Origin of the sequence: Rhizobium sp. Leaf453, from assembly GCF_001425605.1 — a bacterium.
Taxonomy (GTDB): Bacteria; Pseudomonadota; Alphaproteobacteria; order Rhizobiales; family Rhizobiaceae; genus Pararhizobium.
Map to the genome: position 1 here is coordinate 57,672 of NZ_LMRG01000006.1, position 111,462 is coordinate 169,133.

At 56.7% G+C, this 111,462-nt stretch carries 115 protein-coding genes and 16 pseudogenes (2 of these 131 running past the window's edge); 58 read left to right on the top strand and 73 right to left on the bottom strand.

All coding sequences use genetic code 11. From position 1 onward, the window contains the following. From ASG68_RS08940 to ASG68_RS08960, 5 genes are all read left to right on the top strand, one after another. Nucleotides 1-2,589, top strand: the 3' portion of a protein-coding gene (locus ASG68_RS08940) for a DEAD/DEAH box helicase (RefSeq protein ID WP_244484188.1). Its footprint begins 663 nt before the window's first position; 2,589 of the gene's 3,252 nt are visible here — the last part of the coding sequence; its start codon lies off the left edge, out of view; its stop codon occupies nt 2,587-2,589. Nucleotides 2,590-2,660: 71 nt separating this feature from the next. Next, a complete protein-coding gene (locus ASG68_RS08945) occupies nt 2,661-3,143 on the top strand; it encodes a pyridoxamine 5'-phosphate oxidase family protein (RefSeq protein ID WP_274534205.1) in 483 nt (160 codons plus the stop codon). A gap of 67 nt (nt 3,144-3,210) precedes the next feature. Beyond that, on the top strand, nt 3,211-3,513 hold the full coding sequence (locus ASG68_RS08950; RefSeq protein ID WP_062581229.1) for a hypothetical protein: 303 nt from the start codon (nt 3,211-3,213) through the stop codon (nt 3,511-3,513). 41 nt (nt 3,514-3,554) lie between these two features. Continuing rightward, nucleotides 3,555-3,764, top strand: a complete 210-nt coding sequence (locus tag ASG68_RS08955; RefSeq protein WP_062581231.1) for a DUF2945 domain-containing protein — start codon at nt 3,555-3,557, stop codon at nt 3,762-3,764. An 899-nt stretch (nt 3,765-4,663) separates the two neighbouring features. Beyond that, nucleotides 4,664-4,852: a hypothetical protein gene (locus tag ASG68_RS08960; protein ID WP_062581233.1), complete on the top strand. Its 189-nt coding sequence runs from the start codon at nt 4,664-4,666 to the stop codon at nt 4,850-4,852. A 238-nt stretch (nt 4,853-5,090) separates the two neighbouring features. On the opposite strand, the gene ASG68_RS08965 is transcribed toward ASG68_RS08960, so the two are convergent. The 3 genes from ASG68_RS08965 to glgA all read right to left on the bottom strand — a co-directional run bounded on the left by ASG68_RS08965 (nt 5,091) and on the right by glgA (nt 8,263). Continuing rightward, complete coding sequence (locus ASG68_RS08965) at nt 5,091-5,354, bottom strand: hypothetical protein (protein WP_156373616.1); 264 nt, start codon at nt 5,352-5,354, stop codon at nt 5,091-5,093. Nucleotides 5,355-5,707: 353 nt separating this feature from the next. Beyond that, nucleotides 5,708-6,277 (bottom strand): DNA-3-methyladenine glycosylase, encoded by a 570-nt coding sequence (locus ASG68_RS30395; protein WP_062581235.1) that lies wholly within the window; start codon nt 6,275-6,277, stop codon nt 5,708-5,710. A 357-nt stretch (nt 6,278-6,634) separates the two neighbouring features. Beyond that, nucleotides 6,635-8,263: a glycogen synthase GlgA gene (glgA, locus tag ASG68_RS08970; protein ID WP_244484161.1), complete on the bottom strand. Its 1,629-nt coding sequence runs from the start codon at nt 8,261-8,263 to the stop codon at nt 6,635-6,637. A 379-nt stretch (nt 8,264-8,642) separates the two neighbouring features. On the opposite strand from glgA, the gene ASG68_RS08975 reads away from it, so the two are divergent. Further along, a complete protein-coding gene (locus tag ASG68_RS08975; protein WP_062581237.1) occupies nt 8,643-8,831 on the top strand; it encodes a DUF2934 domain-containing protein in 189 nt (62 codons plus the stop codon). Between the two features lie 105 nt (nt 8,832-8,936). After that, entirely contained in the window at nt 8,937-11,015 is a 2,079-nt protein-coding gene (glgX, locus tag ASG68_RS08980) for a glycogen debranching protein GlgX (protein ID WP_062601801.1), read from the top strand. Nucleotides 11,016-11,202: 187 nt separating this feature from the next. Here glgX and ASG68_RS08985 read toward each other — a convergent pair whose 3' ends face one another. Further along, entirely contained in the window at nt 11,203-11,451 is a 249-nt protein-coding gene (locus ASG68_RS08985; protein WP_062581241.1) for a DUF982 domain-containing protein, read from the bottom strand. A 70-nt stretch (nt 11,452-11,521) separates the two neighbouring features. After that, nucleotides 11,522-12,589, bottom strand: a pseudogene (locus ASG68_RS08990) (ROK family protein). A 145-nt stretch (nt 12,590-12,734) separates the two neighbouring features. Here ASG68_RS08990 and otsB point away from each other — a divergent pair. Then, complete coding sequence (gene otsB / locus ASG68_RS08995) at nt 12,735-13,466, top strand: trehalose-phosphatase (protein WP_062581244.1); 732 nt, start codon at nt 12,735-12,737, stop codon at nt 13,464-13,466. Between the two features lie 10 nt (nt 13,467-13,476). Here the strand turns inward: otsB and treZ are convergent, their stop codons facing one another. After that, on the bottom strand, nt 13,477-15,246 hold the full coding sequence (gene treZ / locus ASG68_RS09000; protein ID WP_062601799.1) for a malto-oligosyltrehalose trehalohydrolase: 1,770 nt from the start codon (nt 15,244-15,246) through the stop codon (nt 13,477-13,479). 145 nt (nt 15,247-15,391) lie between these two features. Here treZ and treY point away from each other — a divergent pair, with 145 nt between their 5' ends. After that, nucleotides 15,392-17,863: a malto-oligosyltrehalose synthase gene (gene treY, locus ASG68_RS09005; protein WP_062581248.1), complete on the top strand. Its 2,472-nt coding sequence runs from the start codon at nt 15,392-15,394 to the stop codon at nt 17,861-17,863. A 47-nt stretch (nt 17,864-17,910) separates the two neighbouring features. Here the strand turns inward: treY and ASG68_RS09010 are convergent, their stop codons facing one another. Both ASG68_RS09010 and ASG68_RS09015 read right to left on the bottom strand, forming a co-directional pair. Then, complete coding sequence (locus ASG68_RS09010) at nt 17,911-18,108, bottom strand: hypothetical protein (RefSeq protein ID WP_062581250.1); 198 nt, start codon at nt 18,106-18,108, stop codon at nt 17,911-17,913. 127 nt (nt 18,109-18,235) lie between these two features. Continuing rightward, nucleotides 18,236-18,475, bottom strand: a complete 240-nt coding sequence (locus tag ASG68_RS09015; protein WP_062601797.1) for a DUF6894 family protein — start codon at nt 18,473-18,475, stop codon at nt 18,236-18,238. Between the two features lie 388 nt (nt 18,476-18,863). On the opposite strand from ASG68_RS09015, the gene ASG68_RS09020 reads away from it, so the two are divergent. Then, complete coding sequence (locus ASG68_RS09020) at nt 18,864-19,157, top strand: hypothetical protein (RefSeq protein WP_062601795.1); 294 nt, start codon at nt 18,864-18,866, stop codon at nt 19,155-19,157. A gap of 46 nt (nt 19,158-19,203) precedes the next feature. Then, a pseudogene (locus ASG68_RS30405) lies at nt 19,204-20,739 on the top strand (DNA polymerase ligase N-terminal domain-containing protein). Nucleotides 20,740-20,803: 64 nt separating this feature from the next. On the opposite strand, the gene ASG68_RS09035 reads toward ASG68_RS30405, so the two are convergent. From ASG68_RS09035 to ASG68_RS09045, 3 genes are all read right to left on the bottom strand, one after another. Further along, nucleotides 20,804-21,622 carry a Ku protein gene (locus tag ASG68_RS09035; protein WP_062581260.1) on the bottom strand — a complete coding sequence of 273 codons (819 nt, stop codon included), beginning with the start codon at nt 21,620-21,622 and terminating at the stop codon, nt 20,804-20,806. Between the two features lie 3 nt (nt 21,623-21,625). Then, entirely contained in the window at nt 21,626-22,510 is an 885-nt protein-coding gene (locus ASG68_RS09040; protein WP_062609525.1) for a Ku protein, read from the bottom strand. Nucleotides 22,511-22,930: 420 nt separating this feature from the next. Continuing rightward, nucleotides 22,931-23,293 (bottom strand): hypothetical protein, encoded by a 363-nt coding sequence (locus tag ASG68_RS09045; RefSeq protein WP_062581265.1) that lies wholly within the window; start codon nt 23,291-23,293, stop codon nt 22,931-22,933. Nucleotides 23,294-23,647: 354 nt separating this feature from the next. Between ASG68_RS09045 and ASG68_RS09050 the strand changes: the two genes are divergently transcribed. Both ASG68_RS09050 and ASG68_RS31260 read left to right on the top strand, forming a co-directional pair. Then, nucleotides 23,648-24,340 (top strand): DUF72 domain-containing protein, encoded by a 693-nt coding sequence (locus tag ASG68_RS09050; protein ID WP_062581267.1) that lies wholly within the window; start codon nt 23,648-23,650, stop codon nt 24,338-24,340. A gap of 240 nt (nt 24,341-24,580) precedes the next feature. Beyond that, nucleotides 24,581-24,772: a hypothetical protein gene (locus ASG68_RS31260; protein ID WP_156373615.1), complete on the top strand. Its 192-nt coding sequence runs from the start codon at nt 24,581-24,583 to the stop codon at nt 24,770-24,772. Between the two features lie 174 nt (nt 24,773-24,946). Here the strand turns inward: ASG68_RS31260 and ASG68_RS31850 are convergent, their stop codons facing one another. From ASG68_RS31850 to ASG68_RS09080, 7 genes are all read right to left on the bottom strand, one after another. After that, entirely contained in the window at nt 24,947-25,168 is a 222-nt protein-coding gene (locus ASG68_RS31850) for a response regulator (protein ID WP_156373614.1), read from the bottom strand. Nucleotides 25,169-25,408: 240 nt separating this feature from the next. Beyond that, a complete protein-coding gene (locus ASG68_RS09060; protein WP_062579465.1) occupies nt 25,409-25,654 on the bottom strand; it encodes a hypothetical protein in 246 nt (81 codons plus the stop codon). A gap of 109 nt (nt 25,655-25,763) precedes the next feature. Next, nucleotides 25,764-26,477: a TfuA-like protein gene (locus tag ASG68_RS09065; protein ID WP_062601793.1), complete on the bottom strand. Its 714-nt coding sequence runs from the start codon at nt 26,475-26,477 to the stop codon at nt 25,764-25,766. Further along, a complete protein-coding gene (locus ASG68_RS09070; protein ID WP_082477904.1) occupies nt 26,474-27,667 on the bottom strand; it encodes a YcaO-like family protein in 1,194 nt (397 codons plus the stop codon). The genes ASG68_RS09065 and ASG68_RS09070 overlap by 4 nt, the downstream gene beginning before the upstream one ends. Next, nucleotides 27,664-27,882, bottom strand: a complete 219-nt coding sequence (locus ASG68_RS32235) for a hypothetical protein (protein WP_082477902.1) — start codon at nt 27,880-27,882, stop codon at nt 27,664-27,666. Before ASG68_RS32235 ends, ASG68_RS09070 begins: the two co-directional genes overlap by 4 nt. A gap of 18 nt (nt 27,883-27,900) precedes the next feature. Continuing rightward, nucleotides 27,901-29,721: a tetratricopeptide repeat protein gene (locus tag ASG68_RS09075; protein ID WP_062601789.1), complete on the bottom strand. Its 1,821-nt coding sequence runs from the start codon at nt 29,719-29,721 to the stop codon at nt 27,901-27,903. Between the two features lie 6 nt (nt 29,722-29,727). Further along, a complete protein-coding gene (locus ASG68_RS09080; RefSeq protein WP_062601787.1) occupies nt 29,728-30,147 on the bottom strand; it encodes a helix-turn-helix domain-containing protein in 420 nt (139 codons plus the stop codon). A gap of 780 nt (nt 30,148-30,927) precedes the next feature. On the opposite strand from ASG68_RS09080, the gene ASG68_RS09085 reads away from it, so the two are divergent. Both ASG68_RS09085 and ASG68_RS09090 read left to right on the top strand, forming a co-directional pair. Continuing rightward, the gene (locus tag ASG68_RS09085) at nt 30,928-31,500 is read left to right on the top strand and encodes a YcxB family protein (protein WP_062601785.1); all 573 of its coding nucleotides are present in this window, start codon (nt 30,928-30,930) and stop codon (nt 31,498-31,500) included. A 287-nt stretch (nt 31,501-31,787) separates the two neighbouring features. Continuing rightward, on the top strand, nt 31,788-32,810 hold the full coding sequence (locus tag ASG68_RS09090) for a PAS domain-containing protein (protein ID WP_413814003.1): 1,023 nt from the start codon (nt 31,788-31,790) through the stop codon (nt 32,808-32,810). A gap of 39 nt (nt 32,811-32,849) precedes the next feature. On the opposite strand, the pseudogene ASG68_RS09095 reads toward ASG68_RS09090, so the two are convergent. Further along, nucleotides 32,850-33,221, bottom strand: a pseudogene (locus tag ASG68_RS09095) (GGDEF domain-containing protein); the annotation flags it as partial. 215 nt (nt 33,222-33,436) lie between these two features. On the opposite strand from ASG68_RS09095, the gene ASG68_RS32730 reads away from it, so the two are divergent. Then, nucleotides 33,437-33,565 (top strand): hypothetical protein, encoded by a 129-nt coding sequence (locus ASG68_RS32730; RefSeq protein WP_274534206.1) that lies wholly within the window; start codon nt 33,437-33,439, stop codon nt 33,563-33,565. Between the two features lie 70 nt (nt 33,566-33,635). Here the strand turns inward: ASG68_RS32730 and ASG68_RS09100 are convergent. The 3 genes and pseudogenes from ASG68_RS09100 to ASG68_RS09110 all read right to left on the bottom strand — a co-directional run. After that, nucleotides 33,636-33,865, bottom strand: a pseudogene (locus ASG68_RS09100) (exodeoxyribonuclease III); the annotation flags it as partial. 385 nt (nt 33,866-34,250) lie between these two features. Then, a complete protein-coding gene (locus tag ASG68_RS09105) occupies nt 34,251-34,616 on the bottom strand; it encodes a hypothetical protein (RefSeq protein WP_062579445.1) in 366 nt (121 codons plus the stop codon). Next, nucleotides 34,613-35,536, bottom strand: a complete 924-nt coding sequence (locus ASG68_RS09110) for a helix-turn-helix domain-containing protein (protein ID WP_062579443.1) — start codon at nt 35,534-35,536, stop codon at nt 34,613-34,615. Before ASG68_RS09110 ends, ASG68_RS09105 begins: the two co-directional genes overlap by 4 nt. A 419-nt stretch (nt 35,537-35,955) precedes the next feature. Here ASG68_RS09110 and ASG68_RS32980 point away from each other — a divergent pair. The 3 genes and pseudogenes from ASG68_RS32980 to ASG68_RS09120 all read left to right on the top strand — a co-directional run. After that, nucleotides 35,956-36,318 (top strand): annotated as a pseudogene (locus ASG68_RS32980) (alpha/beta hydrolase); the annotation flags it as partial. Continuing rightward, nucleotides 36,261-36,488 (top strand): prolyl oligopeptidase family serine peptidase, encoded by a 228-nt coding sequence (locus ASG68_RS32740; RefSeq protein ID WP_274534207.1) that lies wholly within the window; start codon nt 36,261-36,263, stop codon nt 36,486-36,488. The pseudogene ASG68_RS32980 and the gene ASG68_RS32740, both read left to right, overlap by 58 nt. 34 nt (nt 36,489-36,522) lie before the next feature. Further along, on the top strand, nt 36,523-37,383 hold the full coding sequence (locus tag ASG68_RS09120; protein ID WP_062601780.1) for a hypothetical protein: 861 nt from the start codon (nt 36,523-36,525) through the stop codon (nt 37,381-37,383). Between the two features lie 557 nt (nt 37,384-37,940). Here the strand turns inward: ASG68_RS09120 and ASG68_RS09125 are convergent. The 3 genes from ASG68_RS09125 to ASG68_RS09135 all read right to left on the bottom strand — a co-directional run bounded on the left by ASG68_RS09125 (nt 37,941) and on the right by ASG68_RS09135 (nt 42,768). Then, the gene (locus ASG68_RS09125) at nt 37,941-38,906 is read right to left on the bottom strand and encodes a magnesium and cobalt transport protein CorA (protein WP_062579503.1); all 966 of its coding nucleotides are present in this window, start codon (nt 38,904-38,906) and stop codon (nt 37,941-37,943) included. A gap of 63 nt (nt 38,907-38,969) precedes the next feature. Then, nucleotides 38,970-40,415, bottom strand: coding sequence for a CHAD domain-containing protein (locus ASG68_RS09130; protein ID WP_062601778.1), 1,446 nt, complete (start codon nt 40,413-40,415; stop codon nt 38,970-38,972). A gap of 172 nt (nt 40,416-40,587) precedes the next feature. Then, nucleotides 40,588-42,768, bottom strand: coding sequence for an EAL domain-containing protein (locus ASG68_RS09135; RefSeq protein ID WP_082477896.1), 2,181 nt, complete (start codon nt 42,766-42,768; stop codon nt 40,588-40,590). A gap of 572 nt (nt 42,769-43,340) precedes the next feature. Here ASG68_RS09135 and ASG68_RS09140 point away from each other — a divergent pair. Both ASG68_RS09140 and ASG68_RS09145 read left to right on the top strand, forming a co-directional pair. Then, the gene (locus ASG68_RS09140) at nt 43,341-43,754 is read left to right on the top strand and encodes a CBS domain-containing protein (RefSeq protein ID WP_062579432.1); all 414 of its coding nucleotides are present in this window, start codon (nt 43,341-43,343) and stop codon (nt 43,752-43,754) included. Between the two features lie 63 nt (nt 43,755-43,817). Then, the gene (locus tag ASG68_RS09145) at nt 43,818-44,708 is read left to right on the top strand and encodes a DUF72 domain-containing protein (protein ID WP_062609528.1); all 891 of its coding nucleotides are present in this window, start codon (nt 43,818-43,820) and stop codon (nt 44,706-44,708) included. 79 nt (nt 44,709-44,787) lie between these two features. Here the strand turns inward: ASG68_RS09145 and ASG68_RS09150 are convergent. The 8 genes and pseudogenes from ASG68_RS09150 to ASG68_RS09190 form a co-directional block, all read right to left on the bottom strand. Then, nucleotides 44,788-45,027, bottom strand: a pseudogene (locus ASG68_RS09150) (PHB depolymerase family esterase); the annotation flags it as partial. 84 nt (nt 45,028-45,111) lie between these two features. Next, on the bottom strand, nt 45,112-45,489 hold the full coding sequence (locus ASG68_RS09155) for a hypothetical protein (protein ID WP_156384847.1): 378 nt from the start codon (nt 45,487-45,489) through the stop codon (nt 45,112-45,114). A 297-nt stretch (nt 45,490-45,786) separates the two neighbouring features. Continuing rightward, on the bottom strand, nt 45,787-45,936 hold the full coding sequence (locus ASG68_RS32030; RefSeq protein ID WP_156373613.1) for a hypothetical protein: 150 nt from the start codon (nt 45,934-45,936) through the stop codon (nt 45,787-45,789). 574 nt (nt 45,937-46,510) lie between these two features. Beyond that, nucleotides 46,511-46,891: a hypothetical protein gene (locus ASG68_RS09165; RefSeq protein ID WP_062609531.1), complete on the bottom strand. Its 381-nt coding sequence runs from the start codon at nt 46,889-46,891 to the stop codon at nt 46,511-46,513. A 1,510-nt stretch (nt 46,892-48,401) separates the two neighbouring features. After that, nucleotides 48,402-48,770, bottom strand: coding sequence for a response regulator (locus ASG68_RS09175; RefSeq protein WP_062579417.1), 369 nt, complete (start codon nt 48,768-48,770; stop codon nt 48,402-48,404). Nucleotides 48,771-48,842: 72 nt separating this feature from the next. Further along, nucleotides 48,843-49,070 (bottom strand): DUF6894 family protein, encoded by a 228-nt coding sequence (locus tag ASG68_RS09180; RefSeq protein WP_062579415.1) that lies wholly within the window; start codon nt 49,068-49,070, stop codon nt 48,843-48,845. 1,330 nt (nt 49,071-50,400) lie between these two features. Next, entirely contained in the window at nt 50,401-52,590 is a 2,190-nt protein-coding gene (gene catE / locus ASG68_RS09185) for a catalase C (RefSeq protein ID WP_413813998.1), read from the bottom strand. An 82-nt stretch (nt 52,591-52,672) separates the two neighbouring features. Next, entirely contained in the window at nt 52,673-53,170 is a 498-nt protein-coding gene (locus tag ASG68_RS09190; protein ID WP_062601772.1) for a ferritin-like domain-containing protein, read from the bottom strand. Nucleotides 53,171-54,359: 1,189 nt separating this feature from the next. Here ASG68_RS09190 and ASG68_RS09195 point away from each other — a divergent pair. Beyond that, the gene (locus tag ASG68_RS09195; RefSeq protein ID WP_062579410.1) at nt 54,360-55,019 is read left to right on the top strand and encodes a DUF6766 family protein; all 660 of its coding nucleotides are present in this window, start codon (nt 54,360-54,362) and stop codon (nt 55,017-55,019) included. Nucleotides 55,020-55,040: 21 nt separating this feature from the next. Here the strand turns inward: ASG68_RS09195 and ASG68_RS09200 are convergent, their stop codons facing one another. Next, nucleotides 55,041-55,391, bottom strand: coding sequence for a hypothetical protein (locus ASG68_RS09200; RefSeq protein WP_062579408.1), 351 nt, complete (start codon nt 55,389-55,391; stop codon nt 55,041-55,043). A 191-nt stretch (nt 55,392-55,582) separates the two neighbouring features. On the opposite strand from ASG68_RS09200, the gene ASG68_RS09205 reads away from it, so the two are divergent. Beyond that, complete coding sequence (locus ASG68_RS09205) at nt 55,583-56,359, top strand: SDR family oxidoreductase (protein ID WP_062579406.1); 777 nt, start codon at nt 55,583-55,585, stop codon at nt 56,357-56,359. After that, nucleotides 56,356-56,637 carry a hypothetical protein gene (locus ASG68_RS31270; RefSeq protein WP_113565419.1) on the top strand — a complete coding sequence of 94 codons (282 nt, stop codon included), beginning with the start codon at nt 56,356-56,358 and terminating at the stop codon, nt 56,635-56,637. The genes ASG68_RS09205 and ASG68_RS31270 overlap by 4 nt, the downstream gene beginning before the upstream one ends. A 263-nt stretch (nt 56,638-56,900) precedes the next feature. On the opposite strand, the gene ASG68_RS09210 is transcribed toward ASG68_RS31270, so the two are convergent. The 5 genes from ASG68_RS09210 to ASG68_RS32240 all read right to left on the bottom strand — a co-directional run. Further along, on the bottom strand, nt 56,901-57,458 hold the full coding sequence (locus tag ASG68_RS09210; protein WP_082477892.1) for a ferritin-like domain-containing protein: 558 nt from the start codon (nt 57,456-57,458) through the stop codon (nt 56,901-56,903). Between the two features lie 392 nt (nt 57,459-57,850). Further along, complete coding sequence (locus ASG68_RS09215) at nt 57,851-58,396, bottom strand: YidB family protein (protein WP_062579404.1); 546 nt, start codon at nt 58,394-58,396, stop codon at nt 57,851-57,853. Between the two features lie 247 nt (nt 58,397-58,643). Then, on the bottom strand, nt 58,644-58,895 hold the full coding sequence (locus ASG68_RS09220) for a hypothetical protein (protein WP_113565418.1): 252 nt from the start codon (nt 58,893-58,895) through the stop codon (nt 58,644-58,646). Beyond that, nucleotides 58,892-59,095 carry a hypothetical protein gene (locus ASG68_RS09225; RefSeq protein WP_062579400.1) on the bottom strand — a complete coding sequence of 68 codons (204 nt, stop codon included), beginning with the start codon at nt 59,093-59,095 and terminating at the stop codon, nt 58,892-58,894. Before ASG68_RS09225 ends, ASG68_RS09220 begins: the two co-directional genes overlap by 4 nt. 468 nt (nt 59,096-59,563) lie before the next feature. Continuing rightward, nucleotides 59,564-59,773 (bottom strand): hypothetical protein (locus tag ASG68_RS32240; RefSeq protein ID WP_244484163.1); only part of this gene is annotated, 210 nt, incomplete at its 5' end. A gap of 34 nt (nt 59,774-59,807) precedes the next feature. Here ASG68_RS32240 and ASG68_RS09230 point away from each other — a divergent pair. Continuing rightward, complete coding sequence (locus tag ASG68_RS09230; protein ID WP_062609686.1) at nt 59,808-60,977, top strand: zinc-dependent alcohol dehydrogenase; 1,170 nt, start codon at nt 59,808-59,810, stop codon at nt 60,975-60,977. 550 nt (nt 60,978-61,527) lie between these two features. Further along, the gene (locus ASG68_RS09235) at nt 61,528-62,340 is read left to right on the top strand and encodes a DUF1206 domain-containing protein (RefSeq protein WP_062581405.1); all 813 of its coding nucleotides are present in this window, start codon (nt 61,528-61,530) and stop codon (nt 62,338-62,340) included. Nucleotides 62,341-62,746: 406 nt separating this feature from the next. On the opposite strand, the gene ASG68_RS09240 is transcribed toward ASG68_RS09235, so the two are convergent. From ASG68_RS09240 to ASG68_RS09265, 6 genes are all read right to left on the bottom strand, one after another. Then, the gene (locus ASG68_RS09240; RefSeq protein WP_062581403.1) at nt 62,747-62,959 is read right to left on the bottom strand and encodes a hypothetical protein; all 213 of its coding nucleotides are present in this window, start codon (nt 62,957-62,959) and stop codon (nt 62,747-62,749) included. A gap of 550 nt (nt 62,960-63,509) precedes the next feature. Beyond that, nucleotides 63,510-63,905: a hypothetical protein gene (locus ASG68_RS09245; protein WP_062581402.1), complete on the bottom strand. Its 396-nt coding sequence runs from the start codon at nt 63,903-63,905 to the stop codon at nt 63,510-63,512. Between the two features lie 134 nt (nt 63,906-64,039). Further along, on the bottom strand, nt 64,040-64,234 hold the full coding sequence (locus tag ASG68_RS09250; RefSeq protein WP_062603551.1) for a hypothetical protein: 195 nt from the start codon (nt 64,232-64,234) through the stop codon (nt 64,040-64,042). A 179-nt stretch (nt 64,235-64,413) separates the two neighbouring features. Further along, complete coding sequence (locus ASG68_RS09255; protein ID WP_062581398.1) at nt 64,414-65,421, bottom strand: DUF3618 domain-containing protein; 1,008 nt, start codon at nt 65,419-65,421, stop codon at nt 64,414-64,416. Beyond that, nucleotides 65,421-65,837: a phage holin family protein gene (locus tag ASG68_RS09260; protein WP_062581396.1), complete on the bottom strand. Its 417-nt coding sequence runs from the start codon at nt 65,835-65,837 to the stop codon at nt 65,421-65,423. Before ASG68_RS09260 ends, ASG68_RS09255 begins: the two co-directional genes overlap by 1 nt. Continuing rightward, nucleotides 65,830-66,390 (bottom strand): hypothetical protein, encoded by a 561-nt coding sequence (locus tag ASG68_RS09265; protein WP_062581394.1) that lies wholly within the window; start codon nt 66,388-66,390, stop codon nt 65,830-65,832. The genes ASG68_RS09260 and ASG68_RS09265 overlap by 8 nt, the downstream gene beginning before the upstream one ends. Before the next feature lie 234 nt (nt 66,391-66,624). On the opposite strand from ASG68_RS09265, the gene ASG68_RS32745 reads away from it, so the two are divergent. Then, entirely contained in the window at nt 66,625-66,753 is a 129-nt protein-coding gene (locus ASG68_RS32745) for a hypothetical protein (RefSeq protein ID WP_274534213.1), read from the top strand. Between the two features lie 43 nt (nt 66,754-66,796). On the opposite strand, the pseudogene ASG68_RS32245 reads toward ASG68_RS32745, so the two are convergent. After that, nucleotides 66,797-66,991, bottom strand: a pseudogene (locus tag ASG68_RS32245) (MBL fold metallo-hydrolase); the annotation flags it as partial. Nucleotides 66,992-67,692: 701 nt separating this feature from the next. On the opposite strand from ASG68_RS32245, the gene ASG68_RS09270 reads away from it, so the two are divergent. Next, complete coding sequence (locus ASG68_RS09270; protein WP_062581392.1) at nt 67,693-68,622, top strand: NAD(P)/FAD-dependent oxidoreductase; 930 nt, start codon at nt 67,693-67,695, stop codon at nt 68,620-68,622. A 376-nt stretch (nt 68,623-68,998) separates the two neighbouring features. On the opposite strand, the pseudogene ASG68_RS32250 reads toward ASG68_RS09270, so the two are convergent. Next, nucleotides 68,999-69,275: pseudogene (locus ASG68_RS32250) on the bottom strand (hypothetical protein). 1,090 nt (nt 69,276-70,365) lie between these two features. Beyond that, nucleotides 70,366-70,527 carry a hypothetical protein gene (locus ASG68_RS31725; protein WP_162244476.1) on the bottom strand — a complete coding sequence of 54 codons (162 nt, stop codon included), beginning with the start codon at nt 70,525-70,527 and terminating at the stop codon, nt 70,366-70,368. Between ASG68_RS31725 and ASG68_RS32985 the strand changes: the two genes are divergently transcribed. Beyond that, complete coding sequence (locus tag ASG68_RS32985; protein WP_413814004.1) at nt 70,504-70,650, top strand: DUF982 domain-containing protein; 147 nt, start codon at nt 70,504-70,506, stop codon at nt 70,648-70,650. The genes ASG68_RS31725 and ASG68_RS32985 overlap by 24 nt on opposite strands. A gap of 275 nt (nt 70,651-70,925) precedes the next feature. On the opposite strand, the pseudogene ASG68_RS09280 reads toward ASG68_RS32985, so the two are convergent. Beyond that, nucleotides 70,926-71,874, bottom strand: a pseudogene (locus tag ASG68_RS09280) (alpha/beta hydrolase family esterase); the annotation flags it as partial. A gap of 142 nt (nt 71,875-72,016) precedes the next feature. Continuing rightward, complete coding sequence (locus tag ASG68_RS09285) at nt 72,017-72,235, bottom strand: hypothetical protein (protein ID WP_062581386.1); 219 nt, start codon at nt 72,233-72,235, stop codon at nt 72,017-72,019. Nucleotides 72,236-72,530: 295 nt separating this feature from the next. Between ASG68_RS09285 and ASG68_RS09295 the strand changes: the two genes are divergently transcribed. The 4 genes from ASG68_RS09295 (at nt 72,531) to ASG68_RS09310 (ending at nt 75,526) form a co-directional block, all read left to right on the top strand. Continuing rightward, nucleotides 72,531-72,740, top strand: a complete 210-nt coding sequence (locus ASG68_RS09295) for a cold-shock protein (RefSeq protein ID WP_062581382.1) — start codon at nt 72,531-72,533, stop codon at nt 72,738-72,740. 115 nt (nt 72,741-72,855) lie between these two features. Continuing rightward, nucleotides 72,856-73,074, top strand: coding sequence for a hypothetical protein (locus ASG68_RS09300; protein WP_062581380.1), 219 nt, complete (start codon nt 72,856-72,858; stop codon nt 73,072-73,074). Nucleotides 73,075-73,076: 2 nt separating this feature from the next. Next, entirely contained in the window at nt 73,077-74,081 is a 1,005-nt protein-coding gene (locus ASG68_RS09305; RefSeq protein ID WP_062581378.1) for a sensor histidine kinase, read from the top strand. Between the two features lie 929 nt (nt 74,082-75,010). Next, nucleotides 75,011-75,526, top strand: a complete 516-nt coding sequence (locus ASG68_RS09310) for a DUF4142 domain-containing protein (protein WP_062581376.1) — start codon at nt 75,011-75,013, stop codon at nt 75,524-75,526. Nucleotides 75,527-76,194: 668 nt separating this feature from the next. Here ASG68_RS09310 and ASG68_RS31275 read toward each other — a convergent pair. Further along, a pseudogene (locus tag ASG68_RS31275) lies at nt 76,195-76,548 on the bottom strand (IS3 family transposase); the annotation flags it as partial. A 58-nt stretch (nt 76,549-76,606) separates the two neighbouring features. On the opposite strand from ASG68_RS31275, the gene ASG68_RS09320 reads away from it, so the two are divergent. From ASG68_RS09320 to ASG68_RS09335, 4 genes are all read left to right on the top strand, one after another. Continuing rightward, nucleotides 76,607-77,128, top strand: a complete 522-nt coding sequence (locus tag ASG68_RS09320; RefSeq protein ID WP_082478483.1) for a DUF309 domain-containing protein — start codon at nt 76,607-76,609, stop codon at nt 77,126-77,128. A gap of 423 nt (nt 77,129-77,551) precedes the next feature. Further along, nucleotides 77,552-78,313, top strand: coding sequence for a histidine phosphatase family protein (locus ASG68_RS09325; RefSeq protein WP_062609532.1), 762 nt, complete (start codon nt 77,552-77,554; stop codon nt 78,311-78,313). Beyond that, nucleotides 78,313-79,188 (top strand): NAD(P)H-hydrate dehydratase, encoded by an 876-nt coding sequence (locus ASG68_RS09330; protein ID WP_156373899.1) that lies wholly within the window; start codon nt 78,313-78,315, stop codon nt 79,186-79,188. The genes ASG68_RS09325 and ASG68_RS09330 overlap by 1 nt, the downstream gene beginning before the upstream one ends. Before the next feature lie 458 nt (nt 79,189-79,646). Next, the gene (locus tag ASG68_RS09335; protein WP_062581416.1) at nt 79,647-80,033 is read left to right on the top strand and encodes a response regulator; all 387 of its coding nucleotides are present in this window, start codon (nt 79,647-79,649) and stop codon (nt 80,031-80,033) included. Nucleotides 80,034-80,187: 154 nt separating this feature from the next. Here ASG68_RS09335 and ASG68_RS09340 read toward each other — a convergent pair whose 3' ends face one another. The 3 genes from ASG68_RS09340 to ASG68_RS32750 all read right to left on the bottom strand — a co-directional run bounded on the left by ASG68_RS09340 (nt 80,188) and on the right by ASG68_RS32750 (nt 82,003). Beyond that, on the bottom strand, nt 80,188-81,225 hold the full coding sequence (locus tag ASG68_RS09340; RefSeq protein ID WP_062581367.1) for a fatty acid desaturase: 1,038 nt from the start codon (nt 81,223-81,225) through the stop codon (nt 80,188-80,190). A 120-nt stretch (nt 81,226-81,345) separates the two neighbouring features. Further along, a complete protein-coding gene (locus tag ASG68_RS31280) occupies nt 81,346-81,870 on the bottom strand; it encodes a YidB family protein (protein WP_156373898.1) in 525 nt (174 codons plus the stop codon). 4 nt (nt 81,871-81,874) lie between these two features. Continuing rightward, nucleotides 81,875-82,003, bottom strand: coding sequence for a hypothetical protein (locus tag ASG68_RS32750; RefSeq protein ID WP_274534208.1), 129 nt, complete (start codon nt 82,001-82,003; stop codon nt 81,875-81,877). Between the two features lie 146 nt (nt 82,004-82,149). On the opposite strand from ASG68_RS32750, the pseudogene ASG68_RS09350 reads away from it, so the two are divergent. The 5 genes and pseudogenes from ASG68_RS09350 to ASG68_RS09370 all read left to right on the top strand — a co-directional run bounded on the left by ASG68_RS09350 (nt 82,150) and on the right by ASG68_RS09370 (nt 84,988). Beyond that, a pseudogene (locus tag ASG68_RS09350) lies at nt 82,150-83,141 on the top strand (IS481 family transposase). Between the two features lie 124 nt (nt 83,142-83,265). Beyond that, nucleotides 83,266-83,445 (top strand): hypothetical protein, encoded by a 180-nt coding sequence (locus ASG68_RS09355; protein ID WP_062581363.1) that lies wholly within the window; start codon nt 83,266-83,268, stop codon nt 83,443-83,445. Beyond that, nucleotides 83,442-84,245 (top strand): exodeoxyribonuclease III, encoded by an 804-nt coding sequence (xth, locus tag ASG68_RS09360; RefSeq protein ID WP_062581361.1) that lies wholly within the window; start codon nt 83,442-83,444, stop codon nt 84,243-84,245. Before ASG68_RS09355 ends, xth (ASG68_RS09360) begins: the two co-directional genes overlap by 4 nt. Continuing rightward, the gene (locus ASG68_RS09365) at nt 84,238-84,456 is read left to right on the top strand and encodes a hypothetical protein (RefSeq protein WP_062581360.1); all 219 of its coding nucleotides are present in this window, start codon (nt 84,238-84,240) and stop codon (nt 84,454-84,456) included. The genes xth (ASG68_RS09360) and ASG68_RS09365 overlap by 8 nt, the downstream gene beginning before the upstream one ends. A gap of 226 nt (nt 84,457-84,682) precedes the next feature. Beyond that, entirely contained in the window at nt 84,683-84,988 is a 306-nt protein-coding gene (locus ASG68_RS09370) for a putative quinol monooxygenase (protein WP_062581414.1), read from the top strand. A 190-nt stretch (nt 84,989-85,178) separates the two neighbouring features. Here ASG68_RS09370 and ASG68_RS32990 read toward each other — a convergent pair. Continuing rightward, nucleotides 85,179-87,737 (bottom strand): annotated as a pseudogene (locus ASG68_RS32990) (excinuclease ABC subunit A). A gap of 72 nt (nt 87,738-87,809) precedes the next feature. Here ASG68_RS32990 and ASG68_RS32265 point away from each other — a divergent pair. Next, complete coding sequence (locus tag ASG68_RS32265) at nt 87,810-87,983, top strand: hypothetical protein (protein WP_244484166.1); 174 nt, start codon at nt 87,810-87,812, stop codon at nt 87,981-87,983. A 26-nt stretch (nt 87,984-88,009) separates the two neighbouring features. On the opposite strand, the gene ASG68_RS09380 is transcribed toward ASG68_RS32265, so the two are convergent. The 7 genes and pseudogenes from ASG68_RS09380 to ASG68_RS09405 form a co-directional block, all read right to left on the bottom strand. Continuing rightward, complete coding sequence (locus tag ASG68_RS09380; protein WP_244484167.1) at nt 88,010-88,906, bottom strand: ion channel; 897 nt, start codon at nt 88,904-88,906, stop codon at nt 88,010-88,012. 474 nt (nt 88,907-89,380) lie between these two features. Further along, on the bottom strand, nt 89,381-89,590 hold the full coding sequence (locus ASG68_RS32270; RefSeq protein WP_082478539.1) for a hypothetical protein: 210 nt from the start codon (nt 89,588-89,590) through the stop codon (nt 89,381-89,383). Between the two features lie 153 nt (nt 89,591-89,743). Next, nucleotides 89,744-90,187 (bottom strand): hypothetical protein, encoded by a 444-nt coding sequence (locus ASG68_RS09390; protein ID WP_062581357.1) that lies wholly within the window; start codon nt 90,185-90,187, stop codon nt 89,744-89,746. Then, nucleotides 90,168-90,503, bottom strand: coding sequence for a hypothetical protein (locus tag ASG68_RS31855; RefSeq protein ID WP_200943326.1), 336 nt, complete (start codon nt 90,501-90,503; stop codon nt 90,168-90,170). Before ASG68_RS31855 ends, ASG68_RS09390 begins: the two co-directional genes overlap by 20 nt. A gap of 2 nt (nt 90,504-90,505) precedes the next feature. Then, nucleotides 90,506-91,369 (bottom strand): SDR family oxidoreductase, encoded by an 864-nt coding sequence (locus ASG68_RS09395; protein ID WP_200943324.1) that lies wholly within the window; start codon nt 91,367-91,369, stop codon nt 90,506-90,508. A 232-nt stretch (nt 91,370-91,601) separates the two neighbouring features. After that, a pseudogene (locus ASG68_RS09400) lies at nt 91,602-91,876 on the bottom strand (hypothetical protein). Between the two features lie 147 nt (nt 91,877-92,023). After that, the gene (locus tag ASG68_RS09405; protein WP_062581356.1) at nt 92,024-92,233 is read right to left on the bottom strand and encodes a cold-shock protein; all 210 of its coding nucleotides are present in this window, start codon (nt 92,231-92,233) and stop codon (nt 92,024-92,026) included. A gap of 344 nt (nt 92,234-92,577) precedes the next feature. Here ASG68_RS09405 and ASG68_RS09410 point away from each other — a divergent pair, with 344 nt between their 5' ends. Both ASG68_RS09410 and ASG68_RS09415 read left to right on the top strand, forming a co-directional pair. Continuing rightward, nucleotides 92,578-93,015, top strand: coding sequence for a response regulator (locus tag ASG68_RS09410; RefSeq protein ID WP_320416505.1), 438 nt, complete (start codon nt 92,578-92,580; stop codon nt 93,013-93,015). Between the two features lie 85 nt (nt 93,016-93,100). Next, nucleotides 93,101-93,526, top strand: a complete 426-nt coding sequence (locus ASG68_RS09415; RefSeq protein ID WP_244484168.1) for a hypothetical protein — start codon at nt 93,101-93,103, stop codon at nt 93,524-93,526. A 252-nt stretch (nt 93,527-93,778) separates the two neighbouring features. On the opposite strand, the pseudogene ASG68_RS09420 reads toward ASG68_RS09415, so the two are convergent. Both ASG68_RS09420 and ASG68_RS09425 read right to left on the bottom strand, forming a co-directional pair. Further along, nucleotides 93,779-94,164, bottom strand: a pseudogene (locus ASG68_RS09420) (DUF983 domain-containing protein). A 148-nt stretch (nt 94,165-94,312) separates the two neighbouring features. Then, nucleotides 94,313-94,780: an EAL domain-containing protein gene (locus tag ASG68_RS09425; protein WP_320416506.1), complete on the bottom strand. Its 468-nt coding sequence runs from the start codon at nt 94,778-94,780 to the stop codon at nt 94,313-94,315. A 133-nt stretch (nt 94,781-94,913) separates the two neighbouring features. On the opposite strand from ASG68_RS09425, the gene ASG68_RS09430 reads away from it, so the two are divergent. From ASG68_RS09430 to ASG68_RS32280, 3 genes are all read left to right on the top strand, one after another. Further along, a complete protein-coding gene (locus ASG68_RS09430; protein ID WP_062581347.1) occupies nt 94,914-95,300 on the top strand; it encodes a response regulator in 387 nt (128 codons plus the stop codon). A 354-nt stretch (nt 95,301-95,654) separates the two neighbouring features. Further along, nucleotides 95,655-96,002 (top strand): hypothetical protein, encoded by a 348-nt coding sequence (locus tag ASG68_RS32275; RefSeq protein ID WP_244484169.1) that lies wholly within the window; start codon nt 95,655-95,657, stop codon nt 96,000-96,002. A gap of 14 nt (nt 96,003-96,016) precedes the next feature. After that, nucleotides 96,017-96,379: a sensor histidine kinase gene (locus ASG68_RS32280; RefSeq protein WP_062603790.1), complete on the top strand. Its 363-nt coding sequence runs from the start codon at nt 96,017-96,019 to the stop codon at nt 96,377-96,379. A 240-nt stretch (nt 96,380-96,619) separates the two neighbouring features. Here ASG68_RS32280 and ASG68_RS09445 read toward each other — a convergent pair whose 3' ends face one another. Continuing rightward, the gene (locus ASG68_RS09445) at nt 96,620-97,102 is read right to left on the bottom strand and encodes a GreA/GreB family elongation factor (protein ID WP_082478536.1); all 483 of its coding nucleotides are present in this window, start codon (nt 97,100-97,102) and stop codon (nt 96,620-96,622) included. Between the two features lie 45 nt (nt 97,103-97,147). Further along, nucleotides 97,148-97,462: a hypothetical protein gene (locus tag ASG68_RS09450; RefSeq protein ID WP_244484171.1), complete on the bottom strand. Its 315-nt coding sequence runs from the start codon at nt 97,460-97,462 to the stop codon at nt 97,148-97,150. 404 nt (nt 97,463-97,866) lie between these two features. Between ASG68_RS09450 and ASG68_RS09455 the strand changes: the two genes are divergently transcribed. Together ASG68_RS09455 and ASG68_RS31860 are read left to right on the top strand one after the other, a co-directional pair. Further along, complete coding sequence (locus ASG68_RS09455) at nt 97,867-99,573, top strand: FAD/NAD(P)-binding protein (RefSeq protein ID WP_082478538.1); 1,707 nt, start codon at nt 97,867-97,869, stop codon at nt 99,571-99,573. A gap of 8 nt (nt 99,574-99,581) precedes the next feature. Next, the gene (locus ASG68_RS31860) at nt 99,582-99,860 is read left to right on the top strand and encodes a hypothetical protein (RefSeq protein WP_062581345.1); all 279 of its coding nucleotides are present in this window, start codon (nt 99,582-99,584) and stop codon (nt 99,858-99,860) included. Here ASG68_RS31860 and ASG68_RS09465 read toward each other — a convergent pair. Next, nucleotides 99,857-100,585, bottom strand: coding sequence for a CGNR zinc finger domain-containing protein (locus ASG68_RS09465; protein ID WP_244484172.1), 729 nt, complete (start codon nt 100,583-100,585; stop codon nt 99,857-99,859). The genes ASG68_RS31860 and ASG68_RS09465 overlap by 4 nt on opposite strands. On the opposite strand from ASG68_RS09465, the gene ASG68_RS09470 reads away from it, so the two are divergent. After that, entirely contained in the window at nt 100,566-101,510 is a 945-nt protein-coding gene (locus ASG68_RS09470; protein WP_062581344.1) for a DMT family transporter, read from the top strand. The genes ASG68_RS09465 and ASG68_RS09470 overlap by 20 nt on opposite strands. Nucleotides 101,511-102,206: 696 nt before the next feature. On the opposite strand, the gene ASG68_RS09475 is transcribed toward ASG68_RS09470, so the two are convergent. Next, nucleotides 102,207-102,485, bottom strand: a complete 279-nt coding sequence (locus ASG68_RS09475; RefSeq protein ID WP_062582597.1) for a hypothetical protein — start codon at nt 102,483-102,485, stop codon at nt 102,207-102,209. A 167-nt stretch (nt 102,486-102,652) separates the two neighbouring features. Here ASG68_RS09475 and ASG68_RS09480 point away from each other — a divergent pair, with 167 nt between their 5' ends. Continuing rightward, nucleotides 102,653-103,066, top strand: coding sequence for a DUF2382 domain-containing protein (locus tag ASG68_RS09480; RefSeq protein ID WP_062609537.1), 414 nt, complete (start codon nt 102,653-102,655; stop codon nt 103,064-103,066). 34 nt (nt 103,067-103,100) lie between these two features. On the opposite strand, the pseudogene xth (ASG68_RS09485) reads toward ASG68_RS09480, so the two are convergent. Further along, nucleotides 103,101-103,949 (bottom strand): annotated as a pseudogene (gene xth, locus ASG68_RS09485) (exodeoxyribonuclease III). An 8-nt stretch (nt 103,950-103,957) separates the two neighbouring features. Continuing rightward, complete coding sequence (locus ASG68_RS31865) at nt 103,958-104,134, bottom strand: hypothetical protein (RefSeq protein ID WP_113567848.1); 177 nt, start codon at nt 104,132-104,134, stop codon at nt 103,958-103,960. Between the two features lie 197 nt (nt 104,135-104,331). On the opposite strand from ASG68_RS31865, the gene ASG68_RS09490 reads away from it, so the two are divergent. From ASG68_RS09490 to ligD (ASG68_RS09500), 3 genes and pseudogenes are all read left to right on the top strand, one after another. Next, nucleotides 104,332-105,234: a Ku protein gene (locus tag ASG68_RS09490; protein WP_062603788.1), complete on the top strand. Its 903-nt coding sequence runs from the start codon at nt 104,332-104,334 to the stop codon at nt 105,232-105,234. 12 nt (nt 105,235-105,246) lie between these two features. Continuing rightward, nucleotides 105,247-106,059: a Ku protein gene (locus ASG68_RS09495; RefSeq protein WP_062609539.1), complete on the top strand. Its 813-nt coding sequence runs from the start codon at nt 105,247-105,249 to the stop codon at nt 106,057-106,059. Then, nucleotides 106,056-107,083: pseudogene (gene ligD, locus ASG68_RS09500) on the top strand (non-homologous end-joining DNA ligase). Before ASG68_RS09495 ends, ligD (ASG68_RS09500) begins: the two are co-directional and overlap by 4 nt. Here the strand turns inward: ligD (ASG68_RS09500) and ASG68_RS31300 are convergent. Continuing rightward, nucleotides 107,063-107,230: a hypothetical protein gene (locus tag ASG68_RS31300; RefSeq protein WP_156373931.1), complete on the bottom strand. Its 168-nt coding sequence runs from the start codon at nt 107,228-107,230 to the stop codon at nt 107,063-107,065. The pseudogene ligD (ASG68_RS09500) and the gene ASG68_RS31300 overlap by 21 nt on opposite strands. Nucleotides 107,231-107,253: 23 nt before the next feature. Here ASG68_RS31300 and ASG68_RS09505 point away from each other — a divergent pair, with 23 nt between their 5' ends. The 3 genes from ASG68_RS09505 (at nt 107,254) to ASG68_RS09515 (ending at nt 108,383) form a co-directional block, all read left to right on the top strand. Beyond that, on the top strand, nt 107,254-107,727 hold the full coding sequence (locus ASG68_RS09505; RefSeq protein ID WP_062582588.1) for an Hsp20 family protein: 474 nt from the start codon (nt 107,254-107,256) through the stop codon (nt 107,725-107,727). 71 nt (nt 107,728-107,798) lie between these two features. Beyond that, on the top strand, nt 107,799-108,098 hold the full coding sequence (locus ASG68_RS09510; RefSeq protein WP_062603801.1) for a DUF982 domain-containing protein: 300 nt from the start codon (nt 107,799-107,801) through the stop codon (nt 108,096-108,098). A gap of 9 nt (nt 108,099-108,107) precedes the next feature. After that, nucleotides 108,108-108,383, top strand: coding sequence for a hypothetical protein (locus tag ASG68_RS09515; RefSeq protein ID WP_062582586.1), 276 nt, complete (start codon nt 108,108-108,110; stop codon nt 108,381-108,383). 12 nt (nt 108,384-108,395) lie between these two features. On the opposite strand, the gene ligD (ASG68_RS09520) is transcribed toward ASG68_RS09515, so the two are convergent. Beyond that, nucleotides 108,396-111,065, bottom strand: a complete 2,670-nt coding sequence (gene ligD / locus ASG68_RS09520) for a DNA ligase D (RefSeq protein WP_062603784.1) — start codon at nt 111,063-111,065, stop codon at nt 108,396-108,398. A 242-nt stretch (nt 111,066-111,307) separates the two neighbouring features. Further along, nucleotides 111,308-111,462: the end of an SOS response-associated peptidase gene (locus ASG68_RS09525; protein WP_062603782.1), read on the bottom strand. The gene runs 436 nt beyond the window's last position; only the last 155 of its 591 coding nucleotides appear in the window; its start codon lies off the right edge, out of view — the gene reads right to left on this strand; its stop codon occupies nt 111,308-111,310.

The window sequence follows — 111,462 nt, forward strand, 5'->3', positions numbered from 1 at the left end:
TTCTCAGACGCCGCCGATAGCCGTCCTGCATCTGTTGAAGAGCAACTGCTGCAAGCCTACGGCACTATGCCAACGCTGGGTGATGTCGTTGACGGCAGTCTGCTCTCTTTACAGGAGGGATGGGACAGCAAACTCGACGAACTCATTGAGACCATTCAGGACGCGACAGATGCCCGTGCGCAATCCGAGTCGAGGGCGCGCCGAAAGCCAAGTCGGTTTTACCTTAATCGGGATGAGCTTCTTCGAGAACTTTCACCGTTTGACCGGTTTGACATCGATTACGCCGACGCTCGTCAACGAGGCCCGATCGAGGGGCGCAATCGTCGAAAGGCTCTGGTCACTTTTGTCGATCAGCAGAAAAAAGCGGGCCAATCCGTGGTACTCGCCGGCTGCGGTCGTTCGATGGATAATCTGGCGCGCGCCTTGGCGCGAATATCAGATGTGACGCCTGTTGATGATTGGAAGGCATGCGTTTCAGCGCCGGCGGGATCCATGTTGACACTAAAGTGTCGATTGGACCGAGGCTTTGCTGTCGACCACATTCAGGTCGTGACGACTGCAGACGTGCTGGGCGAAGAGACCGACGAAATCGATACCTCCTCATTCTTGAATGAGCCGCAAATTCAGCTTGGTGACGTCGTGGTTCACGAGGACCACGGCGTCGGCATCTTGCAGGGGCTCGAAATTCTTGATATCGAGGGGATAACTCAGGACGCGGCCCGGCTCGAATATCGCGATGGCGGCTCAGTCCTCGTGCCGATGGCCGAGTTCGGCAAGCTGTGGCGTTACGGATCGTCGCCCGAAACGGTCACACTGGACCGCCTGCACACCGAGGCCTGGGCCAAACGTCGGACCGAAATTGACAAGGACATTGAAGAAGCCGCTCGGCATCTAAAGCGGCTTGCCAAGGCTCGTCGCGAAACCACAGCAGAGGTCTTAGTCCCACCACACAAAGCTTACGCGGACTTCGTGCGGCGCTTTCCCTATGTGGAGACATCCCATCAGTCATCGGCCGTTCGAGCGGTCCTGCAGGATTTGAGCTCTGGAAAGCCGATGAATCGGCTGGTCTGCGGCGATGTCGGCTTCGGCAAGACCGAAATTGCCTTGAGGGCGGCGGCCGCAGTCGCCTTGTGTGGCGCGCAAGTGGTGGTCATAGCACCGACCACGGTTCTGGCCCGTCAGCATTATCTCACATTCGCGCGTCGGTTTGCCAATACGGATGTCAAGGTCGAAATGCTGTCGCGGGTTATCGATCAGAAGACGGCAGCTGACGTTAAAACCGGATTGGGGGCTGGAGATGTCGGCATTGTTATCGCCACGCACGCCGTGCTTGCAAAGGATGTTCGGTTCTCCCGGCTCGGGCTGCTGATCATCGATGAAGAGCACAAGTTTGGCGCGCGCGACAAACAGGCGATGAGATCTCTCTCGCCCGCATTGCATCTGCTGGCCATGTCAGCGACGCCGATCCCTCGGACGTTGCAATCGGCTATGATCGGTATTCAGGACGTCAGCATCCTTGCGACTTCGCCATCAAAACGTCGGCCGGTCAGAACCACGCTTGGACCATTCGATCGCGCTTCCATGCGTGTCGCGCTGCTGCGCGAGTCTCGCCGCGGCGGGCAGAGTTTCGTTGTTGTGCCGCAAATTGAGGACATCGACGGCGTTCACGAAATGCTGAAAGACCTCGTCGCCGAGCTATCGATCCGCGTCGCGCACGGTAAAATGAAAGCTGCAGAGCTGGACAAGGTCATGGTCGGATTTGGCGACGGGGATGGGGATGTACTCCTGTCCACCAACATCATTGAAAGCGGGCTCGATATCCCGCGTGCAAACACTATCTTCATCTGGCGGGCCGATCGATTTGGCCTGGCGCAGTTACACCAACTGCGGGGCAGGGTCGGGCGTGGTCAGATACAAGGCTTAGCCATGCTTTTGGCAGACAATGAGATTTCGGGTGAAACGCGGGCTCGCCTGTTGACCATGGAGGCCTACGATCGCTTGGGCGCGGGCTTCGCGATGAGCATGCAGGATCTCGATATGCGTGGCGCCGGCGATATTACCGGAGACGATCAGGCAGGGCACATGAGACTGCTCGGCGTCAGTCTTTATCAAAAACTCCTGGAACGCGCGGTACTAGCCAACGGCAAACGGGGATTTCGTGAGCAACAGGATGTGGCAATCAATATTGGCATCACCCAATCGATACCTGAAGACTACGTGTCGGACGGTACGGTACGGCTCAACCTCTATACTCGACTGCTTCGCGCGGGTGATCAGGATGCGTTGGATGAACTGGAAGACGAGTTCGACGATCGCTTCGGCGAGCTCCCTGATGAGGTCTCCACACTCATCCGCCTTGCCAGACTTCGCGTTGCAGCCGCGGCGTATGGTGTCTGCAAGATCGATGCTGGACCACGCGGTTTGGCAATGAGTTTTGCGTCAAAGCCCACCGTTAAGCAGCGCAACACGCTGACGAAGTTCTGTCAGGCCGAGTACCGCGATGAGCGGCTCGTGTTCACGGTCTCTATGGATGACGGCCCACAGCGCCTTTCACTACTGGAGAAGGTCTTCCGACAATCGGCAACCTAACACGCAGTTGGCCACGGGGGGAACTTCCTGCTTTATTGACCGTTTTCTCAAAACGATAAAGGAGAAAACGTGTGGCGTATATCGAAGATGAAAACGAAAAAGTCTGGGAGCTCGCTGAAAAAATCGGGTTCTGCATGCTTACCACCCAATCCGGTTCGGATCTGAAGGCAAGGCCAATGTCCTCTCATGGGGAGCGGATCGAGAATGCCTTCTATTTCTTAACGGATGTGGACAGCCATAAGGATGACGAGGTGGCACTGCACCCGAATGTCTGTCTGGCGTTTGCCGACTCGAAGGGACAAAAATATGTGTCCATCTCCGGGGTCGCCGAGGTGCAAAACGATCGCGAGAAGATCCGCGACCTTTGGTCGACACCTGCAAAGGCTTGGTGGGACAGCGCCGACGATCCGTCGATCCGCATCCTGAAGGTCACCCCAAGCTCGGCCGAATACTGGGACAGCCCCGGCACCGTGATCAGCTACATCAAGATGGCGGCGGCGGCAGTTACCAACACGCGACCCGATCTGGGCGACAACGCCAAGGTTGAGATGTGATTGCAATGGCGGGCAGACCATGCCCGCCAGTTCTCTCAGATCCTGACTTATTCGATGAGGGCCAGCGATGACGGAAACGTTCAAGCCAACAGCAGCGGTTGCCAAGCAGGCGGCAAAAGGGTTGGAGCTGCGCGAGAAATTCAATCGTGGCGGCACGGAGATCGGCGTGGCGAGGGCTCGCGATCTCAAGAACCAGCGCGAGCTCAGCGTCGACACGGTCAAACGGATGAAGAGCTACTTTAAGCGGCATAAGGTGGACAAGCGTGCCAAGAATTTCGGCGACGACGACAATCCGTCCGCCGGCTACATCGCCTGGCTTCTCTGGGGCGGGGACGAGGGTCGTGACTGGGCGTACAGCAAACTGAAATAACCTAGTCGGCTTGGTGCCAAACAGTTTTAGGAGATATCAGCATGGCAAAGACGCTCAGCAAGGGCGACAAGGTCGAATGGCAAACCAGCCAGGGCAAGACCCAAGGTAAGGTCGTCAAAAAACAGACCACCTCGACAAAGATCAAGGGCCATGAGGTCAAGGCTTCGAAGTCGGATCCGCAGTACATCGTCGCAAGCGCAAAGACAGGCAAGCGGGCCGCTCACAAGCCCGGCGCTCTACATAAGGCGTAGGAGCTTGGTTGTTGCTCCCGATTGAATTCGTCAGGTTGCTTGTCAAAGAAGCCACTTGGCCTGAGCGTCGCCGAGCACCTCAGTCAGAATGCATGCCGAAGTCGAAGTGCTTTTCAAGCTGCCACGGGGGTTCGTGTATCTTCACACATCCATGCCTCAACTTTTGCCGCTTGAACCGTTCGCCGCGCGTCAGGAGATCCTTGCCCAAACGCTTCCTGCCCTCTCCATCCAGCGCCAGATTGCTCCTACACCAGAGCCGGCTGCGAACAACAAAGTATCGGCCGTTCGGTGTTACTGAGTATCCTTTGCTCTTGGTTCGCGACGTCATCGGCGGGCCTAGGGCAGGCAGACGGGCCAGGCGGACCCGCAAGTCAGTTACCACTGGATGGCTCTCCTCTATAGGCCTAAAACCACCGGACTGCGTCGCGTCAAACTGCTCAATGACCCTTTCAAAGCCACCCTTTCGAAGGCCTCGGGACAACAGCTATGACGATCGCGCCGCCACCGTCCTGGGATGAAGAGTTACCTCAATTGCTTGCGTGGAAGTCCGGGCGATCCCTAGCAAAGTTTTGGCAATTTGCGCTGCCTTGGCCGCGCGGTAGGGTATCCAGCCGTCATGGCGAATGTCCCCGATCGACCCCACCCGATCTGACACTCTTCCGCAATAATTCGTTCACCATTCAACATGAGTGCCTTAGACTCGCACGTGGCTCGGCAGTTGGCACGGGTCAAGCTTTTCCGAGCGATCATTTCCTCATTGACACCGCTTGTCTGACTATCGCGCGATTCACCCAAGTGTACTCAAAAAATTGTACACTGGAATTTTTGTCTTTGCGCTGTCTGGGAACTGATCAGTCTGCTGCGCGTTTGCTGCGAAACTGAATAACTGGAGAGCACCCATGCCGGACGATCAAGACCTTTCTCGTAGTGCCATCGACAGTCCGAAAGCCTCAAAAACGCAGTTTACCCAAGGCGGAAGCCCGGCATATTTGGCGATTTTGGAAGCTTTGAAGGCCGACAATCCGCAAGATGTGTCCAAGCCGAATTTATCGGTCATGATGATGCAAGCGCAACAAGGTCGTGCTTAGCCTACCTGTTTTGCTGGGGGAACACACGTCGGTCTGACAAGACCCACCATCTGAGGCCTCGTAATTGTCGATGAAGCGGAGAAGCCGGGCGGCTCCTCGATGGCATCTGCAAAATCCGTCAAATTCCGCAGTGAAGTTTCCTTCCCCGGCAAGTTCATCAGGGCTAAATCACTAGTCCACTTCTCCGGTCAAATTCGAAGCACTCCACCCTCTCAAGCGGCATTCATCCACGTCAACATTAATCACTAAATGTTCCTCGCGCGCCGAGATACTCCTGCGCTAGATGGTGAATCGCCTCCTCAGCGATGTCAAGTGGCCAGCCGACGCTCTCAGCTCTGTGGGCAAGCGCTATGAATGCCTCCGGTATATCAGGGCCGGCTGCAGCCTCGACGCTGATGTTGGCCATCGAGACAAGATCGTCGAAGGACTGCTTAAGGGCTTCGGCTGCGCGCTTGACACTTACATCGCCGACCGGTCGGGCAATTGATTGCATTGGTGGCATGATCTTTTCCGTTAGCTATGGATGATTGTTCAGAGAGCAGTCACCGACTTTTCGGTTGGACGAAACAACGTAGGGACAAATAAACGCCCAGATGCCAACCGTTTGACGTCGTTAACTGGGGTGAGCCGAAGAATGTTCCATGACGAAAGAATAGACCAACCATTAATTTCGCACGCCCCTTCAGTCCTATAGCTTTACTTTGACGGGGCATCTTATTGTGTGAAGGAGAGGGCTACTAATGAAAGGCAAAGCGGTCAGATGTAACGGCCAGACGGAGCACCGAGAAACTGCAGGGGGCGCGTCTGATCGGCAAAAATCGCGCCGCCGCGTTCCCGACCGAGACCATAAGGGCATCAGAACTTCCGACTGAGGAAGAGGGAATGTCGTTCGCCGAAACGCCACAAGGTGTCAGTCGCTTTTGAAATGCCAATCCGCTTGCCCACCACAAGCTCAGGTGCACTTTCGGGATAAAGAAGTTCAAAACTTGCCTCGCTCAGAGACATGCCATCGTAACGTCCGTCGACAGCGAGTGCCTCGCATAATCGTCCGGGGCCACTGCAAAGTTTATGCAAGCTCACTTTGCCACGTCGCTGCTGCATGACGTCAATCCCCTTTTTTGGGCACAAGGCACGGATCAGAACGGCGCTTCCCGGCTGGCAAACAAAGTTCAAACACCAGTGGAGCCCATATGAGCGATAGACATAGATGCTCCCTGGCTTTTCAAACATCGAGCCGTTTCGCGCTGTCCGTCCACGAAAACTGTGTGAGGCAGGATCCGCAACGCTATAAGCTTCCGTCTCGACAATGACACCGCCCACTCCATCGATAAGAAGGCTCCACCCGACAAGATCGGGAGCAACACATTCAGCCGGGCGATCGAAGAGCGCCGTTGTCGGGCTCCCGTCAGAGTGTACGGGCGTCATCGGTTTCTAACCGTGTTCTCTTAGAATATGCGCTTGCGCTTCAAGTAAGGCCGCAACCTCCTCAACCGGCATGTGTGTAACGCAGAGATGGATCGCACATTCGAGAAAGTGGATGGAAGAACGGCGAAGATAGACCGCGCTCTGCTCGTTTGCGATATCGTCGAGCGAACGAGATCGTTTGGTCGGCTTTCTTGGCATCGCGTTGCTCCTCTGCTACAATCATCCCTTCTTGTTGCCGTTGGGATGGCCGAGATTTCACCTGTCGCCTGGATGCTTATGGCGTGCGACGGATCGTGTCGGTTCAAATAAAAATGCCGCGTCCCGGATTGCGCCCAAGCGCGATCCGAGAGAACGGCATTACCCAGTCCCTCGATTTCGGCTTGCAATAAGCGACCGATAAAGCGTTGAATACTGCCGTGCGCTTCGATTCCAGCTGAAGTTTGCCTTCATGGCCTGGGCCTGAAGCTGCCTCCAGAAAGGCTGATGTTCGAATGCACTCAGAGCGCGGTCGATGGCGTGATAAAAATCTTCGACGGACCCGGGTTGAAACTGGAAGCCGGTTGCGACCTTCGCTTCCATCGCTGCTTCATTTGCGTCGATAATGGTTTCAGCAAGCCCACCTGTTCGAGCAACAATCGGGATGGCGCCATAGCGCAAGGCATAAAGCTGCGTCAACCCACATGGCTCGAACCGCGACGGCTGCAGGACGATGTCGCTGCCGCTGTGAAGCAGGTGCGCGTCTGGTTCGTTGAACCCGACATGAACGACGACCCGGCCCGCGTACTGCCTTGCGAAATCGACAAGAGGGGCGATCATCGCGCCCTCGCCCTGGCCATAAACGATCAATTTGGCACCACGGTCAACAATGCCGGGTATGACGGGTTGCAGGAGGTCGATGCCCTTCTGCCACGTCAAACGACTGACAACGGATAGAATTGGCCCACCGTTCTCGATAAGCCCGAACCGTTGTCCAACCGCGGACCGGTTTGAGCGGCGTTTTTCGACTGACGTGACGTCATACTGTGCAGGGATGTAAGGGTCAGTCGCTGGGTTCCAGAGCTCCTGATCGATGCCGTTGACGATGCCACGAAGATTGTTCCGCCGGGTCGACAGTAAGCCGTCCATACCCATGCCGAGCTCAGGCGTTAAAATTTCTCGCGCGTAGGTCGGGCTGACGGTTGTGATAACCTCGCTCAGTGCGATGCCTGCCTTCAAGAAGCTGATATCTCCGTAATACTCCATAAATCGTCGATCAAAGTAGCGTGGGGAAAGGCCGAGCGCCGGAAAGATTTGGGCGGCAAACTGTCCTTGAAAAGCGAGGTTGTGGATGGTCAGCACCGTAGGCGTTCGCAGACCCATGTCATTCAAGTAGGCGGCGGTCAGCGCAGTTTGCCAGTCATGGATGTGAACAATATCCGGCTTCCAGTCTTGGAGGATCCCCGCCGCCACTTCAGCCGCAGCTTTGGATAGCACCGCAAACCGCTTCCAGTTATCGCGGTAATCTTCGCCATGGACGTCAACGTAAGGCCCACCGTCGCGCTCATAGAGCGCCGGGCATTCCAAAAGGAGAAAGCTGTCGCCATCGAATTCACCCCGAACTAAAGTCGCATGTTCACCGAGTATAAACAGCGTTGCAGCCTGTTGCACCCTTTGGAGCTTTTCACGGACTCCTCGATAGCCAGGAAGCAAGGTTATTGTGGAGACGCCATGTCCCTTGAGCGCTTTGGGCAATGCCCCTGTGACGTCTGCCAGTCCGCCCGTTTTGATGAGGGGGAACACCTCCGATGAGACAGACAGAATAGCAAGCTGTTGGCCGACGGAGCTTCGTAACTGTAGTCCGGCTGTAGTATCCTTGATCTCTTGTGGCTGGGTGAGGCGAGCGTGTAATGCGGGATCGTCGGCGCTGGTATTCATTCTCGTCGACGCTCGAGGCGTCAAGGGGTCGAAAACATGCGCGGTCAACGGAAATTGATCGGTTGTTTTCATGAAGGTAACCCAGATTAAGGCGACGCAGCAAAGTTGACATTGAATTGCCGCCGACGATTTTGCCGCAGGTGACAACCATGTCGCCCATTGAATGTTCCAACTCCCAAATCGATTCATGCCCGTGGCCGACGCTGCCAGACATCGAGAGCCTCAGCTGTGGCATCGCAGCGCACGCGCGCGATGACCTTTAGTCAAAATCCAGTCGCAGGAGCCTGTTCGTCTTAGTCGATGGCAGGTGCAGTGGCACCTGAGGATCACATTTTGATCCAGTCGCCTTTAATCGAGATGCTGCAAAAAAAAGCGTCTCGATTCAGAGCGGTCCAAGGAACCTTCTCGGCTCATCTCGGTTCATGGGGACCGCAAAAATAAGGAGTATCCTATGGGAAATGACTGGAACAAGTGGCTGCAAGAGCGGGCCTATGCACTGTGGGAGGGGGCCAATCGTCCCGACGGGCGGCATGACGAGCACTGGCGGCAGGCCGAAGAGGAGTTGAGGCAGTTTGCGCCTCCGTCAGACGAACAGACCAAAACCGACAAGGTGCGCGTCGAGAAACCGACTTCCGACTAAATCGATCTTTTCGCGCAGACAGAAATGACGCGCGTTCGCATCCTTCGCCGTCCGGCCACCGGGCGTCCACATCCCTTTTTGCACTCCTGAACCCGACGGTGGAACATGGACCTAGCCTTTTCCCAGCTCGACTATCTGAAACCTGAACTTGGTGCCGAATATACTGGGGACGGCATTTATTTTTCCGTCTTCTCCGCCCATGCAGAACAGATGGACCTCTGCCTCTTTTCCGAAGATGGCAAGCAAGAAATCGCGCGGATGCCGCTTCCCAGGCGCGAGGGCGATATCTGGTCTGGCTATATTGCCGGCCTCAAGCCCGGCACGGTTTACGGCTATCGCGCCCATGGGCCGTATGATCCCGACCAAGGGCATCGCTTCAATCCGAACAAACTCCTGCTTGATCCCTACGCCAAGCAGATTGCCGGTGAACTGATCTGGGACGATGCGCTCTACGGGTACGGCATCGGCAACGCCAACGAGGATCTATCTTTCGATGAGCGTGACAGTGCGCCCTTCATGGTCAAGGGTGTGGTGCAAGATACCGATTTCGATTGGGATGGCGACCAGAGCATTCGCCGGCCCTGGACCGAGACGATCATCTACGAGGCCCATGTCCGTGGATTGACCATGCTGCATCCGAAAGTGCCCGACGAGTTGCGCGGGACCTTTCTCGGCATGTGCAGCGATCCGATCGTGGAGCATCTCGTCAAGCTGGGCGTTTCGGCCGTGGAGGTGCTGCCGATCCACTATTTCCCGGATGACCGCTATCTGACGGAAAAGGGGCTGCGGAACTATTGGGGCTACCAGTCGCTCGGCTTCTTCGCGCCACAGCCGCGTTATCTCTCAAAATCGCGCATCATTGAGTTCAAGACCATGGTGAAGCGCTTCCATGCCGCCGGCATCGAAGTGATCATGGATGTCGTCTACAACCATACAGCCGAGGGCTCGGAGCGCGGCCCGACGCTGAGTTTCCGCGGCCTCGACAATCTGAGCTACTACCGCCTCTCGCCGGACGATGCCCGCCATACCTATGACACAACGGGCACCGGAAACACGCTGAACCTTGCTCACCCGATGGTCATGCGGATGGTGCTGGACAGCCTTCGTTATTGGGTCGGCGTCATGCATGTAGATGGCTTCCGTTTCGATCTCGCCAGCACGCTGGGGCGAACACGCCATGTCGAGTTCGACCGCGACGGCGCCTTCTTCCATGCCATCCGGCAGGACCCGGTTCTGGCGGGCGTCAAGCTGATCGCCGAGCCCTGGGATGTGGGCGATGGCGGTTATCAGGTCGGCGGCTTTCCCTATCCGTTTCGCGAGTGGAACGACAAGTATCGCGACGACGTCAGGCGTTTCTGGAAGGGTGACGAGGGTCTGGTGCCCAGGCTGGCCGAGCGGGTGAGCGCCTCTGCAGTCCAGTTCAACCACTCCGACCGAGGCGCAACGGCATCGGTCAATTTCCTCAGCGCCCATGACGGCTTTACGCTAGCCGATACGGTGTCCTACCGCGACAAGCACAATGAGGCCAATGGCGAGGAAAACCGTGACGGCCATTCCGATAATCAATCGGACAACATGGGTATCGAAGGCGAAACGGACGATGCAAATATCAAGGACGCCCGGTTGAAGCGCCGTCTCAACATGATGGCGACGCTGCTCTTGAGCCAAGGCGTGCCGATGATCCTGTCCGGCGACGAGATGGGCAACAGTCAGAACGGCAACAACAATGCCTATTGCCAGGATAACGAGATCAGCTGGATCGATTGGGACGGCGATAAGGAAAACTTCTTCGATCTTTGCAGCCAACTGATCGGCTTGCGCAAGGAACATCAAAGCCTCCGGCCGGAGCGGTTTTCGAACGACGAGGACGGACCAAACCACATCGACTGGTACAAAGCCGATGGAACCTTAATGGACGAGGTTTCTTGGCAGGAGCCGGAAAACCGTATTCTCGGCGCGAGCTTTGTCGCACGCGCAACGGAAAGCGATCCGCCTGTCGTAAGTGACCGGTTGCTGGTCATCTTCAATGCTGGCGGCGAAACGGAGTTCACGTTGCCAATGTCGGATGAGGGGCACAAATGGAAAAGGGTTCTCGATACGCGTGCCGATCACCCCTTCCATTCCGAAGAGATCCAAGGAGCCGTTTCTGTACGGGCGGAAAGCGTCATGGCCTTTGCCATCTGACTTGGCAATGATTCGATGTTAGCTACCCCGGATTATCGTATGATCAGGGTGACCGGCGCAGGTCTTGGATTCTAAATCGTTCCAGTGAAACGGTGTAGCATAGGAGGTCATAAGGACCGACCTTCGACCGATCGAATGGATGTACCACCGGCCCGCTAGCGAAGCACTAGCTTCAGTCTGTTGAACATCAGGCGTCAATAACCCGAAGGCCGTTCTCATTGAGCGACGACAGGAATTTGCTGCGAGTGGTGTCGGTTGCTGCCTGACCCTCAAGCACAGCTTTACACGCCTGCACGGCTTCATCGTAGCGTGAGCCAAATTTGTCTGGAAAGATCGAGACCAGCGCTTCAAGGGCTTCTCTTGGACCGTTTACAGAATAGGCGTAACCATCGGAGGTTTCAAATTGAATAGGGGTAGGCCAAAGGTGCTGGCTCATATGCGAACCTTTCGTCGATTGATGTCAGTTCAAAACCCACAGCAGCACCATTCGTTCCGCAACAAGTAGATCAGGCGGGCTCCCGATTGGTGAAGCGGGCATTGCCAAGGCCGGTGCCGATCGTCATGACGCCCCAGCGGGATACATCTTCCATGAAAGGAAGCTGCGAAAGCCCCTGAACGACGGCATCATTGTGCATCATCACAAAGGTTTTGTGATCCCGGATGGTCGGAATGGCCTTGATTATGGCGGTCGGCAAATTGAAGTGGTCGCTTTCCCAATTACCGCCGGGCAGGTTGTGCGCGCCGCGTTAGATTGCGCCATCTGGATTGATGATACCGGGGCAGGCGATGCCGATCAGCGGTGCGAGCTTGAGCTTGTCAGCCTTGGAAATGAGGTCGTTGAGCATATCGGCGAGGCGTTCGATGGCTGCACTTCGGCTGGGTTCATCGTCCACATGTCGCCAGATATCGGAATGGCGAACGGCAGCATCCACGATGCGGTTCTTTTCCCGAGCGAATTCCACGATGCCGGCCCGCATATTGGTTCCGCCGATATCGACGGCGAGGATCGCGTTATGCCCCTTCAGCATCCAGGAGGGCATAAGATGCACCGAGCCGATCAGGCCGGCGTCATCTGGATGGTGGGTGATCGGCACAAGATCGACATTCACGCCATCGGCGTGCAAGAGCATTTTTGTGCGAACGATCGTGATCTCTCCGGCGCGGCCCTCCCGAAAACCGCCGCCGACAACGATGCGTTCGGTCTTGGTCCAGGGTTGGAACGCCATGTACTTGATGATGACATCAGCGAAATCGCGGGAAAAATCCTCGATCGCGGCCATGGCCAACGCCACCCCTGCAGGGTCCGTGCCTTCAAGCAGGGCATCTACCTTCTTTTTGGACACGGATTCGGCAAGATTTTTTCCGAGCGGGTCGTCGTTGTAGTCCCGCAGCACCTTGCGCCACTCATGAAGCTTGGCCTGAAAGGCGCCCTTGTTAGCCTTGTCGCCGATGAAATGGCCGCGCTCGCGCGCCTCGTTATTGTAATCATCGACCAGAACGGATGGCAGTTCGACCGCGCCGTGACCGAGAGGTGTGTGTCCCTGCGGTTTTTGCGCAGCGCGTGTTTGTGCCATTGAGAAGCCCCTCGGGTAAATTCAGCCGCAGTCACAACGTCTTTGCCTGCCAGATGTTCCCTTGCCGGGACCGCGGCGCGGGCTACTTGTCGTGATAGTCAGAGCCGGAGGATGGATCGTGCAGGATGACGATGTGACAGTACCAATGCTGGAGGCCTTGCTGGCGTCACCCGTCGAGTGGGCCTTGTTTCTGGACATCGACGGGACGCTCCTCAATCTCGCGCCGACACCGGATGCGATCGAGGTTCCCATGGAATTGCCCGGCCACCTCAACCGGCTGCACCGGAAGTTGGGTGGAGCCATGGCGCTGGTGACCGGGCGCTCGCTTGATTACGCCGACCGGCTGTTCAAGCCCTATGCCTTTCCCCTTGCGGGCTTGCATGGGGCCGAGTTTCGCGATGCTGGTGGGATTTCGGTCGTTGTGGAAACTGATGCGTTTCAGGCGCTGAAGCATCTTCTGGTGAAGGAGGCGGAAGCCTATCCCGGGGTTTTGATCGAGGACAAGGGAGCGGCCGTTGCCGCGCACTACCGTCTGGCGCCGGATTACGAAAAGGTGCTGGAGGAGCGCATGCATTATTACGCCGAGCTTGCCGGACCCGAATGGGCCCTACAGCTCGGCAAAATGGTGTACGAGTTACGTCCGGCCCGCGCGAGTAAGGGAGATGCGGTCCAGCGCTTCCTGCAGGCGGAACCGTTCAAGGGCCGGCTACCCGTCACGATCGGAGACGATCTGACGGACGAGGCCATGTTTGCCGTCGCAAATGCCCGTGGCGGGCTCTCGATCCGCGTCGGTACGATCGAGGCGCCGAGTTGCGCCGGAAACCGTCTCTCGTCACCGGCTCTTGTCCGCAGTGTGCTGAAGACAATGGCGGCCTGAAGGCCGGGCTTCAGCCGGTTGTCCAGCGTACGGACCATGGACCGCAGGTGTCTTCTGAGATATCGCCTTCCTGCCAGAGCACTGTTCCTCGTGAGTTACCGGGAAACCGTTCGTCGGCATCAGAGAGATTGGTGATCAGGGCAAGTTGTCCGTCCGCAGTCTGCCATCTGACCTCGATGACCGAGCCGGCAACGCTGCCATGCCCGCCGGTCTTGATACCTGCAAGCCGCGGCAGAATGGAATTGCGCCGAACCTCAAGCAGCGCCTTGTAGTGCGCCAGGTGGGCGACGTTGTCCGGCTTTGATAGGTTTTCCCAATCAAGTCGGGCGTGGCGGGATGTTTCGGGGCGGGTTGGATCGATCTCCTCCTTCGATATCTCGACGAAACCGGGAAGACGCGAGAGTTCCTTGCGGCGTCCTTCGCGCACAATCCGGTTCAGATCATCGTCGAAATCGCAGAAGTAGGGGAAGGGCTGGCGGCTATCCCATTCCTCTCCCATGAAAATCATCGGGATTTGTGGAAGTAGCAGGTAGATGGCGGAAAGCGCCCGCCGTTGAGCCGATGTCGTCGCTTCCGTAAAGCGGTCGCCCTTGGCGCGGTTGCCGATCTGATCGTGGTTCTGGATGAAGGATATGAATGACGTTGGCGGTAGATGCCCGCTCGGTTGGCCACGCGGCGTGCCGCGATAGGGCATGTTCTCGCCCTGGAATACAAAACCTTCGGCCAGGGCACGAAGGATTTTTCCGTAGTCGCCGGCGTAATCCTTATAATAACCAAAATCTTCGCCGGTTGCGGCCGCATGGAGGACGTGATGCACGTCGTCATTCCATTGTGCCGTGAAGAGGGATGGCTTTCCGTCTGCATCACGTTGCAAAAGTTGGCTGTCATTTTCCTCGTTTTCAACGATGAGATGGATGTGCCGATCAGGAAAGCTTTCCCGGACGCGGGTTGCGAGCTCCGTCAGGAAATGTGGTTTACCGTCGTCTTTCAGCGCATGCACAGCATCGAAACGAATGCCGTCGAAGCGGAAATCTTCAAGCCAGTAGAGCGCGTTTTCAATGAAGTAATCCCTGACGCGGCGTGCTGCATCGCCATCCAGATTGATGCCCTGGCCCCAGGCGGACTTATGTCTTTCGCTGAAGATCGGGGCGTAGGACGGCAGGTAGTTTCCATCCGGGCCGAGATGGTTATAGACGACATCGATGAAGACGTTCAGCCCGCGCTGGTGTGCCTCGTCGATAAAATGCTGGAGGTCTTCGGGGCGGCCATAGCCATGAAAGGGAGCGTAAGGCAGAACCCCGTCATAGCCCCAGCCGCGGCTGCCAGAAAATTCGTTGAGCGGCATAAGCTGCAAGGCGGTGACACCGAGATCTGCAAGGTGATCGAGCCGGGAGACGGCCATTTCATAGGTGCCTTTGGGTGTGAAGGTGCCGATATGCAGCTCGTAAATCACGCTCTCTTCCCAAGGTCTGCCCTTCCAGTCGAGGGCTTGCCACTCGCAGGCTCCGAGATCGATCAGCTCGCTCAGGCCATGCGGACCATCGGGCTGGAACCGAGAGGCGGGATCGGGAACCGTCACGCCATCCTCCAGAAGAAAGCCGTAACGCAGGCCATTCTTGGGGGTATTAAGCGGGAGAACGTGCCAGCCTTCTTCGTGCCGCTGCATCGGCCGGTCCTCTTCCCCATCTATGCGGAGCGACACCGTTTGTTGGAGAGGAGCCCAAAGCGTGAACAGGACCTCATCGTTCTGTTCAACAGGCCCGAAGGTAGAGGGTGGCACAGGCTACCTCGCAATGTTTGCTTACTTCAGGCTTGAACTGCCTTTCGAAAACATTGTTCCTGTTACCAGAGGGCGGCTTCGCGGGAACTTTTCGTCGTGATCAAGCTTTTGCCGCAGAGCAACATTCCAGCATTGCAGAGGTCTCATGAACCCGCCTGTCGCCACGTATCGCGTCCAGTTCCGCGAAGGCATGACCTTCGATCGCGCCATCGAAAATCTTCCGCATATCAAGAGCCTTGGTATCAGCCACCTCTACGCCTCGCCGATCTTCACCGCGACTTGCGGCTCCACCCATGGCTATGACGTCACTGATATGAACGAAATCGATCCCTCTCTCGGTGGTCGCGACGGCTTCAATCGTTTTGTGAAAGCTCTGGAGGCGCTTGAGCTCGGGCTGATCCTCGATATCGTGCCAAACCATATGGCGGCATCGCAGGAAAATGCCTGGTGGTGGGATGTGATGGAGAGAGGACGAGAAAGCGCCTACGCCGATTATTTTGATGTCGACTGGAGCGAGCGGCTGACATTGCCGCATCTCGGAAAAACCTTCGAGGAGGCCGTTGCAGAGGGCGAATTGACGCTGGAGCGCGGAGGACAATGCGCGTGGGAATTGTGCTATTACGAGGCGCGCTATCCGCTTTCAGTGGAGAGTATCCGGTGGCTTATCGACGAAACGGGGGGAAACCCGGGCGCTCTGTCTGCCTTTTCGCAATCTCGAGAAAAGATGGCAAGATTGCACGAAAAGCAGCATTGGCAGTTAATCCACTGGAAAGATGCCGCCGAACATCTTTCTTACCGGCGTTTCTTCGAGGTCACGGGGCTCGTTGGTCTCCGCGTTGAAGACCGTAGGGTTTTTGAGGATAGCCACCGCCTTGTTCTCGACCTTGTGAAAAATGGCGCTGTGCAAGGCCTGCGCCTTGATCATATCGACGGACTTGCGGACCCGGCCGGCTATCTGATGCGCCTCCGTGAACGAGTCGGAGAAGAGCTTTTTATTGTTGCCGAAAAAATCCTTGGCCCCCGCGAGGTGCCTATACCCGAATGGCCAATCGCCGGCACAACGGGGTACGAATTCATAGAGGCCGCGAGCAATCTCTTCATCGAGGCCAAGGGATTGCAGAACCTGGAAGCGCACTACCGTAAGGTCTTGCCTTCGCTTGGTTCGTTCGAAGAAGAGTTGCGACAAGCGAAAACGAGAATGGTGACGCGCAACTTTGCCGGAGAGGTGTCGCGGCTCGCGGCGATATCCTCTGAGCTTTTGCCGGACATCAAGCGTTCGGAACTTTCTGCTGCAATCCGTGAAATCCTGATCGCGTTTCCCGTCTATCGGACATACGGAACGGCAAATGGTCTTTCCGAACAGGATATCGTCATTCTTGACGATGTCGCCGCCGTAGCAAGACACCATGCAGAAAGACCGGAGGTTATCGATGCGGTGGTGGGCCTGCTCGCTAGCGCTCTACCTAAAGTTACGGAGTTTCGAACACGTTTCCAGCAACTGACCGGCCCGGTCATGGCGAAGTCAATGGAGGACACACTCTTTTACCGCTACAACTGTCTCATCGGTGCTAACGAGGTTGGTGGCGAACCGGGTCATCCACCGGGCGGTGTGAGCGCGTTTCACTCTGCCATGCTGGAGCGTCGACGCACGCAGCCACTAGGCTTGTCCGGAACATCGACACATGACACAAAGCGGGGAGAGGACGCGCGCGCACGCCTCTATGCAATCACCGAGGACGCTGATCGATGGGCTGGTCACGTCGCGCGCTGGCGGCAGATGAATGCAGCCTTGATCGAGCGGCTCTCCAGCGGCCCGGCGCCGGACCCGAACACGGAATGGATGCTCTATCAGGCCCTTCTCGGTGTGCTGCCGGGTGAGGTTGATGCCGAAGAACTTCGTGAGCTGCAGGAGCGATTCTCGGCCTATGCGCTGAAGGCGGTCCGCGAGGCGAAGACGAGGACCGATTGGGCCGAGGCGGATAAAGATTACGACGCGGCGGTTGAGCGCTATGTCGCGGCGCTGCTTTCTCCTGAAAATCGGGATTTCGTCGACGATTTCATCACGACGGCGCAGCCCTATATCGCCAGCGGTTATCTTAACAGCCTTGCCCAGACGCTGATCAAGATCGCGGCTCCCGGCATTCCCGATTTTTATCAGGGAACGGAGGGTATCGATCTTTCGCTGGTTGATCCCGACAATCGGCGACCGGTGGACTACGGAAAGCTTGCGGTCAGTGAACGACCCGACGCGCAGGCTTTGAAACAGAAGCTCATCACAACCGGGCTCCGGCTTCGCCATCAGCGGCAAAGCCTGTTTCTGGAGGGCGACTATCGGCCGCTGAAAGTCGAGGGCGCACTGGCCGAGCATGTCGTCGCTTTCATACGCGTCAAGGACAATGATTTTGTCATTGTGCTCACACCTCGGCTGATGTTTTCCGAGCTGCAGCCTCAGACGCTGGTTGCCTCACCAGGCTTCTGGGGAGACACAAGACTCATCATGCCTGAAGCTAGCTGCGGCCGGAAGAAGGATCTGATGAGTGGACTTGAGTTTGCGGCCGGCGATCTATTGGTCTCCGATATTCTGGTGCAGCCGGTTGCCTTGCTCGTCGGCGCCTGAGGCCAGTTACGAGCGATGCTCTGCCGCGCCGTCCCTTACGGTACCCACTACTCTTCGTGAGCCTCGATCACCGAAGCGGTATCCTCAACAATATCGCGAAGTGCGGCGGCGACCTCCGCGCGGCTCCAGCCGGCGCGCACGGATTCTTCTACCAGTTGCTGTATTTTACCTTCAAGCGCCTCGCGGCAATCGGCTGATCGGTTCTTATATTCGTTCTCTTCTTGTGGCGGTTTCACGGGTTGCATGACTTTAATCTCCGAACTTGATTGACTCTGATATGGAGTGGAGAAACCGGCCGGCAAGACCCCGGCACTCTGGCGGAAAAACACTCCACGGGAAAGTGTCGCCTACTTAGCGGCCATGAGGACAATGTTATATGGCGCGACGCAAAACGTGGAGGGTCAATCGAACTTCTGCCTCAACGACGCCGTCCTGACTATGGATTTCGATGGTGATCGTGTCCGAAGGGCTTATGGGAAGGAAATCCGAAGCCAGGTCGCATACCGCATAACGCGCATGCTCCACCGCTTGATCCAAGTTATCAAACTGAAGCTGCTCTTCTGGGCCGGGTGCCGTTTTTTCCTCCGGCGCCCTGAAATAAAAGACCGGCATCGTACCTCCTCTGTTCGCCCGATTAAATCCGTCTTGCATTCGACTTTGACGTTGTAACCCTTAATAACCATGGCGACCTCCCGGTGGATAGAGGGATCGGTTCACTTCCGCAGGAGGGGGCTTGTCGACGGATTGATAGTCTCCAAGATGACTACCGCTCGATGCACATAGCACTTTCGAGAACGAACTACATACTTCCGCACCGTGTTCCATGATGTTGTCGGTATTCTTCGCGGGAACAGTTTCCACATATGGCGCCGGTTGGAAACGACCTTACCCCACATGACAGTTCTCGCCGCGTTTGCCGTTTGCGGGTATCATGTTGCCTGCCAAAGGAAACCACTTGCCAACATAGGCGTTTGCCTCCTTGAAACAAAGGAGACAAGCAATGGCCGACGACAGCACAACCACAATCCGTGCCACCTTCGAGACACGCGAAGCGGCTGACCTCGCCGTTGAACATCTGGTTCAGCAGCACGGAATTTCGCGTCCCGACATTTTTATTCAGTCGGCGTCGGATCAGAACACCAGCGGAACCCACTCGTCACGTGGCGATGTCACCCGCAGCGATGCGCCGCATGAGGGCGAGATCGAGGTCTCCGCTGATATAGCAGCCAGCCAAATTCCTGCTGTTCAGCGGAGCCTCGGCGATGCTGGTGCTATCCGTGTCTCAGGGAAATGATCAAAAGCGCAGCCCCGGACCTTCTGTTGGCATAAAGTTACTCGACATGGGCGACAATCTCTCCACCTATCGTGCCAAACGGGACTTTAAGAAGACTAAGCAACCGAGCGGAAGGGTTTCCGTCAAATCCTCAACCCGCAGCGATTTGTGATTCAAAAGCATGACGCGACATGCCTTCATGACGATTTGCTTCTTGAGTTGGACGACGTCTTCAAATCATGGGCAGTGACGAGCGGCCCATCGCTTGATCCACAGGACAGGCGTCTGGCGGTCGACAGTCCGCCATCCTGTGCAGGCTGGATTCACAAGATTAAGTTCGACGGCTACTGCATCCAGATGCGGGCGGAAAATGGAGAGGTGACTCTCAAGACCCGCAAGGGGCTGGATTGGACGTCGAAATGGCCAGTTATTGCCTTATCGGCCACCAAGCTTCCAGACTGCATCATTGACGTCGAGATCTGCGCGCTAGACGAAAACGGAGCGCCAGACTTCGCGTGCTTCCGGCAGTCCTCTCCGAGGACAAAACAGACGATCTCGTAAACTTCGCCTTCGATCTCCTTTTCGTTGGAAACGAAGATCTGCGGGGCAGAGGGACAGGTGCGTCAAGCCGCATTCAAGGGGCTGCGAGAAGACAAGCCTGCTGGAGAGGTTGAAGCCAAAAAACCAATATCGCCGGAAGAGGTCGAAACACCCCAACCCGAACGACCTGTCGCAACGAAAGTGGTCCATAGGAAGGGTGCGAAGGCCGAGGTCATGGGCGTGATGATTTCCAATCCTGACAAACTGTTCTGGCCAGACGCCAATGACGGAGAGCCCGTCACGAAGGAAGAACTGGTGAAGTATCATGAAGAGGTTGGGTCAGGCTGAGTCGATCACGGAAGAGGCCGGCCCTGCTCAATCATCCGATGCCCAGACGGGATCGCAGGCGAGCATTTTTTCAGCGGCACGCCATGCCGGGAACATCAAATCTGCTGGAATTTGTGAATATCTTCGGCGATAAGAAGCCCTATCTCCAAGTTGATCGCATCGAAGGGTTCGCTGCCATTTCCCAAATCGGCGGCATTGAACACCATCCATTGAACTGTGAACTTGACCAGCCAGAAGTGCCTGGACGTCTTGTGTTCGATCTTGATCCTGGTCCGGACGTGCCCTTTTCAGCGATTGTAGAGGCGGCCCGGGAAATGCGAGATCGGCTCGATGACCTTGGGCTCATCAGCTTTTGCGGGACGACGGGTGGGAAGGGGCTGCATGTCGTCACCCCCTATCCGTCAGCGAGAAGAAGCCACTTTCCTGGGACGAGGCGAAAGGCTTTGCGGAGACGTCTGCCAGCAGATGGCACCTGCATGACGATCGCATGGCGACCGCAGTTGCACCGCTTTCGCCACGTGCCCGTCCAGGCGCGACAGTGTCCATGCCGCTCACTTGGACACAGGTGAAGACACATCTCGATTCAAAGAGGTTCACGATCAGAACCGTTCCGTCGCTCCTCGAGAAATCGTCCGCCTGGCAGGACTATTGCGGAGGGCAACGCTCGTTGGAGCAGGAGATCAAGCGACTCGGAAGGGCAAGGAAGGCTGTGTGAGCGGTCTGGTAGCGATGGGTGGGGAAAGCGACAAAGAGCTCTGTGGACGACGTGCGACCGGGACTCAGCCCGTTTTGCGCGATTTCAATTCCTTAGCAACCGACTTCTTCAACGCGTCCATGATGTTCACAATGTTGCTCTTTTCTTCGCCAACCGCCTTCTCAGCCGATGCCTTCGATGTTGACGACTTCTTAGTCCTCTTCTTGGTGGCGATCAGCTTGAGCAAGCTCTCCTGGATCGGATCGGACACCATCTCAGTTGACCAGTCCTTGAGGCGCTTTTTGATAACCGCTTCAATAGCCGAGACAGCCTTTGCATCCGATTTTTCGTCGATGCCGGTGAAATACTCGCTCTCCGGCCGCACTTCATCAACGAAACGGAGGGTCCAAACGACGAGACCTAAGCCACGCGGTTCAATGAGGATCGCCCTCTCGCGACGTCCCAGGACGACACGGGAGATCCCGACGACATCCTCAGCTTCCATTGCCTGGCGGATCACCGCGAAGGCCTCGTCGCCGATCTTGTCGTTTGCCGTGAGGTAAAACGGGGTCTCCAAGTAAACCCATTCAATGCTTCCACGTGGTACAAACTTCTCAATGTCTATCGTCCTTACGGTCTCCAGTTCCACGGACTCCAAATCCTCGTCCGTCAAAATGACGTAGTCATTCTCGCCGCGCTCGTAGCCCTTTGCTTCATGCTCGTCTTTGACAGCTTTGCCGGTGACACTGTCCACATATTGAGAGACCACCCGGTTACCCGTTTCCTTGTTGAGAGTATGGAAACGGACCTTCTCGGATTCGGACGTAGCTGGCGTCATCGCCACAGGGCAGGTGACGAGCGAAAGCTTGAGATAGCCTTTCCAGTAGGGGCGACGCAGTGCCATCAGTCAGCTCGCTTTCTTAACTGCGGTTTTCGCCCGCGTCTTGGTGGACTTCGAAGATGCGGTCTTTTTTCCTGTGTTTGCATTTGCGGCCTTGGGCTTTTTCGCCGACGATTTGTCGAGGCCAGCGCTCTCCCGCAGAGCCTTTAGGAGGTCATTGGGCTTGGAGACCTTGACGGGCTTCGGCTTCGGAAGCGTCTTGCCCTCCGCTTTTGCCTTCACCAAAGCTGTAAGAGCGTCCTCATACCGATCATCGAACTCGGCCGGATCGAACTCCCCCATCTTCGTATTGATGATGTGCTTGGCGAGATCGAGCATCTCGGCCTCGACCTTGATCTTTGCAACGTCCTCGAACGCCTCGCTAGAAGGTCGAACTTCGTATTCGAAGTTCAAGGTAGTTGCGATGATGCCCTTGCCGTGCGCCCGGATCAAGACAGTCCGCATCCGCCTGAACAGGACAGTACGCGCGATCGCGGTCGCATTGGTTTTGCTCAATGCATCCCGAATGCTCACAAAGCCGTCCTGATCGGCATCGTCAGGGACGAGGTAGTAAGGTTTGTCGAAATAGACGTCATCGACCTTACCGCAGGGGATGAAAGCTTCGGCTTCGAGCAATTTGTCGGATTCTGGAACAACCGCCGCCACTTCCTCAGGATCAATCATGATGTAATCCCCATTGCCGGTCTCGAAGCCCTTGACCTGTTGGTCCCGTTCCACCGGTTCTTCGGTCTCGCTATCGATGAACTCGCGCTTCAGCCGGTTTCCGGTTTTATCGTTGATCATGTGGAAGCTGATCCGCTCGGACGTGGAGGACGCGGTGTACAACCCTACCGCGCAACTGAGTTCACCGACTTTCAGATGACCTTTCCATTGAGCCCGATGTGCCGCCATCCTCGTTTCTCCAGTTGACCGGCAATCAAACTCAACTAGGACCAACTTTGTTCCCGAACGGTGCCTATGGCAACGTCCCACGGCCGGCACTTGAGCGCGGTTTGGAAGGGCCATTGTATCGTTCGTATCGACGTCAGCGACAGAGTTCGTATGAGCCTTATGCTGACGTGATCAAACTCCGGAAGTCCTTCGACGATCCCATTTATCGTCGGCTATTGCTCTGGCGCGACGGCACGGTTTGTCGCCTGGTCAGCCGTTCACATGCGGGCGCCAGTCTCGGAACCGTCTTCGCAGAAGTTTGTGCCGGCAGTGATGGATGAGCCTTGCGAAGATGCCGTTGAGACGGCGAAAGATGGATAGCCAAATGGCTGATCGCCGCCCCGCAGGGCGGCGACTGCGACACGTGCGAGATATCGTCTGCTATTGGGGGATAGCGTTTGTCTCGGGCTGCTTCACCATCAGCCAGGGGCTGACAAGCATTGCGGTCGACGCAAGGGTGATCGACAGGCAAAGCTTCATGGGAAAGAGAAGCATCTGATCGAGCACCGCCTTTCCTGGGTAGGTGGACGTCATCGAATCGATGGTGCGTTCGAACGGATGAGCCATGGTATCGACGATACTTTCGACCGCCGTCGTACTGACCGGCTCCATGCCGGGAATGCCTGTGGGGATCGGTTTACCGAGCTTCAAGTCTGGCATGATCGCATCCTTTCGCGGTTGACCGTTGATAATTACCGCATCGCACAAAAGTTCCTTTCCGATTGGCCTTGCATGCTTGAACATGCTTTGGGAGCTCCCCGTCACTCCCGGAGCGACGGCTTGAGCTCGTCGAGCCACTTCGGCGCTTTAGCCTTTGTCAAGGCGTCGGCATAGACGTCGGCTTGGTGTGCTGTTCCGACAGCATCTTCAAGCAGGAGCGTTACGCGCCTGTCATCTATTCGCCGTCACTGAGCCAATCGTCGCGGTCTTTCTGCGTATCGGAAGCGGTTCGGTTTTCGGGCTGTGACTAATAACGTTTTACTAAATGCGTTCTCCGAACATTTCTATTCGCTGATCGCAGCCTGCTCCGTAAGGAAACGGAACTTTGCCATCGGCCGCTTCGTTTCGTACGGGTGCTGCGCGCTGAGGAGAAGACGATTGTCTATTATTGCCACCGCCGCCTGGTCCATCCCAAAAAAGGTCGCCGGCCAGTTTGCTCAGGAAGGAAGCGGCCTCACCCGATACGCCTCGGTGTTTGATGGCGTCGAGATCAATTCGACCTTTTACCATCGCCACAGGACATCGACCTTCGCGCGGTGGGCGCAACTTGTACCAGAAAGCTTTCGGTTCGCGGTGAAGATACCAAAAGAAATCACTCATACGCGCGCGATGAAAGACATCACCGAGCCGTTCACGACCTTTCTTGAAGATATTTCACCACTCGGAGAAAAACGCGGCCCACTCCTTTGCCAGCTGCCACCGTCGTTAGCCTTCGATGCCGATGTGCTCAAAACCGCGTTCAAGACCATGCGCGATTCCGACAACAGTCCAATCGTTATTGAGGTGCGGCACAAGAGCTGGGCGTCGGCCGAAGCACTGGATCTGCTGAAGCACTATGCGATCGACCAGGTTCTTGCCGATCCGGCGCCAGTATGGTCGGCGGACGATTTCGCTACGCCACCGAAATACGTGCGTCTGCATGGAAAGCCAAAAATGTACTACTCAACTTACACTCATGACGAGATCAAGTCGTTTTCAGAACTGCCAGCGGCGGATGGCTGGTGTGTTTTCGACAACACCGCCTCAGGCGCCGCCATCGAAAACGCGCTTACCATGCTCGACATGCGCTGAAGCACGCCTCTCTTTTTTGCAAGCTGATGTCGTAGCGGCATGGGGCAGTCGGTGGCTATCCGACCGTCTTCAGCGCCGGCACGCGGAAGGGAGGCGACACTGCTGAAGTTCGGGGGGATAGTGTTGGTGGCGGATGTCCGCTCTCTCATAACGACTGACTGCGCATCACGGCGCAGCTCAATGATCAACGTTAGGCCTTCAGGATGGCCAGATGATAGTGATACTCGTTGAGCATGCCGCGTGCGAGTTGGCAACTCTGAGTTTTTCGCCGTTCTGGCTAAGGTGAAAGATCAGTTGCGCCAACGCCTTGTTGAAAAACGGCTTGCGCCGGTTGATCCACAGATCAAGGACGCGGGCGATCTTCCGCCGCAACTGCACGGTTGCTTGCCGCAGGGTTTATGGAATGGCCCGCCGTTTTTCCAGCGTCTGTAATGCTGGCGAGTGGAAGGAAGAAGGAACCAGTGCCACAAGCTTATCTCTGTCTGGGATTGATGCGTTATGGCTTCAGCATGCTGACAATTGCATCATGCTTATAAGGTTTCGGAATAAACGACACGCCACTTTCCAGGTCAAAGGCGCCCAGCCGAACATGGTCAGATGTCACAATCACTCTCGTGCGCGGCGAACGGCGCGTTCGAGCTTGACGTGCGCGAAGCCATTGGTGGAACCAGGTGTGTTGACATCTGTAAAGACCGCATCAATGTCTGTGTTATCCAGAATTACGAGCGCCTCAAAGGCGTTCGCGGCTTCGAGCACCTCAAAACCAGCATCTTCAAGTTCGTACGTCCAGAGTGCTGCTGGCGAACTCGATCGCACAGCGCTCCACACGTTGAGGCATCCGACCCGAACATCATCATGAGGCCGTGACCTCGAAAAGGACCATGACCTCGGCACGGACAAAACAGACTTGACTAAGTCACGCAAATAAAGGGCCGAAACACAGGTGACCACACCATCTGGGCACAGAATGCTCGGTGCGACCTACTTTCAGTATGGAGCGACTTGTTCATTGAAAATCTGCAAACTTTAGGTGGCCGGTATTGGACATTTTTGCCAAGCCAGGTGGGCTCAATGTCTGGATGGCGCGGGCTCGTGCTTTTCCGGGGCGTTTACCTCATCGTGGACTTCATGGCGAAGCTGCTGATGAAGCGACTGCAGCGCCATCGTTAGGCAGTAGACCGTGCTTTCCAACTGGAGATCCTCAGCCGAATTCCTCGCAAACGCGATCATGCGCGCGAGCGCGGCAATGTCTTCGTCTCGCATGTCGCTGACATCTGCAAGGTCGATCAAATTTGTGGTCCGTGTGTCCGACATGGCGACTCCCTTCCAAAGCTGGTTTGTTTGGATAGGAACTTAGCGCAGTTTTCGGCGTGACAGGCGTGACTTGAGCGTGACATATATTGCGGCGGTAGTCGTGGTGCGGCTACAATTTAGAGACGCCGGCGATTTCCTGCCAGGTTGTCGTCTCCTGAAACGTCCAATCTTTCAGGATGATATCTTCTGGTGGGGAGAATTGATTGATGGCCTCGATCAACTCGATGGCATCGATACGCTTTTGATCGACATATTCGCGGGTCAGCAAGACGGTCAGTTTGTCCCGTTGCTCGCGGGGTCGTATGGCGTCTGCAACCCGCTTCCAGGTCCGTTGCTTGAAGAAGATCTGGTCCGCAGAGTGAATGATCTCTTCTCCCGTGGATGCCTGCAACGAACCGGTCCGGACGAGTTTGTGCACTGTCGCGCGGACATTGACCATCGGCACGGTTAGGGCACGGCTTCCCAGGTCAGGCGGGGCATGCAGCAGCGCTACATCGGCATCGTCGACCAGTTCGCCGCTGGCATAGGCGTGGTAAATGGCTCCGACACCGATCATCCCGTAGGTCGCGCATTCCGCGGCCCGCAGTGCCCCCATACTCGCGGCTCCGAACATTATGACACCTTGTGATAGGGCGAACAGGATCTCCTTGTGCCAGACCGGCGCGGTGTATTCGAAGCCACCATCGACAAGGCCGATGACCGTCGCCCCCTCATGCACCGCGGCGAGAAGATCACCTTGCGTGGCGGGGGGGCGGATGGAGATATCCGGACTTGCATATTCATGGGCCTGGGGCAAACTCGGCCCGACGAAAAATACCTTCACGACATCATTGCCTTCGCCAAGGCGCGCGGACCGAAACGGCGCGCGCGTGTATCGTCCGGATTTTCCAGCGCCGGGATAAACACCTTGGCGGCAACGAACGGTAGGTCGGCAGCCTGAAGTGGGACGGCAATTACGCGCGGAATGCCCGCCTTCTTCAGGCATTCCAGAACGTGATCGAGAAGGCTGCTCACTCCTGAGGCCAGATCTGGGTCTTCGACCGATTGGCATATCGGGGAGTTGGGTTCTACGGCAAATGCCTGACGCGTTTCCTCTGGCAGAACACGGTCATAGGTCGACCGGCGGATATCGTCACGGGCGCCGCTGATATAGGTCATCCGCGATTGCGCTGCCTCGGTGAGAGCCCGTATGGCCGCCTTGACACGAGAAGGATGGGTGCCGCAGCCATAGGTCACATCGACCGTGCGTGTCCGGTTGCTTATGAGAACATCAGCAGGTCCGAGAAAACAAACCATTGTCGGAATGCCGATATCGCTGGTGATATCGAACAGGCGGCACTCGAGGTTTGCGGAGTGCATACGATCGACGAGATCGGCGACTGTTTCGTTTTCCAGGGTCTTTGGGTCGAAGCATGAACGGTAACGACTCTTCGCAGACGTGACCTGCCACAGCACGAATGCGTCGCGTTCGATCCGTTCGAGAATGCCATGTAGAACGGCCTCATCCTGCGTGTTTCCCGATGCCAAACCATCAGATGACATCCAGTAGCGGTTATTCGCTTTGGTTCGATCGAGAATGGCAGCATCATACGGCACATAGGCATCGCTCCCCGTTATGAGTTCGTGCCCGAAAACCCATGCAGTAAGCTCGGTCTCGCCCAGTCGCGTTTGGCCGACCGCAAGAAGTTCATGCATCGGTTCGGCAATGACCTGTTCAGCCGACAATGCCCGCATGTCCGTAATGCGGGTCGGCACTGCCGGCATTCCCGCAACGGAGCGCTCCAGGGCTTCCATCGCGGCCGAGGTTCGTGCATCGTCGTCGGTCACACCTTTTCCCTGGGCGACAACAATCGATCTGGAATTTGGCGTATAGGCGCACCACACCGGGACACCGATGCGATCGAGGCCGGTGTGGCGCGCAACCCGCGTAATGCCAAAATGCCCGAGATAGGGATAAATGCGGTTCCACGTTTCGGTGGAGGAGCACACGCGGTCCAAGAATGGATGCCTCAGGGGTCGAGAAGCCCGGACGACACTTTCGCCGCCGACGATATTGCAACCGCCAGATCCACTCCCTTGGTCACGACGGTACCGCCGGCCCTCAGTCGATTGGCTGCTGCAAGAGGACCCTCTGCCGGAGCCTCCAGAGGTGTTACCGTACCGGCATCAATATCGGCGATCCACAAACCTGATTCGCCTGGAATTCCAATTATAACGACCTTTGCCAATTCACGTCTCCCCAACGGTTAAAATCCGGCCTTCAACAGCCCCTCGCGATACAACTCCCTGTGGAACGGGTTCTTTATTGGAACCACAGCAAGCCATTTCTCGACATCGAACTGCGGATTGAGTTCCAATGCCTTGTTTCGATGAAACCGAGCCTTGCGCGTATTGCCGACCATCGCCCAGCTCGCGGCAAGAAGTCGCCGCACCGAGGACGGGTCCGACATCTTTTCGATATAGGCGATTGCGTCCTGGAACTCGGCACTGAGATAGCTCGCTCCCGCCGCGGACCAGTAATAGTCGTCCGGTGGCATGGGATTAAGGTCAATGGCGCGCCGGATGCGCACCAAAGCCTCCTCCGGGCGCGAGGCGTGAACCAGTGAATCCGCCTGACTGTAAATGGCATCGGCATAATGCGGGCTGAGCTCAACGGCACGCGCGAGCGCCTCCAGGCTTTTGTCGACATTGCCAAGATAGAGTTCAGCAACGCCGAGCTCCCGGTAGCCCGATGCCAATTGCGGATTTTGGGCAATGGCTTGCGATGCTGCCTTGTGCGCGCTGGAAAGAAGGCTCGCCTCGCCGCGCGCCGTCATTACCCATTCCATCCAGAAGGTTCGTGCCATGCCACTTGCGGCCGGCGAAAACTCGGCATGCGAGGCAAGTGTCTTGCGAAAGGCAGCGCGCGCGCGCCTTATTTCCGGCAGCCCGAGTTTATTCAGGTGGCGTGAGCCGGCCAGGTAGCCCTGATAGGCCTCGGGTTGCGTCCTGTAGTCGAAGAAATTCGTTTCTGTCGAGCAAAGCTGTTGCGAAATGGCTCTGGTGATCAATTGGGTGATGGCTTTGCGTTCCGTCAGGACGGCATTGCCGCCGATGGCAAACCGTTCTGCCCAGATCACGCTGTCGGTCGGTGCGAACACCATCTGGGCAAACAGGCTGTCATCGGACAGGCTGGTGTCGACCAGATAGGAAATGGAATGCTTGGCCAGCAGGGCCGCCTTGTCGGGATCGTTCTTGATCCGCTCCGCGGTATACGGCGCGACAACCGAAAAGTGTCTCAGCGCGCACAGTTCGATGGTGATGTCTTCGATCAAGGCGCCGGCAATATCGGTTCGCGTTCCCCGGGGCGGCATCAGCGCGAGGCGCGGCAACGCATTGGCGGTGGAGACCTCCGCAATCGCTGGCACAGTTGCCGGAACGGCAGCGACGCGGATCCGCTGCATTCCAAATGCTGCGGACAGCCGGCCTGTCGCTGCTGGCGTGGCTGCACCATCGATGAGTGTGAGCAATTCCGGGTTATTTGGCAGGATCTCGAGCAATGACAGAGCCGCCTGTCTCGCGGAGCGCTGCTGGTCTCTTTCCGATATGGACGGCCATGCATCGAGCAAAAGCTGGCGAAACTGTTGAGCGTAGAATTGCTCCTGGTTCGCGTGCCAGGCGACCATCTTCGCGGGCAGATCGATCCCGTGCAGAAAGGGCCGGCCGACAAGCGCTTCAACAGCGAGATAGCGCTCCAGCGGCGAGCGTGAATTGTCACCAAGGCGATCAATGTCGCAGGTGAAGGCCGAAGGGTTCAAGCGGATGCGATCACCCAGGAAAGTCATCGGGGCTGAATGCCCCGGAAGATCGATATCCCGCATTCGGGCGATCATCTTGCGCAGATTGACAAGCGCCGCGGAAGAATCCACATCGCCCCATAAAAGTTGGGCGCAATCACTGCGGGAATACTCGGTTTTCTTTTCCGTGATCAGAAAAGCCAGTAACAGCAGCCCCTTGCGTGGAAACGCAAGTACAACACCACCGTCCATGGCAAGTTCGAGTTTTCCAAACACGGACAGATGCAGCATCCGCGGCTAGCCCAGTTGTTCAGGGGCTTGCGAGGATTTGGCCAGTGTCTCCGCCATTTTGATGATGCTGCGGCGGACTCGCTCGTCCTTGATCAGGAAAAAAGCCCGGTTGAGGTCGAGGCCGTCTTTCGTGTCAATGAAGTGACCGACCGGATCGACGGCAACACTCGAGCTGCCAATCATTCCCTTGCGCGAAGGGTCATCTTCGAAAAAGAAGCTGACCGGAACATCAAGCACTTCGGCGATATGGGCCAACCGGCTTGAACCGACCCTGTTCGTACCTTTCTCGTATTTTTGAACCTGTTGGAACGTCACCGAAAGCAAGTTTCCAAGACCCGTCTGCGACATGCCGATAAGGCGCCGCCTGGTGCGAATGCGTGTGCCGACATGGACATCGATCGGATCCGGTTTACGCCTGTTCATCATCGGTTTTTCCTCCGTTCTTCCGATCCCGTGAGAATGATCGAAATTCTCGCGGTTTACAACTTGGGCTGGAATTATTTTTTGGAGATTCCAGAGAACGACGGCAGTCTGGTGAGCTCAAGTCTACCGACGTGCCGGAGGGTTTCCAATAGACGTAAAGCGTCCTTAAGCGTCGGCGAAGCTGTCGAGGCGCGGCCTCAAATCGGTCCGCAACAGCCTCGATCATATGGAAAGTTCTAGTTCCAGAGCTAGGCGCAGACATAGAAGCTCACAGCAGTTCATTCGTGTCCGCTATCATTAGCCGACCGCGAAGCCGCTTCGCCAGATGGGGTCTGCTTGTCGCTTACTAAGAAGCTCGTCTGGCGACGTTTCATCATAATGGACAGCGAATTGGTCCGAGAGGTTCTCCTCGGGCTGGTTCGTTTTAGTCTACAAAAATTCGTGCCACGCCTTAGCTTGGCTAACAGTTCGTCGAACGTGAAGGGTTTTCTGTTCGAAAGTCCTGATCATCGAGCGGAAAATCTCCGTCCAGGGCACGAACGCGCCGCATACACTGCGGCCCACTTCTACGCTTCATGAATCGTGATCCGCTACGTTGAGATTCCCGACGCAATCTCCCCCTACGCGTCGATGAGAAAAACTTGGGCCGTGAGACTTTGTCTCCGGCCCTTTTTGCATGATGGCCAAGCTCGCAATTCCACCATCCGACGCGACTGGTCGACTGGAAGAAGCATTCATTCCACGATTTATGCTAGGCCTGCGGTGCTGCCACCGGGGATTTCAATGCAAGACGAGCCAAACTATCAAATTACCTTTACCCTAACCAGATGGGATTATGCCGCGGTGGCGCGGGCGCTCACGCGCCGTCCATTGCATCGCAGTATCGTCACGATGGTTCTGTGGTTGTTATCCGTCTGTTGCCTTCTTGTCCTCTTCACCGATCTCTACAATCCGCTGATTATGATCAACGCCGTTGCTGAAAGCAATTGCAGGCTCTGGCTTCCTGCTTGCCTCCTCGTCGTGGCTTTCTTCTCGCTAGCCACGCACTGGCTGGCGTGGGGAGCATCGTTTCTGTATTACAGGCAAATCGCATCCGCTGACGCGAGCATCACCATAAGTTTGGACGATGACGCCATTCGTGTGAGGTCGGAGGTGGCTGATTCGACTATTCCATGGACTTCCGTAAAACGGATCATATGGGAGAAAGATTACTTGATGTTTCCAATATCGAAGCGGGAATCCTTCATTCTGCCTAGACGCAGCTTCGAAAATCAAAAGCATTTGAGGACGCTTTTCGTTATGCGAAAGAAAAAATATCGGCGGGACCGGTCGACGCCGGGTGACGTGGAGCAGTAGCTTCTTCCAGATTGGGTGGGTTTACGCGACGGGTCCAGAAAAGACTGGCGACTTTTGCGTTCGACGTGGGTCAACCTTCGTCGTCTAGGTAAGGTCAAAGCCGACACCGAACATGTTACGCTTAGGAGTTTGGGGCACGATACATCCAAGGCTACGTGCTGGCCCGCCCGAGCTTCGAGATACCGCCAAAGCTGATGGTCCCCCTCCCAGGGTTCGATGGTATTCATGTATTGAACTAAAGACTTTTCTTCGCGTTGTGTCGCACACAGCGAGGAGCGCAAATGGCATTGCACGACCAATCGACCACCGATCTTCACGGGGATGCCCCATCTGCCTTTTCGGCAAAGGGGTTTGCGGACCGGAAAGAACTTGCGTCGTTTGCATTTGAGCGAACGCGAATGCCGATGGTGGTGGTGGATGCCAGAGCGCCGGACCAACCGATTGTTCTCGCCAACTCTGCGTTTCTCAAACTGACCGGCTACACGGCTGACGAGGTGATCGGTCGAAACTGCCGGTTTTTGCAGGGAATGGGAACGTCGCCCATTGACGTTGAAAAGATACGCTTAGCCATTCGGGAGGAGCGGGAGGCCACTGTTGAAATTCTCAACTACAAAAAAGACGGGGCTCCGTTCTGGAATCAACTACACACCAGCCCGCTGCGAGCCGATGATGGAACAGTCGACTACATCTTTGCATCGCAGATCGACGTCACAGAGCGACGCCGCATCGAGCGGCTTGAAGCGACTGAACATCGACTGCTGAAGGAAGTCGACCATCGCGCCAAAAATGTGATGGCGATCGTGGACAGCATTGTTCGGCTCAGCAACGCGGAGGATCCAAAGCGATATGCCACCGCCATACAGATGCGCGTCCAAGCATTGGCGCAGGTGCATACGATGCTCGCCGAGGCTGGCTGGAGCGCCGTCAAACTCGAAGACGTTGTCCGCCAGCAGGTCGTTCCGTTTGCGGAAAAACGACTGACGGTTTCCGGTCCAAACATCATGGTGCCGCCACCACTGGTGCAGCCGCTCGGGCTCGTCCTGCATGAGCTTGCCGTCAACGCGACGCGTCACGGAAGCCTGCTCGCACCGAAAGGCAGGGTTGCCGTCGAGTGGAAACCGCTGCCCGAAGAGGGCGGGTTCGAACTTGCTTGGCTTGAGGCTGGCCCGCACCTCGAACCGCACGAACCTAAGCCGGGTTTTGGATCCATACTCGTTGCGGCGATGATAGAGACGCAGTTGAGGGGAAGTGTGCGTAGGGAATGGACCAACACTGGGTTAAACCTGAGGTTATCAATTCCGCTTCACTGACCTCTCATCCTCGATACTTCAATCCGCGTTCTGCGACCTTCACGCAGCCTCACCAAGTTTGACCATGTTACGACCAGACGCTTTCGCCGCATATAGAGCGGCATCGTCCTTGGCAATCAATTCGCACGAGCTCGCAAATATGTTGCTAGAAGCCATGGTCGCGACGCCAACGCTGACCGTTACGACACCCTTGTCACTTCCGGTATGACCGATGCCCAAACTCTCAACAGTCCGACACAGCTTCTCGGCAGGCACACGTGTTGTTTCCTGATCGGTGCCCAGAAGCACGAAAGCGAGTTCCTCTCCGCCGTAACGGCAGGTCTTGTCCCCGTATCCCCTGGGGACTGTCGAAACCACTCGCGAAATAAACCGGAGACACTCGTCGCCTTTGATATGACCGTAGGTATCGTTGAACTTTTTAAATGGTCGACGTCAATCAACAGCGCACTTAGCGGCGTCGCACCGCCGCGCGCACGGTAGAACTCCACCATGATGCAATCATCGAAGGTGCAGCGACTTGCTTGACCCATCAAACCGTCCGTTCTGTAAACAGCCTGCCAATCCGCCACTCTTCGGTTCTTCCTCAGCAAGCTTTCTATCGTGGTTCCGTACGGTCTTAATGGACCGTGGCAAGGACGATCCAGACCGATGTCGGGCCGGTGCGATTGATGATCGATGCACCGGGTGCCGAAGAACTCATCGAAGAGTGTATGAAGCTTCTGGGTTTTCCATCAACGACGGACCTGAAGCCGTGACGCGGCCTCCTACATCCCCGCTGGGGCATTACTCGGCCGGGAGTTCAACTAACGACTAGAAGGATTCCCCAAAAGCGTTCCGGAGATACTTCCAGAATGTATAGATCCGCTCTTCCGGATGCAGCAGCCTGATGGCAACCGTCCAGCCCATGTCGATGAGTTCGGCATAGGCTGCGCGAACCTCAGGCCGAAACAGCGCGTCGTCTCGCCAGCGCTCCGGCTTGTAGACATCCAGATCGGTCGGCATCACATTAAAATCCCGACCAGAGCTACAGGCACGTCGAGCTCGAACAGTTGTGCTGTAGCGGGTCGGTGCGTCGACTAACGTTGCCAACTCGTCGGATATCGTGGAGAATGTTGCATCGTAACCTTCGCCTCGCCTCATACCGGCGCGCCGTCATCGCGCGAATCGCAAGCATGTCGTTGTCAGATCGCGATTGAAAACGATAAGCGTAGTGTGTCGAGCTCGTTGACCATCGAGAGGTCGAGAGTTCGTATCCGTTCAAGGCACTAATATACGTTGCTACAAGAATTCGTGGACTTCGCCTAATGCAGCTTTATCAGTTCCTGCAATGAAAGGCGGCCCCGTACCTGACCACGCGTCTACCAGGAGGCCCCGTTCCGATAGTGCGCGATCTGAACCAGAGCCTCCACCTCCCAAACATCCCGGCGCCTGCAGCGGTCTTCAGCCGGTAGCCTTATTTGCATGTTCGTGAGTTTTGGTCAGGATGATCAGGTTCATTATCGCAAGGATCATTGACGGTACGGCGTGAGCGATCGCACGCGGATCGAAGATGTTACCGATTGCGTTCCCGAAACCAAGCGCCAGAGCCGCCCATGCGACAGCAGAAACTGTCGCCATAACCAGAAGAAATCTGTCACCGGACCGGGCATGAATGTTGAACCCAATGACAGCAAAGGTGAAGGCCGTGGCTGACAGTGACCAGACAAACACCTCCGACCCGATGGGATAGCTTTCAAAAGTTCCGTAGAGGTGACCAAGCGCTCCTAGTCCCAGTAGAGCGCACATGACAAAACGAAGGATGATCAAGCTGACACCTCGAAAGTCTGAAACGGTTGGGAACAACGAAACAGTCGCGCGGGATTTCCTGTGACGCGCTGGAAAGCGCGGCAGAATGCCGGAAAGTTTGCATATCCGACGGTGTGTGCGATGGCTTTCACGGGAAGCCGAGACTGAACCAGAAGATGCTGCGCATGGGCCATTCGTAATTGCTCAACGTACCGGGAGGGTGTCATTCCGAACGCTTCCGTAAAACTTCGTAGCAGATGAAATTCCGACATGCAGGCCTCGGCAGCGAGCTCAGCAAGGGTGACAGGGCCCCTCCAGTTGTCGTGCAGCCTTTCGCGTGCGCGCATCAATCTCCGCAAGCGATCCAGGCTGCGGGACTGCGTCTGAAGCGTGATACGCGAATAGGCCGCACTAATATCATCTGTGTGATCATGGACTGCCAATTTAAGTCGGAAGACCAATTCGTCCATGAGCAGATCGAACGACCGATGCTCAAGTTCCAAAGCGATCCGTTGCAGGAGATCAGTGAATTGAGGTTTCGCCGAAAGGCTCACGCTTGAGGCAGCGCTGTCCATGAAACGTTGAAGCGACGCGTTGCGGCTCGAGGCGATCGCCCGAGCATAAAATGCAAAAGGAAAAAAGAGTGAGAAGCTGTCGGTCGGAGCGTTTGTCGAGATAGAGCTCCTATAGATTTCGTTCTCGCGAACGAACAGTACCTCGCGCGGTCGCACCGCCAGCGCCCGGTCACCGAATTCGTAGGTTTCCAAACCTGAAAAAACCACTTTAAGACTGAACCCGCCAGAATGGGGCTCGACGTCAAGTTTCCTGGCTTTCAGCCTGAAGGCTACGATATTTGAACTGAACAAACGAGCGTAGCGGTTTCGCTCGCGCTCGGACGCACTTTCTGCCTGATATGCCTCTTGAAACAGAACTGCCCGCATTTTTTCGCCTCCGTTGACAGAATAGCTGGTTTGGAAATCATGTGAAGCGCCGTTTACCGCTAAGAATGTGCAGGGATTGCCAAAATAGCTGCGGATCCCAAACCCAAGCGGCCATGACCCATTCAGGCGTCGTTCGACACCTTGTGGAGAAGGATTTGTGCTCTCAGAAATGATGGTAGGCAGGGGGATTCGATCTTGAAGATCGTCTTTGCAATCCTCATTTAGGGACTACCACCCGAAACCAACGATAGTCGCGCCGCGAAATGATTTCGCGTGGGCGCGGCCGTCCGGGTGAACGAGGGCGCTCTCCATGACGGGTCGAGCGCCCTCGGTTTGTCAAAACCCGAAAGCGAGAACCGTTGTCCGATAAAACCCTGATCGTCTTCCTGCATGGGATCGGTGCCTCCGGCGCGCAGCTCATGCCGCTGGCATCGTCCTGGCGCGCCAACCTTCCTAACACGCGCTTCGTTGCTCCAGACGCCCCGATGCATCACAGGTACGGGCATCGGTGGTTCAGCACGGAAGGCAATCCCCTCGATCCGGAGCGTATCCAGAGCGCCCGAGAAGCGTTCGACGGACTTATGAACGACATGGTCCGTCGGGAAGGGTTCACGGACGCCCATGGGCGGGTCGCCTTCGTCGGCGTTTCGCAAGGCGCCATCGTCGCGCTTGATGCGTTGCCTCCGGGAGGTGGAAGGTCAGCGCGCTGGTCGCGTTCTCCGGCTTGCTTCCCCCGCAGCCGGTTTCGTCCGCGAGCAACAGTACGCCGGTGCTTCTGGTCCATGGAGAAAACGGCACCACCATCCCTCCCATGGGCTCGCGACTCGCGGCTGCGCAGCTCGCAACAGCCGGCTTCAAGGTCGAGCTGGATATCGAACAGGGCACCGGACACACGGTTTCAAGCGCTGGCGCTCAAAAAGCGCTGTCTTTTCTGAAAAAGACCCTGCTGTAGTCGAACTCGACAGCGGGCGGATCGTTCTTCTTCCATGACCGATGACCACCAAAAACAGGCCGAGGCAGACCGCCCACCGCAGGAGACGGTTTCCTTTACGTTCGACCGGATGACCGTCGCGCGTTTTAGGGAGACTTTCCCAAACGCCAGGTGGAGCGACCGCCTTCAGGCGTGGACGGTGCCCGGCAAGACAGCTCGCAAGCGCATCGACCGGTGGCTCGCGACCGAAGCCGACCGCCGGAAACCCTTCGAAGAGGAGCGCGGCCGCGATGCTTTCGAGTTCGAGCCGATCCTCAGTCCTTACCTGCAAGTGATCGACAGCGGTTTTCGCATAAGGACGCCGTATTCTAGAACGGTTGTCGATGAGCTTCGGCAGGTGCCATTCGCGCGGTGGAACGGTGACGACAAAGTCTGGGAAATCCCGTTCGCGTCATACGATGATCTTCAGCACCGTTGGGAGACGATCGAGGAAGCCGCGAAACGGTCAGAGCCCGAAGAACGCCGGAAGCGTGCTGAGGCCCGCAGGGGGACAGAGGAAGAGGCGAGGACGAAGCGTCGAACGACCGAACGAAAGAAACGCAGATTGCCGGTGTCAAGCGACGACCTCCCGCCACTTGGCAGGCCGGTGGCCACGGCAGCGTATGGGATTGTCGTCATCACCGATGTCTCGGGCGAGATCGTCAATCCGGAACAGGTCGCCGAATATTATCCGTCCGCGGGTGAAGAGCATGTGTGGGCCGGGTGGCGACCCTCTACCCTTGATGAACTCGTCCATACCTGGCCAGCGAGGTCCGAACCTGGGGAATACGTGCGGCTCCGCGGATGGTGGAACCCGACACTCGACGAGCTCCGAGAAGCAAGAAGGGCCGCCAAATCCCTCGAACGACGGAAATAGGAGTCCGCAGGTATCGCGCGCCGCGGCGATGACGCCCAGTAGCTAAAAATGAGTCTAGGCAAATACTTGGCGCCAAGCGAATCGGACAAGGCTGAGACCAGCTCCGGATAGCAATCGCTCGCGCTTAACCGTACCCTCTTTCCCAACGCGATTACATCCGTATGATTTCTCAATGTACCGCACGACTGCATTTGGCTCTCGGAATTGCTATCGAGGGGCTTGGAAAGGAAACTCGACGCCGACCCGGTATTTGGTCACAGGTCAACCTTATGGTTGCTTCAAATCTAGCACCGAATTTTATCCAAAGCGATAACGATACCGGCTGATATGACCACCTGCAGGCCTGGGTGGACGTGCTGGCCTTGGTATGCCGCACTTAAGAGCCTGCCCAGAATGTAGCCGAGCATGACGATGGGAAGAACTGCGTCTAAGAATTTCGTTGAAAGAAACGGCATATCTGCTCGAGGAAGTTATGCTTAATGACGGTTGTGTGGAGATGTGGCGCGGCGGCGCGGGATCGGTTCGAATTTAGCATTACACCGCTCAAAATGACGTCGTCAGAGCCAACCAGACTTCTTGAACCTCAAATACAGCAGGCTGCAGAGAACCATGATAGTACCGAGCACAACGAAATACCCGTAGCGGCTGCTCAGCTCCGGCATGTTCTGGAAGTTCATGCCGTAAATGCCGGCGATGGCGGTTGGGACCGCCAGAATCGCCGCCCAGGACGCGAGTTGCCGCGTGATCGTTCCTTGACGCTGCTGTTCCAGCAGGTTCGATGCTTCGAACACGGATGTCATGATTTCGCGAAGGCCGTTTACCAGCCCCTCGACGCGTCGGATGTGATCATGGACGTCTTTGAAGAACGGTTTGGCGCTGTTATCGACGCAGGGGAATTCGAGATGACTGAGCTTGCCGACAACTTCTCCCATCGGTCCAAGCACGCGCTGGAACCGGATCACTTGGCGCCGCATGCGGAAAATGCGCCGAATTTGCTCGGGTTGGAGAAGCGAGACCAGGACATGTTTTTCCATTTCGAGGACCTTGTCCTCGATCGTCTCCACCATTGGGAGATAGCCATCGACAATAAAGTCTATAATTCCGTGCAGCACGTAGTCCGGCCCGTGCTCCAGAAGCTGAGGTGATTGTTCGAGTTGCTGACGAAGATCGCTGTGGGATCGTGCCGAGCCATGCCTGACAGAAATCAGGTGGTCCCTGCCGACAAAGATGCAGGTTTCTCCATAGGCGATCTTCTCACCATCCAGATGAGCTGTTTTTGCGACCACGAACAATTGGTCACCATAGACGTCAACCTTCGGAACCTGTTTGCCGTTCAGCGCGTCCTCAACTGCCAGCCTGTGCAGGTTAAACATCTTTTGAATGTTCTGCATTTCCGCTTCCGTTGGCTCCGACAGGCCGATCCAAACGAATTCCCCATCTTCGCCTTTGAAAGGCTGATCGGTAAGCGGCACTTCCTCGGCCCGTTTTCCGCGGCGGTACATGTAAGAAGCAATAACAGTCACTTTGGCATCCAATAGGTCATTCAGCATGTTTGTGAGATCGGGCGAGCCAATCGGGAACAAACCTCAGCGCCAGAATGGTTTGGCGTCGAGAACCTCGTCAAGGGCATCCTGTGCTTTGGAAATGAGAGCTGATTTATTGGCGTGCGAAATGAGATCGGTCGCTTCCGGATGATCGCGCAGGCCGTGCTTGTCGAGGACATCAGGGCCGGTCGCCAGATCGTTGAGGGCTCCAAGCTGATCCTGCAAATGCTCCATGGCCTCAATGAACTTGCTGTAGCGCCTGGTCGCCCGCTTGTCGGTGAACAGGGAGCCAAAAAATTCGGCGGCGTAACGAAGTTTCTTAGCATCTTTGCGTGCTTCGTGCCGGCGATCGTCATCCGTCTCTGCAAGGTTTTTGCCGCGCTTCTTAAGCTTTCGGCGCTGCCTGTCGAGAGCCGCGACTGCGAATTCAGCAGCCGAGCCTCGTGGAGATGCCAAGCCATCGGAAACGACGAGATATTCGCCGCACTGGAGCCACTCATAAAAGCCCAGTATCAGAGCTTTGGCTCGAAACGAGCCGAGAGCGTCGACCGCGTCTTCATACGCGGAGGTTCGTGCTTCCATCAAATGCACTCGCAATTCGTCAGCCTTTGGGAGTAGAACATCGAGGTTGCGTGCCTCACCGAGAACGCCGGTAAGCCAACGAAATTCGTCAGAGATTCGTCTGGCCTCGTCATCAGGAAACAGCGGTTTGAACAAGGAGATCGCCGAGCGCAGGCGCCGGAGGGCCACGCGCGCCTGATGCAGCGCTTCCGGATTCTTCCGTTCCAGCAAAATTGTCTCGTTGATTCTGAATTGTCGAAAGCATGAGCCGGCGATCACCTGAAACGCCTCATGCGCTGAGATGCCGCGGTCTAACTCGATCGGCTCAGACTTGCTGGCGATCCTTTGGGGCTGAAGCAACCGAAAACCCCGCTCCGCCTTTGACAACATCCCGAGCTTGAACGGGACGATTGCTCCAACCTGGCGAGCAAGCGTGAAGAGGTCGCCAGCCGTCCCCTCCTTCAGTTCCAATTCCATTTCGGTGATGGGTGTCTGCCGGTCCCAGGCATCGACCATGCCGGTATCTATGACAGCTTCGATTTTGGATCCATTTTCCACCAAATTCCAGACGCGCCTGCGGATAACGACTTCAAATTGCGGTGACAACGCGTTGGCGATAGGGCCAAACTCATTGAGAAGGGGACTGGAATGATCGAGGGTTGGCGTCTCCCCCGAAATCTTTGTTTCCCATTCACTCCGGGCAAAGAGCGATGCGCTCGGCCCTGTGGCTTTGACCGTCTGGACAGTGCTATCGCCCGACCGGCGGATACGGAGGCTGAAACCGGCGACCTGCAAACGGTGGTCGCTCGTGTCCAGGTACGTCGACTGCTGCTCGATGATTGCTGCCGGCTCGCCAAGCAGGTCAGATTCGAGAAGGCGGTCGAGATCGGCGGGCAGGATTTCCAGCTTCAGCTCTGTTTCAGTCATAGGCGCACCTTTCTGCTGTCGGCACGGGAACGCTTGTCACCTCTCTATGGTTCATCTTCTTAGCACCCCCAGAGCCAATCGTTGACAAGGCTATGGTTGATCACCATTCATAGCCGCCTTGTCCATCGTAACAGATTTGAAGCAGGTGACGCCCGGCCGGTAATACGAGATTTCACGGCTGACCGCTGGAGTAAATTGGGGGCGATCCAAAATACTGCGCGGTTATCTCGTCACCTGTAACTGGCTTACCGAATAGGTATCCCTGGAGCAGGTCGCAACCGGAAAGCTTGGCAATCACCGCCTGCGCTTCGGTTTCAATGCCTTCAGCCGTGACGGGGATTTCTAAAGAATTCGCCAGCGCAACCGTAGCCTGAAACACTCCTGCCGCTTTTGGGTCTTTATCCAGTTCTGCCGTAAGGGACTTGTCAATCTTGAGACGGTCAAAACCGAGCCGGCGAAGCGCGCCGATGCTGGCGTAGCCAATTCCAAAATCGTCAAGCGCCACTTTTACACCCAGGGCTTTCAGCGCGGCGATCGCCCTGTGGGCTTGATCGGGTTCGGTGATGAGCACTCCCTCCGTGATTTCCAAGGTCAACCGCTTTGGACTAAGCCCCGCACGATCCAATGTCGCAGCCACCCGATTTACAAAATTTTGATCCTTCAATTGCAGCGGAGACACGTTCAGGCACACGCTAATCGCTGGCCACATCGCAGCCGCAGCCGTGGCTTTTTCCAGAACCTGCAGCCCAAGCATATCGATGAGACCCGTCTTTTCAGCAATGGGGATAAAGCTATCCGGTCCGACTGGTCCGAGTGTTGGGCTACACCAGCGGGCCAGCACTTCCACGCCTCGAAGCGAGTGCGAGCGGGCGTCAACGAGAGGTTGATATCTGACGTCTATGCCCTCGTTGCACAAGGTCTGTCGCAACTGCTCTTCGAGCAAGGACTGTTCGTCTAATACTGAACCCAGCGCTTGGTCGTAGAATACTGTCATCCCACGTCCAAAATCCTTCGCTTGGTAGAGGGCAATGTCAGCTGTCCTCATCAACTCTCCCGTTTGCGCACTGGCATCTTGAGCCACGGAAACGCCGACACTGCCGCCAATCTGTATGAAGCGACCATTGATCTCAAAGGGTGTTGACACCGCTCGTTGAATGATATCCGGAACAGCCTCGCGTTCTCGAGCGCCCTGTGGGGCAACAGTGACAATAGCAAACTCATCTCCTCCGAGCCTTGCAATAAAAGCAGGCTCGGAAAGTGTTGTGCGAAGTCTCTGTGCGACAGCGACAAGCAAATTGTCGCCGGTGCCATGGCCCCATGTATCGTTCACGGCTTTAAAACCGTCGAGATCGAGCAGGTGCAACTGGATGATCGAACCGTTCGGGTCCGAGACGGCCTCTTGGATAAATTCCGTAAAGCCAGCGCGGTTTGCCAGACCAGTGAGCGGGTCATGAAGGGCCTTGTGGCGAGACGCTGCTTCATCCTCTCGCAGTTTTCTTATGATCGCGAATCCGACGATTACGATCTGAGCAAGGAAAAGCATGAGGATCGCAAACCCGATCGCAAGCTGGGTCCTCACCGCAAGGAAGCTCTGGCTCCCAGGGCGTTTTGATGGCCAGCTCAGATAGGCAACGTCGCGACCCCACACGTCGCTCAGCGGGACGTTGAGCATATTCTGATCTCTCGTCGAATTGAGCGTCATACCGTCAATACGAAAGGCCCGAGCAAGATGATTTACGACCTTGGGTGTCAGATGCCGGGCGAAGATGAGAACGTATAAATTACCTTCCTCGACACGCGTTGCGGACAGCCGCGGCCTGATCGTCGCAGCGCCAACCACAGCGATACCACCCTTGGTCTGGATAAACTGAACCGGTACGGGGCCTTTCTGGCGTCTTACGTTGTAAGCCTGTCCAATGAGAGTATTGAGGTCTGGACCGAAGTATGCGGCAGGATCGACGCCAAGCTCGTTCCCATCTTTGTAGGCGACGATCACCTTACCTCTGACATCAATGACAACAGCGGTATCGTACAGTGGGTTATCGCTGGCAGTCAGCGCCCAATTTTCTAAAATCCAGTATCGGCGCGTGATCGAATTGAGTTGCTTGTAAGCTCCATCCCACGTGGCGTTGTCATGGATCGTGCCTGAAAGCTGGCTGCGCAAAGCGTCAACCGCCCCACGGGCGGCATCGACTGCACGCGCGTCATCGATTTGATTGGCTGTATTCAGAATAGTGTCAATCGAACGAAAAACGATCACCGCAAAGGTGCTTGCGACCGCGATGAACAGGATGGCGATTAAGGCAACGATATGTCGTCGGCGCCGCGCGGTCGACATGTGCGATCGTGGCATTCAATTCCTCCGGGCTGTTCAACATCGCTGTATTGCGACCTTCCTATCGCATGAGAGACGCTAGCCCGAAGTGCCTAACAATCCCTGACGGAAGTTTGCGATTTTCGCCTGTCAGCTTTGCCTTGAGTTGCTGGTCGAATTCTGTCGACTTAGCAAGGCTGACCAAAATAAGCCCGATTTCGGAACAGATCCAATCCCATGGAACAATTCAAAATCGCGCCCGGATGCTGCCGAGAAGCGAACGGCCGGGGGCAGCAACACCGTAGGCGACCTCAGAATTTCGGTCAAAGACATTGAGAAGCTGGAGGCTTGTTTCTAGATGAGCGTCCGGCGATTCCACGAAACCCCAATATTCGTGAGCGAAAACGGCTTGAGTTTTACTCCGCTGTCAGTTCCGGCCCGTTTTCCGACAAAGCTCTGGCCGACGGTTGCGGTCCAACGGCTTGGCAACAATCCGGATCCGGTTTGTACCGAGGGAACCGTGCGCAGCTACGGAAGTTATCAGTTGTTGCTGAGAAACGCGACCACGGCAGAAGCTAACGGGTGAACCAGCCAACAATGGGAGAGTACGCGTGAAAGTAAGAGAATTCATGACGGTCCAGGTGATATCAGCCAAGCCGACCGATACAGTAGAAGACGTCGCACGTATGATGTCCGAGATCGACAGCGGGGCCATCCCGGTGCTCGAAGATGATGTCGTCGTCGGAATGATCACCGATCGGGACATCGTCATACGCGTCATCGCCGAGCGCAAGGATGGCTTCACGCCGGTGTCCGATGTCATGACCGAAGGGGTTGAAAGCTGCCTCGAAGACGACAACATTGCCGAGGCGGCAAGACTGATGGCTGAGCTTCAGATGCGCCGGCTCGTCGTGTTCAACGGGGAAGGCAAGCTTTCCGGCATCATCTCGCTTGGGGACATAGCGATTGAGCGTCAGGGCGATCTGGCGACTGAAGCGCTCGAGGAAATCTCACAGGACGCGTGATGCGATTGCCCATGCGCGCGCTGACTCATGCGATCCGTTCATCATGCCGGGGGGACGGTTAGAATGGCCGAGCGAACAGCCCAAGACGTCGCGGCGCGGCGGGCTAGGCGCGCCGAGCGTCGCCAGAAGCAACGCGATGCGAATATCGATCGAGCCGCCAAAATGCACCAGTTACGGCTCGCCAATTCCAAGCCGGCTGCTGATCAAGCAAAGGATCAGATCGCCGGTGGCTTCCACATCGGGTGCTCCGGCTGGTATTATTGGCATTGGAAGGGCAAATTCTATCCGGCCGATGTTCCATCGGGCCAGTACTTTGCAATCTACCAGGACCACTTCAGGACGGTCGAACTCAATGCGCCATTTTATTCCTGGCCGACGATCGGAGCCGTAAAGACTTGGATTCGTCAAGCCGAGCCGGGTTTTATCTACACCATCAAGGTCTGCGAGCTCATTACGCATCTCAAGCGGTTTGAGGACACAAGGATCCTGGTCAAGGATTTTGGCTATATCGCTGACCTCCTCGGCCCGCAAATGGGCTGCTTTCTGTTCCAGCTGCCGCCAAGCGTGCGCTATACGCGTGCAATGCTGGATTCGATCCTGTCACAGCTCGATCGTTCTCTCAGGAATGTCGTTGAATTCCGCCACAAGAGTTGGTGGAATGAGGAGGTCTTTGACGCCTTCAAGGCGGCAGGGGCGATTTTCTGTTCGTGCAGTGGTCCGCGGTTGCCCGACGAACTGGTTCGGACCGCCGATGACATCTATGTCCGGTTCCATGGGACGACGCAGTGGTATCGCCATGACTACACGGACGATGAACTCATGATATGGGTCGACCGCATCAGGCGAAGCGGCGCCAAGACCGTGTGGGCCTATTTCAACAACGATCGCGATGGCCATTCGATCAAAAATGCCAAGCGGCTAGCAGAACTGCTTGAGGTTCGCCCGGCTGAATGACCGCGGCAGTTACTTCCGAATTCCCTCACAATCGTTCACCCTCGCGTACGTTGTCATGCTTCGGGCCGTCGCGAAACCGAGTATCAGCCGTTCCGTGGGGAAGCCCTCCGATAATTGCACCACCTGCAAACAATTCGCGACAGGTCGCCAGCATGACGTTCGCCATAGCGCCGCCGGCGGACAGTCCGGTGACGAAGATCTTATCAGGATTAATACCGTGAGACTCAACGACGTGGCCGATCATCTCACGGATTGAAAAAGCCTCGCCCGCATCCCGCCGTATGTCGCCCGGCTCAAACCAGTTGAAACACAGGTTGGCTCGCCGACCTTCCCTCCATCAATCGCGCGCGCCAGTCGCGCCGTCCAGGCGATCGCGCCGGAAGTTGGATCGGCCTCGTCCCCCCTACGATGGTGAGTTCCTGCGGGTGCCGCCACGTTCAACAACGACTGCTGTTTCAAACTGCACCTGATCTATGTCATTCGGGGTCGGCACGATTTCCATGCTTTTTCTTCGCGCCTCCCAGTATCGTAGCTCACGGCTGAACAGAGACCGATCCTTGTCGCTCGAGGCTCGAACGACACGGTCCTTCAACGAGGTGATCTCGCCTTCGATCTTCGATGCTCCGGTTTCCGTCACGACGTTTCTCGCTTTCCTCAATGGCCTGTCTGGAACGGCTTGAGCAGGCCCGCTTATCCTCTCGCGCGGTCGATCGGCAATTTTGACGTAAACCGGGTTTAGCCATTCGACGTCTGTGGGTTTATCAAGTTCACCAGATTCCATGTTAGCCTCGGAAAGGACCGCTAACAACGGGCGCTAGGAAATGTCCGGGTCTCAGACGAAAATTGCGGGAGCGCTCGTAGAATTTGTTCCCGAGGAATATTTTGAAGATCATGCCGCAATCATAATCGCCCGTGCTATTCTCGTGGAACGGAACCGTTGCGTGAGGAAGATTCCCGCCTCCAAGCAGATCACTGCACACCTCTCGGCTCTTTCAGAACCACCATCATTCCAAACTTAAGAGGGGTGGGAAAATCCCTGGTGCGAAAACCCGCCGCCGAAACATCATCCGTAAGGCGTTCATTTATAGCATGTCTTGATGTCCTGCCCCGGTCTCACGAAGTAAAGCGAGCGGCTTCTCCAAGCTGCAGTCAACTGGGCTGCTATTTCTTCAACTGTCCAATCCGGAAATTCATTATGCAGCGCGTTGGCGAACTCTTCCAGCGTCATTGTTTAAAGCCTGCCGCCGGCAGCGCGGTCGGCATGAAATTTGGTCGTATCGGATAGATTCTTATCTGGGCTCATCGTCAATTTTTAGTTGCGTTTTTACCCCTCGGCAAGCATTTTGCCTGCGGCGCTAGTATGAGCGTTACATTGACGTGAGTGCGAATTACGTGAGACTAGAATCCGCCTGCGAAATTCGAACGCTCCGGGCAGGCTAGGGCTCCTGTTTTATGATTAGCGGCAGGAGCCCTCGCTGCTTCTGCCCGACCCCGCGCCACGGATCAACCACGTCACCGAGCCGCAGGCCGAAGCTTACTCTGTCCAGGAAGCGCTGATCAGTGATCGATCGCCGGTTCAATATCAACCTTTGTCTACTCAAGCGACCACTCGTCGTCACAGCCCTCATTGTGAACGTGAATCCATGTTCCGGAAAGTCGATCTCGCCGCTGGCTAAAACAATTGGTGCCGTTCCCGGGAGGTCCACGAAGCTGAGGGTCTCAAAGATCACCGATCAGGCTGACTCTGCCGATGTCTTTTCTGCCATGCGCTCGGATCGTCCACCGATAGCTTCCCATAAGAATCAGTCTCGACCATGGATGAAGGCGTGCCCCTCATTCGTGTCTTTCGGGCTCTTCTCATCCATGACATCGACTGCAGTTACGTGGTCATCATGGCTGTGCATGACGCGGAGCGTGGATAAGGCCTGCTCCATCGCGTCGATTGCGTCGGTTGGGCGCCAACCTTGCAGACTCACCCGCTCTAAAATGGACTGTATGGAGCCGTCAACTGTTTCCTTCAGCACATTGAGTCGATCACGGTTCTCCGGCGCTGACCCGTCATTGTTGATGACCCCGGCCGACTGCCCTGAAAGATCCTCGTCCGGGGGGATTACGTCTGCAGGTGTTAAACCGGGGCCGGTTACCTCGGCGACAAGCGATTTTGCAACGTCTTTAACTAGCATGGCGGTACTCCGTTCCCGCCACAACCGGATGAGTCTAGAAAAGTTCCGCTAAGCGTGTTTCACTGGCTCCGTGAATGCGGCGCCACCTGAGCCGCGCTGTTGGCTTGTTCAATGGGGCCGGGCGTCGGAGCCCAATAATCATCGGGCAAGTGCGCTTTGCACCAGTAGCCGATCCGGCGTGGACTCGCTCCAAGCCAAAGCAGTTCTACTCATCACAATTGGGATGAATGCAAGTCCGATCGTGGTCAGCTGGCGGCGCGGGCGTGAGTTCGTCGGTGATCCTTTCTCATCACAGGCGTTGACCTCGATATCGAAGCTCTCGCCGGCTCGCTGTCGCATCGGCTCGAGCATCGAGCGTGCCCAACCAACTCCCGCGACCGATAAAGGTTCAGTGGGCAGGGCGCTAACTCTCCATCTGGTCGCGGCTTGCTATCGGATTGCTGTCGTCTGTCACTTCGGACTGCCGTCGCCAGCGGCGAACGATCAAGCCAAAGTTCCTGATTTCTCCGCCGCCAATTGGAAGCGGCGCGACATATCCATCGGCAGCCGCCCAGTTCGGCGATCACAACTCCCAAACCACCGAGGCGCAACGCCTCATCACATGACTCCGCGATTGCCATTTCGTCCTTACACTCGACGAAAATCCGGCGATCGGGTTTCAACCCGACCTGCGACAGGCTGGGCGCAATGATGTCTGTTCTCGACAGGCACCAAAAGTCCGAACCCTTTGTCATGGCCGCGATACCGGCGGCGAACAGGGCCGAGACGGCACCTTTAACCCCGTCATCCCCGCCCGCCGCCGATTTCATGGATTGCGCCATAGGCAAGCCCGCTGCCGGCAATCTCTGATCTATCTTAGGAACGCCGAACGCAAGCGCTTTGCGCGGCCGCCGGGTAGTGCCATCGATCGTCTCGATGGCCTCCCGGAGCTCGCCAATAGTCTCTGCGCTCGCGCGGAGGGGCACGTTGCGTATCCTGTGGATAGACTATGGATGTTCTCGGCCGCCATGATGGCGGGTTCTTATTATGTTCTCATGCCGGAAAGTGTCAAGGCCAGTGGGCTCGACAGCGTTTGGTGACTCTGCCGGGTAAGCCTGTAACGTTCGGTATTCGTTCGATCGCTGTCCCTGAACATACCCAAGATTGGTGCACTACGGCGGAGAGCTAAAGCCGCAACACGACCAGCGGGGCCAAGATCAGCGGTGATGGCTAGGCTTTTGCTCGGCCTGTTGTTTCAACCGCGCCATTCGCAACACTTCCATCTTGCGCTTATCAGCCGCGATCCGAGCATCTTCCTTGCGGTTGCGAAGCTCTTTGCTGCTTCAAATTCGCCGCGGGGTGAGGCGCCACGACGGTGGCGCTTTTTGATTTCGCCCTCCGTCATGCCCGTTGCTCCATTTCATCCTGAAATGCGCGTTGCGCGATCACATCTGTCACCGTGTCGAGAAGGCGCGATGGCTCGAATGGTTTCGTCAACCACGTGGCATGCCTGAAGACATCGGGCACGTCGTCATTGCGTGAGCCCGAACAGATCAAGAATGGAATGTTTCTGCAGACAAGCGAGCGCACGATCTGTTCGCTTGAGCCGCTTGAGGGCGATATCCAAAATGGCCGAAGCGGGCGTATAGTGTTCCAGCCATCGCAGTGCGTCGCCGTTCGATGTGTGGATCTCACAGACATGACCCGCATCCGTCAAGGTCTGCTCGATATCAAGCGCGATCAGAGGTTCATCCTCGACGATGAGGACGGTATTTGCTCTCCGAATAAAGAATTGTGCAGGGTCATGACGGCTCCGCCATAGTTGGGCGAGAGCAGTCAACTCCCCAGCGATCACAGCCGAGTTACACTTCGTGACACCGATGGTAAAGCGCACGCCCATTGGGGCGAGCGTCAATAAGTAATTTAAAGTAGACTTCCCTCAGATACGGCGCGACTGATCGTTGGCCGCCACTTAGCCTGCTTGGTCGAGCACGACTTTTGCCAGGATCGTACCAGCGCTGTCGGTAATGTCGATTGACCGTACGTCGGGCTTTTTCCCGCGAGCGAGTGCTTCCGAGGCCATCTCGAACAGGCTGCTTTCAGCGTCGAGTTTCGCCGCTTCGAGCGTGTCAAAAGCGATACCCTCAGCGTCGCGTTCGACGACGCCGTTAGTCGCCAGGTGAAAATAGAAGTGTGGCATGAATGTTTTCCTCGTTTGCGAGGATCAAACCGATCCGGCCGCGTCAAGTTCCGTAGGGCGGAGACATTGCGTCGAACACGCAGCGTGTTTGACCAGCAGCTATCTCGTTACTTTGCGCCACGTGACATCCATCGGACGTATTTGCCATCTCTGTAGGTAAATGAGCCGTGGTCGCAATGCTTTTCGACTGACATGAATTGCCCTGGCGCGTAACCCGACAAGACTAGAAGCCGCATATATTCATCCAAGGCCGGCCATGGCGTCGCCCTTGCGACGTCTCTCTGTCCAGGAACTCTGATTGTCCGCGCGTACATTACTATCGCCCCGCGGCGCATTTACAAAAATACGCGAGTTTTGGCAACAAACAGAGTAAACGCCACTTATGCGCATGCATCCTCCGCGACGCGCGGCACGACGACATTAACTCAACCCTTGTCGTCGTCTAGCTTCGCGCTCCGCGATGACTCGCAGCGGGAGCAGAGAAAAAGCCCGGCTCATCACCGGGCTTTCATTTCATTGATGGCTAAGGTGTCCGCAGCTTCTCGTACTCCCTTGAATGATGCGTGCCGCAACTTGCCCTCACCAAGTCCATGCGCGAAACTCAATCTCTGCGACCAACTCCGGTTGGGCATAGACAGCGGTGCTTATAGAAACGCTGAAGCGTTGGCCCGGAGAAGAAAGCGCCGCCAACGATGCGCTCAAACGAGCTAGGCTGCGAATGGGCGCAGTTCTGCGTTCAAAAGACGGTTCACAACGAAGGTCAGGCATGTAAATCGCGTTCGAGTGTGAACTCTCCCAAGTTTGTCGCATTGCTTTTCGCGGAGGCGCCTGTCGGCTTGGACATCAATCCCTTAATCAAGCGAGGGTTTTCCTTTCTCATCAGAAGAACCTATAGGTCGTAAGCTAGGGTCGTTGATGTCTTTGGAGTTCTGCTCGGATGATTCCCTCGCAGGAGGCTCCAGTTTGGGATCTGCTCTCTGCTCCGGTTTCCCGGGTAGCGCTGTAACGTCTACTTTGTTATCTTTCCGGTGATCTGGCATGGTAACTCCTATAGGCTATTTCTTACCGTCGTTGGGACCAGCTTTCGTGCCTTTTTTCTTGACCTAAGAGTCGGTCTTGGCATCGGGTGATTGACCGAGATGCGTTCCACCTAAGTGTCCGCCGCCGCTGGTGTTCTTCCCTTGCCGCTGAGGGCCGCGGGCTATTCAACGAAGTCGCCGGTAGCCGAATGGTCGTGGCACGCCGTGCCCATCCCCGTATGCTAATGTGGCGAGCTGCCGACCCAACAGTTTCAAATGAATTGGGGCGCGGAAATCCGCGCCCCAAGCAGCTACTTGATCGGCGGAGACGCCTTGCCAAGCTTCACCGACGGCTCGCGGCCCCAAACACGCAGCTTGCCGAGCTCCGAAACGAAGGCGGACATGCCGCCCTCTCCAGGTAGTGCGAGAACGCCCTCGTCGAGATCGCCGGCAATCCCGGCTTTTTCGAGCAGCGGCAGGGCCGATTGATCATAACCGATGAACTTGCAGTGCTGGAAAGCGTCGGCGACGAAGTCCCGGGCCGTCGCCTCTTTGACGAGATCGTCAATCGCAGCTATCGATGTGAGAATGGCCACGGCATCGAAGAGAACCGATGGCCCGCCGTCGATCATGTGATGCGCCTCGATCCACGAGCCATCGGATGCCGTCACGCCACCGACCTTTGGAGCGATCAGCTCAAACACGGCTTTCTCTTTAGTGATTGCCGCGGTCAGGCCTTTCAGAAGCTTGGCATCGACACCATCAGTGATCAGAATGCCAAGTTTGCGTCCTTCGAAACGCTTAGGCCCCCGTTCGACGATGCTGAGTGCCGGCGAGGGCTCCAGGTCCTGGCGCGTCGGCATTGCCGCATCGGCCGGCTTCGGCATGGACTGGAAGCCCAGCTTCTGCGCAACGGTCGTTGCCAGTGTCTCATCGATGTTCATCAGATGTGACACCATGCGTTCCCGGATAACCGGCGCCTCCACCTTGCTGAGCTCAAAGGTCAGCGCCATGGCGATGTGGCGCTGCTCGGGCGGGGTCTGGCTGATATAGAACTGTCGAGCCTGGCTATAATGATCGGCGAAGCTTTCCGGACGAAGCCGCACCTTCTGCCCCTGTTCTTCCGAAGGGAAATGCCGGTAGCCTTTCACCGGCGACTCACGCGGTCCTTCGTTGCGCGAGTTCGGCTGATAGTTCGTTCGGCCCACCGGGTTGCGCATGGCCATGTGGCCGTCCTGCTGGAAATTATGGAACGGACACTTGGGCGCGTTGATGGGAAGATGCGTGAAGTTCGGCCCACCGAGGCGCTTCAGCTGGGTGTCGAGATAGGAGAAATTGCGCCCCTGCAGCAGGGGATCGTTGCTGAAGTCGATACCCGGCGGCACGTTCTGGGTCATGAACGCGACCTGCTCGGTTTCGGCAAAGAAGTTGTCCGGCATCCGGTCGAGCACCAGACGGCCGATCGGCTGAACCGGTAAAATTTCCTCCGGTATGATCTTCGTCGGATCCAGGATGTCAAAGTCGAAGTTGTCGGCAAATTCCTGGTCGAACAGCTGAACGCACAGTTCCCATTCCGGAAAATTGCCGGACTGGATCGACTGCCAAAGATCGCGGCGATGGAAATCAGGATCGGCGCCGTTGATCTTGACCGCCTCGTTCCAGGCGACCGATTGCAGACCGAGCTTCGGTTTCCAGTGAAACTTGACGAATGTGGACTCATCCTTGGCATTGACGAACCTGAAAGTGTGCACGCCAAACCCCTCCATGAAGCGGAAGGAGCGCGGAATGGTGCGGTCCGACATGATCCACATGACCATGTGCATACTTTCGGGCGTCAGCGAGATGAAGTCCCAGAAATTGTCATGGGCGGTCTGCGCCTGTGGGAAGGCGCGGTCCGGTTCCTGCTTCGCGGCATGGACGACATCGGGAAACTTGATGGCGTCCTGAATGAAGAACACCGGAATGTTATTACCGACCAGGTCCCAGTTGCCTTCTTGCGTGTAAAGCTTGACGGCGAAACCACGGACGTCACGGGCCAGATCGGCAGAGCCCTTATTGCCGGCAACGGTGGAGAACCGGACAAACGCCGGTGTCTTTTCGCCTGGGCGTTGAAACAGGTCGGCCCGCGTGTAGGCCGCAAGCGATTCATAGGTTTCGAAGAAGCCGTGTGCGCCATAGCCGCGCGCGTGCACCACCCGCTCCGGGATACGTTCATGGTCGAAGTGGAACATCTTCTCGCGGTAATGGAAGTCGTCCATGACGAGTGGACCGCGAGCGCCAACACGCAACGTGTTCTGGTCGTCTGCCACTGGACCGCCCTGGGCGGTCGTTAAAACATCATGCCCATCCTCAGCAAACTGGTGGAGTTCGCCGCCTTCTCCGCGATGGAGCTGCTGGTCATGGATCGTGACCGTGTTGGCCGTAGACTGCTTAGGAGTCTTGGCCACTGACGTCCTGGGCGAAGTTGCCGCTATTTTCGACGGTGTCGATTTCTTGACCATCTGTCGTTCCTCTTGATTGTTGATGTTTCATAGAGAAAAGGCCGCCCGGATGGGACGGCCCTTTCAGGACACGGCGGAATGATCAAGCAGCCTTTTTGCCCTTTGGATTTGCGGAGGTATCAGCGAGCTTGGTCAGCTTCTGGTCGGTCGCCTCTTCCTCTGCAAGGTTGGCCTGAAGGAGAGGGATCGCCTCCTGGAGGCCAAGCTGCTTGGCCCAGGCGATCAGCGTGCCATAACGGGCGATCTCGTAATGCTCGACGGCCTGCGCCGAGGAAATCAGGCCCGCGTCGAGGGCAGCGGAGCCCTTGTAGTCTTCCATGATCTCTTCGCCTTCGGCGATGATGCCCTGGATGGCTTCACAGGTCTTGCCCCGGGCGGCCTTGCCAACAAGTTCGAATACCTGCTCAAGACGCTCGATCTGGCCGTGTGTTTCATCGCGATGCTGCAGAAAGCCGGCTTTACCCTCTTCCGATTGGGCGGCGCGGGCCATTTTCGGCAGTGCCTTCAGAATCTGCTTTTCGGCAAAATAGATGTCCTTGAGCGTGTCAAGGAACAGGTCGTCCAATGTCTTCTCGACCATTTACGCTCTCCTTTGGCGGGAATTGTCCACGCCGTTCAACGTATCGATCACGCAAATGTTCCTGAATAAGAATGCTCGGCCATTTAACATTACACGGGAAATCCGACCGATCCCTGCGGGAAACTATATTGAGCGAGCGAGCCAGTCCTAGATTTTTGCCTTTTCGCAGCTTCACGTAGCGACAGGAACCTGGTCGTGACCGAAACAACGTTGTCATCAAGCCATTGCTCTCTGCTCGGCGAGGTTCGCCTGCAGGGCCGATGTGGCGCATTCCTCAAGCCCTTGAACACTGGAACGCGCGGTTTGTTCCGATGGCGACCGGCCGATCGTCGGTGATCGACGGACCTTCTAAGGGAATTCCTTAGAGTTGCGAAGTTGCCCGTGGGGAAATGCTTGCGTAGGGCGGACATGAGGTGTGAGTGCGACGCATCCGCTTTCAATACCGGCAGCGTGGCGGCGATTCTCTGTCCGGCGGAATAGCCGGCTTTGAGTGTCGAGCACAAGGTCTTCAAGAAGTTTCACCGTCGCTGGTCCTATTTGTCGCTTACTTACGAATAGCCGTTGTCGATCAAACTCAGGTCAGCATGAATGCTCCTTACGCGCAGAACCGCGACCTTTAACTGATCGAACTTGAACCGATGAAGCGACGGCTATTGAAGGGGAACAAACGCAGTGAGCGTCCGGGTTGGCTGTCAAAACAGGCGCTCATGGTAGAGATTGGAACGCTCGCAATGGGCGCGTGACCGGCCGCAGCCAACTTAAAAACCGACGGCGAACATGTGACCAGCAAAATGTCAGCGAAACACTGTTCGTGGCCGCTAAGAGCGGTAGCCGCCGTAGCCGTCTACCTGCAAACGCGACGAAGCCGTCCTCCAAGTAGGAACGATGCCGCCATCATTTTGAACTAGGCCTCCCTTCACTTTGCACGGGACCAAGATTGAGCGCATGGGTTTGCACAAGCTCACCTGCTTCTTCAAGCGGCTCAGGTGCTTCTTCAACGTTCAGGTTCTGCTCTTCAACACCGACGCATTCGTCTGCGCCGTCGACCACACACTTCGATAGCGGCGAGACGCTCCGACGCATGCCGAACTCTAAGATCGAATAAGAGATATGAAACTGGCAGCCACCCCTTGCCCGCCTCAGTCAGAGCGATATGTCAATCGCAATTGGGGCAAACCGAAGAATCATCATGAAAACCCTGCGTGACAACAGCCTGACAATTGTCCTCGTTATCCTGTCAGTAGGGACGATCGCAGGTATGCTGGTGTCCGGCTGGCTTGTGTGGGATCAGGAGCTAACCGAACACGGATCAGCGCCGATTAATTTGGCCACATACACTATCTCCGGGCATTTCCTTTCATCTCTGTTCGAGAATTGGGAGTCGGAATTTCTGCAGATGTCGGCCTATGTGATGCTGACAGCTTTCCTCTTCCAGCGTGGCTCGGCAGAATCCAAGGATCCGGACGAACCTTCCGAGCAGGACGAGGATCCCTCAAAAAAGTCAGACGATCCTGGAGCACCGTGGCCCGTACGTGCCGGCGGATGGATGCGGAGCCTCTACTCATATTCTTTGGGCATTGCGCTCGGACTGCTGTTCCTAATTTCTTTCGGCCTGCATCTGAAATACAGCGCTGAGGCCCAGAATGCCGAGGCGACGATGCACGGGCAACCGACAATCACAATTCTCGATCACTTGGCTAGTGCCCAGTTCTGGTTCGAATCGTTTCAAAACTGGCAGAGCGAGTTTCTTTCAACCGCCGTGATCGTTGTTCTCTCGATCTTTCTTCGGTTCAAGGGGTCACCAGAGTCGAAGGCGGTTGCAGCACCCCACAGTGAAACCGGCGGATAACCCCCGCCGTGCTCGGATTACTCAGTCATTCGCGGGAGAGCACGCAAACTGGTTTCGTCTGATCGGCGAAATCCTTGCGACTTCGGATGCGCGGTCGCTGACACGAAGGTCTACGTCGAACCAGCCGTTTTGATTGATGAGATCAAGGAGGGCAATGGCAAGTCTGCCCGCGCAGACAGGATTTGTGCGCAGATCAATGATCTCGCCGTCCTCTCCTGTGAGACGCACGACCATCTCGCCATCTTCCATCGGGCGAAAGCACATCGCGCTGACGAAACCCGTGACGGAATCTTCGTCAAGTCCATGCGGCGAAGGACGTTGGTCGTCGAAAAGAACGTGGGCATTTGTTTTTGCATTGTCGTCAAAGGGCATAGGTACTTCCAAGGAGTTATGGCCGGAGCGGCCCCCATAGCGGGATGCGAGCGTATAATCGGGTTTTTGGATGCGAGCGAGTAACCAAGCCGTCCCGACATGGTTCCCCTCATTACATCTTACAAACAGAACAAGACGGAACCATCCACCCGACCCTTAGTTACCCGGCTGTTCAACAAAGGGGAGTGGTCATGGCGATAAAAGTGGCTTTGGTGACTGGAGCGGGCTCGGGTATAGGGCGTGCCGCAGCAGTGGCACTTGCAGCAGAAGGTTACTCCATCGGAGCGTTGGGGCGTACCACAAGCGAGCTCGAAGATGTTGTTCGGCAGATCGAAGCATCGGGGCGCAATGCCATCGCGCTGGAAGCTGATATTTCCAACGAAGATCAGATGCGTAATGCGGTTGATGATCTGATCGCGCGTTTTGGCCGCCTCAATGTTGTCGTGGCGAATGCCGGGATCAACGGGGTATGGGCTCCCATTGACGATCTTACACTCGAGGAATGGGACCAGACGATATCGATCAATCTGACAGGAACGTTCCTGACAATCCGCGCCGCGGTTCCTCACCTGAAGGCATCAGGCGGTGGCTCAATCATTGTTGTTTCCTCGATTAATGGAACGAGGACTTTCACGACCCCGGGGGCGACAGCCTACACAGCAACCAAGGCTGGCCAAGTCGCCATGGTCCAGCAGCTTGCACTTGAACTGGCACGCCATCACATCCGCATCAACGCCGTTTGTCCAGGAGAAATTGACACGAATATCGATGCCAACACGGCACTGCGAGGCGAAGAGGAAACAGCGATCCCGGTCATCTGGCCTGAAGGGCAGGTCCCCATCACGGGGGGAGCACCGGGACGTAGCGAAGATGTGGCAAGCGTCGTCGCGTTCCTCGCTTCAGACGCGGCGCGGCATATTACCGGATCGCCTTTGTGGGTCGATGGTGGACAGGGGCTGCTGCGATGAATGCGACAGCACATCATTTCCACATAAATTATCGAAGACGGCAGAGCAGCAATGGGGATCGGCGACTTGACGATGGAAGGTCTCGCTTCCAACTCTGGGCGCGCGCCGAAGACGAAATTGGTCTCGTGCTTGATGGCACCGATCTCGCGATGATGAAAACGGACGACGGTTGGCACCGTGTCGAAAGCAACGCTGAATACGGTATGGTGTACGGATTTATGCTGCCGGACGGCAAGCTCGTCGGGGATCCGGCATCGATTTCGACGCGAAGCACTTGATGGTCCGTCGTTGTTAGTCGATCCCGCCAAGCACTTGTGGCTTGATCACGGCTGGAAGGGGCGGCCAGCCGAGGAAGCCTTGGCGGCTCTCGGGGGATGCTTCAACAACAACCCTGTTGCCGTCAGCTTGCGAGACGCGATCTCCGCGTTTATCAATGTGGGTAGCCGCTCTCTCGTCCTGCGTGTTTCCTAGGCCTCAAAGGGTGCTTTACGTGAACGTTCCATGTCGAGGGACGCGCGAGGTAGCAAAGACCCTCATGCTTTCAGCTGAACGAACCCACAGCAGCAAGGTCGGACGATTTTGTCTGATCGCTGTCTTCCGTGGATTGATCGCCACCTTCGGCATTTCGATTGACCACGGAAATAGCAATGGTCGTCAGAGCAAGATCAGCGGCCTCTTCCTCGTTCAGGGTAGTTTGCAAGATCTCGGCGGCCTCTTCATAACCGAGTTCCAAAGCCCAGGTCCGAAGGGTGCCATAGCGCGACATTTCGTAGTGTTCGACCGCCTGCGCCGCAGCCAGAAGACCGGCATCGAGTGAAGGGCAGCCTTCATATTCCGCGATGATGTCAGCGGCCTCATCGGTGATACCCAGGATAGCATCGCATGTCTTCGTCTCGGGTTTCGCTCCAATGACGTTGAAGATGGCTTCCAGACGCGTGACATGAGTTTTCGTCTCGTCGAGATGTTTGCGTAGAGCGGATTTAAGTTGGGAGTGCGACGCAACCGCCTCCAGCTCTGGCAGCGTGGCGGCGATTTTCTGTTCGGCAAAATAGACGCCTTTGAGAGTATCAAGGAAAAGGTCTTCGAGAAGTTTCACCATGGCCGGTCCTCGGTGTTAGCATTCTTGTGCGAAATAGTGCCAACGAACTCAATACGGCTAGAAATGTTCCGGTCGTCCGAACGGCCATAGCCGTTCAGATCAACCTCCGCAGGATCTCGGAAAGACTTTCGAAGCTCGTGAAAGGAAACGGGAAGCACTGAGATTTTTAGCGAAAGTTTCGTCGGTATGGCTTCTTGAACACTTGATAAGCTTTGCGCGCTTCTCGAGAAATATGCCTCTCACACGCACGGATGACCCGGGGGTCGCCGAGGCGGGCAAAGCCTAGGTCTAGATGAGTTCGAGTTCATTTTTCTGCGTCTGCCATAGAGCTTAGCTGGGCTCTCGCTCCTGCCGGAATAGGGCCGCTATAAGCGGCCCTTGGAAGTTTACGCCTAGACGATCTGCGGCTTAATCGACGGTACAGACCGCCTGCTTTCATGCGCCTGCTCATCGTCGTCAATGTCGGATGGAAGCTGGCCATCCGGCGTAAGCTCGTCGACCGCTTTTGGCAGATCGCGGCTGAGACGGCTTAGGATTTCTTCAGGCGAAAGGCCCGTTCGCGCCGAAAGGTCGTCGAGCACCTCGGGACCCAATACCTCCGACAACTGTCTATCGTCGATTTCGGCATTCGGCCCTGTTTCGACCCACGATTTGGCGGTTTCGCCGTGGCCATTCTGCTGGAACTGCTTGAGAAGGTCGCCGAGGCCGCCTCCAAGAATACTGCCAGCGGATGCGCCGCCGAGAAGACCACCAAGCCCTCCCGCGCCGCCGCCTGCCAGCCCTCCGAGAAGTCCGCCGAGACCACCAGTCTGCTGGCCCGTGCTTCCGTCGCCTTGAGGCTGTTGAAGCCCTCGTAGCAAATCGGCGATTCTGTCCCTGTTCTGGAATCCGGCTACCGCCAGGACCCCAAGCAAAGCTTTCAACGCGCTACTCGCCATTTCATCTCCTCCTATTTGCCGAAGGCGCTAAGGCTTTCGGCGTGTTGATTGATCACCGGAAGATGCCGTGACCGCCTGGTCAGTCGGCCGCTGTCGATGAGTGCAAACACCTGCACGGCCAAGGTCACCGGTAACAACAGTTGCACGGTGGGCACTTCGTTCCAGCAGGTCGGAAAAATTTCACGGTGGGTCCAGGTCGTCCCTACGCCTGATCCAGGCGAAGGAACTCAGTCTAAAACGCTCCGTGTCAGCCGCGAAACTCGACATCCTTCATCTGACGCTCATCAGAGTTGATGTCCCAGTCCTTTCCCCGCTCCTTTTTACCCGGTGGAGCTTTATGCGAGGTGGCATCATCGGAGCCCGTTATGACGCGCGGCTTGGCGCTGGCAACGCCGTTGTTGTCGCTGTGGTCCAGGCCCTTCGAGTACTGGCCTTGCGCATCCGCGTGGATGGTGGAGAGGCGGCTTGCCCGTTCGGTATCTGCATCTGGTGCCATCATGCGTCTCCTTTGGTTTTGCCTGCATCCGTGACTTTCGAGCGGTCAGGATCGTTCAGGTTTTCACCGACGGCGTCACGGTCGGTTTTCGGGTCGTCGACAGCCGGAAGGTAGCCTGCAGGACGTGTTTCTTCGGGACCTTCCCAGCGGGGAGACTGATCTGTCGTGCCTGCGGGGCCTGGCTTTGGGGTGTTGTGTTCCATGGTTTTTCTCCGTTGATGGAGATCAACTTGAGGCGGGACAGATGGTTCCTTCGCCTTCGCATAAATCCAGGAAGCGTTGAGCGATTGCTCTCCACGACTGCTGAACTTGTTACAAGCGGTTCGGTTGATCCATATTGGAGAAACCCATCCCGATATTTCATTTCAGATCAGGTGATGAAGCCGTCACCAGCGCGCCTCCCCTTTTGTCTGAAACTCAAGAGGATGCGATAAACCAGGCACGTCTTGCCCACTGCGATATGGCACCTGATCAGCTCCCGCAAAACCCGATGGATCTCCTCAATCGAGATTCAGGATGAGGCGAAGCACCCTCTCTTCAAGGTGCCCTGATTATGGAAGTTATTCCGAAAACCATCGCATAACCGGCTTACCGAGCCACCCGGCCTCTTTAAAGCGTTTCGCTTTTGATGAGGCAGTGGATGCACGGCCTTGATGCACGGCCTTGGTGAATCATTGACGTTCCATCCCGGCGCGTTCGGAGATACCAGCCCCAAGTAATTGGCGTGCCATGAACGCAAAGCAACAATCGGTGTCAGTTGTGGGAACAACCACAGCTTCGTTCAGTTGGGCGACATCATCAACGGAGGTTTCGATATGCGCGCACTTTGCTGGCACGGAAAGGGTGACGTTCGCGTGGATACTGTCCCTGATCCGAAAATCNCAGTTGGGCGACATCATCAACGGAGGTTTCGATATGCGCGCACTTTGCTGGCACGGAAAGGGTGACGTTCGCGTGGATACTGTCCCTGATCCGAAAATCCAACATTCTCGAGATGCGATCATCAAAATAAGCTGTTGCGCGATATGCGGTTCGGACTTGCATCTTCTGGACGGCTATCAGCCAACGATGGARAGTGGCGATATCCTCGGTCACGAGAACATGGGGGAAGTCATCGAGCTGGGTTCGGACGTCACCAACYTGAAGATMGGCGACCGTGTCGTTGTCCCTTTTACGATAAGTTGCGGTGATTGCTGGTTCTGCAAACAGGGAATGTATTCCTGCTGCGATACTACGAACCCGAATGCCGAGATTGCACGCAAGGCGATGGGCCACTCCCCAGCTGGACTGTTCGGGTTCAGTCATATGCTGGGAGGATACAGCGGAGGTCAGGCAGAATACCTCCGCGTCCCTATGGCCGATGTCGGGCCGATCAAGGTGCCGGACAGTGTCTCTGATGAGCAGGCGCTTTTCCTATCGGATATTTTTCCCACAGGTTACATGGCCGCCGAGAATGCGCAGATTCAACCTGGAGACACGGTGGCCATCTGGGGATGTGGGCCGGTCGGTCAATTTGCGATTCGCTCGGCACTCATGATGGGCGCAGGGCGCGTCATCGCGATCGATGAGGTGCCTGAACGCCTTGCCATGGCGGAGGCGGGAGGAGCGGAAACGATCAACTTTTCCGAGACTGACGTCTACGATGAACTCATGTCCCGCACCGCCAACCGGGGCCCTGACAGTTGCATCGACGCGGTCGGATGCGAGGCATCAGGTCACGGCTCCACTGACGCTTTACTCGATAAGGCCAAGGCAGCGCTGTATCTCGCCACCGATCGGGTCCATGTGCTGCGGGAAGCCATTATGAGCTGCCGTAAAGGCGGCACAATATCTATTCCCGGCGTTTACGTGGGAATGGGCGATAAAATTCCAATTGGCGCTGCAATGAACAAGGGGCTTACCCTGAAGATGGGACAGACCCATGTGCAGAAATATACAAAACCTCTGCTAGAGAAAATCGAAGCGGGAGAGATTGATCCCAGCTTTGTGGTAACGCATCCCGCTTCGCTGGAGGATGCACCTGAAATGTACAAGAAATTCCGGGATAAGGAGGATGGCGTGATCAAGGTCGTGCTCAGGCCATAGNTGGTAACGCATCCCGCTTCGCTGGAGGATGCACCTGAAATGTACAAGAAATTCCGGGATAAGGAGGATGGCGTGATCAAGGTCGTGCTCAGGCCATAGCGGATGCAGGCCATGCTCGCGAGCATTCCGCTCGCGGGCGACTTATGATCCAGAACCAAGAGCGGACAGTACTTTCGGCAGTACAATCGAACATTGCGTCACAGCGACGAAACAGTTTTGGGATCCGCCAAAATAGATCAGCGACACTCTTGGAACGTGTCGTCCTCGCAAACTCGGGTGACAATGGCCGGCGATTACACATTCTATCGCAGATGTGCGAGGCCATGAGTGCGAGCCAACTCAGAGCGTTTGGCTGCATAAGCCGGACGACCGTCCGGTAGTCGTTGGAAGGAACTTGCCTGGCATTGCTGCGTTTCACCGCATCACATTTCTGACGCGCGAGATAAAATAACTAGCAGTCTCAAATAGACGATGGCCGAGCAAGCAATCCTTCAAGCCAAGAGATTACCTTACTATCGTCCCAATACCCCACTTCGTATGTTGAGGTCACATGCAAAATCAATCACTGTTTCAATTGCTTGCCCGCTCTGGTTACACCGCGCGTGGTATCGTTTATGTCCTTGTCGCCGGGCTCGCCCTGTTTTCGAGTTTCGATGGGGGAGAAGCTGATTCAAAGTCCGCGTTACAGGTCGTTCTCCAGCAACCTCTTGGTCGAGTTTGGATGGGCTTTATCGCGGTAGGCCTATTGGGCTTTATAGCTTGGAGGCTAGCGCAGGCATTTGCAAATGCAGACGGACACCCGGTTACGGCTAAGGGGTACGCTATCCGATTTGGCCTGCTCGTCAGCGCCATAGTTTACAGCAGCCTTGCACTCTATGCAGCCAGTATGGCGTTGAGAGTTGGCGATCGGCAAGATTCGGGAGGGGAAGCTGGATTAAGCTCGTGGGTTATCTCACAGCCATTTGGGCGCTACGTTCTCGCGGGTATTGGATTGACGGTCGTTGGGTCAGGTATCGCACAAATCATCAAGGGCTTTGGTCATGGCTATAGGAAGTACCTGGATATACCGGCCACGGCAGGAACTGGCTTAGATTGGGTATGTGTTTACGGCCTTGCGGCGCGCGGTTTCTTGCTGCTGATAACCGGCGTGTTTTTCGCATTCGCTGCTTTCACCGTCGATCCCGACCAGGCGGGCGGGATCTCGGAGGCGTTGGCTTGGATCCGTGAACTCCCATTTGGCGCATTCCTGTACGTCTTTGCAGCAGTCGGCCTGCTGGCTTTCGGTCTCTACAGTTTTATCGAGGCCGCTTACCGGCGAATTCGGCCACCAGCGATCGCATCTGCCAGAGCTGCGCTGCTTTGAATCATCGGTAGACGCCTTTCTTTTGCAGCGACAGGGGGCACATTAGACGTGATGGCTTCGGCAGCGATCGGAGTGGGGCCATGCGCTTAGGCTGGAATGAAAGAAGGTTTCCGTAGCCCATTTTCCAAGTTCCTTTATACAAGCCCCGCAACGTTTTCCGCGCCAGCATATTCTCCTGTCGCTATCGATTGGCTCCTTCGTGATAATACCCACCGCATAGGCGCCACCCACACACCCTTCAGAGGTAAGCAAGATTACAAGCGATAGGTGGTAACCTCACCTTGATCGCGCCGGCCACATGCCGTCTTGACATCAACGTAACACCGGATCTCCACCAGTTTACAGGTCGACATTTCGCACCATGCTCCCACCGTAGGTTTCCGAAAAAATGGAGCACGTTGCTAACTCAAAGGTCAGGGTCTTCCGCAGGATCCGGGTCTTGGGAGTAGCTTGCCTCCAGGTGCACCATCACTTGCCTGATGGCACCCATCGTCTCGACGGTACCCCAGCCCTCTGCAACCACGTCGGCGATAAGGTTTTGGAGAAGCGGGTCGACAACCAGCCTTAACTCAACCTCACGCTCAGGGTCATCGATTGGTCGTTCAGGATGTTTAATCATCGCGTTCTCCAGTTTTAAGCTGCACCTCAATCGACACGGCGCGTGGTCCCTCGAATGGCCCCGCCTCATAAATGAAGCATTACGAAGCTAATCCCAGAATTTGTAGGTTACTTCGTCGGCATGGAATCCGGGGACTGCGTCCAACGTTGTCCAAACCAGCTTATGAAACACTCACCAACTTCTAGACGGAGCAATGCGTCATCGCGCCAACGCTCTAGCTTGTATCCATCCATCTCAGTCGCCATGTCGTTGTGGTTGCCCGCGAGAACAACGCAACTTCCAGTTCCCGTAGCCGGGCGGGACAATGTTGCAGCCTCTCCAGCCATCGAATTTTGTAGTCGAGCTTTGGTCCAGGCCAGATTTCCGTTGGGCAGGTAGATGCTCCCGGTTACAATTCTATCTGTTGCCGCATCAATGTAGCGTGCGTTTGTCGGCTCCAAGCGATGTTCCGACGTCGACTGATCCTTGATCCGTCTTTGTCGTGACGTACGTAACGTTTGTCAGTGCCAATATCGCTGAGTTCACGTTTTGCTATGTGTTGCGCCCTGAACTACCTAATTTTTTCTGTTCCAGCAGGCGCGACTGATTGGGTATCGCCGCCTGTGCCGGACTCCGCAGTAGGATCACGATCAGTGGGCGCCGTTTGCATTTTCTCGCCAGCCGGGGGAGCATTATCGATGACCTTTTGATCGGTGGGGGTGACAACCGCATTTGGCGTTGAGGTCGAAGTCTGATTGACGTCCGTCGCTGCATCATTGTCGACGGCTTCGCCGTACATTTCCGAAATCCCCCAAGCGATCATAGCTAGTACAAGACCACCGATTAGGACCATCAAAACAGGTCTGCCGAGTAGACCCTGCCGGGCTTCGACGGATGTTTCGACCACGATTCTATTTGTATCTTCCGAAGCGACACGGTTGCCTCGTTCATCGGTATAAGTGGCCATAGCACTATCCTCACAATTGCGATGCGGCTTAACCAGCCGCCGGTGGTAATGTTCCCTCCGCGCAAGTTTCCAGCGGCCGGACACCCGCGCTGACATAGCCAAAAGACCCGACGGCAGCCAATGTGCCCGGCTTCTCAGCGGGCGTCGTCTGGAAAAGCCTGGTCCTCGAACCAAAGATTGTCTACTAAGTCACCGAAAGATTTGATGACCTGTTCGCGCGACCAGCCCGACCTGATGGCCTCATCAATCAGTGCCAGAAATGATGGCTCCAACGCCTTCTGGCATTCCAAGTCATCGTCTTTTGGGTTTTCATTTGGTGCTTTAATCATTGAAGTCTCTCCGTTTCGCCTCAAACTCTGAGCAGACCGCTTGGTTCCGGCATCACCGGGGCCATAAGGCGTTTGTGACAACGCGGGCCGGGAAGGGGAAAGCGGTGACGCAAGTCGTGAAGAAGGCTCGACAACCCTACGAGATTGTCGAGCCGGACCTGCTTCCCATTTTCCGCGGTTCAGGGCTGCGAGGATTTTGGGTCCGACACTCCAAGTTCGAAGGCGTCGACCTCTTCGACAACACGGTCCTTAATGGTGTCATGGGTATCGGACGCCACCTCCAAGACCTTTTCGTATACTTCGGACGCAACTTGCTTCCCACGGTCCATCACATCCTGCGAGGCTGCCGTAACGTTTTCCATCGCAGTGTCTGAGGCGTCACCCAACAACTCGTCCTCCACGTCCGTGTGGGGAAGCGCCGCACCTATAGCTGCTCCTACCGCAAAGGCTAGGGCCCCTCCAACTAGCGGCTGGTCGCGGAAATGCGTAAGGATGGCGTCGTTCAACTTGTTTGTTTGCCCTCGCAACGAGCTGGCCGCCGAAGAAGCCTGGTCAGACAGTGAACTGGCCGCTCCCGAGGCAGCAGCCTCAAGATTGCCCGCCGCACCTTTCGCCCGTTCCCACTTTTCCGCAACCCAGCCCGATGCGTTGTCCAGCAAAGCTCCTGTCTCGTCAATGATTTGGTCGATCTGCTTACCACTGGCGTCGGCAAACCCCCGGTAGGTCGCGCCTGCCTCATCAACAAAATGACCGGCACGGCGACCGGTTTCATCAGTCAGCGCTTTAAGTTTCCGTCCCGAGCTGTCGGAGAAGTGACTGTATGTCGATCCGTTTTCACTTTGTGGAGGGCCCAGACGTCGAACCGGACCGTCAGCCCGATAGAGTGGATATTCCGAAACGGTTTGTGCGATAGGAGAGGGGGTCGATGGGGTTGCACCCTTAGCCATCAGCCAAGCAAGACTCACACCCATCAAAGCGACAGGAAGCGGATTGTTCTTAAGCGCCTGCCCAAGGTTGCTGACATACTCGCCACTACCACTGCCCTTGGCATAGGTCAGAACTTCATCAATCAGCTGCCCAGGCGACATCCGTTCCTGGATAGCGTCGATGCGGTTTCCGATACGCTGACGATCCTGATCTATCTCTCTCTGGATGTCAGCTGACGTTTTCTCGGTTGAACGTTCCATCAGATTTTCTCCTTCACGGCGTCAACATCACGACGGAGCGACGTCGCGGTTCGATTTAGGGTGATATTGGTTCCATGAAGGGCCGCGAGTCCGCGAGAGACGAACGCCCATGCGATCACAGTGATGGCAACCCCGACGATCAGCGAAGCCAAGGCGCTGGCGCCTGTATCAGTGAAACCCTGCGTCACGAGAAATGCAGCGAGACCTCCGACAAGGGCGTTAAGCAGGACGCCAACCGCACCGATGGCCAAGACAAGCCCGATAATGAGGATCTCTACGCCGATCATCGCCTTGGAAAGTTTTTCGGAGGCCTCAGTTTTAGCGAGGTCGATTTCCTTGCGGAACAGACTTGTCACGTCGCTGACTAGTCCGCCAAGCAGTTCGGACAGAGGGGCACTTTCGGGAGACTTAGCCATTATCCTGACCTCCGGTCCTGTTCGAATCAAAAGTAGTTGAGGAAGAATTGGCGGTCTTGAACGGGGCTCTTTTTGCCGACGCGGTGAGGAAACGGCTAGCGGTCAATCCGGCGAGCGCCGCGATGCCCAAAAAGGCTAGCGGCTGCTTGCGACCGAACTCCTCGGCCATATTGGCGATCTCGCCTATATCCTTGCCTTCCATCTGCTTGGCAAAACCTTGAACGCTCAGCCCGATCTGTTTGGCATAGCGCCCGACTTCAGCCTGGTCAGACCCTTCCAATTCCGCGCCGACTTTCTGAAGCGCGGTCGCTACGCCACCCACCTGTCTTGCGGCGAATGTTGCCTGTTCAGAGACCACATCCTTCACTTTCGCGACCGCGCTATCGGCACCCGTCTTGATCGTGTCCTTGGCGGACGAGATATCTTCGCTCACCTTATCTTTCAGATCGGCGAAAGAGGCCGGAGCGTCGGGAGATGGAGTTGCGTCGTAGAAAGGAGATGTCGTCGGCGCAGCGCGTGATCCGCTCGCTGGATCGTCGAACTCGTTTGGCATGTAAGCCTCCTATGAAAAATCAAAGCGGCGGTCGCCGCATCGGTGAACCATGACTTTTGATCTTTGTTCCAATGACCGCCAGTTCATTGGACTGGCTGCAAAACCTACCCACGCATGGCAGAGAATGCGCGATAACAAACAGTCGGCGCCATCGGCCTAGGCATAGATCGATGTCGTTCATTTCGCCGTCGTGAAGCAGTGCCGTTTGGGAGGCGCGGCAACAGGGAAGTGACAATGGACGAAATCAAAAATGGAAACGCAAAAGTGATCTCTCGCCTAGAGGCGATTTTTGAATCTTTCAAGCGGGAGATCGGGGCGATTGTAGATGCGCACGGTGAGGCGGAGGGGAAGCTTGTCCGCTGAGATAAGGAAATTCCAGGGGATGGGCGTAAAATGGCACGTCCCAATGGCCTGCCAATGCTTCGAGGGATCCAGCGTGATCAAAATGGGCATGAGTCATGATTATTGCCGACGGCCGGCTATTCTTGCCAAAACGATGTTTCGCAGCCTCGGTGATGCTTTTTCTTTTTCTAGAAGTCGCCAAGCCCGTATCGATCAGGACCCATCCATTTCCAACCGTCGGATCTCCGTAGAAAACCACATTGACGATCGATAGGCGCAAATAGGCAAGATCGGTGGACAATGCGAGAACCCGGAAACAGTCCCCGCAGTCGGTGCAGCATCGGTGTGTTCAAGTGAAAGCTGAACCGCCATTTGTGCCTCCTGCCATGAAGGAACTCGAACCCACAGACAAGGCTCAAAGTTCCACCTGTGTTAAACCGACTTCTAAAAAAGCAGGATTTGGATAACTGTGTGCCGCGTGCGCAATTGGTCAGTCGAAATAAGCGCTTTTCAAAGATGATGCGCAGCGGACTCACTTGCATCGTCAGGCCCGACGAGGCCGACCCATTCAGTCGCTCCTGTTTTCCTGGGAACTTGTTTGTCCGGAGCAAGTTAGCGCGCGTCGGCATTAGAATACAGGTGACATATCAAAATCAGATAGCGGCTCACTTTCACCTAGCAAGAGGAACTCGGAGGCGGAATCACATGATTGTAAAAATATCAATTTCAGCCGTGTGAGTCTTTAACCTAGGCGAACCTGGCTCCGAGGCGTGGAGTCGACGAAACCGATTATCGACCGAATTGATTCAGCCTGCGGCCAGAGTCTTACAAAATCGACGAGTGAGAACAATGGTCGCCGCTGTACGTTGAACTGCGGCGGGCAGGGCAAATCGGCAATCGAATGGTTCGGATTTTCCTCCGAACTCCCGAACACAAGCCTCTGGCAGATGAAGCACGTTCATGACTGACAATTTGGAAAAGGCGATATGGGATTGTGCAGTCATCGGTGGCGGCCCGGCTGGCTTGACGGCAGCGATTTATCTCGCCCGCTATCATCTTTCCGTGACGGTATTTGACGATAATACCAGCAGAGCCTCGATGATCCCGATATCCCATAATCATGCTGGATTTCCGGACGGGATCAGTGGCCAGGATCTTCTGGCCAGGATGCGCGCACAAGCTCAGCGTTACGGTGCTTTGATCCGGGGCAGCAAGGTCACGGTCCTTGAAAAGGACAGCGATTTATTCAAGTTGGAGTTCGATGGCGACACAGCATTTGCCCGCACCGTTCTTATGGGCACTGGCGTGCTCAACCGCAGACCACCAATGTCGTCGCCCGCGCATGACGAGGCGGTCGCACGGGGGTTGCTGCGGTATTGCCCTGTTTGCGACGGGTTCGAAGTGTCGGATAAGTCTCTGGGGGTCGTGGGAACAGGCATGAAGGGCTTTAGAGAAGCAAAGTTTCTGCGGAGCTACACTCGGGACGTCACGTTAGTGGCGCCTGATGGCGAGCATGAGCTGTCCGACGCAGAGCGGAAAGGCTTGGCAGAACTCGGGATAAAAATCGAGGCTGGTCCGGTGATTTCAATCGAACTGGGAACCGATAGGGTTACCGTTACCACGGCGACGACAACGTACGCGTTCGCATCATTCTACCCGGCCCTTGGCTCGGAGATTCGTTCCGCCCTTGCTGTAGGAGTCGGAGCTCGCATCTCGGATGAGGGCTGCATTAACGTCGACGCCCATCAGCGAACGAGCGTGCCTGGCCTTTATGCCGCTGGCGACGTCGTGATCGGTCTCGACCAAATCAGCCACGCGATGGGTCAAGCAGGGGTTGCTGCGACAGCCATTCGAAACGATCTGTGTGAAGTCGAAGTGTTGGTTCGCTGAATGTATGCGTAACCTTGAAACCATGCCGCTCAGTTGCTCGCGCAGCGCTACTTCCCCTGTGGGAATAAAATCATTGGTGTCTTAAGCCGACGCTGCTTGCAGCTTGGTTGGGTCCACGGTTAAGGAGCGGGGGTAAATTGTGCCACCGACGTGCGCACGAAAACGAGCACAAACTCATCCGGTGATTCAGTGAACGGCTGCAACGATTGAAGCTAGAAGTTCCGGCTGTTCGGCGCACGCCGGCGGTAGACAGCCGAAATCGTCGGCCTATTCAGGGCCCAGGGCGTGATCCAACTGCCAATCGCCCCCGCGCTATAAGGCGCGGTCTCGACCGAACGAGGTTCGAGGCGATCTGTCTAAAAGCTGGAGAGCGTAATCAGCGCCTGGTTATTTCGCGATTTCCGAAGAACCAGTCGTCTGGCACAAGTTCCCTCCTGACCAGTTTCAGCGACCTATCCGTCTGAATAACGTACGTCTCTTCCTTCCTTTGGCCGCGATCGTCGACAAAGTTATGCAGTGCTACCGACCGGAGCCTTCTGAATGCGGGTGCTTGGCACCCCTCCGTAGTTTATGCTCTCGGGCACAGGTTTGATGTTAGTTTCGCTGCACCCCACCATGATGAGGGCTACCAATGTTGGAAGTATAGTTTTCATGTGAACCTCGTTCGTTTGGTCCGTGAACCACCCCTCCTCTGAACAATTCCATTGCTGCGCGCAAGTTTAACCTCGATCGGCGACGTGACGAGACTTTTATCGTAACATTGTTCTGACAGCTTCTGATCCACGCCTGCGATAACTGCATCAGGGAGGGACCTCTTCGTGAGGAGCGGCGTTTGGGGAGCATCTCTAGACTACGCATCAACTTTGAGGGACATACGGCATCCGAAGATAAATAAGGGCATGATCAGCCGAAGCTGTTTAGCCTCGTGGTCCGTCTGAGTGTGCCGACCGACAACTGGTCTGATACGGCTTTCGCCAGAAGCGGAAACATGCCCCACCCTCCTGCCCACCCGCAGTCATCAAACGACTAGCCGGACACAATTTCGTTCTCGCCAAAACCAACCTCAGCGATATCGATTTGTTGTTGGTCAGCATCACCGATTACAAGATAAAGATCGGATAGCGCGTACTGCGCCATTGTCCTCACCGATCATGGGAAGATCGGGGTCGGCGCGGTCCAAGCCAAAGGACTACAATCGCCGCGAGGAGTGGTATGGCACCTGTTAGCAGGAAAAAAATTGCTGATACTGACATTGCGGTCTCCTCCATCCAGCAGCCTTCAATCGAAAATCAAGCAAGGGCGAGGCAGAGTAGCGCTAGCTTCGCACGATGACACAAGCACGGGCGTTTTCGCGTCTCGCCTTTCACTGTCTCTCCAACTGCCGATAACCACGATAGTTCATCTTTTGTTTCCAGAAAATTGAACAACGTCACATTGGTCGGCTCGCTTAAAGGCTGACACTTAAGCGGTGAACACGAATGGTCTAGGCTCGGGTGTAAGGACCGTCGTGTTTGACTAACGGACGACAACACGACGCGATGACATGCCGACAAAGATCCAATCTGGCGGACGCAATTCGACGAACGATCAGCTTTTGAAGGCCGGTGCCAGTCGACCTGCGTGAATCACAAACTCCAAATGGTGTCCACCAAGTTAGAATGTTTCCGCTGGGAACAATCCAACAGCGTTGTTGTTCGTTCGAACATTTAGTTACCGTGGCGATGGTCCTGTAGCGGGCGCCGTTCAAAGTCCGATCCCTTGGTCGAGCGAAAAAGAGTGGCAATCTCCAAAGGCGGCATGGGTCGGCGAGGGCTTGCTTCCCGCCAAAGAAAGTTGAGGTGCAAAGTGACGACCTGGAAGCCCATCATTGTTCAATTGCCAGTGGCAGGTCAGCAGACGATCCATGGACCATTCCAAGCGCTTATGGCGCTCCTCATCAACTGGCCCGAGAAGCGATCAGCATATCATCGGGCGGAAGAGTTGTGCGCTGCGGCAATAGACAGTAAGGGCTCGGAGTCGGACGCGTGAAGCGTTTCAGGCCGCAGTCATCCAAGCCGAAATAGGTGTCAAAGAGATCTCCAATCGGAGCAAGGATGGAGAAAATTGTTAAGCGGTGACAACACGGCCCCAGATTGACGGCGGCCGATAGCCTTCAGGGTCATCATTGCCTACCGAATCGTGGAAACGCTCGACGCTCGAGGCCAATGTTTGTGCTTGGATCCGTGGACGAAAGAGGTGCGAGACAGGGCGGAGGGTTACTCATTGTGCACGCATCGCCGTGCGGGAACGCTTCAGACGGCTGCGAACGACGGAATGAGCCCCCAACCACGAGCGATATGTTTAGTAGACGAAATTCCAATATCAAGCAGGAATGGTCCAGCTCTGCCGTAACCGCTAGCAGTGTCGAGCGGCGTGCCATGCTCCATGTCTTTGATGCTATGAAGTTCGATCATTTCGTGCCCACAAACGTCTGACCAGACAAAAATGATCATGGCCGTCAACATTCGTGTGCTTTGCCGGCTCGGAACATACATCATGCACCGCGCTCCACTGGTCAACGATCGCCTTCGCATTCACCTGGTCCACTGTCGTATCTGCAGTACCCTGCCACACGGAAATGGAGGGCCAAGGTCCGGCGTGGGAAGAGGCGGCACGGAGTCTTTTCTGCGATGATTCCGGCGACGATAGCCCATATCCACGCATCCGGTCGAATGCCTGCGGGATCGTTACGGCTGCACCATAAGGCAGGCCCGCAATGATTGCGCCGCCAGCAAACACTTCCGGATAGACGGCGAGCATTGCGTTTGCCATAGCGCCGCCAGCTGACAGCCCCGTGATAAAGACGCGCCTCGGGTCAATGCCTTGGTCAGCGACCGTCGTCGCAATCATTTCACGGATAGATTTGGCCTCGCCATGTTCACGATCAACGTCACTCCCATAGAACCAGTTGAAGCAAAGGTTCCGATTATTCTGCCTAGCCTGCTCGGGGAAGAGAACGGCGAACCCGAAGTCGTCCGCCAATCTCGACCATCCTGATCCTTCGTCATACCTCGCAGCGGTCTGCGTACACCCGTGCAGCACGACGACGAGAGCCGGCGATACCAGGCCGTGAGGAACGTGGTGCCACCCCGTCAGTTCGCCCGGGTTCTTCCCAAAATCTTCCAGTTCACGCAATCTGCTTTCATCATAAATAAAATCAGGCGGTGGACGATAACGATTAAGGCGTTCAACAGTATCGAAAAGGCTTCTCATCTCGCGCCTTAGGCTATCGCGGACAACTAAATAACTGCAGCGAGGATCAGGAAGTGCTGCATTGGTACAAACGAATACGCCGCGGACATCAGATCGGTTGGCATCTGACGACAAGACTGCTTCGTCGTTCACGCAGATTGCACTAGTCAGAATTCATTGTCGGCAAGTTGGTTTCCACCTCGCGCCGCCGTTCGTCTGGCAGCGATTGGATCCGCTCATTCCAGAAAGTGGAGGCTTCTTCAGGCTCGTCGTGCCATTGCCTTGTGTCGACAATGTTATCGTCGAGCTTACCGCGACGCGTGCCGCCGAGTTTTAGGTAGTCGGCGGCTAATTGTGCCGCATTTGTTTGAGGTGTAGTCATAGCGATTTCTCCAGACAGTGCAGCAAGACAACCTCCAGCGATGGCTGAAGTTCCATGGCGTTGTGATGAGTTTCTCTTGCGACGTACGTCCCAATGAAAATTCGATCAAAACTAAAAGTTGACCCGAACCGTTATTTTCTCTATCACTGGTTTATCGATCTTTTGCTTGCTGAACTTTGGTTGCCGCGCGATTAGCACCGCGCCTGAACGAACTTCCCTCTCAAAATCAATCGCTACCACCATCCGCCCGGCTTCGGCCTCGCGGTCGCTTAACATTTCTTTGAAAGGGTTCATCATGACCACAGGCACAGTAAAATGGTTCAATTCCACCAAGGGCTTCGGCTTCATCCAGCCTGACAACGGCGGCGCTGATGCGTTCGTCCACATCTCGGCGGTCGAACGCGCCGGAATGCGCGAAATCGTCGAGGGCCAGAAGATTGGCTATGACCTGGAGCGCGACAACAAGTCGGGCAAGATGTCGGCTTGCAATCTTCAGCCAGCTTAATCGCACTGCTTCCGCTTTGACCACGGATGTACTGGCACTGCAGGAAGCGAGTTGTTGAAAGGCCGGACTTGTCCGGCCTTTCTCCATTTTCCGCCTATAACAAATTGGAGGACAGATGTCCGACAGCAGGTCTCGCGAAAATGCCGAAGTCGCGTTCGGCCAGATACGGACGCAGTTCTTCGCGCGTGGAGACGCCGTCAAGGAGATTGACCATGTGATGCGGTCTCGTGAGGAGAAGACGTCCCGGCTACGTGAAGCAAGGCTCGCCAAGGAAGAACACGACCGCCTGAGCGCCCCGACGAAACCGGCGTTGAAAACCCGTAAGAGGAGCTGACTATGACCAAGGACCACCGCATCAATCATTTCGATTGGTCCCCCGACGAACTTCGCGGCGCGCTTGAGGCGGCTGGAGTTGCGCTGTGGTCCTGGCAGGTTGATACCGACGATCTCCTCATGGACAGCCATGGCTATACGCTGTGGGATGTTAGCAAGGTGTCACCTCTGACTTTCGAGCGGCTGTCGGACAAGATCCATCCCGCAGATCGGGACAGGGTTCGTGCGGCATTCACGGCCACCAGAGCCGTCGTCGGTCCGTACGAGATAGACTTCAGGATCATCGTCGGTGAGGATGTACGCTGGATTTCCGCCCGAGGACGCGGCAACGACGCGGGCATCAAGGATCGCAAGATGACGGGTATTTTCCTGGACGTGACGGGCCGGAAAAATGCCGAGGAAAGTCATGAGCTTCTCGCGGGCGAGATGAGTCATCGGGTAAAGAACCTTCTGGCAATTGCGTCAGGCCTGACGCAGATCACCTCGCGGTCTTCGGATTCGGTCGAGATCATGACGAAACAGCTGACAGGTCGTTTGACTGCGCTTGGGCGCGCTCATGATCTGGTGCGACCGCTGCCAAACGGGCAGGGCAGTGCGGCGCTGCTCGGCGATATCATTACTGTGCTGCTTGCACCGTATGACGACGATGGAGCTTTCGCGGGGCGGGTTAGGGTCGCGGTTCCACGGGTGGGTGTCGGCGAGACGGCCGCCACCGGATTGGCGCTCGTCATCCACGAGCTTGCGACAAACGCCTTGAAATACGGTGCGTTGTCGTTACCCGAAGGAACGCTCGACGTGTCAGGCAATGTCGTCGGCGACAATGTGGAAATCCAGTGGACGGAACGGGGTGGGCCAGAGGTAAAGAAGCCTGACGGTCCGGGCGGCTACGGAAGCAAACTGCTTCACCGCACGCTGGTTGGACATCTAGGCGGGGAACTGGAACACGACTGGTCTCAGCAGGGCCTGATTGTAAAGCTGAAAATGGAAGCGAGTCGTTTGTCTTCGTAACGGCGTCGAGCTTGCGACAGAGCTTCAACTGTTTGACGATGAGCTCGATTTGTAAGACTCTGCTCTTGGTGAAAGTCTGATTTCGTCCGAGCTAACGTGGCGGGAGTAGGCTATGCCGGCCCGCGGAAAGCGCGCCGCGACCTTATGCGCAAGGTCTACACCGGAGTGGTTGCCAGGCATGTGGATGTCGGTGCAAGGAGAGGGATCGACATGTCTTCGTCGATGTCGCGTGCTCGTCGGCGGTTCCGGCGTATATCACAGTGAAGCCGGCGTCGTAAGGATAGAGTGCTCCATCCCTTCACTTTATGTTGGCGGACTTCGACGTCGCTACACAAAGTCCACTTTGTCCTCACCTATAATACGAGCGCCGCGTTAACGGGCGATATAACGCGAAAGCCACTGGATCGTGACAAGAATCCGTTTTTCAAAGTGGATCAAAAGATGCACGTGGACAAACGCCCATAGAACCCAGGCGACCCTCCCTTTAGCTGCCACGACCCAAAGTCTTAGACCGCGGCGTTCCGACCAATAACGGCAGTATTGCCGCGATTGTGAACCACGAACGGCCTGAGCGGACGTCCGTCCTTTAACAGGTTCCGCAGCCCCCTCCCAAGGTGTATCCCCTGCTGCTCAGCGACCTGGGCAAGCGCGGGGAGGGGCTGGCCAGCGTGGTTGAGCACCAGCGCCGTGTCACCGATTGCGTATACTTGGTTACATCCTCGATAACCGCTGTAGCCGAAACGGGTATCCCGCCTGTCCGGTCGCCCGTCATTGTAAGCCAGCTAGCTGTGGGGGACGCCTTGATTCCAGCACCCCAGATCAAGCAGCCGCACCGGCCCCTTTGTAATGGGCTCATTGTAAGCATATCTTTCAGTCATAGCAGGGAACTTGCGCCGCTAATCGCAGTTAGCCGAGATGGAGGATCCCCAATGATCAATCAGCACCTGAAGCAAGCTTTCTACATACTCACTTTTACCGGGCTAGGCTTGTTGTCTATCCAGCTCCATGCTCAAGAGCAGACGTTAACGCCCCAGGCTTTCGCGCAAAAGGCAGCAATATCAAACACATTTGAAATCGAGGCGGCGAAACTTGTTGTGGAGAGGGGAAAGGATCCGTCTGCCAGAACGTTCGCCAAAGACATGATCACCGATCACGAGCGGGCGGGTGTCGAACTCGCTCAAGCGGCTCGAGGCGAAAAGTTCCAGCTGAAAGCTGGGCTCGATAATGAACATCGTGAGAAGCTCGAAGCAATAAAGGCCTCTCCGGACGAAAATTTCGATCAAGCGTACCTTTCAACCCAGGTTTCTGCTCACGAAGCTGCAGTAGCATTGTTTGCCAAATACACACAGCAAAGCACAGGCGGTCCGCTCAAGGCATTCACCGAAAAGACGCTTGGAACATTGAGGGCGCACGACGTCCGCATCCACGGCCTGACCAAAGAATAACGCGCTGAGACGCTGAAGCAGCGGTAGATCCACTCCACAAAACATGATTGGACGCCGCCCCCCACCGTCTAGCATCCCGCCTTGGGACACCAGATCAAAGGATATATAGATTGTGCACCACGAAGCTCCTTCCACTACTTTTCGCGGTCGCTAGTTTTGCAGGACAAAGTTTCGCGAGCGAAGTAGAGTTTCTCAAATCAATTAGCGGATCTTTCGTCGGTGGCGGGACGGTTCGGCTAAGGACAAGTTCCGCGCCAATTACTGTAAGGTGCAGCTTCACGTCCGCAGGTCGTGCCGCCGCCCTCACTCTCAAGGGCACATGCCGCGGCCTGTTGGTCGTTTCAAGGGCAATATCTGCCGACATAAAGGTAGACGGCGCAAAATACTCCGGCAGCTATGTCGGCGCAGGAAGTGGGACTGCAAGGCTCGCAGGTGCCCGGTCCGGTGACAGCATACGTTTTAATATCCGCTGGGCAAAGGCGATCAACGGAGACAGGGATGCGTTCCTCACGGTTCAGCGCGCAGGGCCGACTGGTTTGCGGATGACTACGACTGATCGCGATCCAAAAACAGGGAAGTTGATTACCACCAGTGACCTAAAACTGACCCGCCGCTAGGTGCTGCGGCGCTGGCTTTATGTCGCACGGATTCACCAGCTAGTTTTTTGAGATTGCGGGAGTGATGGCGACATGGGCAATGGCCTCGCGGACCTTTTCCTTGTTATCATAGCCGATTTCTGAACCGTCCGAGCACCAACGCAAATTCGATTGAGCGACAGCGACACGACCATCATGGCGGCGGTTTTCAATGGCCAGTATGGCGTTGGAGACACAGGCTGTGCACCTTCATCACCCGATAAACGCGTTTGGCGTGCGGCCATGGGCGGCTTTCGCTGCGGGCTTTCCGGTGTAAGATCGTGTGAACCCGGCGATATCCATAGGTCGCATTTCGGAGATGATCGCTTTGATTTCATCCACGAGATCATCATCGGCAAGCGGCGGCCTACCACGCGCTTTGGAGGGACGCTGTGTCAATAGGAGCATGCTAACATCAAGGTTTCACAATAGGGAGTTTAGGGCGATGGAACGTCCTCGGTTCCTTCCGAACAGATCATTCCCCAGCTATGCCTATTTGCCAGGCAAGAGTCCACATCCGGTTCGTGATCCCGGAGGACATAGCTACGGCGTTCAGCCCGTATTTGTGAGTACGTCTCTCGCTTCGGAGGAATTCGCCTGGGGCCAAGACCTCTTTAATCACGGGTACTATTGGGAAGCCCACGAGGCGTGGGAAGGACTCTGGCAGATTGCAACCAAAGGGAGCCCGTTGCGCGCCTTCGTAAAGGCGTTGATCTTGCTAGCAGCGACTGGGGTAAAGATCCGGGAAGGGAAACGCATTCCGGCGATGCGTCATGCTGGACGTGCTGGCGCGCTGCTGCGAGGTCTGGAACCGGCGCGGCATGATCGTTTCTCGAAGGTTTTAGGCATACAAACCGGACTACTAGCTGATCGCGCCGAAGCAACAGCCGCCGCCATTCCTGCATCGCGAATGATCGCTCATGGGCAGCCTGAACCGGTCTTCGACTTCATTCTGGGAGATGCGTAGGTATTGGCTGATTACTCGCAGTGATTCTGGGCGCTGAACGAAGCTACTTATCTGAATTCGTGAAATCCCATGCAATGCGCCGCCCAACAGTACCTGGTCGACGAGGAATAAGGCGCTCTTGCGGAATGCGATTCGCTACCTAGTCCGTCACTATGAGCGAGGAGCGCGATTATCCGGCAACCCGGCGCGCAGATTATCGATGAAACAGCCGAGGGAGGCGAAGATGGACATCTGTCCACCGCTCTGAACCGCGCTACGGCCAAGCCCGTAGGCATTCGCTGATCGGCCGATCACCAGCAGCCCGGCCTGTGCGGAACCATTTCAAGTCAATCTGGTTCTCCGGGAGCTGCGACGCGGACGCTTGTAAACACTGATGGCCGCAGCCCAGCCCCTTATCATTGGAGTTTATGAACCGGGAGCCACATGAAGCAGAACTGGCCGAAACAAATCTGGACCGTGCGTCACGGTGAAAGCGCCGGGAACGTTGCCCGTGATGCCGCGGATCTCGCAGGCCATCCTCGCATAGATATCGCAGAACGAGACGTCGACGTTCCTTTAAGTGCGCTTGGCCAACAGCAGTCGGACGCCCTGGCGGCATGGTTCGGTGACCTGCCCATAACGGAACAGCCCAACGTTATCTTGGCATCGCCTTACAAACGGGCCGTTCGCACAGCAGAAACCATTGCCGAAAAGCTGTCGGCGTCGATGGGAATTCCAGTGAGCGTCGATGAGCGTCTGCGGGAAAAAGAGTTCGGTGTTCTTGACCGGCTGACGCGGCGGGGTATCGAAGAGCTGCACCCAGATCAGGCGGAGTTCCGGCGAATACTGGGGAAGTTTTACCATCGGCCACCGGCTGGAGAGAGCTGGTGTGACGTCATTTTGCGGCTGCGAAGCATGCTCGATACGGTCAGCCTGCACTACGCCGATCAACGCGTACTGATCGTTGCTCATCAGGTTGTCGTCTTATGCATGCGCTATATTATCGAGAACCTATCTGAGCAGAAGATTCTGGAGATCGATCGCCAAGGAGACGTGTCGAATTGTGGCGTCACTGAATACGTGGCTAGTTCCGAGGAGGGGGTCGGAGGCGGCCTGATGCTGAAGCGGTACAATTTCGTGGCGCCGCTTGTCGAAGCAGGAGCGCCGGTGACGGCTCAAAAAGATGCCAACGTGGCTGCTCGATGATGGAAGTGCAGATCATCGACGAGCGCCTTCTAAAAACTCTCCCACTGCCGCAACCTGCGGAAGGTAGCAAGGAAGAGCGAGGCCGTGTGTGTATTATAGGCGGTAGCAGAGAAGTTCCCGGAGCTGTCCTCCTGGCGGCGTTGGGCGCCATGCGGGCCGGCGCCGGCAAGCTTCAGATTCTCACTGTCGAAAGCCGCGCCGGAGCTTTGGCTGTTGCGATGCCCGAGGCGTTGGTCATCAACCTGCCGGAGACGCCAGCAGGCGGACTACTATTTGGACCCGTCGCCTGCATCTCCTCAAGGTGGGCCAACACGCACGCATTGCTCGTCGGACCGGGAATGGTAGAAGAGAATGATTGCCACGAGATCCTGAAATCTCTGCTTGGTAGCAGTGGCGAAGCAGTCATTGTTGTTGATGCTGGCGCCCTCCCGCGGATCACCGAGCTCGGTGAGGGACTGCGAAAACATATCGGCCGAGTCATCATCACGCCTCACGCGGGAGAGATGGCCAACCTGCTAGGCATACACAAAGAGGTGGTTGAGGCCGACCCCACATTGGCAGCTTCACGTTTAACGGAAGAGTTCGGCCTGATCGTAATCATGAAGGGCAGCCAGACGGTCATAACCGCTCCGGACGGGATCTGGCGCTACGAAGGCGGCGGTGTTGGACTGGTGACATCCGGCTCCGGGGATGTTCTCGCCGGCGTGATCGCGGGATTAGCGGCGCGTGGAGTCACAGCGGTCATTGCCGCCCTGTGGGGTGTTTTTCTTCACGGTGAAGCAGGAGCGCAACTGGCAAGGGCGTCGGGCCCGCTTGGATTTCTAGCGCGAGAAATCCCCGGCGCGATACCGAAGCTCATGAGTGAAACGGGCTAGCTCAGCGTCGCCCTTTTGGGGCTTTCAGTCTGGCGGCCACTGGGAGGCCGGATGTACACTGCGGGCCGCCGGATCATGGTGTTAGAGCGCGCCCGTTGCGCAAAGCGCGTTGGCTTGACATTCTCGAACTGCACGGCGTGCAAGGCTACGGTGCCGGGATTTTCCAGGGACTTGGTGCCGTGTTCTATTTCCCGCCAGCAACTGAGCCTCCAGGGCGGCAGATTGCTCCAGAGAAGGCCTGCTTGTCAGACTGCCAATTGATGTGCGCCGGTAGTCCTTATAGTAAGCCCTTAGCGTTCCAAGAGCTGGACTGTTTCAAGAGTACGTCGAGACTTCAGAAGGCGGAGGTTTTGCCAATCGTAGGCATTTTATTAAGTTTGTTGGCAAAGACTTCTCGCTCGTGTCCGACCGAAGTCGTGGGGAGCGCGTTGACTTTTCAGCAAACCCCGGAGGTGAACATGTACCAACGTACCGTCCTAGTCGTCGATGATGAACCTTTGATCCGAATGGGGCTTGCAGATTGCCTCGCGGACGAGGGATACGCAGTGTTGGAGGCTGCGAATGTGCTTGAGGCGGTCGCAGTGCTGGGACGACATCAGATCGAGGCGCTGATTACCGACGTGGACATGCCGGGAGCACTTAACGGCTTTGACCTGGCGCGGTTGGTCGTGAGCTACGAAGCAGGGGTTGCAGTGATTGTCACCTCGGGGGGCCACACCGCAGCCGAGATCGACGAAGATCGAATCTGCTTTCTCGCAAAGCCTTACAAAACCGAAACCATCCTTGACGAACTCGAGAAGCGGATTTCATCTAGCACTCTCACCGCGACTGCTCTGGCGAGCTGAATAATGTCTTAGGCCTTGAAATCGTGAAGCCAAGATCGCATCTACGGTTCATCACCCGTTTCGATGCAATCTGCAGCGGCTCTGTCGCGCGTTTGTTGCCGTGCGGGTTTGCGAAGGGCGCTCTCCTAAACGGATCGAGCGCCCTTCCCTCATTTTAGGCTATGTTAGATGCGACCGAGCGCTCTTCATGGAACGAGATCAGCCGCTGTCCAACTTCGTCCCACAGAACGAGTTTTACGGAACGGAGACTGTCCATGATGGTTATTCTACCAAGATCGCTCAGTTCCGGATGATCCTTCAAAACCTCCGGCAGCCTGTAGAATGGCACCTTGCTCGACAGGTGATGGACATGATGGATGCCGATGTTTCCAGTGATCCACCGTAGCGGCAATGGCAGGACATAGTGCGACGCCCCATGGATCGCAGCATGGGCAAATTGCCACTCCGGTGGTTTCGACCAGTGCGTTTCCTCGAACTGGTGCTGAATATAGAACAACCATATTCCCGCAGCACCTGCGAGCAGCACGATTGGCAAATGGATGACAAGAAAAGGCACGACGCCGAGCAACCAGATCAGCAAAATCGCGACAATCGCCACAACCCCATTGGTCGCCATCGTCGAAATCCAGGGCAACGCTCCCGCGCGCATCATTCCGATCGGCAAGCGCTGTTTAATAAGAAAGACCCACGCTGGGCCGATCCCAAACATCACTATGGGATGCCGATAAAGTCGATAGCCTAAACGTCCCCAGCCTGACAGCCCCCGATACTCAGATACCGTCAGGGTTGTGATATCACCGACCCCGCGTTCGTCCAGGTTTCCGGCCGAGGCGTGATGCTCAGCATGTGCCCGTCGCCAGTAATCGTAAGGTGTCAGGGTCAGAATGCCGATTGCCCGACCCGTCCAATCGTCGAATCTGCGCCTGCCGAAAAACGAGCCGTGGCCGCAATCGTGTTGGATCATGAAAAGGCGAAGCAGAAATCCGGCGGCAGGAACAATCAGGATTAACCCGATCCAATAGCCATAATGGACGGCGGCCAATGCTGCTAGCCAGAAGAACGCGAATGGAATTGCGCTGACGAGGAGTTCGAAGAGACTGCGTCCGGGAGAAGGTTGACGGTATTTCGAGAGGGTTTTCAGCCAGGCCTTTTCGGCGCTGCCAAAAGCCGCTTGGGGAGCAAGCGAGATCATCAGTTGTCGTTTTCCTTCACCGCCGGGGTATTCGCCCAGCTTACATACATAGAGTTCATGTCCTGAGCGAGGCGAGAAGAACTAAAGTCGCTCGTGTGGGGACCTTTGGGGTGGGATTTCTCAGACGATTTGAGGCTTGATGGAAGGGACCGATTGCCGACCGCCGTCATAGGTTTCGTAGTCATCTGGAGGAATGTTACCGCCGGGTATGAGCTCATCGACCACCTTTGGCAGATCGCTGCTCAGGCGACTAAGTATCTTCAGGCGACAAACCCGTTCTTGCAGACAGATCGTCGAGAACGTCCGGACCCAAAGCCCGCGATAGCTGGGTATTGTCAATTTCGGTATTGGTCCAGTTTCGACCCAGGACTTTGCTGTTTCGCGTTGACCGTTCTGCTGGAACTGTTTCACAAGGTCACCGGGGCCACCTCCGAGAACGCTTCCGCTCGACGCGCCTCCAAGCAGGCCGCCGAGATCTGCGAGCCCGCCTGCGCCGCCGCCTGTCAGGCCGCCGAGCCCGCCCGTCAAATCCTTGACCAGTGCATTTCGTGTGGGCTCGTCAAGGACTGGATTGCTCTTGCGCCAAAGCCATCCGCGAACGACGAAGTATCGCCCGTCAGGCGTATCAGGATATCGGTCCGACATTCTCCTAGCGCCTGCCTTTGATCGCCTGTTCGATCATTCGCTCTGTTTCAAGATTGCATGCCAGCGAAAGCATGTGGCAGTCGGCAATATCCACCAGTGCGCCGGCGACTTCGGTCTCTTCCCAACCGGCCATCACAGCTTGATCAGTCAATAGCCTGAATGCGTCGGCAGCTGCTTCCTGACAGTACAGAAAGTGATCGGGATGCTCGGAAAGGGTTCTAGATGTTTGATCCCAGACTTTGATGGTGCATTATTTTCCCAAGCTTGGAGGAATGCACTATGGGACAAGTTCTACACGGCAGCGCCACGACGACAGAGGCAATCCGTCGAGCAATGCAAAATAGTCAAGAGAGCCTGAGGACGCTTTCGAAGCGCTATGGCATCAATCAGAAGACGGTGGCGAAGTGGCGGAAACGCACCTCCGCCGCCGACCTGCCGACAGGACCGAGGCAACCACACTCGACGGTTCTGTCTATCGAGGAGGAAGCGGTCATCGTCGCCTTCCGAAAGCATACACTACTGCCGCTCGATGATTGTCTTTATGCTCTCCAGCCCACTATTCCTCATCTGACACGCTCATCCTTGCATCGTTGCCTTCAACGCCACGGCATCTCGCAGTTGCCCGAGGTGGAAGGCGATAAGCCTGTGAAGCAGAAGTTCAAGACCTATCCGATCGGCTATTTCCACATCGATATCGCCGAGGTCCACACCGCTCAAGGCAAGCTTTATCTCCTTGTCGCCATTGACCGGACGTCGAAGTTCGCTTTTGTCGAGCTTCATGAGAAGGCAACCCGCCGTGTCGCCGGCAACTTCCTACGAGCCCTCGTCGCAGCAGTCCCTTACAAGGTTCACACCGTGCTAACCGATAACGGCACCATTTTACCGATCCTACCGGCGACGGGTGGACGCCGAGCGACATCAAGGAGATGAAGGCGAAGGGTATTCTCATCCGCGTCCATTCCTTCGAACTGGCATGCGCCGATCTCGATATCGACCATCGCCTGACCAAACCGCGCCATCCCTGGACCAATGGCCAGGTCGAACGCATGAACCGGACAATCAAGGACGCAACCGTCAGACGGTTTCACTACGACCAACATGACCAACTGCGCCAGCACCTGGCAGACTTCATTGCCGCCTACAATTTTGGCCGAAGGCTCAAGACACTTCGCGGTCTCACACCCTACGAGTTCATCTGCAAACAGTGGACAAATCAGCCGAACCGATTCAAATTTAATCCGATCCATCAAATGCCGGGACTAAACATCTAGGACCGGGAATGTACCCCCTATTATGTAAAAGAGTCGACTGAGACCTGTTCAAGGCCCGTTGACACCAATCTGAAACTTTTCGACGTCTTGTGGGTTTCCGCTACGCAAACTTTGGGAGATCATCATGTCGAAGCGTGAAATCATTGATACTGGAACCGACAAACGCTACGTCCGTCGCGACGAAGACGGTAAGTTCAAGGAATCCGTCGACGTCGGTCGATCTCTCTCAGCTGACAAACGCCACCAGGCGAAGCGCGACGCCAAGCCCGGCGAAGGCGACAAGGGCGATCATAAATCCAAGTGAAAATCGCCACCTACAACGTCAATGGCGTAAACGGTCGTCTCGAGGTCCTGCTTCGTTGGCTGAACGAGGCGAAGCCGGATGTTGTCGTCCTCCAGGAACTGAAGGCGCCGAATGCCAAGTTTCCAGCGAAGGCTATCGAAGCTGCCGGCTATGGCGCGGTCTGGCATGGCCAGAAATCCTGGAATGGCGTGGCGATCCTTGCCCGCGGGCAAGAGCCGCACCTGACGCGCAAAGGTCTTCCGGGAGAGCCGGAGGACGAGCAGAGCCGCTTTATCGAAGCCATCGTGGACGGGGTTGTGATTGGCGGCCTCTATCTCCCAAACGGAAATCCCTATCCTGGCCCGAAGTTCGACTACAAGCTTCGTTGGTTTCGGCGTTTGCACGACTATGCCGCCGAGTTGCTGGAGCTAGAGGTGCCTGTCGTCCTGGTGGGTGACTATAACGTCATGCCGACGGAGTTGGACGTCTACAAGCCCGAGCGCTGGACAGACGACGCCCTTTTCCGCACGGAGGTGCGCGAAGCCTTCCGAAATCTTGTCTCTCAGGGCTGGACGGATGCGCTACGTGACATGCATCCGGGAGAGCGCATTTACACATTTTGGGACTATTTCCGAAATGCCTATGGACGCGACGCCGGCTTGAGGCTCGACCATTTCCTGCTCAGTCCCGACCTTGCCACGCGACTGAAAAAGGCTGAGGTCGACAAGCATGTGCGCGGCTGGGAGCGCACCAGCGATCACGCGCCGGTGTGGATCGAGCTGTCCGACAAACAGACCAGACGGAGGATACGACATGAATAGTGACTGGCGAGCCGAATTGCGCAATGGAATGGAAAGTCTGCTGGATCAAGCGGTCGCTTCAGGAGCCAAGCAGGCCGATGTCTTTAAAGCCGCGATCGATGCAATCGACCGTTTGCGTATTGGGAATGAGCATGATCCCGTCCCGGCTGACGATGTTTCGGAAAAACGCGTAGAAGAGCCGGCAAATGACTGGTCGGCGGCGAGTGCCTGACTATGCCAGGGCAAAATTGTCCTGATGAAACGTCTTAATACGGGGTCGCGGCTCGATGGTTCAAGAGCTTTGATCCGCGACCTTTATTTTTCAACCATTCGGGTCCGCCCTCCTATATCAAACCGAGCTTTCCTATGGACTTCTTTATTTGCCCGATCTCGAAACATCCGGCGGCTAAACGTGATATAGCAGGTTGCGGCACGATCAGGTGCCCATGGAGACGGTCATGACCAAATTCGCGCTCTACGTTCCGCTTGAAGCAAAACCCGGCAAGGAACAGGAGGTCGCCGATTTCCTGAGATCAGCCATACCTCTTGTCAACGCGGAGCCAGGCACGATTTCCTGGTATGCGATCCAGGAAGGTCCGAGTTCGTTTGCGATCTTCGATACGTTTGACGACGAGGATGGAAGAGATGCCCACTTAAATGGCCAAGTCGCTGCAGCCTTGATGGCCAAGGCACAGGCCGGAGACCTGTTTGCCAAGCCGCCACAGATCCATAAGTTGGCTGTCCTCGCCGACAAGCGGGCGTGAGCGCCAGAACCTTAAAGTACTGACGAAAATGAGCTGTAGCTCTCAGTCGGCCAACTGCTCGGCTTCGATGTTGCCGGCGCTCGCTATATGCGATGATGCCTGTTCGCATGAGCTTGACGACGCGACCCGAACGGCATCTTCTTGAAGCGCAACGACCTTTAAGCTCTGATGGTTTCGATTGACGTGATTGTCAGCTGGGTGGGAGAACTCGCTTCAGATAAGGTGCTGTCCGGCTATTTCCTGAAAGGGCAACCTGTTCCGGTGTTCCGTTTGCGACTATCCGGCCACCTTCATCGCCGGCACCAGGCCCGATGTCGATGACCCAGTCGCTCGCCGCAGCAAGGGTCATGTCGTGATCGACGACAATCACGGTGTTGCCGGATTCTACCAACGCATTGAGCTGTGCGATCAGCCGCTCGACGTCCGAAGGATGCAACCCCGTCGTCGGTTCGTCCAGCACGTAGAGTGCGCCACCCTTCTGGGCCCGCTGTAGCTCCGTCGCCAGCTTGATGCGCTGGGCTTCACCTCCTGAAAGCTCGGTGGCAGGCTGACCGAGCCGCAGATAACTCAATCCGACTTCCCTGAGGACCTTCAATGACGATCGGACAGTCGGGGCGTTGTCAAAAAAATCCCATGCGTCGGCGACGGTCAGTCCAAGCACCTGCGAGATGTTCTTGCCTCGGTATCTGATTTCCAAGGTCTGCGGGTTGTAGCGGGTACCATGGCAAGTCGGGCAGGGGGCATAGACGCTTGGCAGGAATAGCAGCTCGACCATGACAAAGCCTTCACCTTCGCATCGGGGACAGCGGCCTTTGGCGACATTGAAAGAGAACCGCCCGGCGTCGTAGCGGCGCTTCTTTGCCTCTGGAGTGGCGGCGAAGAGCGAGCGAACATGGTCGAAGAGGCCGGTATAGGTCGCGAGGTTTGACCGGGGCGTCCGGCCGATCGGCTTCTGGTCGACCTCGATGAGGCGTCGGATGCTGTCCAACCCGCCTTCGATCCTGCCCTGCGTTGGCAAGCCCGGCTCCGCCTCCATTGCGGCGTCTTCCTCAGCATCGTTTTCCACACGAACCGGAGCGCCAAGCGCTTCACCGACAAACTCGACGAGCGCCTGGCTGACCAGGCTCGACTTGCCAGACCCAGAGATACCGGTCACCGTCGTCATTACCCCCAGCGGAAATTTGCAATCCACATCACGAAGATTGTTTCTTGTGACGCCGGACAGGCGAAGCCATCCATCCGGTTCTCTCCGACGTCCAGCCGGTTTGCCGGCTTCCGCAAAAAGATGACTGGCGGTTTCCGATCGCTCGACCTTCCACAGACCTTCCGGTGGGCCGCTGTAGAGGATCTCCCCACCCAACTCGCCAGCGGCCGGACCCACGTCGACGATCCAGTCCGCGTGACGGACGACGTCGAGCTCGTGCTCCACGACGAACAGCGTATTCCCGACCGCCTTGAGACCGTCGAGCGCCCGCAACAGCGCTTCGGTGTCGGCCGGGTGCAAGCCTGCAGATGGCTCATCCATGACATAGACGACACCGAAGAGGTTGGAGACGACTTGGGTCGCCAGGCGAAGCCGCTGGAGTTCCCCCGGAGACAGGGTCGGCGTGCTACGCTCAAGCGTGAGGTAGCCGAGGCCGAGATCAAGAAGGACATCCATCCGTCGGCAGAGGTCTGCGGCGATCCGCTGGACGACCATTGCCTTTTCCGGATGCTCTTTCCGCATGTGTCTTAAGCTTCCTGGCATCGGCATCCGCATAAGGCGCGAAGATGTCGGAGAACCTCGCCATCGGCAGCCTGCTTATCTCGGCATAGTCGAGGCCCTCGAACGTCACCGATAGCGACTCCTCGCGCAGCCGCTTGCCCTCGCATAGCGGACAGGCGCTGCTGATCATGTAGCGAGCAGCCCGCTTCTTCATCATCGCACTCTGCGTCGTCGCGAAGCTATGGGTGACATGTCGTCGGGCGCTGGAGAAGGTACCCATGTAGGAGGGCTCGTCCTTCCGTGCCATGGCACGCTTCACCTGATCATACGTGAGACCCGGATAGACCGGGACGACGGGCTGCTCGTCCGTGAACAGGATCCATTGGCGGGTCTTCTGTGGAAGCTCCCGCCACGGCCTGTCAACGTCGATGCCAAGCGTGATGAGAATGTCCTGAGGTTCTGACCGCCCCATGCCACTGGCCATGCCGCCACCGCGCGCTCGCGGATAGTCAGCGAGGGATCGGGCACCATGGATGCCTCGGTCACCTCGTGGACGCGACCGAGACCGTGGCATTGCGGGCAGGCACCCTCCGGCGTGTTCGCCGAGAACGACTCTGCATCGAGGTGCGGTTGACCCGGCGGATACGTGCCCGCCCGCGAATAGAGCATCCGAAGCAGGTTTGAGATTGTCGTCACGCTTCCAACCGAGGAGCGGGCTGTCGGCGATCCGCGCTGCTGCTGCAGGGCAACCGCGGGTGGAAGGCCTTCGATTAAGTCGACGTCAGGAACGCTCATCTGCGTGAAGAGACGGCGAGCATAGGGAGACACGGATTCGAGGTACCGGCGCTGGGCCTCGGCGTAGAGGGTACTGAATGCGAGCGATGATTTTCCGGATCCGGAGACGCCCGTGAAGACGACGAGCGCGTCCCGCGGAATGTCGACGTCGACATTCTTGAGATTATGTTCCCGTGCACCTCGGACGCGAACGACGCCTTCGAGCTTATGTTTCGAAGGCACTGCATCATCGATAGGTCGTCTCGTCATCGGATTTCCTGCAGTTGCACGTCGGATGGAGATAGTTCTGAGGCTTCCGCGATCAACGGCTCATCCGAGTGATTGCAGCGTTCCCTCACTGTCAGTAGCCGCTTGCTTCGCCGGGTGGCGGCAGTCGATGTCGATTATGCCGTAGCCAAGCGCCGAGCCTACACGGCGAACGAGCGGTTCCCACTGGCTGCGTCGATCGGCATAGCGTTCGGCATCTGGTTGCGTGTCGACGCCAGCATTGCGTAACACCGCCAAGGCCGCAGCATAGCTCGCTACAAGATCTGCAGTCCGCACGTCGGTCCGTTTCTCATCCACTGTCGGGAAATTTTGATCAAGTGTTGCGAGCAAAGGCGCGCACAGCTCTGTAGGGACCCGACGGGAGCCGAGCGCACCAAATCGCCATGCTTCTGCCGATCGAGCGTAGTTTCGATCAGCGTGGTGAGGTCCAGCACGACAAATGTCATTCGTGACGCAGAATAAAGCGGCTCCGTAAAGCGAAAGTAGAACAGCAACGGATAGAAATGGTGGGCCTCCTTCGTTAACGCGATCGAACGGACAAGATTACTCAGCTCGCTGGTAGCGTTGCTGAAGTTGCCGTCGCGGCCGAGCCTGGCAAGAATTTCGGCGGCGTCGCCCGTGCCGCCGGTCATCAGATCGACGGTGAGCGCCAGAGCGTTGCGTTCACGCAGAGCGGAGTAGACTTGCACCAGATAGCTCAGCACCAGCGACAGCACCGATGCGCCGATCAGCGAATTGACGAGGAAGAGAATGCGCGTGGCAGAGGTATGGGGAGAATAATCGCCACCTCCGACGATCGAGAGACTATTGCCGGCCACTAGAAGAGCGGTCACGAAGTCCGTCGACGCGCCGCCGTTGCTCGGCTGAATCGCGTCGCCCAGTTCGGGGCGGATGATCAGTGCAGCGCCTGTCGTCAGTCCGATGGCCCAAAATGCGATCAGCGCGACAACGATCACGGGACCGGCAAAGGGTAGGGCTGCGGATCTTCGGCGGCGGAACAGCCCAGCCAGGATTTTGACCGAGTTCCAGACAATCCGATTCCAGCGCGGCGCGAGCAATCCGGTACCGGCCCGAGCGTAGAGGACGGTAAGGAAAATGTCGGTCAGGAAGAGCACCATCAGCCCGGCCCCGGCAATCTGTTCGACAGTCATGGTTGCTGCCTCTCATGGTTCCGGAGCAGGTTGTGTGGTCGCGACAAGAGACATCTTTCCCGGCACGACGGCTCATCAATCATCAGCGCTGGTTGGCTCTTTGGTAGTACTGCTCGTTTTGTTCGGTGTCGATCGCAGATCCGCGAGATGTTTGCGAGCGGCTGCGCGCGCAGCCTAGATCCCACGGGAAAGCCGCTGCGGTCACCGTAGCTGGGGGCCTGGCCTTGGCGGCGGGTGCGGCGGAAGGTGGTCGCGCCCGCGGCGATCATGTCGAGAAGAGTGACGCCAGCGACCATCCTTGCCGATCGGTTTTTCTCCAGGAGACTCCTTGTTGGCTGTGGCGTCGTCGGAGCCGGTAATAACCCGCGGCTTTGCACTCGCCACACAGTTGTTATCGCTATGCTCTAGGCCTTTGGCATAGACCCTTTGCATCCTGATGAATGGCCGCAACCCTTGCCTTTTTCTTCTCCGGGATCACTTGTCCCCCTTCGTCCTGCCTGCATCCGTCAGTTTCGAGCGATCGGGGTTTTTCAGGTTTTCTCCGGCTGCGTCACGATCGGTCGCGGGATTGTCGACAGCCGGTAGATAGCCGCGCGGGTGCGTTTCTTCCGGTCCCTCCCACCGCGGGGATCGATCTGTAGTCCCGGCTGGTCCCGGTTTCGGAGTTTCCTGTTTCCTGACAATTTCTCCTTTATGTTGGTCAACCTCATGAGAGGGAGATGTTCCATCCGCTCACAGGCTCTTAGCGGCATGGCCTCATCGCGCAGCTTATCTGGTACAACGATAGAGCTGGAAGATAAGGCGCCCAAAGATGAACGCGCCCCAATACTATTGCCATCAAATCTGTACAGGCTTGATCGTCGCGACGGAGATTTCGCCTTCGAGAACGCTGCGGGTCAGGTCCATCCTCCCGTGATCAATTTCGATAACTGTATAGAGTTTCTCCGAACGGAAGGCGCTTGCGTTGCTGGTTGTGACGTCTTCTGCCGGAGCGGAATCGATTTCCATGAAATCCAGCTCGCGTTCGGCTGCGACGATACGTGCATCCCCACAGGTGCGCGCGGCGACCACGACGATGCCCTGGTATGGCGAGTTATCCCAGCGAGGGTCGTTCGCTTCCGCAAGAGGCTCCAACCGATAGACGTTGAGACGCTCGCGCGTATCGTCGGTGGTGACGGCGTCGTCTCGCTGCGCCTTGCTTTCGACCGATTGACCAAACGTAGTTGGACTGGTCGCGTTTGTCGGTCCAAGGTTGTTTTGATCATTGTTTGCGTTGGACATTGTTCGGCTCCTTGTGAGGCTTGAGGAGGATGCCGCTGGAGCGCCGCATCCCGCCATTCGCTGTTGAAACAATTACGCCGTGAGGACGACCTTGATGCAGTTGTCCTTCTTGTCCCGGAACGTCTCGTAAAGCGAAGGGCACCGACGGCATCGATGCATGTGTCGCGCCCTGTGGATTAGGATAAGAATAAAACGCATCTTGATCTCCTCGCGCTGCTGCGGGTTGAACTAAGGGTTTGATCGATTGTTCCGTTGATTTAGGGGTATGTGTTTCGAGCCCTGTCGCAGGGTCGAGACCTTGGACGATATCGATCATGCCTAGATCATGATCTCGCCGCCCGTGACGGGGATGACCGCTCCGGTGATGTAGCTGCCCTCGCTCGCGGCCAGAAGAACATAGGCACCCGCGAGTTCTGCGGGTTGGCCGGCCCGGCCGATCAACGTCTGCTTTCCAAACGATTCCGTTTTTTCCGGGGGCATCGTGGAGGGTATCAATGGGGTCCAGATCGGGCCGGGAGCAACTGCATTGACGCGAATGCCCTTGTCCGCGACCATTGGCGCAAGTCCTGCCGTGAAATTGGATACTGCCCCCTTTGTGGCTGCGTAGGCAAGCAGGTGAGACGATGGCTGACGGGATTGGATCGATGTTGTGTTGATGATCGAGCTGCCCGGTTTCATGTGAGGGATAGCCGCCTTTGACAGATAGAAGGGGGCATAGATATTTGTCCGAAACGTCTCGTCCCATTCGGCATCTTCGATCTCGTCGATATCTGTGTAGCTGCGCTGGAACGCAGCGTTGTTAACGAGGACATCAACGCCACCAAGTTCATCAACGGTCCTGCTGACCAACTCGATGCAAAATGATTCGCTCTTGATATCGCCGGGGACAATGATTGCTTTCTGTCCTGCCTCTTTGACCCAGCGTGCTGTTTCCTTCGCGTCATCGTGCTCGTTAAGATATGAAATCAGAACATCGGCACCTTCTCGCGCAAAGGCGATTGCAACGGCACGGCCGATACCAGAGTCGCCCCCAGTAATAAGCGCCACTTTGCCGACCAGCCGTCCGGATCCCTTATATGATTCTTCTCCATGATCCGGGACGGGTTGCATAAGCATTGTTTGGCCAGGAGGCGCTTGTTCCTGTTTGGGCTGCGGCGGCTTGGGGCGATTGGTATCCGACATCTGCATACTCCTTGAAGATATCGGACAGAACCTCTTACACCTCGCGAGGTTCCGCCGCTGATCATTTTAATCGAACACAAAAAAGCATTTTTCGCGATCGCTCATCGCGGGACGGCAGTTATGTATCCAGCCTTATGTTGAAGGATACGAGGTTACGCATCGATACTATTGCACGACTGGGCTTGCTCTGTTCAGCGCTGACGAGATTGGAAAGAACCAGCGATAGCAGCGTTCAAGCTCTGTCATAGGTGAATGATTTCAAAAGCGTCGTGACAAATTGCTTGCCTTTTCCTTCACCAAAACCTCGGTCCATTCGTCAGTTCCACGGAGCATCAGGCCTGTGTAAATCCTGTCGGCCGCAGCTTCCTCGATGCGCTTGATGTGCGCTTGGAAGGACGCTTCCCCGCCGGATTTGTACATATCGCGGACAACCATTCTCAAAATTTCCTGGATGGTTATTTGCCAGGCAGTGTTGATTGCCTGAAGCTCGCTGGCTTGCTGGGCCACGTTTTCTGCAGGATATCCACGGATTGTCAAAGCGGATGGGGCATGACAACCGGGCATAAAAAAAGGCCAGGCGGGTTGCCTGACCTCGGTTGGTATTTGCTTTCGTCTCTGCCAGTACATCCGTGGTCAAAGGAAAGCAGTTACCGATTAGACAGTCTGAAGATTGCAGGCCGACATCTTACCCGACTTGTTATCGCGCTCGAGGTCGAAGCCAATCTTTTGGCCTTCGACGATTTCGCGCATTCCGGCGCGCTCGACGGCAGAGATATGAACGAAGGCGTCAGCGCCGCCATTGTCGGGCTGGATGAAGCCGAAGCCCTTTGTGGAATTGAACCATTTAACTGTGCCAGTGGTCATGATGAACCCTTTCATAGCAACATAGCAGACCGCCGCACGAATGTGTTGCGGATGACGATAGCGATTGTTTTAACGGGAGGGTTCGTTCAGGGCGCCGTACTAATCGCGCAATAACCAAAGATCAGCAAGAAAATATCGATAACCATGCAGTAGTCGACTTGAAACGTCGGGTCAACAATTAGATTTCAAGCTCGGCACCCTCTTAAGGGTGCCAGAGAAAAACATTTTTTTGCTCGCTTTATATTTTGAGCCATGATGCCATCTCAATCCAAGTCTCGGAATGCACCTTCAGGCCGCGCAGAATTTAACACAATTATTTTCGTCGTCGCGGATCGTTCTTCTCAGTGGCGCGTTGCCTGTTTTCAACGGCATTAAAAAAAGACATACCGGTGGGATATGGGTGGTGGAGCATGGGGCAAAATGGAATCACAGTTCTCATCGTGGAGGACGAGGTCCTTATTCGGATGGATATCGCGGCGTTTCTGGAGAACGAGGGCTTCACTGTTCACGAGGCATCGACCGCTGACGATGCCATCTCTCTCCTAAATGCGAACCCTGACATCAGGGTCATGTTCACGGATATAGACATGCCAGGCACGATGGATGGACTGAAGCTCGCTGCGGCGGTCCGGGATAGGTGGCCGCCCGTTCAGATCATCATAACCTCTGGTCATCGGCAACTGACCGATCAGTTGCTGCCAATTCAAGGCAGGTTTTTCAGCAAGCCTTATGAGCACTCTCGCATCATCAGTGCAATTCGGGAGATGGTCGCTGAGGGGTAGCATCTGTCAGAATGCCAACTGAAGCGCGGCATTCGTTGCAGAGTCCTTTGCCGCCACTGCATCGAATTCAATGCCGGTGCGCCGAATGGCGGGCGCAACGCTCGGTTTGACGACACAAAGGGGAACAGTTGACCCGTGCTCTGGAACCTCGTACACCACCCTCGAGCCTCACGTCCAAGGCCGGCGCCTAGAGCGAAAAGGAAACCACATGGACGCCAAATATCCCTATGCCCGGGGCAACTTTTTCTCGGCAATTCGGATCCTCGCTGCCTCTTCCGAAAGCATCCAAACTCGATTGATCGAGGCGAACGACAGTATCCTTGCGGTCACGATTGACGAGTTCGAAGGCGATATCGAGCTGAAACTGAAGTTTGCCAGAATACTCGATCTTCTGGCGGTCGATCGCGACGAAATCGAACTCGTTGCTGTCGAAAATGCCGCTCACATGAGTGACGTTCAGGCAATAAAACTTGCGGAGCTGATCTGCGAATTTTTTTACGAACTGGGCTAATCTAATACCACGGGGAGTTTGGTGGCGACTACCAATCAGACAAAAATGTCCGCAGGCTTCTTCACGGTGGGGACTAGGCAAGGTATTTGCCCTTCTCATTCGGGATGAAAGGCAGCGGTCTTGCAAAAATGCAGGACGGCTTTGTTGCTCTAGCAATGACTTCGCCACCTATGTATGGGCTCACTCAGTTGACTGGTGGCTACGGTTTTGTGGCCGTGTTCTTTCTAAAATAGGGCTGCCACTCTACCAATGTCAGACCTCGCCGCCAAAGCCATGCATGCGGCTAGCCCACTGGAATCCTATCACTCCACCTTTGATTGGTTGAACGTGCCGAGCGCCAGGATGACAGTTAGGGGCGTCCATATCGCGAGATGAACCCAGTTCGGCCACACCACTAATTGGTCAGTGGTCATGAAGCCACCCAAGACGATATGACCCACGATGACGATCGAGAGGTAGGCGGGTAGGTCGTCGGCGCGGTGGTGGGTATAGTTTTCATCACAGACGGCACAGTTGTCAACGGGCTTGAGAAACGCACGAAACAGCTTGCCTTGTCCGCACCTCGGACATCTGCAGAGGAGCCCGCGTTTGACGGCTGTCCCCATGTCCCGCTTTTCGTCCTGATATACATCGCTCATTTTGGTTCCCTGTCCGGCCAACGGCCTTCGGTGGAGATCATGCCCAGAGCAACGATCAAGATAGTCACCGTGCTGGAAACGTCCTGGCTTCCCTTCTCGTCGGGGCGATGATTCTGGCGCCGACCATACACCGATACGGGCATCGTGACTATTCAGCCCGAGAGGCAGGCTGCAGTGCGCGCCCAACCGGTTGTGTTGTGAAGCTTTCAGCGTCGGTGGGGCGGCCCAGAAGGTAACCTCGGCCGACTGGACAACCCTTCTCGCCAAGCATTGCACGCTGTGCCACGGTCTTAACGCCCTCTGCGACCACCGTCAGGCCCAGGGAGCGTCCTAGGTCGATGGTGGCCCCGACAATTACCATTCTGGCGGCTCTCGTTGCGTGTTCGCTGACAAACGTTCGGTCTATCTTGATCTCGGTAACTGGAAACGTCTCAAGCGACCGCAGGTTCGAATAGCCAGTGCCGAAGTCGTCGGCGGAAAGTCCGACGCCAATCTGTCTTCGCCGCTGGAATGCATCCATCACGCCGGGCGTGTCGCTGAGGAACATGCTTTCGGTGATCTCAAGGGTCGGCCCTGGCCAAACGCAGGACGCGGTCCAGCAGTTCGCTCGTGTCATGTTGTAGGAATTCCCCTGCAGACACGTTCACCGAAAAGACCCGATCGCTCAGCGGTTCCCATGAAAGTTGACGCTTCGGAACAGATCGTGCCGAGGGTGCTTACAGCTATGCACCGAAGGGGTCCTCAGCCAAATGTCTGACCCAATTGCGTTGGTCGTCGATGACGAGCCACTTATTCTCATGGACACGGCCGACATCGTCGCGTCCGCCGGGTATCACGTCATCGAGGCGCGCAGCGCCGACGAGGCATTTGAGCTCCTCGCCAAGTATCGCTCCGTGAAACTGGTGATGACCGACGTTCAGATGCCGGGCACGATGGACGGTATGGCGCTGGCACGATATGTCGGCGAGCACTGGCCGGAGTCCATGTCGTCGTCGCATCCGGCGCCGTCACGCCGAAAGACGACGAGCTTCCGCAAGGCGCCCGGTTCCTTGGGAAGCCGCTCAATCAGGCACTCGTGCTTGAAACGCTGCAAGAGCTCGAAAGAGAAAGCGAACCCCGGCCGGACGGCTGAGTGAGACGTTGGCATTAGCTTCGTCAGTCGCTATTTGTATCCCGGGTCGCCCGTCGCAGAGATCGGATCGTTGCGACGCAGTGCGATGTGGGTGATATGGGCAAGCCGGACCGACATGATTTTCAATCGGACATAGACGCGATCTCTGAGATCGCCGCTGTTCCATCGATCCTCGAAGTCATCAGCGAGACGACCGGGATGGGCTTTGTGGCTGTGGCCCGGGTGACCGAACGCAGGTAGGTTGCCTGCAAGGTGCTAGACGCGATCGATTTTTGCCTCAAGGAAGGTAGCGAACCCGTCGTCGAGACAACCATCTGTCACGAAATCAGGGCCAGTCATGAAGCGGTGGGCATCGACGATGTCGCATCCAGCCCATACGCCGGGCACCATACGCCGCTCCAATACGGTTTCCAGAGCTGTATCCCTTCCCATCATTCAGAAAGATGGGACTCTATTGGGCGCCTTGTGCGCGATCGACCCGGAGCCTGCGAAGGTCAACAACAAAAAGAGGCAGACAATGTTTCTTCTCTTTGCAGAGATGATCGCCAATCATCGCGATGCGCGCATTCAGTTGCTTAAGTCCGAAGAGGACCGTCGACAGGAGATCGAAATCTCGAACATACGGGAGCAATTCGTTGCGATCCCCGGTCATGACCTGCGCAATACCCTCGCCTCGATGGCATGGACTTCGCACGTAGACGGTTAGGTGGCGGGATCTCGTTGACGCTGACGGACGCAGCGCTCCAGCCTACCTTGGACCGGGTGGTGGAGGAAATGCGGAGCGTCTGGGCCGACCGAACCAACGACGCAGACTTCAAGGTCTCGTATCCGATGCGAATGCACCATCCACGTCTGGCGCAGATGTTTTCAAATCTGCTCGGAAACGCGCTAACTCACGGGTCGCCTGACACGCCAGTCAAGATCGTGGCGGAAACGACCGATGAGGCTTTTGAACTTTGGATTGCAAACGCCGGCGATCCCATTCCGGAAGATGCACCTGAGAGGCTGTTTCAACGCTTCACGCGGCCAGTGAGCCAGCGGTCCAAGGAGGGACTAGGCCTTGGTCTCTATATTGCGGCCTAAATCGCAGAAGCCCTCGGTGGCACCCGGTCGGTGACATCGTCAGAGAAAGAGACGAGGTACACGCTTCGTGTGCCGGTCGAGCCGAATGTGGCTCATGCACCACCAAGGTGAAGCGAAAGTCGTACATCGACAAGCCGCCACTCGGTGGCCGTAATAAAGCTGATCACGCGGCTGTTAACAGTCTTGCCCACCGATGCGATCGGTCCGGGGACGAGCCGATCAGACGAGCAAGAATATCTGCTAGCTCACGACCGAGTAGGGCCGGACTTCAAGGATGGACACTTCTTCCTGGCGAGCCGGCAAGTCGAAAACGATGACATCGCCGACCTTTGCTCCATCAATCGCACGTGCCAACGGCGCCGTCCATGCGATCGCTCCAGACGTCGGATCTGCTTCATCCTCGCCGACGATGCTGAGCTCTTGTCGCGCGCCGTCTCGCTCGATCGTCACCGTGGTGCCAAACTGGACGTAATCGACGTCCTGTGAAAGCGGCACGATCTCCATGCTGACCTTGCGCGCCTCCCAGTATCGCATGTCACGGCTCAACGAAGATTGATCCTCTCCGTCGGATGCCCGAGCCAAACGGTCCTTCAACGAGGCGATCTCGCCTTTGATCTTGGACGCTCCGGTTTCCGTCACGAGGTTTCGTGCCCTGCTGACAGGCCTGTCTGGGACGCCGGGGATCGGCGCGTCATCAACTTCTTTGGTGAAAGCTCGGCTCATGATGCTGGTTCCAGTTTGAAGTGACCACTAACTAGGCTTGGCCCATCAGTCGTCGCTGATCGACGGAAGTTGGATCTCGATTTTCTGACGCTGCTTGTCGTCAAGGGGTTCGATCTTCTCGTCCCAGAATGCTTCGGCCTCGGCAGGCTCGTCTTCCCACTTTCGGGTGCTGACGATGTTATCGTCGACCTTGGCACGACGCGTTCCGCCTAGGCTGAGATATTCGTGAGCGCGTTTGACGGACGGGGTTTTTTCCTCATCCAGCTTGCTGGCTCCCTCTAAACCGCGCGCTTTGCGCAGAAGCGAACGCAGCGCCTCCCGTTCAGGCGGCGCGGTTCCCTGCGCGAGAAAGGCTCGCACCGAGGTGCGTGTTTCATGTCCCCCTGAATGCAAATGGCTCGGTGGAGAACGAAATCTTCGCCGGAGACATTGTCTTTCCCAAGCAACCATCGGTCTCCATTCGCACTCGTCGCAAATTCCCGCAGGTTTTCCACGTTCGCTTTCCTCCTAAAGGCATAGATGTAGGCTTCGCGCGGAGGAAAGCGAACAAGTATTGAGATGAGGCGAGACAATGAGTCGAACGAGACGGAACAAGTCGGTCCGTCACGGGTTTTGAACCCCGAGGTCGCGGCGTGTCAATCGGACATGACGGAGATGGTGAACGCAGCGATTTTTCCGTTTTCTCGCTGCGGGCAACGAAACGCCAGGCGAGCGCCCAACCTGTCCGCCGCGTCCTCATCCCTCTGATCTCGAGTATCCATTCATTGACAAACATCGCTATAATCGGCTCCGGCCCGACCGGGATTTACACACTGAAGGGTCTAATCGAGAGCGATACGCCTCTGTCGATCACCGTCTATGAGGCGAATGCCGACCCGGGCAAAGGCACACCCTACCATCCGCGCGCCAACGACCGCGCGATGCTCGCGAATATCGCCAGCATCGAACTTCCGCCGGTTTGCGAGAGCCTGGTCTCTTGGCTACGGCGGAAGACCCTGGCAGACCTGACGCTGCTGGGCGTACCTGTGGAGACGATAGGGGAGCGGGAGTTCTATCCCCGCATCGTGCTTGGGGAGTATTTCCAGTCGCAGCTTCGGGGATTACTCGCCAAGGCCATCGACCGCGGCCATGTTGTCGACGTCAAGGCCAATCACCGTGTGGTCGATATCGAGCTTCGCGAAGACGACATCGCCGTCAAAGTTCAGGCAGCTGATGGCGAAGAAAGTCAGCAGACATTCAAGCACGTGGTGATGGCGACCGGTCACGACTGGCCGGAGACAACCGAGACGAAACCGGGCTTTTTCATCTCGCCATGGCCGGCGGCAAATCTCGATACGATTGGGGATGTTTTGGTCGGCGTCCTCGGCACATCTCTCAGCGGTATTGACGCCGTCGTGTCCGTGGCCACCTCGCACGGGTCCTTCATGCTGGATGAAGCCGGCGTCCTGCAATATCACACGTCAGCGAGCAACGACTTTCATATCACCATGATGTCGCGTAAGGGACTGCTGCCGGAAGCCGACTTTTATTGCATCATTCCTTATGTCCCAACCACGATCTTCACCGAGGCTGCGGTGGACAGACTTATCGAGACCAAGCCCGATTGCCTTATCGACGAATTGTTCGACCTGTTTCGGGCGCAGCTATTCGCCGACGATCCCCAGTACGCCGAGCGCATCGGGCTCGGGATGCTGACCGTCGAAACTGTGGCAGACGCGTATTTCGCTGATCGCGAGTCCTACGATCCGTTTACCTGGGCCTCACTCAATCTCGGCGAAGCGAAACTGAATAAAGCAACCCGCAAGACGGTTGCCTGGCGATATTCGATCCTCAGGATGCATGAGATCCTGCTCCGCGCAGTCCCACATCTTCGCGAGGACGATCTCAAGCGCTTCCACAAGCACTTCAAGACGCTGTTCGTCGACGATTACGCCACCGTGCCGCATCAGTCTATCGAGCGCCTGCTGGCCCTGCATCGGGCTGGCCGGCTATCGGTACTGAAGCTCGGATCGGACTACACGCTCGACAGCGATACGGTCGAGCGCGGTGCCATCATCGAGACCGGCGGAGAGACCCACACGTTTGCAGCATTCATCGATGCGACGGGTCAGCAGGCCGTGTCCGCCTGGGACGTGCCGTTTCCCTCCTTGATCCGCCAAGGTGCAGTGCGCGAGGCGCAGACGGAGAAAGCATCCTCGGCTTTGGCGGGTAAGCAAGACACGGCAACGGTCGCGACAGGCGGCATAGACCTCGACAACCAGTTCCGGCCCCGCTTCGAAAAGCCGCTGAGCCGCAATCTTTACTGCGTTTCGATCCCGTTTCTCCTGCACAAGCTGCCCTTCGTTCAAGGCATCACCAGTGCTGCAGAGCTCGGCGATATCGTTGCATCGGCGATCGTTGCGGAGGTCGACGGGACCGCGGGGAGTATCGGCAAACATGCCGCTGATGGTCCAATACAGATAACTGCGTAGGAGCGACGATGAAGCTATTCATGTTTTATATCGGCGGTAACTGCGCCAACTCCAACATCGAATCACACGACGTCCGCTTTTCGATCGGCGAGACGGCGGCCAAGGAAAAGGAAGAGCGGCCGTTTCAATTTCAATGCGCCTACATCCGCATCGGGATTCAAGAGCGAAGTCTCAAAAAGCGGGGGAGGGCCTTCAGCGCGCGATCCGTCGCAACTCCGCTCACTGCGCTGGCATCTTCGGGGAAGACCGAACAGATGCAACCTGACCATAGTGGTCCGATCGCCTAGCCAGCGCGAACTGCTCGAAACTTCCGGACCCGTGAATGCGAGCCGCATGTCTTATCCGAACACCAGCGCCGATATCCGCTGCGTGAGACGTCGAGGAACAGCCACCCGCAATTCTGCCCCTGGCATTCGCGAACGGGACGCCGCTCTCCTTTTGATGTCAACAATTCGGCAGCCAACCACGCAACGCGCTCGGCAACGATATCCAGCTCTTCCGCCGCTTGTTCATGCCAACGTATTCCGCCGGCATGCTGCTGAAGGCTTCGCCGCGATTGAGCGCGCTTGGCAACCGATGTGAGAAGCGCCAGATCCTGGTCTGCGACTAGCGCTCCGTCCGATTCCGAGAGAAAGATGCGGTGCAGCACCTCGCGCAATTTCTTGGCTTGATCCAATTCTGTCTGCGCTTCGGCTGGCGACTTGGTGGCCCTCGAGAGCAACACGTCTTGCTCTTCCTGGCTGATCACGTCAAGACGTCGGGCCCAAGTGACAAGGTCGCTGAAGCTATTCAAAAAATCCGGACCCCAGCGCTCACCGCGGCTATCAACCGTGTTGACGAAGTCCAGCGCCGTATGGCCGCCGAGCAGACTGATGTCGCCAATTGTCTTCCGGTTTGTCATGGATTTGAATATCGGGTCGCGGAACGATTTGGGCAAGAGTGGGTTGTAACGGTCTATATACGATTTATCCGTTACGCAGATCGGAACGACGATGTCCGTCAGCCTGAACAAGAACCAGCTTCGCTTCCTGATGCTGTGTGTCATATGGGGAAGCACGTGGATCGGAACCAAGGCCGGCATTCAAGTTGTGCCACCCCTTCTGTTCGCGGGGACCCGCTTTGCGGCGGCCGGGGTGCTGATGCTCCTCTACGCTTGGACGAAAGGCGAGAGCGCAGCCTTTAAGATCGAGGATAGTGTTCGCTTCGTCGCTGTCAGTATCATGATGATCACCCTCTGCTACGGCCCGCTATTCTGGGGCATGCAGTATATCGACAGCGGCACTGCCGCCGTGCTGGAGATGTCGCTGACGCCGATCGCTCTTCTGTGCTTCGCCTTGCTTTTGCGTGAGGAGAGCCTGGACATCAAACGGATCGTGGCGATCGTGCTCGGCGTGGCGGGCTTGATCGTCCTGTTCTGGCCATCAGCGGGCGATCGAGCTGTCGCAACGCCGGACGCCTTTGCCGGCGCCAGCTTATGGGGCGGATTTGCGGTTGCATCTGCGGCGTTCACCTACGGATACGGTTCGGTCCTGGCGCGGCCTTTGCTGCGAGCCTATCCGGCGTTGTTCGTCGCGGGGATCACGACACTGGTCGGCGGCATTGCCTTGCTCATCGCATCTTTAATGTTCGAGCCAGGCGCACGTGCCGCCCTTTCAGGCGATTGGGGCATGATCGCATGGACCAGCTGGCTTCTTCTCGTCATCTTCGGCTCGCTGATTGGTTACACGACCTACATGCGGCTGTTGAGGGATATCGGCGCTTCGCGTGCCGGCAGTTATGCCTTCGTATCGCCAGTGATCGCCGTTGCGCTCGGCGCACTGTTCTTTGCCGAACAGGTAACCATCGTCGACGTGATCGGCATCATCGTCATGCTGTTTGGCGCCTATCTCGCCATGGCCGAAGTCCAGCCGGCAAAACCTGCCGTCTTTGAGACCTGATTCGAAACCGAGCATGAAAGGCGAGAGAAGATGCGGCCCAACCTCTGCCAGGGATAATCGGGCATTCGGGTCAGTGCACAGATCCTGAATTCCTCACTGCCTCGATAACGCGCTCGTCAAGGCGTGAATTGTTCCAAGACTTTCACCGGGGCTGCATTGTGACTTGCTGACGATACCAATCCGAATAGGGCGTATTTCGGCCAAGTGCCGATTGTAATCTGACGCGCCGTCCGTCCACACGCATGACCGCGCTCGCCCAAGAAGGTCTCTGCTGTATCAACCGCCTTTCTGGCCTCCCTCAACCGCCGCTGATCGCCAGCCACTTCTTTCACGGCGCGGCGCGCGGTCATTAGGTCCGACACCAAGCGTGTGCGTTCATCTTCAGTGAGGTTGGGATTGCTCTTCCGCCAAAGACGACCTCTGACGATGATGTCTCTACCCTCCGGAGTTTCGAGAAAGGGTGCGGGTGTCACGGCGGAGCTACTTGTTCAGGCTTGTCGGCACTGTGCAACAAATGACGACTGGTGTGGATCGTAGATTATTGCTGCTGTGTCGTCGTCGTCGATCACTCGTAGCGACAGCATTTATCGTTGCCCCCAAGTCGATAAGCCGTCTGCGGCGATGAGCAGCGCCGCGCGTCGGCGTCCGAGGCTCGGGCTTCACGTCTCAGACCAAAATGTCGCAACCCTGTTTTGATTAGTATTCCACGACCCGAAGCTGCGGCCTCTTAGGCCAGCGTGAGAGGTAGACGCTCGTCAGGCCGCCTTCTGCTTCCGTAGCATTGATGACATAACGGAAACGCTCCGCGATCGGTCTCAGCTGCTCGAGCGCATCCTTCGACATTTGACGTTCGATTATTGGCGTGCCTTGGGCAATCAGGACACTCATGGCGCCCACCTCGACGCCGATGTCGAATTCCGTCTCGCGGCCCGGAAACCGCATTCTAACGTCGTCAATGATTTCGATTTTGCGCATTCGTTCGCCTTTCCATCCAGATGGAATTGTGGCGCGACGTGGTGAACAAAGTCTTAAGGCGGTTGCGTGTTGTCTCGTGATGCGAACAAGCCAGCGGCCGGCATTAACACTCCCGGTCGGAACACTGGATCGATGCTGGCGTCTCAGGTCAATCCAGGGACGGTGAAGTGATCGCAACTGACGAACCCAAACTCGAGCTCGTCGAAAAAAGCATCCACGACGAGGCCGAACGCGTCGTCACAGGTCGTGTGCGAGTAACAACGCGCAGCGATCTCTCCGAGGAAACCGCTCACGCATCGCTCGCTGGCGAACGGGTCGAGGTGACACGGGAGAAAATCGGTCACGAAGTCAGCGAGGCGCCGCCAACGCGTGTTGAAGGCGACGTCATCATCATTCCGGTTCTTGAGAAAGTCGTCGTGGTCGAGAAGCGCCTGATGCTGGTCGAGGAAATCCGCATCAGGAAGATCGCCACGACGGAGGTGGCCATCGCGGTCACGCTCCGCAAGCAAACTGCCACGGTCGAAAGACCGGGAAACGAGACCAGCCAGCCTCGGCCGGCTTTCCGCTGTCGCCGGAAGTAGGCGATTGCTGACAGCGTCTCCCGCTGGGCGCGGGTCAGGCTTTTGACGGTGTCAGCTGCATCCCGATGATCTTCATCGGTAAGCAAGCAATCGTTCCTTCTCGCCAGTACGCATCATCGAGTTCAATCCAGACCGGCGCGTGATCGCTGGTATGCTCCCACGCACGGGCAAACTTATCGACGCCGCAGCCCTGCAGGCGTTCGCGCAGCGAGGGGCTCGACAGTAGGTGATCGATGCGCAGCCCGGCGTCGCGGGCGAAGGCGTTGCGGAAATACTTCCAGAAGGTATGAATCCGCTCTTCCGGATGCAGCAGACGGATGGCGTCGGTCCAGCCCATGGCGATGAGTTCGGCATAGGCGGCGCGGACCGCCGGCCGGAAAAGAGCATCGTCCAGCCACCGCTCTGGCTTTTAAACGCCGAGGTTTTTCGGCATGACGTTGAAATCGCCAACAAGAGCGACCGGCACCTCGAGTTCAAACAATTCCTTAGCGTAGGCCTGAGGGCGCTCGAACCAGCGGAGCTTGTAATCGAATTTGGGGGCGGGCGCCGGATTGCCGTTCGGAAGATAAAGACACCCGACGACGATGCCGTCTATCGCCGCTTCAATATAGCGGCTGTGGCTATCATCGGGATCGCCTGGAAGTCCGCGTCGGGTTTCGCGCGGCTCCTGATCGCGGGCCAGGATCGCGACGCCGTTCCAGGATTTCTGGCCGTGCCAGATGGCGCCATAGCCGGCACGTTCGATCTCGCGGCGAGGAAACTTCTCGTCGGGTGCCTTCAACTCCTGGAGGCAGACGAGATCTGGCAGCGCTTCCTCAAGCCAACGAAGCAGCACGTCGACGCGGCCGTTGATGCCGTTGACATTGTAGGTGGCGAGCTTCACCGGCTTGCTCAGCGCTTGTGGTCGCCCTTGTCGCCCTGGCCCGGTTTTGCATCGTGTTTGGCGTCGTGACGGGCATCGGCCGACAGCGAGCGGGAGACGTCAACGCTTTCCTTGAATTTGCCTTCGTTGTCGCGGCGGACATAGCGCTTGTCGGTACCGGTATCGATCAGTTCGCGTTTGCTCATGGCAGGACTCCTTTGTGGTTGCTGCATGGCTAAACGCGCGGCACTCTCAAAAGATGCATGTGAATCATATGCCTAGGGATGACTCTCAAAACGGGTAGGGGCGGACGGCTAAGTCATTGAAAAATGATTCGTTTCGACTCGGAACAATTACATGCCGATTCGCTTGAATCGCATTAGTTGTATCAGGAGTCTGTGTTATGGTTGCCCCGCGTGCGAATTGGAAGGGTTTCATCAAGTTCGGAGAGGTCGCCTGTCCGGTGGCTCTTTACACCGCGGCTTCCTCGTCGGAGCGCATCGCCTTCAACACGCTGAACCGCAAGACCGGCAATCGGGTAAAGCGCGAGTTCGTCGACAGCGAGACGGGCGATCCGGTCGAGCGTGACGAGCAGGTCAAAGGCTACGAGATTGAAAACGGCCAGTACATCGTCCTCGAACCCGACGAGGTGGCGGCCGCAGTGCCGGACAGCGACAAGACTCTGAAGGTTGACGCCTTCATCCCTTGCAACGAAATTGATGGGGTATATTTCGACAAGCCCTATTATCTGACGCCCGCCAAGATGGGCACCGAGGCCTTCGTGCTGCTGCGCGACGGCATGAAGAAAGCGAAAGTGGCTGCCATTGCTCGAACCGTTCTTTTCCGCCGCATGCGCACGTTGCTGATCCGGCCGCACGGCAAGGGCCTGATCGCTACGACGCTGAACTTCGACTACGAAGTCCGCTCGTCTCAGGAGGCCTTCGAGGAACTGCCCGACCTGAAGATCGAAGGCGAAATGCTCGAGCTTGCCGAGCATATCATCGGCACGAAGAAGGGCAGCTTCAATGCCAGTACATTCGATGATCGCTACGAAACAGCCGTTGCCGAACTGGTGAAGGCCAAAATCGAAGGCCGGTCGCTGCCGAAAAAGAAAGCGCCCGCAGTATCCAAGCAGAGCGATCTTCTGCAGGCACTGCGCAAGAGCGCCGGTCTGGGCGCGAAGAAAGCGGAGCCGAAACGCACCGCTGCCAACGCCAATAAGGGCGCCGGGCGAGAGAAGGCTACCAAGCCCACTGTGGTTGCGAAATCCAAATCTGCCGCCGCGCCAACGCGCCGCGCGAGCTGATCGGAGGTTACCATGGCAGTTCGTCCGTATTGGAAAGGCTATCTGAAACTCTCGCTCGTCACCTGCCCGGTGCAGATGATGCCGGCGACCTCCGAGAACGAGAAGGTGCGCTTCCACACTCTCAATCGCGAGACCCATAACCGCGTCGTCAGCCATTATGTCGACTCCGTCACCGGCAAGGAGGTGAGGGAGGAGGACGAGGTCAAAGGTTACCAGCGCGGTGAGGACGAGTACATCATCCTCGAAGACGAGGACTTGGAGAACCTCGCGCTCGACAGCACCAAGACCATCGATATCTCCACCTTCGCACCACGAGACAGCATCGAGTGGATCTGGCTCGACACCCCCTATTATTTGTCGCCGAACGATCCGGTTGGTCAGGAGGCGTTTTCGGTCATCCGCGATGCGATGGAATCGCAGGATATGGTCGGCATCTCCCGTCTGGTCATCACGCGCCGCGAGCGCGCCGTCATGCTGGAGCCACGCGGCAAAGGCATCGTGCTGTGGACATTGCGCTATGGGGATGAAGTCCGAGACGAGGATACCTATTTTGCGGGCATCGGCGATGAGACAGCGGATTCCGACATGATGCCTTTGGTGCACCAGTTGATCAAAAAGCAGATCCAGCACTGGAATCCCAAGATGGTCATCGATCCTGTGCAGGATCGGCTTCTCGATATCATCGCCGACAAAAAGAAAGCGCTGAAGAAGCCATCGAAGGCCAAGGCAAAAGCGAGTGCCTCGGGACCCGCTCCGAGCAACGTCATCAATATCATGGATGCCCTGAAGAAGTCGCTGGCTGCCGAAACCCGGACCGGCAAATGAAAAGACCCGCGAAACCGCTCCTGCGGGACGATAGCTTCACCTCGAAATCCCAGGCGCGACGCAAGCGCGATCCGGCACAGTCGAGCCTTCCCTTCGATCCGACGCCCAATCGGGTCGAACCGTGCCTTGCTCTGCTGAGGCGGCTCCGCCGACCGGTCCCGATTGGGCCTTTGTGGTCAAATGGGATGGCTTTCTGCTCGCCATTCACATCGAGCCGAAGGGCGTCCGCAATCACGCGCGGTGGCCACGACTGGACGCATCCGTTTCCCGCGATTGCGGCGGCCGCCAAAACCCTCGGCGTTGCCACAGCCATTCTCGCGGTGAGGCCGTCGTTCTCAATGCCCAGGGCCGGTCTGACTTCGGAGCGTTGCAGCGCTCGCTCGGCGGCCGAGGCGGCAAACGTGCCTCGACGGAGTCCGTCCTCTTCGCCTTCGACCTTCTCTACTTCGACGGTCACGATCTGACGGGGACCGAGCTGTCCGTTCGGAGGCCCTCCTGGAAGATCTTCTCGACGGCGCGGTCGGCGCTATCCAACTTTCCGAGGAGGTGCAAGGTGACAGCGTCGCACTTCTGGAGAACGCCCGCTCGCTTGGACTGGAAGGCATCATCGCCAAGCACCGCGATAGTCCGTACCGCTCGGGAAGGGACCGGCGACTGGTTGAAAATCGAGTGCGTCCAAAGCGAGAGTTTCATGATCGTCGGATACGAGCCGTCAGCCGCCGCCCGGGGTGGGATCGGCAGCCTGTTGCTTGCCGATCGCCGCAGACACGATTGGGTCTACGTCGGCGCCGTCGCCACAGGCTTCAAGGAAAGGACGCCACCTATCTGAAGAAGACGCTCGACATGCTGAAAACGAGGACGCCGGTCGTTCCGCCGAAAGGCAAAGGTTTATGTCTTCGCCCAGCCGACGCTGATCGCAGAAATCGAATTCCGGGGCTGGACCGACGGCGGCAGTCTGCGACATGCGTCCTACAAGGGCTTGCGCGAGGTCCAGGATAATGCCTCAGTCCATGAGCTTGATTGAGCCAGTGTTGGTGACGAAAAAAGTGCCGAATTTTTTCTCTGTTCGCTCTTGAATCGTAAATTCTCCAAAACCAAATCTTTTGCTGCCAGCCGCTGATGACAGGGCTGGCCTTGCTGGGAGCGCCGCTTTCGGCGCTTCTGTACCCATGTTGCTTCAAGGAGGATATGGCTATGGCAACATCTTATGACTATGCACCTCTCTTCCGCTCGAGCGTCGGCTTCGACCGGGTCTTCAATCTTCTCGAAAATGCCCAGCGCGCCCGCTCGATCAGTGACTGGCCGCCCTATGATATCGTCAAGACCGGGGACGACACCTACCGGATCTCTATCGCTGTGGCAGGCTTTGCCCAGAACGATCTCGACATCACCTTCCAGTCCAACCTTCTGACCGTCACGGGTAAGAAGCAGGAGGCGGCCGCTGACGGCTATCTGCATCGCGGTATTGCCGGCCGTCCGTTCGAACACCGGTTCGAACTTGCCGATCATGTCCGGATAAACGGAGCGGACCTGAGCAACGGTCTACTGTCGATTGATCTGGTTCGCGAGATTCCGGAGGCACTGAAGCCGCGAAAAATTACCATCAAAAGCGCCCCAGCTTTGGCATCTGCAGCTCCGGCACAGATCGAAGCGCAGAAGGCGGCTTAATGACACTGTCCCTCAACAAGGGCGCTGTCGCGACGGCGCCCATCGATATTCCGGGTGGGAAGGAGAGAACGATGAAACCCGATATGTTCAGGCAGCCTGTTTCCATTCTTGTCGGCCTCGGCTTTCCGGCAAAGGTTCGCAGCGTAATGGACGCCTACCGGCATCTTTCCGATTGGCCGGCCCCAAGCCGAGACACCGCGCATTCGATCGCGCTCAAGGCATGCAGTGCCGCGCTACGTGGTGAAATCGAAGCAGAGACCGCGCGCGGCCTGTTCGCTGCCTTTGCCGAGAAACACGATTTGCTGGCGCCAGAAACCAACGTGACCGCCGCCTCGCGTTTGCAGCGAGACAAAGATCCTCATGTGCGGTGAGGTTGTCCGATGATGCACGATTTGCTTCAGCAGGCCACCAACAATGCGATGGCGATGGGACCAACGGTCCTGCTTCAGGGCATGCAGCCTCGGCGACCGATCGACGTGGTGAGAGCGCCGACCCTTTCCATCGATGACAGGCGCGCGATCCTCGCAGCGTGGGCGTCGGACTTTTACGCGGTCGATTCCAAGCCCGCCCTTCGGCAGCTACCGGGAACAGCTCCAGTCTCGATCGATGAGGTGCAGGCTGCCCTGGAAGAACTTGATCGGCGCTACGGTTTTTGATCGCTGGCGCGTTCAGGCGGCCTGCTTCATCGACTTGGCGAGCCGCTTGATTGCCTGCTCCAGCGAGCGCTGTCCGTCGCAATAATCCTGCCAGGCGCTCGTCTTCTCAATAAGAGCCGGTACGGTGCGGATCGTAAACCGCTTCGGATCGAGATCCGTCTTCACCTGGGCCCATGTCAGCGGCATTGATACGGTGGCGCCGGGACGGGCACGCGGAGATAAAGGCGCAACAGCGGTCGCCATGCGATCGTTGCGCAGATAGTCGAGGAAGATGCGGCCATTACGCTGGTTCTTGGCCATCTTGATCAGATAGAGTTCTGGGTTCTCACGAGCCATTTGCAAGCAAACATCATGCGCAAAGCCCTTGGCCTCCGGCCAGGCCAGCTTCTTACCCTTGGCCGCGGCGAGCGGCGTGACGACGTGCAGCCCTTTGCCGCCCGTCGTCTTGCAGAAACTGACGAGGCCAAGCTCCTCCAGCCGATCGCGCATCTCGCGGGCGGCTTCGACAACGGTGGAGAAGGGGACGTCTGGACCGGGATCGAGGTCGAAAACGAGGCGGCCCGGCACTTCGGGGAGTTTCGGCTCGCAATTCCATGGATGGAGCTCGACGCCGCCGATCTGCGCGATCGCGGCCAAGCCCTCGACGCGATCGATCTGTAAATATGGCTTCTTATCGCCAAAGACCTGCACCAGTTCCAGGAGATTGGAGGTGCCCGGCATCGCATGGCGCTGGAAGAACTGCTCGGCGCCGATACCGTCAGGCGTCCGTATGATCGAGCACGGACGGCCCTTGATATGATCGATCAGCCAAGGGCCGACGGCCTCGTAGTAACGAGCCAGTTCCACCTTCGTGACCGGTTCACCATCATTGGCGTCTGGCCAGAGCGGCTTGTCCGGATTGGAGATCAACACGCCCATGACATCTTCCTTGCCGCTTTTGCGCGGCGGCTTTGCGGGCCGTTTGGATCTTGCCTGTGTGACCGGATCGGGCGTTTCCACCTCAGCTGGTTCGACCGGCTTCTCGGCGACGACTTCCATTGCTGGCTTGTCTTCTCGCAAGCCCTTGAACGCCGCCTGGCGGACAAGCCCGTCGGCGGTCCAGCCGGCGAACTCAATCTCCGCCACCAGTTCCGGCTTCACCCAGACGATGTTGGCATCCTTCTTCGGTGCCCCAATCCCGGTGAACGGTGACTTGGCCGTTTCCAGCGCGCGCAGCCTGGGCAACAGGACATCGACCTTGCCGGCGCCATAGCCCGTGCCCACACGGCCGACATAGACGAAATGGCTGCCGCGGTTAACGCCGACCAGCAGCGAGCGGAAATTGCCGTTGGTCGTAGCATAGGCGCCGATCACCACCTCATGGCCGGCCCGGCATTTGGATTTGGCCCAAGTCGCGGTGCGGCCGGATTGATAGGGAGCATCCGCCTGTTTGGAGACGATGCCTTCGAGCGACAGCTTGCAGGCTGACTTCAGGACGGCATCTCCGCCGGTCGCGAAATGCTCGACAAAGCGCAAGCGTGGATCCTCGCTAGCGTCATCGAGCAGTTTCCGCAGCCGATCCTTTCGCTTGGTCAGCGGCAGTTGTCGAAGATCTTCATCGCCTTCAAACAGCAGGTCGAAGGCAAAATAGACCAGCGCATCCGTCTTGCCTTCCGACAGCGCCGCCTGCAGCGCGGCGAAGTCTGGTGCCCCGTTGTCATCGAGCGCGCAAATCTCGCCGTCGATAATGGCGTGCGGAAGCGCGGCGCAGAATTCGGCGATTGCCGGGTACTTCGCCGTCCAGTCGAGACCTTTGCGGGTTTTGAGCGTGACCTCGCCGTTGTCGATGCGCATCTGGATGCGGTATCCGTCGAACTTGATCTCGTGGATCCAGCCATCGGCGGCAGGCGGACGCTCGCGCGTTTCGCAGAGCTGCGGCGCGATGAAGTCCGGCATTGCGGACTTCGCTGCTTTGGCAGCTTTGCCCGGCGCTTCCTTCTCGGTTGTGGTTCCGGCTTTGCGCTCTTCCGCTGCAAGGCCGTGATTGCTGTCCCAGACCGCATCCGCCTGGACTTCGCCACTCTCGATCATGAACGGTTTCGGCTTCTTGCCCTTGCCGGCGGCGATCGCTTCCATCGTCCGCCCCGAGGCGACAGAGGTTGCGTTCTCTTCCAAAACGGCCGCGCCGTTGTCCTCGACGGAGAAATCATCATGATGTTTGATCAGCAGCCAGTTGGTGCGCTTGCCGCCGTCACGGTCGTTCCGCATCCGCACCAACACGAAGCTGCCGTGCAGCCGCTCGCCCTCAAGCGTGAACTTGAAATCACCGTTGGCAAGCGCCTGTTCTGGCGTCCGGTTGCCTTCCGGCTCCCAATAGCCGCGGTCCCAGAGCATAACCGTGCCGCCGCCATATTGGCCTTTAGGGATCGTGCCTTCGAAGTCGCCATAGTCGAGCGGGTGATCCTCGACCTCGACGGCAAGACGCTTGTCGTGCGGATCGAGCGACGGGCCTTTCGTGACAGCCCAGGACTTGAAGACACCGTCGAGTTCGAGCCGCAGATCGTAATGCAATCGCGTGGCGTCATGCTTCTGGATGACGAAGCGCCGGCGGTTCGACGTTTTCAACGTCGCCAGGCCGCTCGGCTCCTGCGTTTTCTGGAAGTCGCGTTTCTGCTTATAAGTCGAGAGCTTGTCGCTGGCCATCGCGGTCCCCGGTACACTTCCGCCATCCGCGTCGAATGACGACGGAGCTGAGGCGCGGGCCGGACAGGTGGGACGCTCGACTGCCGTTTCGTTGGCCGCAAGGAGAAACCGGAAAAATCCTCGCGTTCGTCATCCCTGTCACGTCCGGTTGACACGGCACGCGACCTCGGAACTGAGAATCATCTAGCCCGTATTTTGTTCCAACTCAGCCTGTTGAGATGTGGTGAAAAACAGAAAGCGCGTCAGCCGACCTGCTCGACATTGAGGGTGCCGGCGGGAAGTGGCCTGATCAGAGATTTCGCCGAGACAGATGGATCGAGCCAGTCCGCCCAGGCGTCTTGCTCGAGGATGACGATCTGCCGGTCGTGATAGGGCGCGATGTCCGGTCCAGGTTCCA

What these genes read in the sequence shown, in the direction of transcription:
- ASG68_RS08950 (WP_062581229.1), top strand. Translation starts at nt 3,211, where the DNA reads ATGACGGAAACGTTCAAGCCAACAGCAGCGGTTGCCAAGCAGGCGGCA.
- ASG68_RS08955 (WP_062581231.1), top strand. Translation starts at nt 3,555, where the DNA reads ATGGCAAAGACGCTCAGCAAGGGCGACAAGGTCGAATGGCAAACCAGC.
- ASG68_RS08960 (WP_062581233.1), top strand. Translation starts at nt 4,664, where the DNA reads ATGCCGGACGATCAAGACCTTTCTCGTAGTGCCATCGACAGTCCGAAA.
- ASG68_RS08965 (WP_156373616.1), bottom strand. Translation starts at nt 5,354, where the DNA reads ATGCCACCAATGCAATCAATTGCCCGACCGGTCGGCGATGTAAGTGTC.
- ASG68_RS30395 (WP_062581235.1), bottom strand. Translation starts at nt 6,277, where the DNA reads ATGACGCCCGTACACTCTGACGGGAGCCCGACAACGGCGCTCTTCGAT.
- glgA (WP_244484161.1), bottom strand. Translation starts at nt 8,263, where the DNA reads ATGAAAACAACCGATCAATTTCCGTTGACCGCGCATGTTTTCGACCCC.
- ASG68_RS08975 (WP_062581237.1), top strand. Translation starts at nt 8,643, where the DNA reads ATGGGAAATGACTGGAACAAGTGGCTGCAAGAGCGGGCCTATGCACTG.
- glgX (WP_062601801.1), top strand. Translation starts at nt 8,937, where the DNA reads ATGGACCTAGCCTTTTCCCAGCTCGACTATCTGAAACCTGAACTTGGT.
- ASG68_RS08985 (WP_062581241.1), bottom strand. Translation starts at nt 11,451, where the DNA reads ATGAGCCAGCACCTTTGGCCTACCCCTATTCAATTTGAAACCTCCGAT.
- otsB (WP_062581244.1), top strand. Translation starts at nt 12,735, where the DNA reads ATGCTGGAGGCCTTGCTGGCGTCACCCGTCGAGTGGGCCTTGTTTCTG.
- treY (WP_062581248.1), top strand. Translation starts at nt 15,392, where the DNA reads ATGAACCCGCCTGTCGCCACGTATCGCGTCCAGTTCCGCGAAGGCATG.
- ASG68_RS09010 (WP_062581250.1), bottom strand. Translation starts at nt 18,108, where the DNA reads ATGCAACCCGTGAAACCGCCACAAGAAGAGAACGAATATAAGAACCGA.
- ASG68_RS09015 (WP_062601797.1), bottom strand. Translation starts at nt 18,475, where the DNA reads ATGCCGGTCTTTTATTTCAGGGCGCCGGAGGAAAAAACGGCACCCGGC.
- ASG68_RS09020 (WP_062601795.1), top strand. Translation starts at nt 18,864, where the DNA reads ATGGCCGACGACAGCACAACCACAATCCGTGCCACCTTCGAGACACGC.
- ASG68_RS09035 (WP_062581260.1), bottom strand. Translation starts at nt 21,622, where the DNA reads ATGGCACTGCGTCGCCCCTACTGGAAAGGCTATCTCAAGCTTTCGCTC.
- ASG68_RS09040 (WP_062609525.1), bottom strand. Translation starts at nt 22,510, where the DNA reads ATGGCGGCACATCGGGCTCAATGGAAAGGTCATCTGAAAGTCGGTGAA.
- ASG68_RS09045 (WP_062581265.1), bottom strand. Translation starts at nt 23,293, where the DNA reads ATGTTCAAGCATGCAAGGCCAATCGGAAAGGAACTTTTGTGCGATGCG.
- ASG68_RS09060 (WP_062579465.1), bottom strand. Translation starts at nt 25,654, where the DNA reads ATGTCGGACACACGGACCACAAATTTGATCGACCTTGCAGATGTCAGC.
- ASG68_RS09075 (WP_062601789.1), bottom strand. Translation starts at nt 29,721, where the DNA reads ATGCTGCATCTGTCCGTGTTTGGAAAACTCGAACTTGCCATGGACGGT.
- ASG68_RS09080 (WP_062601787.1), bottom strand. Translation starts at nt 30,147, where the DNA reads ATGATGAACAGGCGTAAACCGGATCCGATCGATGTCCATGTCGGCACA.
- ASG68_RS09085 (WP_062601785.1), top strand. Translation starts at nt 30,928, where the DNA reads ATGCAAGACGAGCCAAACTATCAAATTACCTTTACCCTAACCAGATGG.
- ASG68_RS09110 (WP_062579443.1), bottom strand. Translation starts at nt 35,536, where the DNA reads ATGCGGGCAGTTCTGTTTCAAGAGGCATATCAGGCAGAAAGTGCGTCC.
- ASG68_RS09120 (WP_062601780.1), top strand. Translation starts at nt 36,523, where the DNA reads ATGACCGATGACCACCAAAAACAGGCCGAGGCAGACCGCCCACCGCAG.
- ASG68_RS09130 (WP_062601778.1), bottom strand. Translation starts at nt 40,415, where the DNA reads ATGACTGAAACAGAGCTGAAGCTGGAAATCCTGCCCGCCGATCTCGAC.
- ASG68_RS09135 (WP_082477896.1), bottom strand. Translation starts at nt 42,768, where the DNA reads ATGCCACGATCGCACATGTCGACCGCGCGGCGCCGACGACATATCGTT.
- ASG68_RS09145 (WP_062609528.1), top strand. Translation starts at nt 43,818, where the DNA reads ATGGCCGAGCGAACAGCCCAAGACGTCGCGGCGCGGCGGGCTAGGCGC.
- ASG68_RS09155 (WP_156384847.1), bottom strand. Translation starts at nt 45,489, where the DNA reads ATGGAATCTGGTGAACTTGATAAACCCACAGACGTCGAATGGCTAAAC.
- ASG68_RS32030 (WP_156373613.1), bottom strand. Translation starts at nt 45,936, where the DNA reads ATGACGCTGGAAGAGTTCGCCAACGCGCTGCATAATGAATTTCCGGAT.
- ASG68_RS09165 (WP_062609531.1), bottom strand. Translation starts at nt 46,891, where the DNA reads ATGCTAGTTAAAGACGTTGCAAAATCGCTTGTCGCCGAGGTAACCGGC.
- ASG68_RS09175 (WP_062579417.1), bottom strand. Translation starts at nt 48,770, where the DNA reads ATGGGCGTGCGCTTTACCATCGGTGTCACGAAGTGTAACTCGGCTGTG.
- ASG68_RS09180 (WP_062579415.1), bottom strand. Translation starts at nt 49,070, where the DNA reads ATGCCACACTTCTATTTTCACCTGGCGACTAACGGCGTCGTCGAACGC.
- catE (WP_413813998.1), bottom strand. Translation starts at nt 52,590, where the DNA reads ATGGTCAAGAAATCGACACCGTCGAAAATAGCGGCAACTTCGCCCAGG.
- ASG68_RS09190 (WP_062601772.1), bottom strand. Translation starts at nt 53,170, where the DNA reads ATGGTCGAGAAGACATTGGACGACCTGTTCCTTGACACGCTCAAGGAC.
- ASG68_RS09195 (WP_062579410.1), top strand. Translation starts at nt 54,360, where the DNA reads ATGAAAACCCTGCGTGACAACAGCCTGACAATTGTCCTCGTTATCCTG.
- ASG68_RS09200 (WP_062579408.1), bottom strand. Translation starts at nt 55,391, where the DNA reads ATGCCCTTTGACGACAATGCAAAAACAAATGCCCACGTTCTTTTCGAC.
- ASG68_RS09205 (WP_062579406.1), top strand. Translation starts at nt 55,583, where the DNA reads ATGGCGATAAAAGTGGCTTTGGTGACTGGAGCGGGCTCGGGTATAGGG.
- ASG68_RS31270 (WP_113565419.1), top strand. Translation starts at nt 56,356, where the DNA reads ATGAATGCGACAGCACATCATTTCCACATAAATTATCGAAGACGGCAG.
- ASG68_RS09210 (WP_082477892.1), bottom strand. Translation starts at nt 57,458, where the DNA reads ATGGTGAAACTTCTCGAAGACCTTTTCCTTGATACTCTCAAAGGCGTC.
- ASG68_RS09215 (WP_062579404.1), bottom strand. Translation starts at nt 58,396, where the DNA reads ATGGCGAGTAGCGCGTTGAAAGCTTTGCTTGGGGTCCTGGCGGTAGCC.
- ASG68_RS09220 (WP_113565418.1), bottom strand. Translation starts at nt 58,895, where the DNA reads ATGATGGCACCAGATGCAGATACCGAACGGGCAAGCCGCCTCTCCACC.
- ASG68_RS09225 (WP_062579400.1), bottom strand. Translation starts at nt 59,095, where the DNA reads ATGGAACACAACACCCCAAAGCCAGGCCCCGCAGGCACGACAGATCAG.
- ASG68_RS09235 (WP_062581405.1), top strand. Translation starts at nt 61,528, where the DNA reads ATGCAAAATCAATCACTGTTTCAATTGCTTGCCCGCTCTGGTTACACC.
- ASG68_RS09240 (WP_062581403.1), bottom strand. Translation starts at nt 62,959, where the DNA reads ATGATTAAACATCCTGAACGACCAATCGATGACCCTGAGCGTGAGGTT.
- ASG68_RS09245 (WP_062581402.1), bottom strand. Translation starts at nt 63,905, where the DNA reads ATGGCCACTTATACCGATGAACGAGGCAACCGTGTCGCTTCGGAAGAT.
- ASG68_RS09250 (WP_062603551.1), bottom strand. Translation starts at nt 64,234, where the DNA reads ATGATTAAAGCACCAAATGAAAACCCAAAAGACGATGACTTGGAATGC.
- ASG68_RS09255 (WP_062581398.1), bottom strand. Translation starts at nt 65,421, where the DNA reads ATGGAACGTTCAACCGAGAAAACGTCAGCTGACATCCAGAGAGAGATA.
- ASG68_RS09260 (WP_062581396.1), bottom strand. Translation starts at nt 65,837, where the DNA reads ATGGCTAAGTCTCCCGAAAGTGCCCCTCTGTCCGAACTGCTTGGCGGA.
- ASG68_RS09265 (WP_062581394.1), bottom strand. Translation starts at nt 66,390, where the DNA reads ATGCCAAACGAGTTCGACGATCCAGCGAGCGGATCACGCGCTGCGCCG.
- ASG68_RS32745 (WP_274534213.1), top strand. Translation starts at nt 66,625, where the DNA reads ATGGACGAAATCAAAAATGGAAACGCAAAAGTGATCTCTCGCCTAGAG.
- ASG68_RS09270 (WP_062581392.1), top strand. Translation starts at nt 67,693, where the DNA reads ATGACTGACAATTTGGAAAAGGCGATATGGGATTGTGCAGTCATCGGT.
- ASG68_RS31725 (WP_162244476.1), bottom strand. Translation starts at nt 70,527, where the DNA reads ATGGATCGTCTGCTGACCTGCCACTGGCAATTGAACAATGATGGGCTT.
- ASG68_RS09285 (WP_062581386.1), bottom strand. Translation starts at nt 72,235, where the DNA reads ATGACTACACCTCAAACAAATGCGGCACAATTAGCCGCCGACTACCTA.
- ASG68_RS09295 (WP_062581382.1), top strand. Translation starts at nt 72,531, where the DNA reads ATGACCACAGGCACAGTAAAATGGTTCAATTCCACCAAGGGCTTCGGC.
- ASG68_RS09300 (WP_062581380.1), top strand. Translation starts at nt 72,856, where the DNA reads ATGTCCGACAGCAGGTCTCGCGAAAATGCCGAAGTCGCGTTCGGCCAG.
- ASG68_RS09305 (WP_062581378.1), top strand. Translation starts at nt 73,077, where the DNA reads ATGACCAAGGACCACCGCATCAATCATTTCGATTGGTCCCCCGACGAA.
- ASG68_RS09310 (WP_062581376.1), top strand. Translation starts at nt 75,011, where the DNA reads ATGATCAATCAGCACCTGAAGCAAGCTTTCTACATACTCACTTTTACC.
- ASG68_RS09320 (WP_082478483.1), top strand. Translation starts at nt 76,607, where the DNA reads ATGGAACGTCCTCGGTTCCTTCCGAACAGATCATTCCCCAGCTATGCC.
- ASG68_RS09325 (WP_062609532.1), top strand. Translation starts at nt 77,552, where the DNA reads ATGAAGCAGAACTGGCCGAAACAAATCTGGACCGTGCGTCACGGTGAA.
- ASG68_RS09330 (WP_156373899.1), top strand. Translation starts at nt 78,313, where the DNA reads ATGGAAGTGCAGATCATCGACGAGCGCCTTCTAAAAACTCTCCCACTG.
- ASG68_RS09335 (WP_062581416.1), top strand. Translation starts at nt 79,647, where the DNA reads ATGTACCAACGTACCGTCCTAGTCGTCGATGATGAACCTTTGATCCGA.
- ASG68_RS09340 (WP_062581367.1), bottom strand. Translation starts at nt 81,225, where the DNA reads ATGATCTCGCTTGCTCCCCAAGCGGCTTTTGGCAGCGCCGAAAAGGCC.
- ASG68_RS31280 (WP_156373898.1), bottom strand. Translation starts at nt 81,870, where the DNA reads ATGTCGGACCGATATCCTGATACGCCTGACGGGCGATACTTCGTCGTT.
- ASG68_RS32750 (WP_274534208.1), bottom strand. Translation starts at nt 82,003, where the DNA reads ATGGCCGGTTGGGAAGAGACCGAAGTCGCCGGCGCACTGGTGGATATT.
- ASG68_RS09355 (WP_062581363.1), top strand. Translation starts at nt 83,266, where the DNA reads ATGTCGAAGCGTGAAATCATTGATACTGGAACCGACAAACGCTACGTC.
- ASG68_RS09365 (WP_062581360.1), top strand. Translation starts at nt 84,238, where the DNA reads ATGAATAGTGACTGGCGAGCCGAATTGCGCAATGGAATGGAAAGTCTG.
- ASG68_RS09370 (WP_062581414.1), top strand. Translation starts at nt 84,683, where the DNA reads ATGACCAAATTCGCGCTCTACGTTCCGCTTGAAGCAAAACCCGGCAAG.
- ASG68_RS09380 (WP_244484167.1), bottom strand. Translation starts at nt 88,906, where the DNA reads ATGACTGTCGAACAGATTGCCGGGGCCGGGCTGATGGTGCTCTTCCTG.
- ASG68_RS09390 (WP_062581357.1), bottom strand. Translation starts at nt 90,187, where the DNA reads ATGTCCAACGCAAACAATGATCAAAACAACCTTGGACCGACAAACGCG.
- ASG68_RS31855 (WP_200943326.1), bottom strand. Translation starts at nt 90,503, where the DNA reads ATGATCGATATCGTCCAAGGTCTCGACCCTGCGACAGGGCTCGAAACA.
- ASG68_RS09395 (WP_200943324.1), bottom strand. Translation starts at nt 91,369, where the DNA reads ATGTCGGATACCAATCGCCCCAAGCCGCCGCAGCCCAAACAGGAACAA.
- ASG68_RS09405 (WP_062581356.1), bottom strand. Translation starts at nt 92,233, where the DNA reads ATGACCACTGGCACAGTTAAATGGTTCAATTCCACAAAGGGCTTCGGC.
- ASG68_RS09415 (WP_244484168.1), top strand. Translation starts at nt 93,101, where the DNA reads ATGGCGGGCGCAACGCTCGGTTTGACGACACAAAGGGGAACAGTTGAC.
- ASG68_RS09425 (WP_320416506.1), bottom strand. Translation starts at nt 94,780, where the DNA reads ATGACACGAGCGAACTGCTGGACCGCGTCCTGCGTTTGGCCAGGGCCG.
- ASG68_RS09430 (WP_062581347.1), top strand. Translation starts at nt 94,914, where the DNA reads ATGTCTGACCCAATTGCGTTGGTCGTCGATGACGAGCCACTTATTCTC.
- ASG68_RS32275 (WP_244484169.1), top strand. Translation starts at nt 95,655, where the DNA reads ATGTCGCATCCAGCCCATACGCCGGGCACCATACGCCGCTCCAATACG.
- ASG68_RS09445 (WP_082478536.1), bottom strand. Translation starts at nt 97,102, where the DNA reads ATGAGCCGAGCTTTCACCAAAGAAGTTGATGACGCGCCGATCCCCGGC.
- ASG68_RS31860 (WP_062581345.1), top strand. Translation starts at nt 99,582, where the DNA reads ATGAAGCTATTCATGTTTTATATCGGCGGTAACTGCGCCAACTCCAAC.
- ASG68_RS09470 (WP_062581344.1), top strand. Translation starts at nt 100,566, where the DNA reads ATGTCCGTCAGCCTGAACAAGAACCAGCTTCGCTTCCTGATGCTGTGT.
- ASG68_RS09475 (WP_062582597.1), bottom strand. Translation starts at nt 102,485, where the DNA reads ATGCGCAAAATCGAAATCATTGACGACGTTAGAATGCGGTTTCCGGGC.
- ASG68_RS31865 (WP_113567848.1), bottom strand. Translation starts at nt 104,134, where the DNA reads ATGAGCAAACGCGAACTGATCGATACCGGTACCGACAAGCGCTATGTC.
- ASG68_RS09490 (WP_062603788.1), top strand. Translation starts at nt 104,332, where the DNA reads ATGGTTGCCCCGCGTGCGAATTGGAAGGGTTTCATCAAGTTCGGAGAG.
- ASG68_RS09495 (WP_062609539.1), top strand. Translation starts at nt 105,247, where the DNA reads ATGGCAGTTCGTCCGTATTGGAAAGGCTATCTGAAACTCTCGCTCGTC.
- ASG68_RS31300 (WP_156373931.1), bottom strand. Translation starts at nt 107,230, where the DNA reads ATGGGTACAGAAGCGCCGAAAGCGGCGCTCCCAGCAAGGCCAGCCCTG.
- ASG68_RS09505 (WP_062582588.1), top strand. Translation starts at nt 107,254, where the DNA reads ATGGCAACATCTTATGACTATGCACCTCTCTTCCGCTCGAGCGTCGGC.
- ASG68_RS09510 (WP_062603801.1), top strand. Translation starts at nt 107,799, where the DNA reads ATGAAACCCGATATGTTCAGGCAGCCTGTTTCCATTCTTGTCGGCCTC.
- ASG68_RS09515 (WP_062582586.1), top strand. Translation starts at nt 108,108, where the DNA reads ATGATGCACGATTTGCTTCAGCAGGCCACCAACAATGCGATGGCGATG.
- ligD (WP_062603784.1), bottom strand. Translation starts at nt 111,065, where the DNA reads ATGGCCAGCGACAAGCTCTCGACTTATAAGCAGAAACGCGACTTCCAG.